106 protein-coding genes and 1 tRNA gene (1 of these 107 running past the window's edge) are annotated in these 115,343 nt (G+C 43.3%); 10 read left to right on the forward strand and 97 right to left on the reverse strand.

Translation table 11 applies throughout. From position 1 onward, the window contains the following. Positions 1-100: 100 nt before the first annotated feature. From rpmB to PGW42_RS06840, 8 genes are all read right to left on the reverse strand, one after another. Complete coding sequence (rpmB, locus tag PGW42_RS06805; RefSeq protein WP_022219990.1) at positions 101-289, reverse strand: 50S ribosomal protein L28; 189 nt, start codon at positions 287-289, stop codon at positions 101-103. A gap of 107 nt (positions 290-396) precedes the next feature. Beyond that, positions 397-1,110: a CpsD/CapB family tyrosine-protein kinase gene (locus PGW42_RS06810; protein ID WP_270203179.1), complete on the reverse strand. Its 714-nt coding sequence runs from the start codon at positions 1,108-1,110 to the stop codon at positions 397-399. 44 nt (positions 1,111-1,154) lie between these two features. Continuing rightward, positions 1,155-1,859 carry a CpsB/CapC family capsule biosynthesis tyrosine phosphatase gene (locus PGW42_RS06815; protein WP_270203178.1) on the reverse strand — a complete coding sequence of 235 codons (705 nt, stop codon included), beginning with the start codon at positions 1,857-1,859 and terminating at the stop codon, positions 1,155-1,157. A gap of 85 nt (positions 1,860-1,944) precedes the next feature. Beyond that, on the reverse strand, positions 1,945-2,547 hold the full coding sequence (locus PGW42_RS06820; protein WP_270203177.1) for a hypothetical protein: 603 nt from the start codon (positions 2,545-2,547) through the stop codon (positions 1,945-1,947). Between the two features lie 63 nt (positions 2,548-2,610). After that, the gene (locus tag PGW42_RS06825; protein ID WP_270203176.1) at positions 2,611-3,594 is read right to left on the reverse strand and encodes an LCP family protein; all 984 of its coding nucleotides are present in this window, start codon (positions 3,592-3,594) and stop codon (positions 2,611-2,613) included. Beyond that, positions 3,584-4,360 (reverse strand): class B sortase, encoded by a 777-nt coding sequence (locus PGW42_RS06830; RefSeq protein ID WP_270203175.1) that lies wholly within the window; start codon positions 4,358-4,360, stop codon positions 3,584-3,586. Before PGW42_RS06830 ends, PGW42_RS06825 begins: the two co-directional genes overlap by 11 nt. Further along, entirely contained in the window at positions 4,357-5,067 is a 711-nt protein-coding gene (locus PGW42_RS06835; RefSeq protein ID WP_117834160.1) for a YveK family protein, read from the reverse strand. The genes PGW42_RS06830 and PGW42_RS06835 overlap by 4 nt, the downstream gene beginning before the upstream one ends. Positions 5,068-5,108: 41 nt before the next feature. Next, positions 5,109-6,023: a nucleotidyltransferase family protein gene (locus PGW42_RS06840; RefSeq protein ID WP_118198327.1), complete on the reverse strand. Its 915-nt coding sequence runs from the start codon at positions 6,021-6,023 to the stop codon at positions 5,109-5,111. A gap of 309 nt (positions 6,024-6,332) precedes the next feature. Here PGW42_RS06840 and PGW42_RS06845 point away from each other — a divergent pair, with 309 nt between their 5' ends. Continuing rightward, the gene (locus PGW42_RS06845; RefSeq protein WP_270203174.1) at positions 6,333-8,708 is read left to right on the forward strand and encodes a phosphoketolase family protein; all 2,376 of its coding nucleotides are present in this window, start codon (positions 6,333-6,335) and stop codon (positions 8,706-8,708) included. A 190-nt stretch (positions 8,709-8,898) separates the two neighbouring features. Here PGW42_RS06845 and PGW42_RS06850 read toward each other — a convergent pair whose 3' ends face one another. The 4 genes from PGW42_RS06850 to PGW42_RS06865 form a co-directional block, all read right to left on the reverse strand. Further along, positions 8,899-9,792, reverse strand: a complete 894-nt coding sequence (locus PGW42_RS06850) for a LysR family transcriptional regulator (RefSeq protein WP_055157867.1) — start codon at positions 9,790-9,792, stop codon at positions 8,899-8,901. A gap of 334 nt (positions 9,793-10,126) precedes the next feature. Then, a complete protein-coding gene (locus PGW42_RS06855; RefSeq protein ID WP_270203173.1) occupies positions 10,127-11,527 on the reverse strand; it encodes a uracil-xanthine permease family protein in 1,401 nt (466 codons plus the stop codon). 25 nt (positions 11,528-11,552) lie between these two features. Continuing rightward, positions 11,553-15,158: an ABC transporter ATP-binding protein/permease gene (locus tag PGW42_RS06860; protein WP_270203172.1), complete on the reverse strand. Its 3,606-nt coding sequence runs from the start codon at positions 15,156-15,158 to the stop codon at positions 11,553-11,555. 97 nt (positions 15,159-15,255) lie between these two features. Next, complete coding sequence (locus tag PGW42_RS06865; protein WP_270203171.1) at positions 15,256-16,692, reverse strand: aspartate ammonia-lyase; 1,437 nt, start codon at positions 16,690-16,692, stop codon at positions 15,256-15,258. Positions 16,693-16,831: 139 nt separating this feature from the next. On the opposite strand from PGW42_RS06865, the gene PGW42_RS06870 reads away from it, so the two are divergent. After that, the gene (locus PGW42_RS06870; RefSeq protein WP_270203170.1) at positions 16,832-17,767 is read left to right on the forward strand and encodes a LysR family transcriptional regulator; all 936 of its coding nucleotides are present in this window, start codon (positions 16,832-16,834) and stop codon (positions 17,765-17,767) included. Positions 17,768-17,849: 82 nt separating this feature from the next. Here PGW42_RS06870 and PGW42_RS06875 read toward each other — a convergent pair whose 3' ends face one another. The 31 genes from PGW42_RS06875 to PGW42_RS07025 form a co-directional block, all read right to left on the reverse strand. Next, complete coding sequence (locus PGW42_RS06875; protein WP_118198332.1) at positions 17,850-19,106, reverse strand: ABC transporter permease; 1,257 nt, start codon at positions 19,104-19,106, stop codon at positions 17,850-17,852. Between the two features lie 15 nt (positions 19,107-19,121). Beyond that, positions 19,122-20,822 carry an efflux RND transporter periplasmic adaptor subunit gene (locus PGW42_RS06880; RefSeq protein ID WP_270203169.1) on the reverse strand — a complete coding sequence of 567 codons (1,701 nt, stop codon included), beginning with the start codon at positions 20,820-20,822 and terminating at the stop codon, positions 19,122-19,124. A 3-nt stretch (positions 20,823-20,825) separates the two neighbouring features. Beyond that, the gene (locus PGW42_RS06885; protein ID WP_270203168.1) at positions 20,826-22,052 is read right to left on the reverse strand and encodes an efflux RND transporter periplasmic adaptor subunit; all 1,227 of its coding nucleotides are present in this window, start codon (positions 22,050-22,052) and stop codon (positions 20,826-20,828) included. An 829-nt stretch (positions 22,053-22,881) separates the two neighbouring features. Then, entirely contained in the window at positions 22,882-23,850 is a 969-nt protein-coding gene (locus tag PGW42_RS06890) for a hypothetical protein (protein WP_118006034.1), read from the reverse strand. Next, positions 23,828-25,606 (reverse strand): AAA family ATPase, encoded by a 1,779-nt coding sequence (locus PGW42_RS06895; RefSeq protein ID WP_270203167.1) that lies wholly within the window; start codon positions 25,604-25,606, stop codon positions 23,828-23,830. The genes PGW42_RS06890 and PGW42_RS06895 overlap by 23 nt, the downstream gene beginning before the upstream one ends. A gap of 43 nt (positions 25,607-25,649) precedes the next feature. Beyond that, on the reverse strand, positions 25,650-26,078 hold the full coding sequence (locus PGW42_RS06900; RefSeq protein WP_118006030.1) for a Panacea domain-containing protein: 429 nt from the start codon (positions 26,076-26,078) through the stop codon (positions 25,650-25,652). A 229-nt stretch (positions 26,079-26,307) separates the two neighbouring features. Next, positions 26,308-27,240 (reverse strand): translation elongation factor Ts, encoded by a 933-nt coding sequence (tsf, locus tag PGW42_RS06905; protein ID WP_044999250.1) that lies wholly within the window; start codon positions 27,238-27,240, stop codon positions 26,308-26,310. A gap of 45 nt (positions 27,241-27,285) precedes the next feature. Next, positions 27,286-28,029, reverse strand: coding sequence for a 30S ribosomal protein S2 (rpsB, locus tag PGW42_RS06910; protein ID WP_044999249.1), 744 nt, complete (start codon positions 28,027-28,029; stop codon positions 27,286-27,288). A gap of 188 nt (positions 28,030-28,217) precedes the next feature. Further along, positions 28,218-28,355: a hypothetical protein gene (locus tag PGW42_RS06915; protein ID WP_008375213.1), complete on the reverse strand. Its 138-nt coding sequence runs from the start codon at positions 28,353-28,355 to the stop codon at positions 28,218-28,220. 53 nt (positions 28,356-28,408) lie between these two features. Then, the gene (locus PGW42_RS06920) at positions 28,409-28,816 is read right to left on the reverse strand and encodes a GerW family sporulation protein (RefSeq protein WP_055155563.1); all 408 of its coding nucleotides are present in this window, start codon (positions 28,814-28,816) and stop codon (positions 28,409-28,411) included. A 36-nt stretch (positions 28,817-28,852) separates the two neighbouring features. Continuing rightward, positions 28,853-29,968: a DUF2953 domain-containing protein gene (locus PGW42_RS06925; RefSeq protein ID WP_270203166.1), complete on the reverse strand. Its 1,116-nt coding sequence runs from the start codon at positions 29,966-29,968 to the stop codon at positions 28,853-28,855. Next, positions 29,965-30,291 carry a hypothetical protein gene (locus PGW42_RS06930; protein ID WP_118198336.1) on the reverse strand — a complete coding sequence of 109 codons (327 nt, stop codon included), beginning with the start codon at positions 30,289-30,291 and terminating at the stop codon, positions 29,965-29,967. The genes PGW42_RS06925 and PGW42_RS06930 overlap by 4 nt, the downstream gene beginning before the upstream one ends. 20 nt (positions 30,292-30,311) lie before the next feature. Further along, the gene (locus tag PGW42_RS06935; RefSeq protein WP_270203182.1) at positions 30,312-31,649 is read right to left on the reverse strand and encodes a peptidoglycan D,D-transpeptidase FtsI family protein; all 1,338 of its coding nucleotides are present in this window, start codon (positions 31,647-31,649) and stop codon (positions 30,312-30,314) included. A 76-nt stretch (positions 31,650-31,725) separates the two neighbouring features. Further along, positions 31,726-33,258: an FtsW/RodA/SpoVE family cell cycle protein gene (locus tag PGW42_RS06940; protein WP_117556003.1), complete on the reverse strand. Its 1,533-nt coding sequence runs from the start codon at positions 33,256-33,258 to the stop codon at positions 31,726-31,728. Between the two features lie 8 nt (positions 33,259-33,266). Further along, entirely contained in the window at positions 33,267-35,681 is a 2,415-nt protein-coding gene (locus PGW42_RS06945; RefSeq protein ID WP_270203165.1) for a U32 family peptidase, read from the reverse strand. Positions 35,682-35,782: 101 nt separating this feature from the next. Continuing rightward, the gene (gene zapA, locus PGW42_RS06950) at positions 35,783-36,196 is read right to left on the reverse strand and encodes a cell division protein ZapA (RefSeq protein WP_008375194.1); all 414 of its coding nucleotides are present in this window, start codon (positions 36,194-36,196) and stop codon (positions 35,783-35,785) included. Between the two features lie 94 nt (positions 36,197-36,290). Further along, entirely contained in the window at positions 36,291-36,965 is a 675-nt protein-coding gene (locus tag PGW42_RS06955; protein ID WP_117556007.1) for a Crp/Fnr family transcriptional regulator, read from the reverse strand. 56 nt (positions 36,966-37,021) lie between these two features. Then, positions 37,022-38,071, reverse strand: a complete 1,050-nt coding sequence (locus PGW42_RS06960) for a sulfate/molybdate ABC transporter ATP-binding protein (protein ID WP_270203164.1) — start codon at positions 38,069-38,071, stop codon at positions 37,022-37,024. After that, positions 38,065-38,769 carry a molybdate ABC transporter permease subunit gene (gene modB / locus PGW42_RS06965; RefSeq protein ID WP_117823241.1) on the reverse strand — a complete coding sequence of 235 codons (705 nt, stop codon included), beginning with the start codon at positions 38,767-38,769 and terminating at the stop codon, positions 38,065-38,067. The genes PGW42_RS06960 and modB overlap by 7 nt, the downstream gene beginning before the upstream one ends. Positions 38,770-38,781: 12 nt before the next feature. After that, positions 38,782-39,678, reverse strand: a complete 897-nt coding sequence (gene modA / locus PGW42_RS06970) for a molybdate ABC transporter substrate-binding protein (protein ID WP_330677007.1) — start codon at positions 39,676-39,678, stop codon at positions 38,782-38,784. A gap of 4 nt (positions 39,679-39,682) precedes the next feature. Next, entirely contained in the window at positions 39,683-40,720 is a 1,038-nt protein-coding gene (locus PGW42_RS06975; protein WP_055260613.1) for a molybdopterin-binding protein, read from the reverse strand. Positions 40,721-40,848: 128 nt separating this feature from the next. Continuing rightward, positions 40,849-41,637: a selenium-dependent molybdenum cofactor biosynthesis protein YqeB gene (yqeB, locus tag PGW42_RS06980; protein ID WP_330677008.1), complete on the reverse strand. Its 789-nt coding sequence runs from the start codon at positions 41,635-41,637 to the stop codon at positions 40,849-40,851. Further along, positions 41,638-42,969 (reverse strand): uracil-xanthine permease family protein, encoded by a 1,332-nt coding sequence (locus PGW42_RS06985; protein WP_270203163.1) that lies wholly within the window; start codon positions 42,967-42,969, stop codon positions 41,638-41,640. Positions 42,970-43,105: 136 nt separating this feature from the next. Then, a complete protein-coding gene (gene yqeC, locus PGW42_RS06990) occupies positions 43,106-44,530 on the reverse strand; it encodes a selenium cofactor biosynthesis protein YqeC (RefSeq protein WP_270203162.1) in 1,425 nt (474 codons plus the stop codon). Beyond that, the gene (locus PGW42_RS06995) at positions 44,520-46,802 is read right to left on the reverse strand and encodes a xanthine dehydrogenase family protein molybdopterin-binding subunit (protein WP_118198342.1); all 2,283 of its coding nucleotides are present in this window, start codon (positions 46,800-46,802) and stop codon (positions 44,520-44,522) included. Before PGW42_RS06995 ends, yqeC begins: the two co-directional genes overlap by 11 nt. Continuing rightward, positions 46,799-47,266 carry a (2Fe-2S)-binding protein gene (locus tag PGW42_RS07000; protein WP_008375171.1) on the reverse strand — a complete coding sequence of 156 codons (468 nt, stop codon included), beginning with the start codon at positions 47,264-47,266 and terminating at the stop codon, positions 46,799-46,801. Before PGW42_RS07000 ends, PGW42_RS06995 begins: the two co-directional genes overlap by 4 nt. Continuing rightward, positions 47,256-48,053: an FAD binding domain-containing protein gene (locus tag PGW42_RS07005; protein WP_270203161.1), complete on the reverse strand. Its 798-nt coding sequence runs from the start codon at positions 48,051-48,053 to the stop codon at positions 47,256-47,258. The genes PGW42_RS07000 and PGW42_RS07005 overlap by 11 nt, the downstream gene beginning before the upstream one ends. Positions 48,054-48,067: 14 nt before the next feature. Next, positions 48,068-49,069 (reverse strand): Holliday junction branch migration DNA helicase RuvB, encoded by a 1,002-nt coding sequence (gene ruvB, locus PGW42_RS07010; RefSeq protein WP_117556028.1) that lies wholly within the window; start codon positions 49,067-49,069, stop codon positions 48,068-48,070. Between the two features lie 10 nt (positions 49,070-49,079). Next, entirely contained in the window at positions 49,080-49,691 is a 612-nt protein-coding gene (gene ruvA, locus PGW42_RS07015; protein WP_055155575.1) for a Holliday junction branch migration protein RuvA, read from the reverse strand. A gap of 14 nt (positions 49,692-49,705) precedes the next feature. Next, complete coding sequence (locus PGW42_RS07020; protein ID WP_055155576.1) at positions 49,706-50,209, reverse strand: Gx transporter family protein; 504 nt, start codon at positions 50,207-50,209, stop codon at positions 49,706-49,708. A 3-nt stretch (positions 50,210-50,212) separates the two neighbouring features. Continuing rightward, complete coding sequence (locus tag PGW42_RS07025; protein ID WP_117823227.1) at positions 50,213-50,617, reverse strand: NusG domain II-containing protein; 405 nt, start codon at positions 50,615-50,617, stop codon at positions 50,213-50,215. Positions 50,618-51,028: 411 nt separating this feature from the next. On the opposite strand from PGW42_RS07025, the gene PGW42_RS07030 reads away from it, so the two are divergent. Further along, on the forward strand, positions 51,029-52,015 hold the full coding sequence (locus PGW42_RS07030) for an FAD:protein FMN transferase (protein WP_270203160.1): 987 nt from the start codon (positions 51,029-51,031) through the stop codon (positions 52,013-52,015). 97 nt (positions 52,016-52,112) lie between these two features. Here PGW42_RS07030 and PGW42_RS07035 read toward each other — a convergent pair whose 3' ends face one another. The 14 genes from PGW42_RS07035 to PGW42_RS07100 all read right to left on the reverse strand — a co-directional run bounded on the left by PGW42_RS07035 (position 52,113) and on the right by PGW42_RS07100 (position 65,870). Then, positions 52,113-54,197: a sensor histidine kinase gene (locus PGW42_RS07035; RefSeq protein ID WP_270203159.1), complete on the reverse strand. Its 2,085-nt coding sequence runs from the start codon at positions 54,195-54,197 to the stop codon at positions 52,113-52,115. After that, entirely contained in the window at positions 54,169-54,876 is a 708-nt protein-coding gene (locus PGW42_RS07040) for a response regulator transcription factor (protein ID WP_117823222.1), read from the reverse strand. Before PGW42_RS07040 ends, PGW42_RS07035 begins: the two co-directional genes overlap by 29 nt. Before the next feature lie 152 nt (positions 54,877-55,028). Then, positions 55,029-55,721, reverse strand: coding sequence for a hypothetical protein (locus PGW42_RS07045; RefSeq protein ID WP_118198349.1), 693 nt, complete (start codon positions 55,719-55,721; stop codon positions 55,029-55,031). Positions 55,722-55,852: 131 nt separating this feature from the next. Continuing rightward, positions 55,853-56,893 carry a GH25 family lysozyme gene (locus PGW42_RS07050; RefSeq protein WP_270203158.1) on the reverse strand — a complete coding sequence of 347 codons (1,041 nt, stop codon included), beginning with the start codon at positions 56,891-56,893 and terminating at the stop codon, positions 55,853-55,855. Between the two features lie 13 nt (positions 56,894-56,906). Further along, positions 56,907-57,200, reverse strand: coding sequence for a phage holin family protein (locus PGW42_RS07055; RefSeq protein ID WP_172676441.1), 294 nt, complete (start codon positions 57,198-57,200; stop codon positions 56,907-56,909). Between the two features lie 207 nt (positions 57,201-57,407). Continuing rightward, positions 57,408-58,418 carry a GGGtGRT protein gene (locus PGW42_RS07060; protein WP_008375150.1) on the reverse strand — a complete coding sequence of 337 codons (1,011 nt, stop codon included), beginning with the start codon at positions 58,416-58,418 and terminating at the stop codon, positions 57,408-57,410. Positions 58,419-58,478: 60 nt separating this feature from the next. Next, positions 58,479-59,171 (reverse strand): iron-sulfur cluster assembly scaffold protein, encoded by a 693-nt coding sequence (locus tag PGW42_RS07065; RefSeq protein ID WP_022220480.1) that lies wholly within the window; start codon positions 59,169-59,171, stop codon positions 58,479-58,481. Between the two features lie 99 nt (positions 59,172-59,270). Next, positions 59,271-60,746, reverse strand: coding sequence for a GNAT family N-acetyltransferase (locus tag PGW42_RS07070; RefSeq protein WP_270203157.1), 1,476 nt, complete (start codon positions 60,744-60,746; stop codon positions 59,271-59,273). 43 nt (positions 60,747-60,789) lie between these two features. Then, on the reverse strand, positions 60,790-62,040 hold the full coding sequence (locus PGW42_RS07075) for a competence/damage-inducible protein A (protein ID WP_270203156.1): 1,251 nt from the start codon (positions 62,038-62,040) through the stop codon (positions 60,790-60,792). A 1-nt stretch (position 62,041) separates the two neighbouring features. After that, positions 62,042-62,584: a CDP-diacylglycerol--glycerol-3-phosphate 3-phosphatidyltransferase gene (pgsA, locus tag PGW42_RS07080; protein ID WP_270203155.1), complete on the reverse strand. Its 543-nt coding sequence runs from the start codon at positions 62,582-62,584 to the stop codon at positions 62,042-62,044. Next, on the reverse strand, positions 62,581-63,921 hold the full coding sequence (gene rimO, locus PGW42_RS07085; protein ID WP_270203154.1) for a 30S ribosomal protein S12 methylthiotransferase RimO: 1,341 nt from the start codon (positions 63,919-63,921) through the stop codon (positions 62,581-62,583). Before rimO ends, pgsA begins: the two co-directional genes overlap by 4 nt. A 118-nt stretch (positions 63,922-64,039) precedes the next feature. Next, entirely contained in the window at positions 64,040-64,282 is a 243-nt protein-coding gene (gene rpoZ, locus PGW42_RS07090) for a DNA-directed RNA polymerase subunit omega (protein ID WP_022220478.1), read from the reverse strand. Between the two features lie 16 nt (positions 64,283-64,298). Further along, a complete protein-coding gene (gene gmk / locus PGW42_RS07095) occupies positions 64,299-64,922 on the reverse strand; it encodes a guanylate kinase (RefSeq protein ID WP_117556048.1) in 624 nt (207 codons plus the stop codon). Positions 64,923-64,991: 69 nt separating this feature from the next. Next, entirely contained in the window at positions 64,992-65,870 is an 879-nt protein-coding gene (locus PGW42_RS07100) for a YicC/YloC family endoribonuclease (RefSeq protein WP_008375132.1), read from the reverse strand. A 197-nt stretch (positions 65,871-66,067) separates the two neighbouring features. Here PGW42_RS07100 and PGW42_RS07105 point away from each other — a divergent pair, with 197 nt between their 5' ends. Beyond that, positions 66,068-67,804 carry an Rqc2 family fibronectin-binding protein gene (locus PGW42_RS07105; protein ID WP_270203153.1) on the forward strand — a complete coding sequence of 579 codons (1,737 nt, stop codon included), beginning with the start codon at positions 66,068-66,070 and terminating at the stop codon, positions 67,802-67,804. A gap of 175 nt (positions 67,805-67,979) precedes the next feature. Here the strand turns inward: PGW42_RS07105 and murI are convergent, their stop codons facing one another. Then, positions 67,980-68,762 carry a glutamate racemase gene (gene murI / locus PGW42_RS07110; protein WP_055155593.1) on the reverse strand — a complete coding sequence of 261 codons (783 nt, stop codon included), beginning with the start codon at positions 68,760-68,762 and terminating at the stop codon, positions 67,980-67,982. A 157-nt stretch (positions 68,763-68,919) separates the two neighbouring features. After that, the gene (locus tag PGW42_RS07115) at positions 68,920-69,450 is read right to left on the reverse strand and encodes a DUF3877 family protein (RefSeq protein ID WP_270203152.1); all 531 of its coding nucleotides are present in this window, start codon (positions 69,448-69,450) and stop codon (positions 68,920-68,922) included. A gap of 223 nt (positions 69,451-69,673) precedes the next feature. On the opposite strand from PGW42_RS07115, the gene PGW42_RS07120 reads away from it, so the two are divergent. Further along, positions 69,674-71,074, forward strand: coding sequence for an aldehyde dehydrogenase (locus PGW42_RS07120; protein ID WP_270203180.1), 1,401 nt, complete (start codon positions 69,674-69,676; stop codon positions 71,072-71,074). 183 nt (positions 71,075-71,257) lie between these two features. On the opposite strand, the gene PGW42_RS07125 is transcribed toward PGW42_RS07120, so the two are convergent. The 15 genes from PGW42_RS07125 to PGW42_RS07195 form a co-directional block, all read right to left on the reverse strand. Next, entirely contained in the window at positions 71,258-71,812 is a 555-nt protein-coding gene (locus tag PGW42_RS07125) for a VanZ family protein (protein ID WP_117556055.1), read from the reverse strand. A 628-nt stretch (positions 71,813-72,440) separates the two neighbouring features. Further along, complete coding sequence (locus tag PGW42_RS07130) at positions 72,441-72,872, reverse strand: DUF2752 domain-containing protein (protein WP_243271925.1); 432 nt, start codon at positions 72,870-72,872, stop codon at positions 72,441-72,443. 49 nt (positions 72,873-72,921) lie between these two features. Next, complete coding sequence (locus PGW42_RS07135; protein WP_173826037.1) at positions 72,922-73,512, reverse strand: hypothetical protein; 591 nt, start codon at positions 73,510-73,512, stop codon at positions 72,922-72,924. Positions 73,513-73,758: 246 nt separating this feature from the next. After that, complete coding sequence (locus PGW42_RS07140; RefSeq protein ID WP_008375116.1) at positions 73,759-74,550, reverse strand: RnfABCDGE type electron transport complex subunit B; 792 nt, start codon at positions 74,548-74,550, stop codon at positions 73,759-73,761. 18 nt (positions 74,551-74,568) lie between these two features. Next, positions 74,569-75,144: an electron transport complex protein RnfA gene (locus tag PGW42_RS07145; RefSeq protein WP_055155598.1), complete on the reverse strand. Its 576-nt coding sequence runs from the start codon at positions 75,142-75,144 to the stop codon at positions 74,569-74,571. 14 nt (positions 75,145-75,158) lie between these two features. After that, positions 75,159-75,860 carry an electron transport complex subunit RsxE gene (gene rsxE / locus PGW42_RS07150; RefSeq protein WP_022220472.1) on the reverse strand — a complete coding sequence of 234 codons (702 nt, stop codon included), beginning with the start codon at positions 75,858-75,860 and terminating at the stop codon, positions 75,159-75,161. Then, entirely contained in the window at positions 75,853-76,455 is a 603-nt protein-coding gene (locus tag PGW42_RS07155) for an RnfABCDGE type electron transport complex subunit G (protein WP_022220471.1), read from the reverse strand. Before PGW42_RS07155 ends, rsxE begins: the two co-directional genes overlap by 8 nt. Further along, positions 76,455-77,426 carry an RnfABCDGE type electron transport complex subunit D gene (locus PGW42_RS07160; protein ID WP_022220470.1) on the reverse strand — a complete coding sequence of 324 codons (972 nt, stop codon included), beginning with the start codon at positions 77,424-77,426 and terminating at the stop codon, positions 76,455-76,457. The genes PGW42_RS07155 and PGW42_RS07160 overlap by 1 nt, the downstream gene beginning before the upstream one ends. Before the next feature lie 25 nt (positions 77,427-77,451). Then, the gene (gene rsxC / locus PGW42_RS07165; protein ID WP_270203151.1) at positions 77,452-78,771 is read right to left on the reverse strand and encodes an electron transport complex subunit RsxC; all 1,320 of its coding nucleotides are present in this window, start codon (positions 78,769-78,771) and stop codon (positions 77,452-77,454) included. 325 nt (positions 78,772-79,096) lie between these two features. Next, positions 79,097-80,176 carry a 30S ribosomal protein S1 gene (rpsA, locus tag PGW42_RS07170; RefSeq protein ID WP_008375104.1) on the reverse strand — a complete coding sequence of 360 codons (1,080 nt, stop codon included), beginning with the start codon at positions 80,174-80,176 and terminating at the stop codon, positions 79,097-79,099. Next, positions 80,157-81,011, reverse strand: a complete 855-nt coding sequence (gene ispH / locus PGW42_RS07175) for a 4-hydroxy-3-methylbut-2-enyl diphosphate reductase (RefSeq protein ID WP_055155600.1) — start codon at positions 81,009-81,011, stop codon at positions 80,157-80,159. Before ispH ends, rpsA begins: the two co-directional genes overlap by 20 nt. Positions 81,012-81,058: 47 nt before the next feature. Beyond that, positions 81,059-81,196, reverse strand: a complete 138-nt coding sequence (locus PGW42_RS07180) for a hypothetical protein (RefSeq protein WP_270203150.1) — start codon at positions 81,194-81,196, stop codon at positions 81,059-81,061. A 41-nt stretch (positions 81,197-81,237) separates the two neighbouring features. Beyond that, a complete protein-coding gene (locus PGW42_RS07185) occupies positions 81,238-81,993 on the reverse strand; it encodes a metallophosphoesterase family protein (protein WP_270203149.1) in 756 nt (251 codons plus the stop codon). A gap of 2 nt (positions 81,994-81,995) precedes the next feature. After that, positions 81,996-82,535: an RNA 2'-phosphotransferase gene (locus tag PGW42_RS07190; RefSeq protein ID WP_270203148.1), complete on the reverse strand. Its 540-nt coding sequence runs from the start codon at positions 82,533-82,535 to the stop codon at positions 81,996-81,998. Between the two features lie 155 nt (positions 82,536-82,690). Continuing rightward, positions 82,691-83,077: a site-specific integrase gene (locus tag PGW42_RS07195; RefSeq protein ID WP_330677010.1), complete on the reverse strand. Its 387-nt coding sequence runs from the start codon at positions 83,075-83,077 to the stop codon at positions 82,691-82,693. 140 nt (positions 83,078-83,217) lie between these two features. Between PGW42_RS07195 and PGW42_RS16260 the strand changes: the two genes are divergently transcribed. Beyond that, a complete protein-coding gene (locus PGW42_RS16260) occupies positions 83,218-83,427 on the forward strand; it encodes a zinc-ribbon domain-containing protein (RefSeq protein WP_442872476.1) in 210 nt (69 codons plus the stop codon). A 164-nt stretch (positions 83,428-83,591) separates the two neighbouring features. Here the strand turns inward: PGW42_RS16260 and PGW42_RS07200 are convergent, their stop codons facing one another. Further along, positions 83,592-84,770, reverse strand: coding sequence for a C40 family peptidase (locus PGW42_RS07200; protein ID WP_270203147.1), 1,179 nt, complete (start codon positions 84,768-84,770; stop codon positions 83,592-83,594). A 242-nt stretch (positions 84,771-85,012) separates the two neighbouring features. Here PGW42_RS07200 and PGW42_RS07205 point away from each other — a divergent pair, with 242 nt between their 5' ends. Next, the gene (locus PGW42_RS07205) at positions 85,013-85,381 is read left to right on the forward strand and encodes a VOC family protein (protein WP_117556070.1); all 369 of its coding nucleotides are present in this window, start codon (positions 85,013-85,015) and stop codon (positions 85,379-85,381) included. 104 nt (positions 85,382-85,485) lie between these two features. On the opposite strand, the gene PGW42_RS07210 is transcribed toward PGW42_RS07205, so the two are convergent. From PGW42_RS07210 to PGW42_RS07235, 6 genes are all read right to left on the reverse strand, one after another. Beyond that, positions 85,486-86,985, reverse strand: coding sequence for a glutamate synthase subunit beta (locus tag PGW42_RS07210; RefSeq protein WP_270203146.1), 1,500 nt, complete (start codon positions 86,983-86,985; stop codon positions 85,486-85,488). 12 nt (positions 86,986-86,997) lie between these two features. Then, positions 86,998-91,533 carry a glutamate synthase large subunit gene (gltB, locus tag PGW42_RS07215; RefSeq protein WP_270203145.1) on the reverse strand — a complete coding sequence of 1,512 codons (4,536 nt, stop codon included), beginning with the start codon at positions 91,531-91,533 and terminating at the stop codon, positions 86,998-87,000. A 147-nt stretch (positions 91,534-91,680) separates the two neighbouring features. Then, entirely contained in the window at positions 91,681-92,460 is a 780-nt protein-coding gene (locus tag PGW42_RS07220; RefSeq protein WP_117556074.1) for a CPBP family intramembrane glutamic endopeptidase, read from the reverse strand. A gap of 19 nt (positions 92,461-92,479) precedes the next feature. Next, on the reverse strand, positions 92,480-93,625 hold the full coding sequence (locus tag PGW42_RS07225) for an alanyl-tRNA editing protein (RefSeq protein ID WP_270203144.1): 1,146 nt from the start codon (positions 93,623-93,625) through the stop codon (positions 92,480-92,482). A gap of 51 nt (positions 93,626-93,676) precedes the next feature. Continuing rightward, positions 93,677-95,443, reverse strand: a complete 1,767-nt coding sequence (gene argS / locus PGW42_RS07230) for an arginine--tRNA ligase (RefSeq protein ID WP_173826472.1) — start codon at positions 95,441-95,443, stop codon at positions 93,677-93,679. Positions 95,444-95,695: 252 nt separating this feature from the next. Continuing rightward, positions 95,696-96,319, reverse strand: a complete 624-nt coding sequence (locus tag PGW42_RS07235; RefSeq protein WP_270203143.1) for a hypothetical protein — start codon at positions 96,317-96,319, stop codon at positions 95,696-95,698. Positions 96,320-96,577: 258 nt separating this feature from the next. Between PGW42_RS07235 and PGW42_RS07240 the strand changes: the two genes are divergently transcribed. Further along, a tRNA-Arg gene (locus tag PGW42_RS07240) sits at positions 96,578-96,649 on the forward strand. Positions 96,650-96,668: 19 nt separating this feature from the next. Here the strand turns inward: PGW42_RS07240 and PGW42_RS07245 are convergent. The 14 genes from PGW42_RS07245 to PGW42_RS07310 all read right to left on the reverse strand — a co-directional run bounded on the left by PGW42_RS07245 (position 96,669) and on the right by PGW42_RS07310 (position 110,289). Continuing rightward, positions 96,669-96,911: a hypothetical protein gene (locus tag PGW42_RS07245; protein ID WP_117823178.1), complete on the reverse strand. Its 243-nt coding sequence runs from the start codon at positions 96,909-96,911 to the stop codon at positions 96,669-96,671. Between the two features lie 13 nt (positions 96,912-96,924). Further along, positions 96,925-99,321: an FtsX-like permease family protein gene (locus PGW42_RS07250; protein ID WP_270203142.1), complete on the reverse strand. Its 2,397-nt coding sequence runs from the start codon at positions 99,319-99,321 to the stop codon at positions 96,925-96,927. After that, on the reverse strand, positions 99,318-99,983 hold the full coding sequence (locus tag PGW42_RS07255; protein WP_117556084.1) for an ABC transporter ATP-binding protein: 666 nt from the start codon (positions 99,981-99,983) through the stop codon (positions 99,318-99,320). Before PGW42_RS07255 ends, PGW42_RS07250 begins: the two co-directional genes overlap by 4 nt. 69 nt (positions 99,984-100,052) lie before the next feature. Then, positions 100,053-101,213: a sensor histidine kinase gene (locus tag PGW42_RS07260; protein WP_270203141.1), complete on the reverse strand. Its 1,161-nt coding sequence runs from the start codon at positions 101,211-101,213 to the stop codon at positions 100,053-100,055. After that, the gene (locus tag PGW42_RS07265; RefSeq protein WP_008375063.1) at positions 101,200-101,913 is read right to left on the reverse strand and encodes a response regulator transcription factor; all 714 of its coding nucleotides are present in this window, start codon (positions 101,911-101,913) and stop codon (positions 101,200-101,202) included. Before PGW42_RS07265 ends, PGW42_RS07260 begins: the two co-directional genes overlap by 14 nt. Positions 101,914-102,260: 347 nt before the next feature. Further along, positions 102,261-102,392: a hypothetical protein gene (locus PGW42_RS07270; protein WP_270203140.1), complete on the reverse strand. Its 132-nt coding sequence runs from the start codon at positions 102,390-102,392 to the stop codon at positions 102,261-102,263. A gap of 72 nt (positions 102,393-102,464) precedes the next feature. Continuing rightward, a complete protein-coding gene (locus PGW42_RS07275) occupies positions 102,465-103,298 on the reverse strand; it encodes a DUF5688 family protein (RefSeq protein ID WP_008375058.1) in 834 nt (277 codons plus the stop codon). 251 nt (positions 103,299-103,549) lie between these two features. Beyond that, complete coding sequence (gene efp / locus PGW42_RS07280; RefSeq protein WP_270203139.1) at positions 103,550-104,107, reverse strand: elongation factor P; 558 nt, start codon at positions 104,105-104,107, stop codon at positions 103,550-103,552. 142 nt (positions 104,108-104,249) lie between these two features. Further along, positions 104,250-105,257, reverse strand: coding sequence for a TRAP transporter substrate-binding protein (locus PGW42_RS07285; RefSeq protein ID WP_195250678.1), 1,008 nt, complete (start codon positions 105,255-105,257; stop codon positions 104,250-104,252). Between the two features lie 11 nt (positions 105,258-105,268). Then, positions 105,269-106,558, reverse strand: coding sequence for a TRAP transporter large permease (locus PGW42_RS07290; RefSeq protein WP_270203138.1), 1,290 nt, complete (start codon positions 106,556-106,558; stop codon positions 105,269-105,271). Beyond that, entirely contained in the window at positions 106,543-107,058 is a 516-nt protein-coding gene (locus PGW42_RS07295; RefSeq protein ID WP_055155619.1) for a TRAP transporter small permease, read from the reverse strand. The genes PGW42_RS07290 and PGW42_RS07295 overlap by 16 nt, the downstream gene beginning before the upstream one ends. 282 nt (positions 107,059-107,340) lie before the next feature. Beyond that, a complete protein-coding gene (aroD, locus tag PGW42_RS07300; RefSeq protein WP_118198373.1) occupies positions 107,341-108,105 on the reverse strand; it encodes a type I 3-dehydroquinate dehydratase in 765 nt (254 codons plus the stop codon). Between the two features lie 18 nt (positions 108,106-108,123). Further along, positions 108,124-109,338, reverse strand: coding sequence for an MFS transporter (locus tag PGW42_RS07305; RefSeq protein WP_008375049.1), 1,215 nt, complete (start codon positions 109,336-109,338; stop codon positions 108,124-108,126). 72 nt (positions 109,339-109,410) lie between these two features. Then, a complete protein-coding gene (locus PGW42_RS07310; protein WP_008375048.1) occupies positions 109,411-110,289 on the reverse strand; it encodes a shikimate dehydrogenase in 879 nt (292 codons plus the stop codon). Positions 110,290-110,512: 223 nt separating this feature from the next. Between PGW42_RS07310 and PGW42_RS07315 the strand changes: the two genes are divergently transcribed. Then, a complete protein-coding gene (locus PGW42_RS07315; protein ID WP_270203137.1) occupies positions 110,513-111,397 on the forward strand; it encodes a LysR family transcriptional regulator in 885 nt (294 codons plus the stop codon). Here the strand turns inward: PGW42_RS07315 and PGW42_RS07320 are convergent. Continuing rightward, on the reverse strand, positions 111,394-112,284 hold the full coding sequence (locus tag PGW42_RS07320; protein WP_117556097.1) for a LysR family transcriptional regulator: 891 nt from the start codon (positions 112,282-112,284) through the stop codon (positions 111,394-111,396). The two genes, PGW42_RS07315 and PGW42_RS07320, sit on opposite strands and share 4 nt — an antisense overlap. Before the next feature lie 396 nt (positions 112,285-112,680). Between PGW42_RS07320 and PGW42_RS07325 the strand changes: the two genes are divergently transcribed. After that, entirely contained in the window at positions 112,681-114,681 is a 2,001-nt protein-coding gene (locus tag PGW42_RS07325; RefSeq protein WP_270203136.1) for an oxidoreductase, read from the forward strand. Positions 114,682-114,905: 224 nt separating this feature from the next. Here PGW42_RS07325 and PGW42_RS07330 read toward each other — a convergent pair whose 3' ends face one another. Continuing rightward, positions 114,906-115,343, reverse strand: partial view of a YqeG family HAD IIIA-type phosphatase gene (locus PGW42_RS07330; RefSeq protein ID WP_055155622.1) — the 3' portion only. The gene runs 78 nt beyond the window's last position; only the last 438 of its 516 coding nucleotides appear in the window; the start codon falls outside the window, past its right edge — the gene reads right to left on this strand; it ends in the stop codon at positions 114,906-114,908.

The following is a 115,343-nucleotide window of genomic DNA, read 5'->3' on the forward strand; positions in this document are numbered from 1 at the left end:
GGGTGGATTCGGGACTTTAACCCGTTAGAAACGTGCGCCGCTAGGCGCACACGCAAAAAACCGAAGCTTAAAAGCTTCGGTTCTTATCATTCCGCTCAGATTAAGCTCTTTCAACGCGTCCGGATTTCAGGCAGCTTGTACATACGTACATTTTCTGTGTTCCGCCGTTTTCCGTTTTAACTCTAACGGATTTTACGTTAGATTTCCACATCTTAGATGATCTTCTATGAGAGTGACTTACGTTATTTCCGAAATGAGCACCCTTTTCACAAATAGCACATTTAGCCATGATTGCACCTCCTAACGATCTGAAATGTCCGCTTACAAATCTTGCAGACTCACAACAATAGTTATTTTAACAGAAACTTTTAACAATTGCAAGTGTTATTTTCACTTTTATGCATTTTTTGTTTCTTCATTGTGTCCATAATAGCCCTCATACTTCTGTGAGCCATAATATTTGTTATAATATCCCTTCTGGTTCTTGCGCTCTACCTTGTTCAGGACAACACCAAGAACGGACACTCCCGAATTCTCCAACTGGTCTTTTACATTCTGCACCAGACGGTATTTGGTCTTACCTGCTTCGACAACAATGATCGCGCCATCACTCTGATGTCCGATGATTGCCGCATCAATAACAAGACCAAGCGGCGGACAGTCAATGATAATATAATCATAGACATTCTTCATGGACTCCAGCATACCGGTAAAACGTTTGGATTCCAGAAGCTCTGTCGGATTCGGAGCCTCCGGTCCGGAAAGAAGAATATGAAATTTCGGAATATTTGTCGCCATAATCACATCTGCAAGCACACACTGTCCGGAGAGGAAGTGTGACAGCCCTTTATCTGCGCCGGTAATCTGAAGTTTCGATGCCATAACAGAATTCCTGATATCCGCATCAACAAGAATAACAGATTTTCCCATGTCTGCAATTGATTCTGCCAGCGCAACAGAAACAGAGCTTTTCCCCTCTCCCGGCACACAGCTTGTTACAAGAATGACTCTTTTATCATCTCCGCAAAACTGCAGATTGGTACGCAATGTCCGGATTGATTCACGCACCCCGTAGCTTTTCTTTTCAATCGATAAATTAACCTTTTTCACCAAAACACCTGCTTTCTTCCCCACGCGGGGCTATCTGAATCTCTTTATCTGCTCTTCCATATCCGTCTTGGATTATCTATAAAAATCTCTTCCGCATAATCCTGTCCCATCTTTTTTCTGACGTAAGCGGCACACTTCCCGAGGTTCATCTTCCGCCCCTCCAGATTGTGTGCATCTGATCCTATAAAATCCACAAGATCATCTTTCATCAGACCGGCACAGAACTTTTTAATCGTATGTCCTTCATATCCCAATACGGAATCTGCATTTATCTGAATCTGTGCTCCAAGTTTTTTCAGTTCCTGGATTCTCTCCGGTTCCTGACAGCAAAAATACCTTTCAACATGTGCAACGATCGGTCGATATCCCTTGGTGATCAGCTCATAAATGTAATTACGGACCGTGACAAAACTGTCATTAGTTGAAAACTCTGTCAAAACATATCTGCTTCCAAGCATCGTCGGCCGAAGCTTCTTATCAAGATGCCGGAGCATCTGCTCATTCCGGTAATACTCACAGCCAAGCCTCAGTCCAATTCCAACTTCTTCAGCATAATCGCGAAGTTCATGGTATACCCGGATCACCTTTTTCATGGAAGGCTCAAACATCTCTGGTCTGTAATGCGGAGTCGCAATGATATAACGTACTCCCTGCTCATAGGCATCCCGTATCATTGCTCTGGAAGTCTCCATATCCGGTGCTCCATCATCCACTCCCGGAAGAATATGACAATGAATATCTACTAACATCAAAACGTATTTCTCCTGTCAAAAAGAAAACGCCCCTCACGGTGACTACCGCCATAAAGAAGCGCTTTCAACATATGTTTTAAAATTATCTAACAGCTTTCTTTTTAAGACCAAATGCTGCTGCTACTGCTGCAAGTCCAAGTACTGCAACTGCAGATACAGTTGTTGCGCTTGTAGCCGGTGAAGTAGCTGTTCCTGTAGCGGATGTAAGAGTTGTCTTGTCAACAACAAATGCAACCGGTGACAGTGAACTAAATGTACCTGTTACTGTTCCATCTGCAACAGTTGTGTCAATCTTCTCCCAAGCTGATCCATTGTAATGCAGGATCTGAACTTTAGAAGAAGCTGTTACGCCTTTCATTGCGAATGTGATCTTAAGTGGGAATTTAGCTCCTTCCGGCGCTGTAACTTCCTTAACATCAGCAACTGTCATATTCGCATTAAAATCGCTCCCAAGTACTTCTTTCAGTTTTGCTTCAGTCTTAATGTCTGCAACTGCCTGTGTATATTCTGCCGAGATTTCAGATGTGATAGAGACATTCACTGCATTACCGTCTGCATCTGTCGCGCTGCTTACAGCTGTAACAACTGTAGAAGCTGCCGGGCTTGGTGCTGCAAATGCTGTCATTCCGATGCAGGATACCATAGCTGCAATAAGACCAACTGTCTTTAAGATTCTTGACTTCATTTTCTTTGACCTCCTCACATAGTTTATTTGATATTCGCTATATCAAGCTATACTATACTACAATTACATTATTTTGTAAAACATTTTTAATATTATTTTTTTTAATTCTTTATTGTCTACCAGATACTGCGCATGTCCGTCTTTCTCAATAATCTCACCCGGAACTTTCACGGTGTCCTCTGCAATCTTATAATCTGCCAGCTCTTCCATCTCATCCGCAGTCATATTTGTTGTCATGTAATCCTCCAATTTCTGGTACAGAGAAAGATACTCTGTTTTGCTTTGAATATTCTGCATCTTCTCGATCAGAGCATCCATAAACTGTGACTGACGTTCCATGCGCTGATTGTTACTGTCAAGGACTTCAATATCTCTTTTACGGACATATTTTTCAGCAAGTTCCCCATTAAGAGTAACTTCTGCACCTTTTTCAAATGCAGGATCAACAGCTGTATAATCTTCTGGCACGGTAAGAGTAATTCCTCCAACCGCATCGGTTGCTGCAACCAGCCCCTCCAGCGTCAGTGAAAAATAAGAATCCACATTCACGCCATACATCAGTTCTGATACCTTCTCGGATGTCAGACGGCAGCTTTCTTCTGCCCCGTCCCCATATGCGTACTGAAGTGCGATCTGCCCATTTTCCGTCATCAGCCTGTTACCTGTCACATCATAAATATCGATTCCCACCATAGAATCTCTGGAAATCTGAATGATCTGTGCCGTCTTCTCTTCTTTATTAAGGACCAGAAGATTCAGGCTGTCGCTCTGTCCGTTTTCTCCCGGGTTATTACCAAGATCTGCTTTTTCTTCCTTGTCAACACCCATGAACAGAACGGTCTTGATATCCGGGTTGAGTTTGTATTTCTTTCCGTCTTCTTCGATGATTCCGGACTGTGATTCCGTTTCGTCTGCACCCGCTTCTGCCGATGCCTCCTGTTTTTTCTGCGTACCGCTTTTCCCTTTTGTAACCGTATAAACGACACCTGCCAACAGCCCTGCGCAGATAACTGCAAGTATCACGATTACCAGATTTCTATTCTTCATTTGTCAGAACCGCCTCCACAAGAAGTCTATGGTTTGATTCTCCCGTCACACAGGTACTGAGCGACAGGATCCGGTCTTCTGTTCCTACGCTTTCGATATCACTGTAACGGCTTCTCAGGTCTCTGGAATCCTGAAGTGAATCCAGGAAAGCCTGTCTCTGGTCATCCATTACATAATTGAAAGAGTTGATCAGATGACGGTCGTCATAAATAACTGCCGCAAAAATCCGGTAAGTCAGAACATGATCTGGTGTATAAATGATCACATTTGGATATTTTTCAATATATCCTTCTTCCAGATAACGATCCAGTGTATGAAACATGGTATCTACACCCTCACCCATCTGATGTCCGTAAATAACCGTATTGAAATCTGTAAAATTCTTACTGTTGCATGCCTGTGTAAAAATAGCACCATCCGCCGCTTCTACCCGTTCCCAGGTATGAGATAGATAATAATTATCATCCTCATTATTCTGGCAAACCGGATAATCAACGGTTGTTCCATCAATCTTAATCCATGCGTAAATGTCCGGATTTTTTTCCTGAAGAACAGTAAAATCAACCGGTATCTCCGGCTTTGTCTGCTCTCCGTCATCACTATCTGTTTTTGACGGTTTCACATTTTCCGTTGCCAGCTTTTTTGCATCATCATACGACTGCTTCGTCTTTGCCGCCGTGGCGTAATACCAAATCAGATAACCTGCACAGCAGACTGCTATCACAAGCAACACCGCAACAATAATCTTTCTTGTCCTGTCTTTCAAATCGATTCCCTCTTTTCTGTCGGAATCGCTGCAAGCATATGAAGTCCAAGATATTTTTTAATATCATCTTCATTTTGGACTGTATCGTTAACCAAATATTTAATCACAATAATTCCTATAGCCAAAAATGCAACCGCCAACGCTCCCATTATTGTATTTTTCATCGTATTCGGTGATGAAGCTTTTTTAGGTACCACCGCTTCCTCCACAATCTTAGGTTTATCACTAGACATAACATACGCTACTCGTTCTGCTGTCACTTCTGCAAGTTCATTTGCAATTGCCTTTGCCTCTTTTGCATTCTCATCAATTACCGTAAAGCGCAAAATTCGTGTATCAGACTGATTATCTGTCTGAATCATTGCCACAAGCTCATCATACGAATATTTCAATTTTAACTTTTCAATCACCTCTTCTATAACTGGGCGGCTCGTCGCAAGAATTTCAAAATCAGCTGTAAGCTGCGATCCCATCTGGATATCTGCAAGAGATGTCACACTGGTTGTCTTCGTTAAAATATAAATCATTGATGAAGCTGAATATTTCGGAGTAAGGAAGAGTTTTGTCCCACTAAACCCAATCACTCCGCCTACGATAAAGCACAGAATAATCACCCATAATTTATTCAACAACAAATGAAAGATCTCGCCAAGATCAATCTCGATCTCATCATCTCTCTGTGCCTCTAACTGTTTTAATTCATTCATATTTTTCTTTCCTCTTCTGTTTTTTTACTTCCGGGATTCATTTAATTCCACAGTTTTTTCGGATAAACGCCATCCTCTGTCATCTTCTTGAATCCGGCCTGTGCAAGTTCTGTATCTTCTTTATAAGTAATACCGATCCATTTATCGTGTGTTTCCAGAACCTTTACATCCACATTTCCTTCTTTTAAAAGATCTCCTACAATATTTGGAAGAAGATATTCTTTTTTCAAAGGATCTCCTGCTTCATCTTTTAAAAATTCTGCAAATCTCTCATCCAGAACCTGAATGAAATCCGGATAACCAGCCCACATATTCATAGATACATTAGAATCTGGTGTGATCCACTTCTGAACCTCTTCGCTGTCGCAGTGAACCCCGTCAGCCTGGATACTGATTCCAGTTGTCTCATGAATCTGTTCAAGCATTCCATTTTCATCTACCACGCATACGCCACGGGTAACTGTTCCATTCTCACTGACCGTATTCTTCAGAATAAATCCAGCCATGCCCATCTGCATCTTATCTGCTGTCTCTGCGTGCGCAATCAAGTAATCATGGAGAAGCTTAAACGCTTCCTTTCCATAATAATCATCTGCATTGATGATCACAAACGGTTCTTTTACTACATCTTTACAACACAGGACTGCCTGACCGGTTCCCCAAGGTTTGGTACGTCCCTCCGGAACTTCAAAACCAGCTGGAATATCTGCAAGATCCTGATATACATATTCCACCTCGATCTGATCTCCGATACGATTTCCGATTACAGAACGGAATTCTTCTTCAATATCTTTTCTGATAATAAATACAACCTTGTCAAAACCAGCTTCTTTTGCATCATAAATAGAGTAATCCATAATGATCTCCCCATTCGGAGACATCTTGGCGAGCTGCTTGATTCCTGTTCCAAATCTTGAACCGATTCCTGCTGCCATAATAATCAGAGTAGTCTTCATAATAAATTCTCCCTCACTAAAAAACTGTCAATCTACATTATATACACTGTTTTTCTCCGTCAAAACATTACATTTTAAACGCTTTATTCAAAAATCTTACATAAAAACAGCTATTCGTAATTATACTTCAATTTTTTCACAATGTCTACCACCTATTACGAAATTAAGGAACTCCCCCTCTTCCTATCCATAACATTTTGATATGAATATAATTCATTATTGCTATTTTACGTTATCTTTTACTCATGATATGATGAACCCAGTTAAAAAAATAACAAAAATGAATTAGAGAAAGAGAGAGGTACTAAAATGGAAGACAATAAATTATGTCTTGAAAAGCAGCCATTATCTGATGAACTGCTCAACAAAATGAATGCCTACTGGCGTGCTGCCAACTACCTGTCAGCCGGTCAGTTATACCTTCTTGATAATCCGCTTCTGAAAAAGCCATTGACCATGGATCAGATCAAGAAAAAAATCGTCGGACACTGGGGAACCGTACCTGGACAAAACTTCATCTATGTACACTGCAACCGTGTCATCAAACGTTATGATCTGGATATGATTCTTCTTTCCGGTCCGGGACATGGCGGAAACTTCCTGATCGCCAACACTTACCTGGAAGGTTCCTATAGTGAAGTTTATCCAAACATCAGCCAGGATGAGGAAGGCATGAAGAAAATGTTCAAGCAGTTCTCATTCCCATGCGGAGTTCCGAGTCACTGTGCTCCTGAAACACCAGGTTCTATCAATGAGGGTGGAGAACTTGGATATTCAATTGCTCACGGCTTTGGTGCTGTTCTGGACAACCCGGATCTTATCGCTACAGTTGTTGTCGGTGACGGTGAAGCTGAAACAGGGCCGCTTGCTACTTCATGGCAGTCCAACAAATTCTTGAACCCGATCACAGACGGTGCTGTTCTTCCAATCCTTCATCTGAACGGATACAAGATCAGTAACCCGACCATTTTCTCACGTATTTCTCATGAGGAAGTGGAAAACTTCTTCAAGGGCTGCGGATGGAAACCTTACTTCGTAGAAGGTGACGATCCGATGACTATGCACAGAAAAATGGCTGAGACTATGGATGCCTGCATCGAAGAAATCAAAGCAATCCAGAAAAATGCCCGTGAAAACAATGATCCTACCCGTCCGTTCTGGCCAATGATCGTTCTTCGTACTCCAAAGGGATGGACAGGACCAAAGGTTGTTGACGGACTTCAGATTGAAGGATCTTTCCGTGCACATCAGGTACCGCTTTCTATGGAATCACCAGAACATCTTGACCTTCTGAAAGAATGGTTGGAAAGCTACCATGCAGAAGAACTCTTCGATGAAAAAGGACATCTGATTCCGGAACTTGCAGAACTTGCTCCAAAGGGAGATGCCCGTCTTGGTGCAAACCCGCATGCAAATGGCGGACTTCTTCTGAAAGACCTTCGTCTTCCGGATTTCCGCTCATACGGAATCGAAGTAGAACCTGGCAAGACAAAAGCTCAGGATATGATCGAACTTGGCGGATACATCCGCGACATCTTCAAATTAAATGAAGACAGTAAGAACTTCCGTATCTTCGGACCAGATGAAAGTATGTCCAACCGTCTGTACAAAGTATTTGAAGAGCAGAAACGTGACTGGCAGGCAGACTTGCTTGACACTGATGACTGCCTTGCAAGAGACGGACGTATCATGGACGGTATGTTAAGTGAACATATGTGTGAAGGATGGCTGGAAGGATATCTTCTGACAGGACGTCATGGATTCTTTGCAAGCTATGAAGCATTCATCCGTATCGTTGACTCTATGGCAGCACAGCATGCAAAATGGCTGAAGGTCTGCAACCAGCTTTCATGGAGACAGCCGATTGCTTCGCTGAACTTTATCCTGACATCTAATGTATGGCAACAGGATCATAACGGATTTACACATCAGGATCCAGGATTTCTGGATCACATTGCCAATAAAAAGGCAGACGTTGTCCGCATGTATTTACCACCGGATACAAACTGCTTACTCTCATGCTTCGACCACTGCATCAAGAGTAAGAACTATGTCAATGCAATCGTAGCGTCTAAACATCCAAGCTGCCAGTGGCTGACTATGGAACAGGCCGTAAAGCATTGTACACAGGGTATCGGTATCTGGGAATGGGCAAGTAATGACTGCGGTGAAGAACCAGATGTTGTTATGGCTTGCTGCGGTGACACTCCTACTCTTGAAATTATGGCTGCTGTTACTATCCTTCGTGATGAAATGCCAGAGCTCAAGATCCGCGTTGTCAATGTAGTTGACCTGTTCAAACTGGAATCAGACCACAAACATCCACACGGATTAAGTGATGCAGAATACGATGCAATCTTCACAAAAGATAAACCGGTTATCTTTGCATTCCACGGATATCCGACACTGATTCATGAGCTGACATACGAACGTCACAACCACAACATTTCTGTTCATGGATATCAGGAAGAAGGTACGATCACTACTCCATTTGATATGCGTGTACAGAACCAGATCGACCGTTTCAACCTTGTAAAAGATGCAATCATGCATCTGCCACAGCTTGGCAATAAGGGATCATTCCTGATTCAGAAGATGAACGACAAACTGGTTGAGCACAAGCAGTACATCGCTGAATATGGACAGGATCTGGAAGAAATCAGAAACTGGGAATGGCATAAATAATATCAATCGTTTTCTAATCCAAAATTCTACTTTATAACTTTATACTTACAAATATAAAAATGCTCCGGAACTTTATGATCCACACATAAAAAATTCCGGGGCATTCTCCTTATATTTTTCTTTGCAGATACACATCCCGGCTACAAAGGATACCGATTTGCACAATCCACTTTGAAAATCTATTTCTTCTTTAGTTCTTCTGACTGCTCAGAAACTTCTGAAACTCCTTCGATGCAATACTCTGAGGATACTCGGTATCATAGATCAGAATAATATTTCTGGTCGGAAGCTTCTCTTCCACTTCGATTTCAAATACATTTTCCGCCTTCTTCTCTTCTTCGGCAAATTCTTCCGGGACAAATCCAATTCCAAGATTGTGACGGACTGCCGGCAAGATCAGGTCTGTCGTCGCAAGCTCCATATCCGGCAAAAACTGCAGACCATGATCTGCAAAATAATTATTCAGGAATTTTCTTGTCAGTGCCTCCGAAGTCAGGCTGATCCAAGGATAAGCCGAAAGCTCCTCCAATGAAATCTTTCTTCCTTTTAATTCTATGTAACGACTGCCGCCGATCAGCACCTCATGGTATTCCCGCAGTTTCTTCATCCTGAGTGGCTTATTTACCTGCAGATCCGTTGACACAAATGCAAGGTCTACCTTTCCTTCTTTTACCGCGTTGACCGAGTCCATGGTACTGTTATTTAAGATTTTGAAATGTACGTTCGGATAAATGCTGTTGAACTCTCCCATTGCCCGGAACAAGAAGCAGTGCAAGGCTGTCTCAGTCGCACTGATATAGATTGTCCCGTTCTCAAGACTGATCAGATTGCTCAGATCATTTTCCCCTTTAAAAAACTGGGCGCACCCTGCCGATACATAGCTGTAAAAGGTTCTTCCCTCCGGTGTCAGCTTCATGCCGGATTTGCTTCTGGTAAATAACCGGCATCCCAGTTCATTTTCCAGGTTGTGTATCGTTCTCGTCACCGCCGGCTGGCTCGTCTTCAGAACGCTGGATGCCTTTGTAAGGTTCTCATACTTCGCCACATAATAAAAAACTTTATAATATTCAAAATTAGAATTCATGTGCCTCTCCTTTGTTGTCTTATCCTGTCAGTTTTTCATCTGCCGTAAGTATAGCATGCTTTTTTAGTTCTTACAATTGGAATCATAGCTTACTGAACATTCCGATGCTCTATGCAGCAAATACTTCCAAGCTGGTCAAATATAATGAACAAGCTTCTGAAACTGGTCACTTCCACACAAAAAAAGAACTGGCGACACTTTTTATCGTGCCGCCAGTTCCTTATTTGCTCAACAATTTTCGATTATAATTGTTCAGACGCCTGCGCTTCGATCTTTCTTTTTGTCCTCATCCTCGTTCATCTCTTCCTTCTGATTGACTTATTTTTATCACATTTTACAAATCTGTTGTTTTTTTATTCGGAAGGCAGATACTTAAGATCAATGACACCACAAACACCCCTGCAACTGCATTTCCATTAAAAATATCTCCTACCTCCTTCGGAAATGCGGAAAAGAAGTTTCCGGAAGTCTGCGTCAGTCCGACACCGATACAGAATGCCAGCGATACGATGATCATAGTTCTGTCATCAAACACACACCCTTTGAGCATCTTAATTCCTTCATACATGATCGATCCGAACATCATAACCGTACATCCTCCAAGTACCGCCTGCGGAAGCGAATTGAAAAAAGCTCCAAGTGGCGGGAACAGAGAAGCAAGGATCAAAATCAAAGCCCCCATCAGAATAGTAAAACGGTTGATAACTCCCGTCATAGTGACGAGCCCGATATTCTGACTGAAAGAAGTAAGCGGCAGACATCCAAAGCATCCTGAAATCGCACTGGAAAATCCATCCACGGCAAGAGACCCCTGCAGTTCCTCCATCTTGATATCCCGTCCAAGTGCACCGGTACACACTGCAGTAGTTGCACCCGTTGTCTCCGCTGCCGATACCAGGAATACAATTGCAATAGTAAAGAATGCTCCCAGATCAAAAACCGGTTTATGGGAAGTAAAAAATACAAGCTTGGGAAGGCTGAATACACCAACCTGCTCGATCGTCTTTGTAATTCCTGAAAAATCAACCATCGGTGCAATCCCTGCCACAGTAAATATAATGGACAGAAGATACCCACAGACCAGACCAACCAATACGTTCAGGTTCTTGTATACACCTTTTAACAGATAACGGGCAGCCAGACACACAACCAGTGTGAAAAATCCGACCAGAAGATGATACCACGCTCCAAAATCTTCTGCTCCGTTTCCACCGCCCCAGGAATCCATTCCTACCGACAAGAGGGAAAGCCCAATCGCAATCACCACACATGCCGATACTACCGGTGTCAGGAACCGTTTCCAGTATTTGGCACTCATTCCTACCAGTCCCTCAAAAATACCTCCGGCGATCACCGCACCAACCATCCCTTCATATCCAAGTTCCGAATTGGTACAGATCATCAGCAGACTACCAAGAAAGGTAAAACTGACTCCCATAACAATCGGAAGCCTGGAGCCAATCTTCCATACCGGGTAAAGCTGCAGACAGGTCCCGATCCCCGCTGCAAACATCGCGCACTGCAGAAGCTGCGTAATTTCCGCAGCACTTAAGTGATTCTCCGATCCTCTCACAAATGCCGCACTGCACACGATCAGCACCGGTGCCAGATTCGACACAAACATTGCCAGAACATGCTGGAGTCCGAACGGAATCGCCTTTTTTACCGGCACTCTTCCATTCAGACAGTAAATATTTTCCTCACTCACTGCTTCTGTATTTTTCTCTTTATCCATTTTCCTTTTCCCTCATTCTCTTTTTTTATTCTGTCCTAAGCGCTGTCACCGGATCGCTCTTTGCTGCTTTCCTTGACGGAATGATTCCACCGAGCAGGGTAAGCCCGATACTCAAAAGAATCAGCACAATTGCCGGAAGCACTGGTAAAAATGCATTGATTTTGTTATTATCTGCCACCGCATGGATGATCATATTTCCAGGGATCAGAAGCAGCAGTGACAGTCCGATTCCGATCAGTCCGGCACACAGACCAATGATAACGGTTTCTGCATTAAATACCTGCGATACATTTCTCTTAGATGCCCCGATCGCGCGCAGGATTCCAATCTCCTTCTTCCGTTCAAGTACACTGATGTAGGTGATAACCCCGATCATAATTGAAGATACTACAAGGGAAATCGCCACAAACGCAATCAGCACATAGCTGATGATATTCACGATATTTGTCACGGAAGACATCAGTGTTCCGACTATATCGGTATAAGTGATGATCTGTTCCTCTTTTCCTTCTTTTTCCATCCGGCTGTTATAAGAATCCAGGATTTTCACCACTTTTTCTTTACTCTCAAAATCCGTCGGATATATGGAAATCTGACTCGGGTTCGCAAAATCCACGTATCCAAGCTTCTGCAGATTATTGTCATAGGAAGCAGTCGCGCTCATTGTCATGGATGTCATCAGCTCTTTCAGATCATCTTCTGTCATATTCATCTGAAATGCCTTTGCAAATGCATCGGTATCAATCTTCATCGAACTTCCAAGCATGTTCTGCAGCTGGGTTCCCACATTTCCCATGGCAGCCTGCATGGCGTTCCCGATTTTTTCTGTGATCTGAGTGACGATCTGATTCATTGCCGAAGTGATCTGTGTCTCAAGCACATCCGCAATTGCTCGGGTATAAGTTCCCATTGCCTTTGCCATGTAACTTCCCATTGTCGCACTTAACTGGCTCTCCAGCTGATCCATATCGATCACCTCGGAAAGCCCGTTCATCAGACGCTGTTTTCCATCTGCTGTGGCAAGGTAGTTCAGAAAATAATCTCCCATTTTGGTCGGATCTGCTTTTCCATTCGCCGCAGCATATGCCGGATAACTACTCGCCAGTTCTTTTGTCAGTTTTTTCAGCTGGTCAGAAGTAATATTTATCACCGTATCTCCAAAAATCTCCTGCTGCCAGGCATTCATAATCTCTTTTGCTTCCTCGGTCTGTAAATACTCCGCCAGGTATTCTCCAAATTTATCCGGATCTGTATATCCTTTTTCCGCAGCATACTTTTGATATCCTTCCATCACACGCTGTACAAGCTCCTGCATCTGATCAATTGTAATCTTAAACCCACCGGTGCTCTCAATGATCTCCTGCAGATTATCTTTCAGGATCTTCTGCGCTTCATCCGTCATCAGGTAATCCATAAAATCTCTCGCCAGATTTGAATAATCTGCTTCCGGATGGAATTTCACATACTCCTGATAACCTTCTATAACACTCTCAGACAACTTCTGCATTCCACCCGGTTTTACGGTAAGATTCAGGCTTCCGATCATATCGCCAAGATTCATCTGTGGCATACCGGACACGTCAAGACTGATCTGATCCAGATTTATCATCCCGGACAGATCCAGAGAATCCCCACCCATCCGGAATGCATTTTCCAGATTCAGGGAATCTGCCGACAACAGATCACCGGAAAATCCACTGTCGTCTAAAACAAATGCTTTCTGAAATGCATCCTCATCTACCGTAAACAGACTGTTCGCATCCAGTCCGTTCTTCTCTTCTGTGGTTCCGAACTGTTCTCCGGTAAATACATTCTTGGATGGATTCTCCAGCTGATCTTTTACAATCTCACTTTTTGCAGCCTCTTTTGCGACATGCTCAGTAAGTCTCTGCGGATAGCCAATCCCCGGTGTCAGAGCGGAAGCATTTGCATCTTCCGATGCCTGTACGATTCCGACGATTTTAAGTTCTTCGCCCTGATCCACGAGTTTCTTCATATATTCCTTATTATCGGATTTATCCTTCCAGATCTCGTACTGGCTGTCATATTCGTAGCAGTCAGACACATTGACCAGTTTAAAAGTTTTTCCAATAATATCCTCATAGGTATATGTTCCGATATTTGCCGGAGTGTTCACATCTTCTTCATTGATAAATTCCTGGATCATTTCGTCCAGTTCCATCTGATCCCGCAGTCCCAAAGTATAAAGGAGAAAATCACTCATGCCTCCGTCCGAAGTCAGCACCAGTACACATTCATTATAATTCTGCGGCCAGCGTCCCGCCTTCACATCATACTGGTTCTCATAAAGCCCCTCCGTCTTAGGCATTTCATAAAAAACATTCGTACTCATCATCGATGACATCAGACTGTTGGTACTTGCGCCAGAGCTGATTCCAAGCGACTCAAAGGATTTGTCCGGATTCACCTGGCGAATGGAACCATCCTTGTTCTGCCGATAGATTCTTGGTGAAATATTATAAGAATATTCAACGGCACTGGTATAGTCCTCAATTCCACTTTTTCCTCCATCCAGATATTCTTTTAAAGACTTCAGATCGTTAGAGTCCATCGTGGAAAACATATTGGTCATCATCTGCATAACCTTGACTTCCCCGTCTTTTTTTGTCTCCTTCTTATCCGAACTGCCCGAACCACTGTCCATATTGCCTACCATCATCGATGTCATATCAAATCCGGTACTCTGGATCTGAAGCGGATACTCGGAAAGAGTCTCTTCTTCAATTGACTTGATGTAGGCATTGACTCCGTTGGAAAGTGCCAGTATCAGTGCAATCCCGATAATTCCAATAGAACCGGCAAAAGATGTCAGAAGAGTCCTTGCTTTCTTCGTCTTTAAGTTATTAAAGCTCAGGGAAAGAGCCGTCAGAAATGACATGGAAGCTTTCCCCATATTCTTATGCTCCGGCTCCTTCATGACCGCTTCATTGACATAAAATTCGTCCGTATCCGAACGGATCTTTCCGTCCTTGAGCGTTACGATACGGGTCGCATATTCTTCAGCAAGCTCTGGGTTATGTGTAACCATTACAACAAGCCGGTCTTTTGCCACTTCTTTTAAAAGTTCCATAACCTGCACACTGGTCGCCGTATCCAGCGCTCCGGTCGGCTCATCAGCAAGCAGGATATCCGGATCGTTGACCAGCGCACGGGCGATTGCCACCCTCTGCATCTGTCCGCCTGACATCTGGCTCGGTTTTTTATGCAACTGCTCCCCAAGACCAACTTTTTTCAGAGCCTCAATCGCTCTCTTTTTCCGTTCTTCCTTCCCGATCCCAGAAATAGTCAGTGCCAGCTCCACATTGGCAAGCACCGTCTGATGTGGAATCAGATTATAACTCTGAAATACAAAACCAATTGTATGATTCCGATAGGAATCCCAGTCTCTGTCTTTATATTTTTTCGTAGAAATCCCGTTGATGATCAGATCACCACTATCGTACCGATCCAGTCCACCGATGATGTTAAGAAACGTCGTCTTTCCCGAACCACTCGGTCCCAGGATCGCAACAAATTCATTGTCCCTGAAATTCAGGCTTACATCATCCAGTGCCTTCTGTACCAGCGTACCTGTACGGTATTCTTTGCAGATATGTTGAATTTGAAGCATAAAAATTCTCCTTTTAAGTTGTAACTCATGAAACGCGTATGTTTCATTGTACACCCTTAAAAGGAGAAAATCATGTCTTTTAGAAAAATTTTATTCTTTATTTTCTGAGAAGTTCTTTTCCCGAAATACCTGGCTCTGTCATATTGACCGGATCCAGAACGGTTTCCATCTCTTTTTCACTTAAAAGACCTTCTCTGAGGATCAGATTACGGATGGATTCCCCGGTCTTCATTGCTTTTTTCGCAATCTCCGCTGCTTTCTCATAGCCTACATGCGGACAGATTGCAGTAATTACGCCAATGCTGTTCTCTACCAGCTGACGGCATCTCTCTTCATTGGCTGTGATTCCTGTCACACAGTTGTCAATAAAAGTCTGCACTGCATATGCAAGTGTATCGATCGACTGGAACAGACAGTAGAATACGATCGGTTCAAACGCATTCAGTTCCAGCTGTCCACCCTCTGCTGCCATCGTGATCGTCACATCATTTCCAATGATGTTAAATGCGACCTGGTTCACTACTTCCGGGATGACCGGATTCACTTTTCCTGGCATGATCGAAGAACCATTCTGCTTTGCCGGAAGGTTGATCTCACCAAATCCGGCTCTTGGTCCGGATGACATCAGACGCAGGTCATTGGCAATCTTGGAAAGTGTGACTGCACACGCTTTCACTGCACCGGATACTGCCACAAACGGATCCAGGTTCTGGGTTGCATCGATCAGATCAAAAGCCTGGACAAACTGAATATCAGATATTTTTGAAAGATTCGGAACAATGCGGCTTACATAGGCTTCATCTGCATTGATTCCGGTTCCGACTGCCGTTCCACCCATGTTGACGGTACGCATCTCGTCCATCGCATTATCCATACGGTGGATATCACGCATGATGGCATCGGAATATGCCTGAAATTCCTGACCCAGACGGATCGGAACTGCATCCTGCATTTGGGTGCGTCCCATTTTGATCACATGGTCAAATTCCTCTGCCTTTTTGCAGAGCGCTCCATGAAGTCTGAGCAGTTCTTTTTTCAGATTCTGAAGAAGTCTGAGTGAAGTCATCTTGCCAGCTGTCGGAATAACATCATTTGTGGACTGTCCGCAGTTTACATCATCATTCGGATTTACTGCTGAATAATCTCCCTTTTTCCCGCCAAGAATCTCAATCGCACGGTTGGCAATGACTTCGTTTGCATTCATGTTCAGAGAAGTACCCGCACCTCCCTGGATCGGATCTACGATAAAGTACTCATGCAATTTTCCTATAAGGATCTCATCACATGCCTGTACGATTGCTTTTGCCTTTTTCTTTTCCAGAATCCCACTCTCGCAGTTGGTGATCGCAGATGCTTTCTTTATGTACGCAAGACTGTTGATGATCTCCGGATGCATATTCAGCCCGGTAATACGGAAATTCTCCGCAGCACGCAGTGACTGTACCCCGTAATATACATCTCCCGGAATATCTTTTGCCCCTATTGAATCCTGTTCTACACGATAACCTGTCTTGTTTTCTTTTCCATTTTCCATCTCAAAAACCCTCAATTTTCCATTTTTCTTTGGCGTATTGCCTTTGTTGTTTTCATTATAGTTCTGTGTTACAATATAATCTAATACATATATTTTTATAGTAACTATAATTTTAAAACTATGCCAAAGGAGAATACCTATGTTTCAGGGAATGGAATATGTTTATGAAGTTTATCTGGAAAAAAGCTTTTCCAAGGCGGCTGAGAAGTTATTTATCTCACAGCCTTCACTCAGTGCCAACGTAAAGCGTGTCGAGTACCACATCGGATATCCGATCTTTGACCGGAGTACCAAACCACTGTCCCTTACCGAATGTGGGGTACAGTATATCAAAGCAGTAGAAAAAATAAAAAGTATCCAGAATGAATTTGAAGGATTTGTAAACGACTGGGGCGATCTGAAAAAAGGAGCACTCACCCTCGGAGGAAGCAATCTGTTTTCCTCCTGGATCCTGCCTCCGCTGATCGCGGATTTTGCCCGCAGATATCCTCTGATCCAGATCAGCCTGATTGAAGAAACCACTGCCAATCTTGCCCGTATGCTGCGACACGGGCAGCTGGATCTGATGCTGGACAGCAGTGTTCTGGATGCCGCCATCTACGGTTGCCGTAAATTTCAGGAAGAGCACCTGATCCTTGCTGTTCCGGGAGCATTCCCGATCAATAATACGCTGCGCTCCTATCAGCTTCCTGTAGAAGATATCCTGAGCAAAAAATTTCTGGAAGAATCCTGTCCTCCCGTTCCTCTGACACGCTTTAAAAGTGAGCCTTTTATTATGCTGAAACCGGAAAACGACACTGGAAAACGTGCCCGTATGATCTGCCAGAACAATCTCTTTGAACCAAATATCATCCTGGAAATGGATCAGCAGATGACTTCTTACAACATCACCTGCTCCGGCATGGGGATCTCTTTTATCGGAGATATCATGCTCTCAAAAGTACCTCTTACCTCTGATGTGGTGTACTATAAGCTTCCTGCAGGCGAAAGCAGCCGTGACATCCGGTTCTACTGGAAAAATGGTCGCTACCAGACAAGGGCAATGGAAGAATTTTTAAAAATGGCGTGCCAGTAAGGCACGCCACTTTCCTGTAGAACAGATACTATCTATTTATCTGCAATCTTGGATCCGACAAATATTTCTTCTCTACATGAACCTACTCACTTCTGAGTGCATCGATCGGATTCATGTTCGCCGCCTTCACCGACGGAAGGAGTCCGAAAATAATTCCGATCAGTGTGGAAAATACTACTCCGACCAGAATAGACACTCCGCTGATTGCCACCGGAACTGCCGAGACTGCGGAAATAATATAGGCAAGCGCAATTCCTCCTGCCACACCGATCAGACCTCCGAGAAGGGTAAGCACTGCCGCTTCCGTCAGAAACTGCGTCAGGATCCTTCTTTTTCTTGCCCCCAGCGCTTTTTTCAGACCGATTTCTCTCGTTCTTTCTGTCACAGACACCAGCATGATATTCATAACACCGATCCCGCCAACCAGAAGTGAAATGCTTGCAATCCAGAGCAGCTGCTGGTTCGTTGAGCTACTGATCTCCTGAATCTGGTTTGCCTGTTCCAGAAGATCTTCCCCTTTATACTTTATCGTCTCATCAGACACAGTCAGATAACTGTTCAGGATATCTGCCGCCTTTTCTCCTGCCACGGTCATCTCATCTGTGCTTGTCGCGCGGACAACCAGATTCTGCGGTTCATCGTACTGATAAATAATCGACCACAGTGTATCCGGAATACAGATCGTTCCGCTTCCATCTGTGGATACATAACGGTAATAGTCTTCCATCGAATTGATCACCGGCTGCGAATTTTCTTTTCTCGCCATCATACCGATCACGGTAAATGGCTCCCCTTTAACCTCAATAATCTTTCCGATCACATCTCCATCCGGGAATAGAGCTGTGGCTGTCGTTTTATCAAGCAGCACAACTTTCCGGTTTGCAGTAAAATCTTTTTCGGAAAAGCCACGCCCTTTTGTGATCTGAAATCCATAGGCATCCAGATAATTGGAATCTATCCCAAGAATATTACAGCTTGCCAGCTTCTGACTGCCTGCATATACAGCATCATATTCATTCCGTCTGTGATAAAGGGATGCACTTTCCACCTCATCCAGTGCCTGGATCTCACCAAGTGCCTGATCTGAAATCTCCGGTATTCCATCCGGAACCTCCTGATAAGACAGATCCAGTGTCCAGTCTCCCTGATAAAGCTGGATATTGACCGCATTATTTCCCGCACCAACCAGATTTTTCTTGATCTGCTCATTGGTTCCTTTGATCGTTGAAACAATTGCAATGATCGATCCGATTCCGATAATAATACCAAGCATCGTCAGCGCAGACCGCAGCTTATGGCTCCAGATTCCCTGAAATGCCAGCCTGATATCTTCAAGCATCTCCTCACCCCCTCGTTAATTATAATCATACAGTGAATCCACTGTCTTTGTCTTCGCACCCTCTTTTACATTTCTTCCATACGGAAATGCAATTTCATCCTCCATGGTAAGTCCGGAAACAATTTCAATGGAACCGTGCATATTTTTCCCAACCTCTACATACTGCTTCTCCAGTCTTCCATGTTTTCCTTTCTTGTATACATAGGAACGGTTTCCGTCTTCTCTTATGAACATCTGTTCCAGGTAAATCGAATCCCCACTGTCACCCGAAAGTCCGTCTACGGAAATACTGACACCCTCACCAGATGAAAGATTTGCATCTTTCTCAACCACTGCAGTAAACGGATAGTAGGACATGTTAGGATTCTCGCTGCTCTTCATATTTTCAACCGGTGAATTACCGATACTGGTGATCGTTGCCTCATAAGAGTTCCCTGTATTCCAGGAAGTCACCATCACATTCATACCCTCTTTTAATTTATCATAGCTGCTTTCGGCAATTCCTCCGATTACATAACAACCGGTTTTTCCGGTCACAGATATAACCGGTTTATTCTCCAGCTTTGCCTCTGCTTCGTCAAGTACAGCTTTTACCGTTCCCTCTACTGTACTCTTTACAATACCATTATTTACTTTTTTATCCAGCTTTTTCAATTCCAGTTGTGCTGTTCGCTTTTCCAGATCCAGATTCTTGATCTTCTGTTCTTTTTCCTGGATCTGCTTTGTCTGCTCTTCCCTGGTCATTCCATCTGCATCTCCCGGATCCGGCTCTTCATATCCACCAGAGTTATCCGGTTTGTCCGGAATTTTCGGCTCTTCCGGTGTCTCCGGCTGATCCGGATTTTCGGGCTTTATCACCTGTCCGGTTTTTCCGTCCAACGTCCAGGAATATAAAAGAAGCGTTGGTTCCTTCTCCTGATCCACTACATCAAAGACGCAGACTGCCCTCTCTTCCAGCATTTTCAGCATGAACTCCGCATTCACCGTTGCCCCCGGCGCACAAAGATAGCGATACGGCTTTTCTTTTGTTCCATTCCCATCTTCATTATAGGGAGCTGCATCCTTTGTAATCTCTTTATAAATGATCTTGTCCTTCAGTTCTTCCGGAAACGGTTTCCCGATTGATGGTTTTTCCGGTTCTTCCGGATTCTCTGGTGTCTCCGGCTGCTTCGGATTTTCGGAAGTATCCGGATTTTCCCCTTCATTTTTCTTTGCATCCGCAGTCCGCATTATTCCAGGTCTGGTTCCTTTTGCAGTCATTTTTCGTAGCTCATCCTGGCTTCTTTCAACAGACGAAACAATCTTTGCATTTTTCAGCTGCTCTAATTCTGCCTTTTGATTCTGAATATTCAGTTCGATCCCCTGAATCTCCATCTGCTTCATTTCCCGCTCAAGTCTTGCAAGTGTGGTATCATAAGCAACCAGACGATCACCCATCTTCACCGTATCTCCTGCTTTGACATAAATCTCCTTGATCGTAAGGGTATCATCATGGTATATGTCCTGGCTCGCACCTGCCTGCACCTTCGCATAATCATAAATATCCGATTCTGAATACCACCCGCCATTACTCATACTGGCTACCGGTGCAACCTTGACCGCTTTTTCACTTTTTTTCATGGCAAATAAAGTACCGCCTCCAATGACACATACACAGACAGCCACAGCAATCCCGATCTGAAGAATTTTTTTCTTATTTCTTTTTTGAAAAGCCATCCTTTATTCCCCCTCTTCCGTGCCTCCTGCCTGTACATTTTCGTTCTTCTGAACAGCTGCTCCTTCTTTACACTCTCCATCCGGCCAGACAATATAATCCGTCTCTTTCAGTCCTTCCGTGATCTCCCATGTATCCTGCTCCTCATCATAGGCACCAAGCTTTACCTTTCTCTTTTCCAGTCTGTCCTTTTCATTTGCTACCCAGACATAAGGTTCTTTCCCGTCTGTATCTACAATATAAGCAGTCATCAGATGTAATCCCTCTGTATTTACTCCGTTTCCGGGCTCGATATATACATGCTGTCCCAGCATCAGACCATCACTGGTTTCAAGCGTTACATAAAATGGATACTTAGTTGCCCGGGCAGAAGAATCCGAGCCGGAATACATCTCGCTTTGTGAACTGCTCTCCGGTTTTTCTGTGTCGATCACATCCACAGATCCCTTCCAGATCTCCTCCTGGTTATTCCTTGCCCGCACTGTCACAGCCATTCCCGGCTGAAGCTCACCGATATTCTGTTCACTGATCTTTCCCTTAATTCGGTATTTTCCAGTAGAAAGAATGCTCATAAATGCCTGCTTTTCTCCACTGTAATTATCATAGCTAGGATCCGGATTGATCTCCTGGATGATTCCTGCAATCGTGGATGTCACCGTGGATGATTCCAGACTCTTCTTCGTCCGGTTCACTTCCAGTTCTTTTACTTTATAATTATATTCTTCCTGTTTTACATTCGTCTGCAGCTCCTGGATCTGCGTTGTATAAGAAAGCCGCTCACCTGCCGGTGCATTCTTTTTCTCTGTCGTTAAGGCCGCAATCTGTGAATTCAGATTGGAAATACTGTTCCCTATCTTCTCCAGCTCCAGATTCCCCTGCTCCAGTGTCATCGCAAGCTCCTCTGTATCATATTCAAAGAGTTTCGTCCCAGGCTCCACTTCCTGCCCTTTTTCTACGAAAATCTCTTTCACTTTCTGTCCTTCTGAAAGTGAGATTTTCAAAGTATCCTGCGCCTCCACAACGCCTGCAAATCGGTTCACGGTTCCGCTTCCGTTTCCGGTGATCACGCTGACCTTGTCTGCATAGAGGGTGTTTTTCGCGGAATCCTTTCCCACTCCCGAAACCATGTGCAGGATTGCGGCAATCAGAGCAACTGCAAAAATAAAGCATACAATAAAAATCACCTTTTTCTTCCCCATCAGATTTTCTTTGAAATTCCTCTTTACATTCATTTTCATTCCCTCCTTGTTCTCCGGATTTAAAGATATAAAAAGTTTGTTCGATAAATGTATGTCCGACAAATTATCTCACCGTACCATCACCCCGTAACTTGAGTTCCGATGTTCAATCATAGTTTCAGTATATCGGAAAACAGTTGGGAATACTATTTAGATTTTCTTAAATTTTCTTTCATTTTTATATCACTTGATTTTTTAACTGAATTTTCATTCTTTTACAAATTCGGTAGATTCACTTTTTGCGCAATGGAATCTACCGAATTATTTTTCTATGATACACCCTCATAACCTCTCCTACCCTTCGTCCCCTTCCACATCCATCAAAAAACACCACAGGATCCCCCTAGAGGGGGTTTATTTTTACTGTGACACAAAAAAAGCAGAAGATATCTAATCCTTTTAGAATAAATATCTTCTGCTTTAAGTTAATGGCATTGTGAAAACACTGGATTTTCAAGGGTTTTAAGACTCTTTTTAAAGTTCTGCAAAAATCAGATTACTGTGCCATCTGTTTTGCGACTTTTGAATTACATTCCAGCCTGATTTGTGAACTTTGAAATTATATTCCTGCCTGTATTGCTACTTATATATAATACAGCTATGTATTTATCAGTATTTTCAAGAAATTGGTCTTTCCGGCTAATTAACGATTTCCTGTGTTCCCCAATTTTTTAAGTTGAGGAATGATTCTGAGCATTTGTTGCTTGATTTCAATTTCATTTTTTCTTATTTGGGGAACCCTTTTTATAAAGTTGGGGAGTATTTCCGTACCCCAACTTCTAGTCTCTCTGTTACTAATTATTATTTTTCAGGATATTACCTTCTATACACATAATTCATCTTTTAATTTTGAAACAGCTTCATATTCTAATTTCCCATCCGTATAATTATATAATGCCTTTCCTATATCTTCTGGAAAATATAAATCTACTGTACTTTTTAATCCTTCTTTAAAATACAATTCTCCATTCATTATATCACTATTTGCACCTGAAACCACCTCTTTAATTACTATTGTTCCCGGTCTTTCTGAGCTATCTCCATGAAAATCCTTCATTATAATTTTATTTAATCCAAAATATCTTAATTTATCCAATACATACCTGCTCTTGCGCTCTATATCTTTATATTTATGTATTGTTTTACTCTGCAGCGGATTATGATGATCCGCGCGTTTCACTTCAGGAGATTCCATATAATTATTATTTTCGTACCACTCTAACACCAGTCTTTGCAATTCATCATATGACTTATCCTTTACACTCTCCAATTCATCAGGTTCACCGATACGATATTTCTTAGAAAAATTGTTTGTTAAACAATTACATTCTAACTCAAACTCATCGCCTTGACATAATCCTTTTTCTATTTCTCCTTTTAAAATAATTGGCTCAAATTCTATTCCTCGATAACAAGAAGTCAGTAAAACATTAAGTAATTCATAATATTCCGAATCTTCGACGATCTTCACATCAGAAATAAATTCTTGTTCACCATTACATGAATCAATTTCTATCACGATAAAATTATCCACCATTAAGTGTAAAAAGCTACTATTCAAACGCAAAATATTTTCCTTTAAGTTTCTGTCTTTTATTTCTAATGTTGAAATTGGAAACGGTTGAAAAGACATTTCTTTAAGTTTTTCATACCAGCGTTGATATATAAATATTGCAACTTTATTTTTTTGATGTAATCTAATTACCTTATTAAAAAAACTGATATTTTTTCTTATTTCCTCTTCAGCTTCAATAAGAAACATATACGGATCAATCAATACATTTCTTATCATCTTTTTTCCCTTTCGTCATTGCTGTTGCAATTAAGCTATTAAGTAACTCTTGAGTTTCATCTTTAAAATCTTCCGGATATTCTAAATTACCATATGAGTTAAGTTTTCCTTTTTTTATTTTTGTTCCATTCTTATTCTGAAAAAAATTTATCGCAATCTGGTCTTCTCGAATATTTCCCACAAGCACATGATATCTCAAACGTAAAATCATATATTCGCTATGAGTCTCTACAAAAATTTTTCTTCCGTTTTTAGACAGCATAACAAAAAAATCCGCTAATCTACTTTGTGAATAAGGATGTAAATGTAATTCTGGTTGTTCAAACATAAGAATTTCATTTTTTTCTGATAATAATCCCGAAATCAAAACAGGTAACACCTGACTAGTTCCAATACCTACATTCATAATATCAGATTTTTTATATTGAATATTTTTCACTGAAACACTAAAACCAAAAGAATTCTTCTGTTCAACACTAATTTCACTAGCTATATTCAAATGATTAGCCCATTCATCTACCGCTTCTTCTAACGTAATCGTATCAATTTCATTATCTGGTAAGATATATTTTTTTACTTTATTTTCCCTCAACAAAACTGATGCAAAATATGCCCCAGTTGTCCCAACATATTTAGGTATTGATTCAAATCCTATATTGTATAATCCTTGTGGTTTTTCTCTAATTGGACCTATATAAAAAATATTTTTTATTATATCTTGTATGAATCTTCTATAAACCATCGAAAAATACATAATATTGGCAATATCCGAATCTCTATTTTCTTTTTCATCTTTTCCAGCTCTAGACAAGTCATTAAATACCCTTGAGTATTTCAAATTTTTAGTTTTTTCATCATTTGGTACAGCTTTATATTCTGCCATTTTTTCTCTATATTTATCAATAATCTGCTTAATTTTTAACATGTCCTCCGGAGAACATTCCGATAAAGCATTTAACAATATCGTTTCTTTCAATATTCTAGGCATGTTATCTGTTCTTTCATATTCTGCAAATTGTAATTTTGAATATTCAATAATCAAATCTATTATTTCTTTTATAATTTTCTGATCTTTGTTTGTTCTATTTTTTATGCGATTCAATCCACCTCTCATTAATAACAAATAGAACTTTTCTGTTCCACTTATGGCAACCATTTCTGATTTATTAATTTGTTCAACTTTCTTAGTTCTTAATACTCCCATTAATAATTCGTTTAAAAATTGTTGAAATATATTATTAAATATTTCATCATATTGCACATACAAACTTCCCAACATTAAATTTTTTAAATCAATTAAAAACTCCGTAGATCTTTCATTAAAGTTAATTGCATACTTTTGATCATCCCTCTTACTTAGGCATATGTTCTCTTCATTAATAACTACCTCTAAATCACTTAAAACAGTAATATTATCTCTTTCTTTAAATGTCCATATAAAACAAGTAGTATCAATCCCATCACCTAATTCACTTTGGTATTCTAACGCTACTCCAATTTTTATATACCCCTTTTGAGAATCGTTAATAACCTCTTGAAAATCTCCCAATGTAACAAACTTTCCAGACAACAACAAATCAATATTAGGACTATTGCATTCTATTGTTTGTTTTATAGTTAATAACGTCTGCAGTGCAGTACTTTTCCCACTACTATTAGCTCCCATAAAAACATTTAACGTAGAAACATCAATCCATTGTGGTTCATTGTAAGATTTAAAATTATCAATGAAAATTTTTTTCAGAAAAACTGCCATTATATATCCCCCTAATTTATTTTATATATAAAATCAGTCAACTTTAATAAGTTGACTGGAAATATTGTTTTATATCTTCATTTGTTATACACGTGTTATTTTCATATGCTTCTTTCCAAGGTGTTTGCTCATGGGTCATCTCAACTAACTCAAAGGCATTATAATCTCCATAATTATTCCAAACAGCCTCCATTGTCTCTTCCGACTCTACATCAGTGACATACAAAATCTCTTCTTTTTTCGGTATTTCATTCCTACCATATTTTTTAAAATAATTATAAATTTTGGGATTAACTGGACCATATTGCCATGCTTCAAAAGTTTCTGCAAAAAGTGGCTTATTATCCCACACAAAACTCCATCCCTGTGCAAAATACAATATCTTTTGTAGTTTTAGAGGCGTTAACGAAGCACGACTTTCCGAATATGATAAATGAACAAAATACTTTGCCGCATCTAATATAGTAATCATACTTTTCTCCTTTCTGCTACGCAACATAAACCTTATATATAATATAACACAGCTACTTTTTTACCGCAACAACCTTCAATGCAGATTTTTATATCTAAATAGAACTTTTCTTACTAATTTTCTATTTACAAATAATATTTTTTCTAATAATCTAAAATACCTCCTATAAATAGTGTTTCCACTATCCATAAGAGGTATTTACATTTTTTAATCTAATGCAAAGTTCGCATTATGCGTTCATCTGAGCTGCAACTTCAGCTGCGAAATCTTCATTTTTCTTTTCAAGACCTTCACCTGTTTCGAAACGAACGAATTTCTTCAGAGTGATAGTTGTTCCGTTAGCTTTTCCAACTTCGTCAAGGTATTTAGCTACAGACTGTTTTCCATCTTCAGCTTTTACATATACCTGATCTAACAGACAGATTTCCTTCATCTCTTTGTTGATACGTCCGGAAATCATTCCCTGGATAACCTTTTCCGGTTTCTGAGATTCTTTCGGGTCGTTCATAATCTGAGCAAGAAGAATTTCTTTCTCATGTGCGATGTAATCAGCATCTACATCTGCCTGGCTTACATACTTAGCATTTAAAGCTGCTACCTGCATAGCTACGTTTTTCAGAGCTTCTTTAACAGCATCGTTAACAACTGCTGTATCAGCTTCTACAAGAACACCGATACGTCCGCCACCGTGAATGTAAGATACTACACAGCCATCTGTAACGATCTTTTCGAATCTTCTGATGCTGAGCTTTTCTCCGATTACAGAAATCTTTTCTGTAAGTGCATCGTTAACTGTCTTAGAAGCATCTTCGTTCCAAGCTTCAGCCATGAATCCTTCCATATCTGTAGCTTTTGTAGTAAGTGCCTGATTAACAACTGCTTTTACAAATGCCTGGAAATCAGCGTTCTTAGCAACGAAGTCTGTCTCAGAGTTAACTTCTACGATAGCTGCTGTCTTATCTTCTTTAACGTCTGCCATAACAATACCTTCAGCTGCGATACGTCCGGCTTTCTTAACAGCCTTAGCTTCGCCATTCTTTCTGAGGTATTCGATTGCTGCATCCATATCTCCGTTAGATTCGTTCAGAGCTTTTTTGCAGTCCATCATACCAGCGCCTGTCATTTCTCTTAATTCTTTTACCATGCTTGCTGTGATTGCCATGATTTTTTCCTCCATCTTTCAATATGATCTTTTGGATTGTTCGAATTATTCTTCTGTTGTTTCTTCAGCTGTTTCTACGTCTTCGCCTTCGTAAACTTCTTCTGCTTCACCCTGGTTTGCTTCGATTACAGCATCAGCCATCTTAGATACGATAAGTTTTACAGCTCTGATAGCATCATCATTTCCTGGAATTACATAATCAAGTTCTTCCGGATCACAGTTTGTATCAGCAATACCGATCAGCGGGATTCCGAGTGTGTGAGCTTCCTGAACACAGATTCTTTCTTTCTTAGGATCTACTACAAAGATAGCATCCGGGATTCTCTTCATTTCTTTGATTCCGCCAAGGTTCTTTTCAAGCTTTTCCCATTCTTTCTTGATTTCGATAACTTCTTTCTTCGGCAGTACATCGAATGTTCCGTCTTCTGACATAGCTTCGATTTCTTTCAGACGAGCGATTCTGCTCTGGATTGTCTTGAAGTTTGTAAGCATTCCTCCAAGCCATCTTTCGTTAACATAGTACATTCCGCAACGTTCTGCTTCTGTCTTGATTGCATCCTGAGCCTGTTTCTTTGTTCCTACGAAAAGGATCTTTCCACCTTCTGCTGCGATGTCAGATACTGCCTGGTAAGCTTCATCTACTTTTCCTACAGATTTCTGAAGGTCGATGATGTAGATACCATTTCTCTCTGTGTAGATGTACTCTGCCATCTTAGGGTTCCATCTTCTTGTCTGATGTCCGAAATGAACACCTGCTTCTAAAAGTTGTTTCATTGAAATAACGCTCATGTTTCTTTCCTCCATTGGTTTTTTACTTCCGTGTGCTTATGTCCGCGAACCATGCTTGTCAGCTTTGGCACCACCGGGATAAACCACACACGTGTTTTTTTTGCAACGTTAGCATTGTATCACAAAAGCCCTGCATACGCAAGGCTTTTTTCAGGGTTTCCCCTACAGGTTCTCATATTTTTTCAAAATCAGCAGCAAAAAAGCTGATATCCGACAAGGAGGCACAGCAGAACGATCAGAATTCCGATAAATATGCTCGGAATAAACATCATGATCACCATACCAAGTGCCACAAAAAACAGTGCAAAACCAAATACCCGTTTCATCTTCGTTCCTGCTTTTTCCTCTTTTACAATAAATATATGCCAGAAACCTACATCTATTCCTGATTTTCCGGAGAATCTGCTTCATTTAACAGATCTGCCACATCCTCTTCGGTCATTTTATCCTCAGATGGGGATTTAAAACGGTCAATCACATCCGGGACCATATCCAGGATCTTGGTCATGGTATCCTGATTCTTGATGTTGACCAGTCTGGTTGTTCCGTTCTGGATCACAAGCACTGCACTTGGAATCATCTTGCCGCCAAGTCCGCCGGCTCCTCTGTCCTTTTTGTCCGCATGAAATGCCCCTGCCCCGATTGCAAAAGATACATCAACAAGCGGAAGAATGATCGTATCTCCGATGTGGATCGCATCTCCTACAACGGTTTTGGATGATACCACGCCGTTCATCCCTTTAAACAATGCATCTACTGTCTCTTTAAACTGATTATCTACTGCCATTTTTTCGATTCCTCCTGTTATTTTCTATCGAATGCTTTACCATTTAAACTCCCTGATATCATGATAAGTGCTGCGAATATTCTTATCCAGCAGCATCTTTGCTGCAAATACTGCCATATGAACTGTTCTTAGTCTTCCTTTTACATAAACGGAACCTTCCAGTACCCGCTTTTCAAAATCCGGTTCCAGATCCATATTTTCTCCGATAAATGCATAAAACATTCCACAAAGTGCCAGTACCTGTCCGGTATGGTAAGGATCTTCAAAACCGAAATGCAGTTTTACGCGAAGCTTTTTCGGCTTCAGAAAATGCTTCACCCAGACCAGTTCCTTTTTGCCACGTGCAAAAGCTGCTTTATGATTTTCCTGTTCCAGGAACTCCAGAATTTTATCTTTTTTATCTGCGATATTTTTTATTTTATCACATAAATTCTTCCATGTACATTTGATCTTTTCCAGGATTTCCCGAAGCTTCTGACTGAGCTTCCGGATCAGTTTTCCAAATGCTTTGACCGGTTTCTTCCGTTTTCGTGGAGTTTTGTGAGCCTTTCCGGATCCTCTCTCGTCATGAACATCCTTTTTTTCTCTGGATTCACTTTCCTTTTCCGGTGTAGCATTCTCTTCTTTTTTTTCTGAAAATGTTTTCACCTTCGTGTCAGGACTTCCCTGTGTTTCTGTTTTGGACTTCTCATCTTTCACGTCCGCATGCTCTGGCTTTGCATACGTTCCGCTTTCGGCTCTCTTTTCCGGCAGCGTCTGCGGCTTCTTTACATCTGCCGCATCATTTCTTTCTGCCGTTCTCTCACTGGCATTCTCCGCACCGGCTTTTTTTCCGCCATCCGGCTTTTTCTCCTTCTTTCTCGCCGGTTTATCTTCCGCTTCCAGAACATCTCCCAACTTCTTCCAGGCAATCCGCCCCTGCCATTTCACATCGCCGTTCCGATACTCCACTCTTCCTGCAATCAGATGAAGCAGCCATGAAATCTTAAGATTCCCCTCTGCATCTTCCAGCTTCCCCGGAAACTCGGCACGCAGTTCATAGCTCAGCGGTACAAAGAGAAGGACACCGATCACAAGTAGCAGGATTCCAAGAATCACCAGAAGAAGAATCCCGATAATCTTCAAAATCAATCCAATGATATGTAGAATCATTCTTCTTCCCTCTCCTGCTTTCTGATGTAGGACCGGATATCCAGATCCCCTGTTTTTTCATAAACTTCCTTTGCGATCTCTTCTACCAGATACAGCGCATCATCATATCCGCTTGCAAGACCAACTGCGAAAATATCATCATCGATCACACTTCCCTGGCGGAACATCAACGTCGAATAAAATTCCAGCTGATTTTCCCCTTCTTCGATCAGTGCGATCACATAAGTTTTCAACGGATATTTTTTTTTATTCAGTTTTGCAATCACTTTTTCTTTCTTTTTTGCCATGCTCTCACTGACATAAAGATTTTTGTAAAACCTCATGTGCGCTGTCTCCCCGACCTTTAATTATTATAGTAAGAATCAAACACCTGCTTTGCGACACTGACACCAGTAATGGTCGCTGTATCTGCATCCTCGACACAAACGCTGATCGCCAGCTCCGGATTATCCACATTGGAAAATCCGACAAACCAGGAATGTACTGTATTTCCATCTTCACTGACCTCGGCAGTTCCGGTTTTCCCTGCCACTGTATAAGACGCACCTGAAAGCGCAGCTCCGGTACCATAATCCACAACCGCCTTCATGTATTCCGTAAGCTGTGCTGCTTCAGATGATGTCATAAGCTCTTTGTAGCTTTCCGGCATATATTTCTTCACCGTTGTGCCTGCATAATTTGTAATCTTGTCCACCAGATACGGCTTCATCAGCTTTCCACCATTTGCGATCGCCGAAACGATCATCGCCATATGGTACGGACTGACCTGTGTCTCTCCCTGACCAATTGCAGTCATCATCGTATCTGCATCTCCTGCATCTGTTTTCAGGCGGAAACTGCTTTCATTATATTTCACATCACCCGGAAGCTTGCTGTTAAACAGCATCTGTTTGGCAGTCTTTCTCCATTCTGCCTTATCCAGCTGCAGCCCGATATTTGAAAACGAAGAATTGCAGGAATTTGCAACCGAATCCGTCAGATTCTCTTCCCCATGGGCAGTGCTGTTATAACAGTGGATCGTCGCCCCATTCTGTGAAAATTCTCCATTACATTCAAACGAATAATTATTATAATCTGGATTCTGCCGCATAAAAGCAAGTGTTGTCACCAGCTTGAATGTCGACCCCGGTGTATACTGTCCAAGTGTAGCCCTGTTAAGAAGCGAACTGTTCTCGTCATTGTTCAGTGCATCCCAGTTTTCCGAAACATTATTCGGATCAAAAGACGGCTTCGATACCATTGCCAGAATCTTCCCTGTACTTGGCTCCATCACGACAACTGCACCTTTGTTATCTCCCAGTGCATTATATGCTGCATTCTGCAGGTTCGCATCCAGGGTTGTGACCACCGTATCTCCCGTATTCTTCTGGTCTTTAAATTCATTCGCCAGCTTTTCCAGGAAAAAGGCATTTGAAGTCAGAAGATTGAAATTCTGTGAGGATTCCAGTCCGGATTTTCCTTTTGCGGCATATCCGACAACATGTGCAAACACTTCTCCTTCCGGATATTCCCGTGTTTCCGATCCATCGTCATTTGTCACAGTCTGTGCAAGCACTTCTCCATTTTTATCTGTAATACTGCCACGCAGCACACGGTCCGCAAGAAGATCCTGACGGATATTGTACGTGCTGTTGACAACCTCTTTACTTTTTACCACATTAAAATAAACCAGATATCCCATCAGTACCAAAAACAGTGTTACAAAAATATAAGTAACTCTCGTCAGTTCTTTATTGGTCATCTGCTTCTCTTTTTTCTTACTGGCTCCGCTTCTTTCTGCCTGTGCTTCTTTCGGACGCCGCTGTCCGTTTTTTAGGCTGCTGCGTTCGGCCTTTTTCTTCGGTTCGCCATCCGTTCGTCTGCTGCGGCTTTTTCCTTCTGCCTTCTTCTTTTGGTCGTGATACCCGCTCTCGTCTGGCAGGCTCTCCAGCTGCTGATCCAGATCTGGAAGTTCGTCTTCTCTGTAATTTTTTTCTTTCAATGTCTTCTTCCTCGTCTTCTCTTAATACATACAGTCCCTGAATGATCGCAAACATAATGATCGTACTGAGAACGGAGGTTCCACCGTAGCTTACCAGCGGAAGTGTCACTCCGGTAGACGGAATGAACTTTGTCACACCTCCGATCGTCAGAAATGTCTGAAAAATATAACAGGTTCCAAGTCCCAGTGCCACCAGTTTATAAAAGCTGTCCCGAAGCTGCATCGCAATATTCAGAAACATCATATAAACACTGACACATACCAGGATCAGACAAAGTGCAAAAATCAGTCCCATTTCCTCCGCAATTGCTGAAAAAATGAAATCTGACTCTGCAACAGGTATCTGATCTGCCGCCCCTTGAAAAAGTCCCATTCCAAACCAGCTTCCTGTACCGATCGCCATCAAGGATTGTGCCACCTGATAACCACCTTCATTGTAAACGGCAAATGGATTCTTCCATACCAGTACACGCACACGGACGTGGTTAAATAACTTATATGCCACAACTGATGCCCCACTTCCTGCAATCAGTCCGGCAAGTACATAAAGTGGTTGTCTGCTTGCCACATAAAGCATCACCAGATATACAGCAAAGATGATCAGCGCCGCACCAAGGTCTTTTGACACAACCAGGATCAGTACATGCATTGCTGCCACTGCCGTTGTGATCACAATATTCTTAAATGAAGTGTCATTCTTCAGACTCGCCGCAACGAAAAATACAAAAATGATTTTCACAAGCTCAGATGGCTGAAGGGTAAAACCTCCGATTGCAACATTCAGCATCGCTCCTCCAGTCACACGTCCTACAATGATAACGACCCCAAGCATTACAACACCTGCAATTGCATAGAATATTTTCCATTCTGACAGAGCTTTTACCTTCCGGATGATGACCGGGATCACAAGACTTATCGCTACGGATGCACTGACAATGATAAACTGCTTTACCGCAAGCGAATACGAAAGTCTGGTGATCATAATAAAACCGATTGCCATCAGCATACACATATTGTTTACAACCAGCCGCGACACCCGCGGGTAAATTTTTGTATACAGCAAAATAACTGCCAGAAACAGTACCACCTGCATCCCGTAAAATCCGATCATTTTTGTTTCATTTTTCTGCAGATACATCACCAGAAATGCAATCATATGAAGCAGAAACATCAGCACATTCTGCTTTCTGAAAATACTTCTCTGTGTATACTCATCTGCGTAATTAAATACTGCAAAACATTCAAATGTATAGACCAGCATCAGGGCTATCATCAGATATTTTGACAGCTCTACAATTATATTGACCAAAATTCCACCTACTTTATTCCTCTTTTCCAGTGTCCCCTGGTGTACGTTCCCTCCGGAAGTTCTTTTCCTTCAAAATACGCACTTAAAATCTGCCTTACCTCCTGCTGCCTTTCAGTAGTAAACATCAGTCGGATCCGCCCAGGACCGATCTGATATACCTCTTCCATCCGGTCTCCCAGATATAATGGTACATAATTGTAAAGGATATTATAACAGTAATCACATTCATTTTTTACCACAAATGAATTACGATATCTGTCAGTTATTGTCATCTGTCCGGATTTTTTCTGACATCCTCTGGTCGTTTTCTGAATACATCCTGCAGATACCATCATCGGAAGATAACCATATACGATCACTTCTCCATCCTTTACCCGGAGATCCTGGAGTTCTCTTTCTGTCAGTTCCACGGGCGCTGTAAATTCAAAAACTCCCTTTTCCTTCCAGAATTTCCTGCTTTCCTGATTAAATTCATACAGATTGTAATCGGTCATAATCCTTCCGGTATAACCATGCTCTTTCAGAAACGCAAAACTTTCATAATTTGCGATCAGAATGCCGTCCCATCCGGCTCCGAATATCCGGTTATATGCAGCTTCATACTGTTTTCGGGTTCTTTCCCGGAAAATATAAGGCATGACCAGATAAATTTCTTTCCCTGCTGCATGTACTTTTGTAATCCACTCCACATAGCTGTCCTTCTCCCAGATGCGAGGGAACATGGTACAATCCACATAGATTCTTCCGATTGCTTCTTCTTCCAAGATCACTTCCAGCTGTTCTGCGGTTCTTACCGATGCCGTCCATCCGGAAAGTACCTCTTCTTCCATTGAAAGCTCTGTCTTATCTTCTTCCGGATCTTTCACTTCACCACTTCTTCTGTATTTCTCACAGATCACTTTTTCCAGTGTCTCCAGTGCTTCCCTTCGAAGTTCGTTCAGGCTCTGCATCGGAAGAAATACTTTTTCTCCGATCTCGACCTTTAAAAAGGAAAATTCAAATTCCGTATTTCCCGTCTTGCGCAGCTGCTTTTCAATCCGCTCTCTGCTCATCGGCTGGCTCAGTGCTTCCTGTGCTTTTTCACCGGCAACCGTAATCTCGGCATCCCGGCACTTCACCGTAAGCGTTGCCGTTTCCTGCGGATACAGCCGGAAAGTTCCGCAGATCCGTTCTTTTATTTTTCCATTTACAAATTCTTCACGCAGCGTGTCAATCAATGTGCTGTTTCTTGTACGCATCCAGATTTCATCCCTCTTGAACGGGGTATCTGCAAATACCGGGATCTGCACATTCATTCCTTTTCTGACTGCATCCTTACAGGTATAATTATCTGCTTTTTCCCTGCCTTTGCGCATCGGGAGTTCAATAATATCCTGCGGATACAGGTCTGTCAGTGCTTTTGCAGTCACATTTCTGCCTTTTTTAGCAAGTACCTTTACTGCCGGCACTCCTGCATGGTTCGGACGGTTTAAGGAAATCATCTCCCGTCCATTCTGTGTATGATAATAACCCGTATGGAAACCGCCACGGTTATAGAGATCCAGCAGCATCTGCCGATCCTCCTCGCGGACATGGTATTTCTTCATCGCATACGCTGCCGGATCCTCTTCTGCCGGACATTCTTCGTAATATTTCAGATAAAGATCGGCATATTTCCGGTACTGGAAAGCGACTGCTGCCGCATACTCCGGCTTCTTCATCCGGCCTTCAATCTTGAAAGAATAAATCCCGCTCTCGATCATCTCCGGGATCAGTTCCAGTGTGCAGATATCCTTGAGACTCAGCAGATACTGTGGTCTCTTTGCTTCCGGTGTCTGGTAAAGCAGTCTGCACGGCTGTGCGCACTGTCCACGGTTGCCACTTCTGCCACCGATAAAGCTGCTGAACAGGCACTGACCGGAATAGCAATAGCAGAGTGCACCATGTACAAAGCTTTCAATCTCAAGTTCTGTCTCATCGGCAATCTTCTTCACCTCTGCCATACTCAGTTCTCTGGATGTAACAATCCGCTGTGCACCTTCCTTTTCCAGAAACTTCGCCCCATCCACTCCCGTAAGCGTCATCTGGGTACTTGCGTGGATCGGAAGATCTGGAAAATGCTTCCGGATAAAACGGAACAGTCCAATATCCTGCACGATCACCGCATCCAGTCCCTGCCGGTAATAAGGGAGCAGATAATCATACATCTGTTTCTCCATCTCACGGTCTTTGATCAGTGTATTCACGGTCAGATACAGTCTTCTTCCATGTAAATGCACATAATCAATTGCCTCTAAAAGTTCTTCCTCCGTCAGGTTATGTGCATAAGCACGTGCCCCAAAAAGGGCTCCCCCTGTATATACCGCATCAGCTCCTGCTGCAATTGCCGCTTTCAGGCACTCCATACTCCCTGCCGGTGCAAGGATTTCAACTCTGTCTTTCATATAACTCCTCTATCTTTAAATAACCTGTATACAAAGCCCCTGTGTTGCAGACATTTCTCTTTGTATACCGGAGTATCAAAAATAGACTGCCTCAGGACAGTCTATTTTGTACGGTGATTTTTCATTTCTGTTTCAAGTTGTACGATCTTCATCTGAAGTTCCTGGTTCTCTGCCTTGAGTTTATCCAGTGCTTTTTCAGCATTCTCATACTTGATCTGTACTGAGATCAGTTCATGCTTTAAATCGTACATCTCTTTGTCTTTTGCCTCGATGTCGCTTTCTAATGCGCCGCCCTGTTTCTTGGCTTTAAAATAATCATCTGCTATATTTAAAGCAAGAAGCACACTTCTGGCTTCCGCACTCTGCTTGCGATATCCATCGCTGCTTGTACATTCCTCGATTTTATGGTTCAGATAAGTGGATACCTTCTGCAGATAATCTTCACTTTCAAATCCGCTCAGGGTGAATACTTTGCCGCCTATCAAAACTTCTGTATAATTTTTTGACGATGCCATAAAGAACCTCCTTGCCGCCTAATCCTTTTTTCATTATAAACTATATTCTGATAAAAACCAACCACTTTTCGATATTTTCAGCAGAAATTCTGTTTTATTCTTTATCAGTCAGCTCAAAATGATTCTTTCTGACCTTCAAAATCCCCTCTTTTTCCATTTTTTTCAACTCATGTGACAGCACACTCCGGTTGATTCCCAGATAATTCGCCATCTGTTCTCTGTTAAATTCAATATCAAATGCACTGCTTTTGTGGCGGCTTTGCTGAACTCTCAGATACCGCTCGATTCTTTCCCGGATTCCTCTGATTGACAGCAGTTCGATTTTCCTGCACTTGCGGATATCTTCATTTGCAAGGAAATGAACCGTCTTCTTGTAAAACTCAATCCTCTCACGTAGATCCAGAACACCCTCTTCTTCCATCGCCCGTACAGGGAACCAGAAAATGTGCGCCTGTTCCGATGCATAAATATCATAAGGACTCGTCTTTTTTTCACTGACCGCAATCTCCACTCCCACAACAAACGAGCTGACCAGCTTCTGGACCAGCTGTTCGGTTCCATCCCGGTAATACTGCACTTTACAGAGCCCGCCGTCAAGCAGGATTCCGATATTGTTCAGTTTTTCTCTTTCTCTTATGATGATTTCGCCCTTGTCATAGGTTACGGTTCTGCCGCCTAACCGGTCAATGATCTCATCCGCCTTCTTCCGATCCATATCACAGAAGAAAATGCTCCGGTAAATCGCTTCCCTGTCTTGTTCTTTCTGCATTTTTGCTGCCACCTTCTGCCCGTTTTCTCTATTTGTCCATTATAGCATCTGCCACGCTATCCTTCAAGGAACAGCACTTTTTCTTCCGGAAATGCGAGTGCATCCGGCATTCCTTTTTCTTCCAGAGTGGCAGAAATCTCTCTTTGGACAAACCAGCAGAAGTCCTCACATCCCGACTCGCATTGGATAAAATATTTTCGTTCAAATGGATAATCCACACTTTTCCATTCTTTAACTTTCAGCATAGCCCCGGATATCGTTCCATACACCGGAATCAGATCATGAGCTCGGATTCCGATTGCCTTCACATTCTCCGGCACACTGCGTCCTTTAAAAATCAGCTGCACATCCCAGTCTTTCACATACACCGTCTGCGCATCCATCCGGTAAACATCTGCAATATTTTTACATCCGGTAAGTCTTGCCGCTGTTTTATAGCGCGGTGCATTAAATACTTCTTTTACCGGACCCAGGCGGATTCCATGTCCATCTTCAATTACCAGAACCTCTTCACTGAAGCTGTAGATTTCATCCCTGCTGTGGGACACCATAATCACCGTACCTTCATAATCACTCAGCATTTCCATCAGCTCGGTCAGCATCCGCTCCCGAAGATACGCATCCAGTGCCGAAAATGGTTCATCCAGAAGAATCACATCCGGTTCATATGCCATAATCCGTGCCAGTGCCGTTCTCTGCTGCTGTCCGCCGGAAAGCTTTGACGGATAAAGCTTTTCCAGTCCGTCCAGCTGGAAATGATGGATCAGCTGTTCTACCATTTTCTGCATATCTTCTTTGTTTCCGGTAAATCCAATCCCGATATTCTGCTCCACGGTCATGTTCGGAAACAACGCATAATTTTGAAAAAGATAACCGACTTTCCTTTTTTGTGGCTTCAGAAAAATCTTTTTTCCGGCATCAAAAAGGGTAACTCCGTCAATCACGATCCGCCCTTTTTCCGGTCTTTCGATCCCGGCAATACTTTTCAAGGTCAGGCTTTTCCCACATCCGGAAGCGCCCAGGATTCCGATCCGCTTTTTTTCACTTTTAAAGGCAACATCCAGCCTGAATTTTTCATACTGTTTTTTTATCTCTAGTTCTACCATTGCTTTGTATGTTTCATTCCCTTTCCAAATGCCAGATTCATAAGTACTACTATTCCAAATGCGATCAGGATTACAATTCCGACCCACACGCCTGCCGTCTGATAATCACCGTCCTGGATGACCATTGCAATCCTCTGGGAAATGGTTGCCGTCTTTCCTGGAATATTGCCCGCAAGCATGGAGGTCGCACCATATTCTCCAAGCGCTCTTGCAAATGCAAGAATTGTACCGGATGCAACTCCAGGACCTGCCGCCGGCATGATCACCCTCCAGAAAATCTTCCACTCCGGCATACCGAGCGTCTGCGCCGCATAGATCAGGTTCACATCCACCTGTTCAAATGCTGCTCTTGCATTCCGGTACATCAGTGGAAATGCAATCACAGTTGCCGCGATCACGCATCCTGCCCAGGACTGTACGATCTTGATATCAAATGTCGTATAAAGACACGATCCAACGGTTCTTCTCGTACTGAAAATGAGCAGCAGGAAAAATCCTGCAACCGTCGGCGGAAGCACCAGCGGCAGTGTCAGAATCCCATCCAGCACAGCCCTGAGACCCGTCTTCGCTTTCAACACCTTTCTTGCTGCCCATATTCCCAGGAAGAATGACACAATCGTTGCTGCGATTCCTGTTTTGATTGAAATGAAAAGCGGACTCCAGTCAAGTCCTGCAAGGATCTGTCTTATTTCTTCCATATTGTTCCTCTTTTACTCTACGTTTGTATCGAAATAGTAGCTGTCAAAGATCTTCTTTGCGTCATCGGATGTTACATATGTAAGGAAATCATCGGATGCTTTTTTCTTTGCATCATCTGCCTCTTTATTTTCCACACGGCAGATCGGATAAATCACATTACCTGTCAGATCATAGTTTACTGTCTGAAGGATCTTGATCTGATCCTCATATCCGTATGTATCAGAATAATAAGTTGTTCCAACTTCGCATGCACCCTCTGTAACGGCGATCAGCACCTTGCTTACATTTGCCTGCTCACTGATTTCTGCTCCACCAAGAGCTTCAGAAACCTGTTCTGTTGTGATGGTAGACGCATCGTCTACTTTGTCCAGAATTCCGAGATTCATCAACGCCTGACGGGTGTATTTTCCAACTGGTACACTTCCGCCTGCAAGTGCAATGCTCTTTGCCTCATTTAAGTTTTCAAGCCCGGTTACTGCTGTATCACTGTCCTTTAATGTGATAACAACTACCTGATTGTTCACTACATTATGGCGGGTTCCTTCTACTACCAGTCCGTCAGCCTCAAGCTGATCCATCTGTTTCTGTGCTGCGGAGAAGAACAGGTCACACTCATATCCTTCTTCGATCTGTGTCAGCAGAGTTCCTGAGCTGTCTGCATTGTAGACGATCTTCACATTCGGATGCTCTTTTTCATAACGCTCTGCAATATCTGTCATTGCCGTATTCAGGCTGGCTGCGATAAATACCTGAAGCTCTACATCCTCTTCTTTGTCAGCCTTTGTTTCTGTCTTTTTGTCTTCTGTTTTTGTGTCGGTCTTTTTACCGTCACATGCAGCAAGTGATGCTGTCATCAGCAGAACCAGACCTGCTGCCACTGTTTTCTTAAATAAGTTATTCTTTCTCATGATTTTAATATCCTCCTTTTCCAAATCCACAGTTTGGAAAAGTACACACCGGACAGGACAGACAAAGTCCCCCCTGTCCAAGAAGCCGGAAATCTTTTTCATGCAGCTTTTCATCACACATAATCCTCGGAAGAACCAGATCAAAAATCGTCCGTTTTGCATACATCACGCATCCCGGAAGACCCATGACCGGAATCTGTCTGCCTTCTTTTTCACAATAAGCAAGCATAAACATGGCTCCCGGAAGAACCGGTGCCCCATAAGTCACCACTTCCGTACAGGCATTTTTGATCGCAAGCGGAGTCCTGTCATCCGGATCTACACTCATTCCACCGGTACAGACGATCAGGTCAGAACCATCCTCGATCAGAGTCTGGATTGCTTCCGTGATCATCTCATGATCATCGTTGCACTGGATCTGCTTCACCTCTGTAACGCCACATTCTTTCAGTTTGTCGATCACAACCGGAGTAAATTTATCCTCAATCCGATGATAATACACTTCACTTCCCGTCGTTACGATTCCCGCTTTTTTCTTCTGGTACGGAAGAATCCGGAAAATCGGTTCTTTTCCTGCCACTTCACAGGCCTTCTGCATCTTTTCTTCTTCGATCACAAGCGGAATGATCCTTGTTCCTGCAATCTTATCTCCGGTTTTCACCGGAAAATTTCCATGTCTGGATGCGATCATCATCTCACCAAGACTGTTCACCGCATTCAGCTTTTCGGTATTGATCTTCAATACCCCTTCACAGTCGGCGATCAGTTCGATCTTTCCTTCCTTCACCCCGGAAGGATGCATATGCTCACCCTGACAGATCTGACGCAAGATCTCAGCCGCCTCATTTTCATGAAGCATACCTTCCTGTTTTTCCCAGATATAAAGATTCTCTTTTCCCACAGATAAAAGTACCGGAATGTCTTCTTCGGTGACAATATGTCCCTTCCGGAAAACAGCATCCTTTACAACTCCCGGAATGATCTGTGTAATGTCATGGCACAGCACCTGCCCCACTGCATCTTCTGTTCTTACCAGTTTCATTTTTTGTTCCTCACTTTATATGGATTATGGCATAAAAATACCTGCCGTCACTGCGGCAGGTATTCTGCCCAAACCTTTTTATATTTTACCATAAAAAGGATGGATAAATAAGTTGTCCAGACAACTTTTTATTTTGTTTTATAGACAAGATCGATTGCTTCCGTAACTCCGTTTCCGATCTTTCGTGCTTTATCCGAAATCGTATAACAAAGTTTTTCCTCTATCCTTGCATCCACATCTCCGATCTTCAATCCTTTTTTGACCGGTACACCTTCCTGGAGCATCCCACGGACAATCCCGTGGAGCCTCGCATAGACAGGTTCATCTCCGCACCTTGCAACAATCTGCCCTTTTTTCACCACATCACCAATTCTCGCGACCGGATGCATGATTCCGTCTGCGGATGCCTTTAAAAGGCGTTCCACCGTATAGCCGCCAATATTTCCCGGAATTCCGGTGTTGGGGATTGCACTTCCCTCGCGGATCACCTCACCCAGATGCTCACCTCTTTGCGTTTCAATCACAAAATGGCAGTCTCCGGCTGCCGTAAAGCCCGGTCCGATACCGATAACAAGAGGAGCGTCACTGATCCGGGTCCCAAGATTCTTTTTTGCCATGATCCCGTCAACCAGTACATCCGGCAGATATTCTTTCCGCACTTCTGCTTTTTCATCCACCATGACAGCAATTTTCCGCGTTGCCATAATTGCTTCTGCTTCTTCAAAACTTTCGGCAAGAACTGCTTCCATTCCTTCTACCACTGCATATTCTTCGTATACCGCTCTTGAAAATGCCACCTCGCGTCTTACGGCAAGTGGGATGGCAACATCCGTCATCAGGATCTGATGTCCTCTTTCCCACAGCTCTGCCGCAATTCCCGTGGCAAGATCCCCGGCTCCTCTTATCAGGATCTTCATTTACTCTTCTTTCTCCTTTGGTAAAACCAGATTCAGGAACACTGCAACCAGAGTAGACAGTGCAACCGGTGATTTACCGAAAATGGTTGTTACCCATGCAGGGAGCTGTGCAAGTGCTGCATTTGCCTGTGTCACACCCATTCCAAGTGCAATAGCAAGTCCTACGATGGATGTATTTCTATAATTCATCTTTGAATTATTGATCAGTTTGATACCCGTCATGGAAATCATTGCAAATACAGAGATTGTTGCGCCTCCAAGCACACATGACGGAATAGTTAGAAGAATGTATGCGATCTTTGGCATGATTCCTGCAACCAGCATGATCATCGCTGCAATTCCAAATACTCTCTTTGCTACTACTTTCGTAGAACTTACGATTCCGACATTCTGACTGTAGGTTGCTGTCGGGAGTCCGCTGAAAAATGCGCAGACAATATTGCTGACTCCATAACCAATGATACCACCGCTTAATTCCTCATCCGTCGGCATACGGTCCATTCCTCCGGTCGTCGTTGCTGAAAAGTCTCCGATTGCCTGAATAGAGCTGATTGCAAACAATACCGCAATCGCAACACATGAGGATGGCTCGAATTTAATTCCGAAATACATCGGCTGTGGGAACTGTACCCATTTTGCCGTTAATACGGAAGAAAAATCCACCATTCCAAAGCCAAGCGCAACTACATATCCAACTATGATTCCGATCAGAACGGAAGAAAGCTTTAAAAAGCCCTTTCCAAAATGATTCAGTCCTGTTACGACTGCCAGTGTGATGATCGCAACAAGCCAGTTCTGCCATGAACCATAATCCGCACTTCCTGCTCCACCTGCCATATAATTGACTGCGGTCGGATACAGCGAAAGTCCGATTGCAAATACAACCGTTCCCGTAACCAGCGGCGGGAAAAGATGACGGATCTGTTTGATAAATATTCCTACAATAATCGCAACAATACCGCCCACGATCTGTGCACCAAGTATTGTTCCAACATCTGCATCCTGTGCAATTGACTGCATGATCGGCACATACGCAAAGCTGATTCCCATAATAACCGGAAGCCCGGCTCCTATCTGATAAGACTTAAATTTGATAAACGGAAAAAGCTGGATGAATGTCGAAATCGCTGACATTGCAAGAGATGCCTGAATCAGGACAACCGTGTCTGATTCTGAAAGTCCGGACACACCGGCAAGAATGATCGCCGGTGCAACACAGCCAATGATCATCGCCACTACATGCTGGAATGCCAGCGGAAGTGCCTGACCAAAGGATGGTTTTCCGTTAAGGTTAAATAGTTCCTGTGAAGTATTACTATTCTTCGTACTCACTTTTTTGCCTCCTTCTCTACCCACTTACAACTTTCGTTGTCAAAGCTATCGTATCTATGATAGCACGAATGGTTTTCAATGACAATTCAGCAATGTTCCATTTTTCAACACATAATTGCTTTATTTTTCCAAAATATTAACGAAACGATGTAATCCGTACTTTTTCACCAGAATCCCGTTCTACTCTTAAGGCGATTCTCTCTGCCATTTTCAGACGTTTTTCATCATCTGCTTTGTTTAGCACAATATAGAAATCCATTTCCGGCAGGACATTCTTTTTCCCGCCTTTTGCCGAAACAGCCAGCCCTGCCAGATCCTCCTCCGTCAGAACCTCTTCCACTGCTTTTCCAAGTACCTGTGCCACAAGCTCAGGTCGGAAACAGCAGTCTTTTATCCTTTGTCCGATGGCATCGAGTCCATATACCGAAAGGACTATCTGGATCTGCTTTGGAATAACCGGTTCTTTCTCCCCCGGCACTTTCGCCGGAAGCATCCGTGCACCATCCGCTTCCACGAGAACCGGCGCAGGAAGCTCCCAGATCTTTTCCATTACCGGTACAGAAAGGCTTTTGATCCTGCCTCCTCCTGCATCCAGACCGGCGATCACCATGCCTTCTCTTTTATGCACTTCCAGAATTTTTCCGATAGAATCCTCCATTACAAAATAAGGGGCAGTCTCTTTTTTCATATGGGTTGTAGTCACCAGAACCGGGAGGGCACCCTTCTCTTGGTATTCAGCAAGCAGCTGTTTCAAAAGAGAAGTCTTACCTCCCGCACCCACGGCAGCAATTCTCGGTACCATCTGCTCCGTAAGTCCAAGTGCCATAAGCAGAGACTCTTTCCTTTGAAGCTTTCCATTTTCGATAACATATACATGGAAAGTTTTCTCTGTACCTCCTTCTGTTATCCGCATTTTTTCTATTTCCGGCATATAATCAATATCTTCCAGCTCTTTTTCCAGGCTCACCTCGTAAAATATTGCTTTTTCCCGGTATCTGCGGAACACCTTTCTTCCTCCGGCATCTCCTTCCAGTTCCAGAAGTTCTTTCCCGTACTTTGCCGGAAACCAGACCGGATTGCCTTCCTGTCCATTCCAGGTCACACATCCCGGTACAACTTTTGCCTCCCGCTCCATCTTTTCCAGGAATCCTTCCACGCTTTCTTCTGTAAAATAAGGCTGATCCGCCACAAAAAATGCATAGGCATCAGCATCTCCTGCCGCACGGATCCCTGCTTTTACCGAATAGGCTGCTCCTTTATAGCTATCTTTTGAAATCACTGTTTTTACCGGGAAACGTTCACCTTGCTGCTCGTTTTCCTGAAGTGCTTTTACCTGATGCTCAATCTCCGGATACTGTGTTACCACAATCATTTCCCATTCCGGATGCCTTTGACAGACTTTTACCAGACGGTCGAATAAATAGCGGAACATCGGCTTTTCATCCAACAGATAAAGCAGTTTGTTCTCTGCTTCTGATTGTGGCGGTTCTGTATTTTGCATCCTTTGGCTGTTAAAACGGCGGCTGTTTCCAGCCGCCAGATAAATCAGTTTAATTTTCATTTTCCATAATTCCCATTGCAATCTGTTCACTTGTAATCGGAAGTTCACGGAACCACAAACCTGTTGCATTTGCGATTGCATGCGTCAATGCCGGAGCCGGTGTATTGATGACGATTTCGCCAATCGATTTTGCGCCAAACGGTCCAGTCGGCTCATAGCTGCTCTCAAATTCCACATGCAGATTTCCCATATCCATTCGGGTCGGAATCTTGTACTGCATAAATGAATTGTTCAGAAGCTGTCCTTTTTCCGTGTACTGAATATTCTCATAAAGAGTCATGCCGATTCCTTGCACGATTCCGCCTTCCGCCTGTACCCTCGCAAGATTCGGGTTAATAACAGTTCCGCAGTCAACCACTGCATAGTAATCCAGAATCTCGACATGTCCTGTCTCCGGATCCAATTCGATTTCAACAGTGCCTGCCATATAAGGCGGCGGAGATACCGGCGAACTGTGGCTTTCTGTTACCTGAAGCGCAATATCACTTCCGCACATTGCCCCTGCTCCGATTTCCGCAAGTGTCACCTCTTCTCCGGTCTTATCGCTTCTTGCAATGTGTCCATCGAAATCAACCTCATCCACTTCGCATTTCAGCATCTTCGCTGCCTGTCTGACGATCCGCTTTTTCAGTTCCTCACCGGCTCTTGTCACCGCCATACCGGTCACATAAGTCGTACTTGATGCATAAGAGCCTGAATCATACGGCGAAGTATCGGTATCTGCTCCGGATACTGCAATATCATCCAGATCACAGTCCAGACATTCTGCTGCCATCTGTGCAAGAATCGTATCACACCCGGTTCCCATGTCTGCTGCCGCGATTGACATATTGTAGACACCATCCTCGCCCAGTTTGATCGTTGCAGATCCGACATCTACATTGGAAATGCAGGATCCCTGCATGGCAAGTGCTACTCCGACGCTGCGGATTTTGCCATCCGGCATAACTTTTCTTGGATACTTTTCATCCCATCCGGACATTTCTTTTACTCTCGCAAGGCATTTATCAAGTGCACAGCTATTCGCTGTCTCCCCATAATATGCCGGCATGAACTGTCCTTCTTTGACCATATTCTTCATACGGATCTCCATCGGATCCATGCCAAGTTTTTCTGCCAGTTCGTTAACAGATGTCTCAACCGCAAAGATTCCCTGCGTCGCTCCATATCCACGATAAGCTCCTGCTGCCATCCGGTTGGTATAGACCACATCGTAACGGAACCGGTATGCATCTAATGAACCATAAAGCGGAATCGCCTTATGTCCGGAAAGTCCGACCGTTGTCGGTCCATGTTCCCCGTATGCTCCTGTGTTAGAAAGTGTATACAGATCAATTGCCCGGATATTTCCCTCTTTATCTGCTCCCATGCGAACCGTCACCGCCATATCATGACGCGGTGAGGATGCAATCTGGGATTCCTCTCTTGTAAATACAATTTTCGATGGCTTTCCGGTTTTCCAGGTTACAAACGCCGGATAAACCTCACTTACCGCCGTCTGTTTTGCCCCAAATCCACCACCGATCCTCGGTTTAAACGCACGGATCTTGGATTTTGGTATGCCAAGTGCATTGGAAACAATACGGCGCACATGGTAAACGATCTGCGTAGAACTCATCACATTCAGTCTTCCATACATATCCATAAAGCAGACCGTCTGAAATGGTTCCATCATTGCCTGCTGTGCCGCTTTAACATGATATGTATGTTCTACAACAACATCGCATTCCGCAAGAACTTTCTCTACATCCCCATGTCCATCTTCTGCCTGTGCACAAAGATTCCGCTTGTTATCTGCTCCTACCGGGCACAATGCCTTCCAGCTGTCCTCCGGATGCACCAGGATTGGACCATCCAGCGCTTCCTCAGGATCTAATACTGCCGGAAGGACCTCGTATTTGACCTTGATCATCTTTATTGCACGTTCTACGCAGGCTTCATTTTCTCCGGCAATGATCGCTACCGGATCTCCTACAAAGCGAACATGCTGGTCCAGGATCAGCCGGTCATACGGACTAGGCTCCGGCCAGGTCTGTCCTGCAATTGTAAAACGCTGCTGCGGTACATCCTTCCAGGTATAGATTGCTTCAATTCCCGGCACACGCATTGCCACATCTGTCTTGATCTCCTGGATCATCGCATTGGCATGCGGACTTCTTAGAAGCTTAACGATCAGACAATCCTTTGGTGCCAGATCATTTGTATATACCGGCTTTCCAGTCACCAGTGCTTTCGCATCTTTTTTTACAAATGGTACTCCTACTGCTTTCATCTGGCTCCTCCTTTTCTTTTGTACTCCAGAAAATCATGGATTCCTCTGAGCTGTCCCTCGTAGCCTGAACAGCGGCAGAGATTCCCCGCAAGGTATTCCCGGATCTCGTCATCACTTGGATCCGGATTCTCGCGGAAAAGTGCGATTGCATTCATGATCATACCCGGATTACAGAATCCGCACTGCTCCGCCCCCTGTCCTGCGATAAAAGAGCCAAATTCTTCTGCTTCCTCCTGCAGTCCTTCCAGCGTATCTACCTTGTGCCCGTCTGCTCTTGCAGCAAGCACGGAACAGGAAAGTACCGGCTTCTCATCTAAAAATACGGTACAAAGTCCACAGTTGGAAGTCTCACAGCCGCGCTTTACGCTGTAACATCCATGATTTCTCACGAAATCGATCAGAAGCAGATCAGCTGCGATCTCTTCTGTAATCTTTTTTCCATTCAGTGTCAGACTAATCTGCATTCTTTTCACCTCCGTTTGTAATTCTCTCTAATGCTCTGCGGATCAGAACCTCTGCAAGATGGGTACGATACGCTGCACTTCCACGCATATTGCTTCCCATCGGCACCTGGGCTACAAGCTCTTTTGCAAATTTTTTCAGATCTGTGCACGCATCCAGCTGTTCTGCCGGAACGTGAATACAGACTGCTTTCATCGGTCTTGCCCCAACTGCCACCTTTAGTTCATCTCCATAACGGTCAGCAGCAACCGCCAGTACCGGAAAATCCGTCTTGGTATTACGGTGTGACTGATAGCTTCCCTTTCCCGGTGTTTTCTTTACGATCACACGAACAAGGATATCATTATCTCTCTCCATCTTTGCAAACTCTTCCAGAGAAATGATCCCACCTTTATAAAGTTCTACTTCTGTATCCAGTGCAAGGAAACAGGTCAGTACATCCGAAAATCCAAACCGTCCGAAAATACTTCCGCCGATCGTCGCAAGATTCCGGAACTGTACACCGACAATACTTCTCACACTTTCTCTGATCATGTTGCAGCTCAATTCATTTAATCCTTCGTGTAACTCCAGATCACGAAGGGATACCATACATCCAATCTTCCATGCATCCTCCGTCTCTTCAATCTGATCCAGTCCGAGTCCGGACAGATCGATCGCAGTCTGGATCTGCGCAGTACTCATTTTCAGCCAGAGCATTCCACCGACAATCCGGTTCGTCTTTTTCTGGTTCAGTTCATACGCCTGCTCCAGACTCTCTGCTTTCACATATTGTTTTATCTTCAGCATCGTCTCTTTCCTTTCTATTCTTCGTTCTTGTCAAATCCAAGATGGGTATACGCAAGATCTGTGACCACCCTTCCTCTTGGTGTTCTCTGTAAAAAGCCATTCTTCAGAAGATATGGCTCATAGACATCTTCTACGGTTCCGGCATCTTCCCCGATCGCTGCCGCAAGGGTATCCAGTCCTACCGGACCTCCTTGAAATTTTTCAATCATGGTCGTCAAAAGATTACGGTCTACATGATCAAGTCCAAGCCGGTCCACATCCAGAAGATCCAGTGCCTGCCTTGCCACCTCTTCGGTGATCACCCCCTCGTATTTGACCTGGGCAAAATCCCGGACTCTTTTCAAAAGCCGGTTGGCAAGCCTTGGCGTTCCTCTGGAACGTCTTGCCATCTCAAGGGCTCCCTTTTCATCGATCTCCACATCCAGCACGCCTGCTGAACGGATGATGATGGTCTGCAGTTCTTTTTCCGTATAAAATTCCAGACGGTTCACAACCCCGAAACGATCCCGGAGCGGAGCTGTCAGCATTCCGGCACGGGTGGTTGCCCCTACCAGTGTAAAATGCGGCAGATCCAGACGGATCGACCTTGCCGAAGCCCCTTTTCCGATCATAATATCGATTGCAAAATCTTCCATCGCCGGATAAAGTACTTCCTCCACCTGCCGGTTCAGTCGGTGGATCTCATCTACAAATAGCACATCTCCTTCCTGGAGATTATTAAGGATTGCCGCCATTTCCCCAGGTTTCTCGATCGCAGGGCCTGACGTGATCTTGATATTTACGCCCATTTCATTCGCAATGATCCCGGCGAGGGTTGTCTTTCCAAGTCCCGGCGGACCGTAAAACAGCACATGATCCAGCGCCTCTCCCCTGCTTTTTGCCGCTTCTATATAAATCTTAAGAGTCTCTTTTGCCTTCGCCTGTCCAATATAATCTTCCAGAAGCTGAGGTCTTAAATGGCTCTCAATTTTTACATCCTCTTCCAGATTCTCTGTGGTAATAATTCTTCTTCCCATCCTAATCCTCTTATATCAAATATTTGAGTGCACCCTTCAGCAGATCTTCCACCGTCGTGCTCTCATCCATTTCCACTTTTCGTACTGCCTGCAGTGCCTCAGTACTTCCATAGCCAAGCGCCGTAAGTGCCTGTACCGCATCTGCCTGAAGTCCTTGTGCATTTACCGTATCTTCAGCGGCTCCATTTGCCGCTTCCACCTGGTGATCCAGTACGTCCTCAATCTTCAGCTTATCCTTCAGTTCCACGATCAGCTTCTCCGCCGTCTTCTTGCCAATTCCCGGTGCTGCTGAAATTGCCTTGATGTCCTTCGACATCACGGCAAATCGAAGTTCGTCTGGTGTAAGCTGCGCCAGAATCCCAAGACCTCCTTTCGGTCCGATCCCACTGACACCGATCAGAAGCTTGAACACAGAAAGCGCATCACGGTTTAAAAATCCATACAGCTGCATAGCATCTTCTTTGACATTCAGATAGGTGTGGATCTTCACTTTACTCCCAACCGGCGGAAGCTGTCCCATCGCCTGTCCGGACATAAAAATCCCGTAGCCCACGCCGCCTACATCTACAATCGCTTTATCTTCTTCGAGAGCTACAAGCTCCCCTCTTATATATGAAATCATCTCTTCCTCCCACGCTATGACAATACGATGCTGCCAAGTCTTTTGAGCATTTCATTTGCCACAACCCCGATAATAAATCCGGTGATCACTCCTGCGATCAGAAGCACCGGCACATAATAGGCGACGCTGAATGTCTCCACGACCAGCATCGCTACGATCAGCTGACCGACATTATGAAAGACACCACCTGCCATGCTGACTCCAAAAACACTGAATGATCCCCGCTTTTTCAAAATCACCATCACTGCAAGGCTTAAAAGTCCACCTGCCAGACTGTATAAAATACTAAACAGACTGGCAAAAATAAATCCGGACAGCACGATACGCGTCACCGAAAGCAACAGGGCATCCTTTCCACCCATCTTGTACAGTGCCACCACAACGATCAGATTCGCCAGTCCAAGCTTAACCCCCGGAATCCCGATCTGAAACGGGATCAGAGTCTCTACATAACTAAATATCAGCGCAAGGGCAGTAAATACACCAAACCACGCTATTCTGACTGTATTTTTCTTCATATCTTAATTCGTCACCGCATCCAGTTCGGCTTCTTCTCCATCGACAATTTTCAGAACGATCTTATTCGGAAGGCAGATAATACTCTCTCCGTTCCTTGAAATTGCTTTCTGGTGTACACAGATCTGATCCGGACAGTTGGCCGCTGCCATTTTCACTTTTCCGTTCTCGATCTGCACGGTGTTCGTTCCTCCGTTGATCTTAAATGCACGCTCTTTCTGCAGATCCAGTGTCTCTACCACTTTCCCGTCAATCTGTATTTCTACAACGCCTGCGCTTTTCTGGCTCGTGAATAGATGTCCTGCAAAAAAAATGCTTGCCGCAGCAAATACAAGGAGGACAAGAATCAGATCATTCTTTTTGAAACCGGATGCTTTCTCCTCATGGCTCTTATTTTCTTTATGGCTCATAGGGTTCTCCTTTTTCTTTGTTTATTCTAACACATCATTTTATCTAATGCAATCAAGTGTTCGATTGATTTTTTTCATAGGGGAACGTATAATGGGGTAATTAGCGGGAAGGACGGTCTGTAGGAAAAGAGAATGGAGACGCCGTGAGGGAAGCGAAAGTCCTGCACGCCTCAAGTTGTGCAAACCATTCCGATGAACCACTTAGGACGAAAATCGTGTTCAGCAATGGCTTCCACGATTTTTGTGTTTCATCTCCATTGCACAAAATAGAGGCGTGCAGGACTTTCGCTTCCCTCACGGCTGTGCATTAGCTGATTGCACAGACCTGAGATTCGTAAATTTTCATTATGTCGTTTTTAGGAAGTTTATGAAAAAAACAATGCTGTAGGTTATGGTTTGAGGAGGTTTGCGATGAAAATAAAAAGTTTGGGAATTGGTATTTGTTTGAGTTTGTTTGGGACTTTTTGTCTGGGGGGATGTTCTGGGAGTTCGCCGCAACCGGTATCGCGGACGGTTACCGTGTTTGATACGGTGGTGACAATTACGGTTTATGATAAGGATTCAGAGGATGTTCTGGATGCTTGTGTAGCGAAATGCGAGGATTATAATGCGCGGTTTAGCCGAACTTCGGAAGGAAGCGAGATTTATGAGCTGAACCATGCAAACGGGGCGCCTGTGACACTTTCGGGTGATACCGTGGATTTGATTCAGAAAGGCGTGGAATACAGCCGTCTGGCAGATGGAAAGTTTGATATTACGATCGCTCCACTTAGTGACTTGTGGGATTTTAAGAATAATACGGGGACCGTTCCTGATGATACGGCGATTCAGGAAGCGAAAAGTCATATCGGATATGAGAATGTGAGGGTTGATGGAAATACGGTTCAGCTTCTGGATCCGGAGGCGGCTATTGATCTTGGCGGAATTGCAAAGGGATATATTGCGGATCAGCTGAAAGCATATCTGAAAGAGCAGAATGTATCCCATGCGCTGATCAATCTGGGCGGAAATGTGCTGGCTCTTGGCGGCAAACCGGATGACTCGGATTATAATATCGGGATTCAAAAGCCGTTTGCACAGAATGGAGAAGCGATCACCAGTGTAAAGATCAAGGATCAATCTGTAGTTTCTTCCGGGATTTATGAGCGGTATTTTAAGGTAGGCGACAAGATTTATCACCATATCTTAGATCCGAAAACTGGGTATCCTTATAAAAATAATCTGCTTGGGGTGAGTATTGTCTGTGACTCTTCTACGGAAGCGGACGCACTTAGTACAACCTGCTTTGCGATGGGGTTAGATGATGGATTGAAATATATCGAAGGAATCAAGGGGGCAGAGGCACTCTTTATCACGGATGATTATGAGATTCATTACTCCAGCGGATTTCCAAAGTAAAAAAGTTGAATGATGTAGGTTGTGAGACAAATCAGAAAAATAAATGGTACCAGATTCAGTTGTAAAAAAAATTTGAATCCGGTACCATTTATTTTTCTTATGCTTCCTGCTTCATTGTCTCTTCTCCCGGCAAAGCCCAGCGGATTTCGGCTTTGAAGAGGTCTGCCTCGGTTTCGATGTGGAAGCTTCCACCCTGGAGACCTACGAAGCTTTTTACGATTGCAAGACCAAGACCGGAGCCTTCGGTATTGCGGGACTCATCTCCGCGGACGAAGCGTTCTGTAATTTCTTCCGGATTGAAGGTGAGCTCGGTTGCGGAAATATTTTTCAGGCGGATAAATACATCTTTCTCCGTCTTTTCGATTTCCACATAAACTCTTGTTCCCGGAAGTGCATATTTTACAATGTTATTCAGAAGATTCTCAAAGATCCGGTAGGTCTTCTGACTGTCCAGTCGAAGAATCACCTTTTCCTCCGGGAAAGTGATCCTGAACTCCAGACCTTTTTCTTCGAACTTATCTTCCAGCTCAAATTTTACCTGTTTAAACAGATTGACGATATCCACGTTCATCAAATTCAGCTTTACATTCTGGCTGCTTGCTTTGCTGATCTCAAAGAGGTCTTCGATCAGGACTTTCAGACGCATAGATTTGCGTTCCAGAATATCAATATAATCCTTTCGCTTTTCCTCATCTTTCTCGTCTTTCAACAGATTCACATAGGTTATGATCGCAGTCAGCGGTGTTTTCAGATCATGTGATACGTTTGTGATCAGTTCTGTTTTCATACGCTGGCTTTTTACTTCTTCCTTTACCGCTTTCTTAAATCCGGTCTGGATCTTCTGGATTTCATTACGGAACGGACTGAACACACCAAGATCACCTTCAATCTCTACATCCAGATTTCCGTCTGCAATTTTATTAGTTGCCTCCAAAAGCAATGCATATTTTTTCCGGAGATCATTAAAATATTTTTGCAGGATCAGGAACAGAATTACAGAATATATGATCAGTCCTGCAATTCCGTAATACCAGAATGAACAGATCACCAGCAGTATTGCGAAATTGAACAGCACGATTTTCAAAATAATCTTATTGTTCTTTTCCTTGAAATTGAACTGATCCAGAGAATGATAAAATGCTTCGATCTTATCCTTGCACCAGTGGATACCGCCTCGGATTCCGTTTCCGAATCTTCTCCAGATCCAGATCAGCAGAACTCTTTTTTTCACATATTCCTTTACTCCAAGAAGCCGGATCTGGCGTACACAGCCGGATACCCAGTACATGACTGCAAAGAAAACAAACCAGACCAGAAAATCGATTGGCCACACATTTCCTTTCGCGTGCGTAATCAGTTCTCCAAGATAGCTGAAAATCAGGCTAATTCCAGTAATACCAGTTGCTATCGCAATTTCAAATGGTACATGGAAAATTTTTTCATCTCCTGTATGCAGATCTTTCTTCATCGGAATCAGCCATGCCAGAAGTGCGACCAACAATATAAGGGGCAAGATTGTATAAACCGCCGCGTTTTCCACCATTGAAGTAATCGGATATACCCGCATAACATAAGCATTCAGCTTTGCTTCCGTCATCATGAAATAATAGGTCCTGTCTTTTGGTGAAATATTTTCAATCTCACTTTCATCTTCATATTCAAATATTTTTTCCGGCAGATTTGAGGTCAGAATCTTCAGAACAGCTTCCTGCTTGGTTACTTCCGTTCCCATCACCTGATCAATCTTGATTTCACCGTTTTTGTCAAACGAGATCTTGATCCCAAGAGCATAATCTGCAAGCTCGGTATCTTTCACTTTTTCCCAGGAATCTCTATTCGACCGGTATCCATCGATTACCTCTCCGTTTGCATCCTGCACCTGGTAATTCATATATGCAATCTGCCGGTTAAATTTCTCATCAAATTCCGGATAATAATCATCCAGAAACTTTACGTTATATTCGTTTCCGGATTCTTTGGAATACAATACATAGCAGTCCCGGATAAATGTCTTCATAAAGGACTCACTCGTCCGGTAGTTCTGTGTCAGACTGTCCTGCTCCTTTTTTGCATTCTTATAAAAAGTATTATAGTTTCCTAACACGATCACCGTCGCAAGTAAGATTACGCCTAAAATCAGGACAATCCCTAGTTTATGCCTGTTTTTCGATTTTGTATCCAACGCCCCACACCACCTTTAAATATTTTGGTTCTTTCGGGCAGCTCTCAATTTTTTCACGGATATTCCGGATATGGACCATGATCGTATCGGTATTGATCGCTTTTTCATTCCATACACGCTCGTAAATTTCCTCTGCCGAAAAAACTCTTCCAGGACTCTTCATAAGGAGAAGCAGGATTTTGTACTCAATCGGTGTCAGGCGCACCGGCTCTCCGTCAACCGATACCTCCACCGTTTCTTCATTCAGCTCCAGACCGCCGATCACATGGATATTCTGATTTTCTTCACGGTCTCTTAGCTTCTCTGCAAACATCCGGTATCTTCTGAGCTGTGAATTCACCCTCGCAAGAAGCTCCATCGGTGTAAATGGCTTCGTCACATAATCATCTGCCCCGATATTCAGCCCCATGATCTTATCCACTTCCTCCGATTTTGCTGACAGCATGATCACCGGAAAATCATATTTTTCCCGAAGCTTCATCGTCATACGAATTCCATCCATCCGCGGCATCATAATATCCACGATTGCAAGATGGATTTCTTCTTTCTCGATCACTTCCAGACCTTCAATTCCATCTGCCGCCTGAAATACTTCGTATCCCTGACTTTTCAGGTAAATTTCCACACCTTCTCTGATTTCCTTGTCGTCTTCAACGACCAGTACATGATTCATTTCCATAACTGCTTTTCTCCTCTTTTTCTCATCCTTGACTATAGTCTATCTCTTAAAGCTAAAGAGAACCGGAATAGATTTCTAAAGAATTTCTAAAAAACGAAAAAGCTTTTCAGCAAAGCACTGCTGCCTTGCCGAAAAGCCCATCAGATACTTATTTAATAACCATAATAGCTAATACCACCAACTACTACAATCAAAACAAAGAAGATCACAAGTACATACGAAATAACCTGAAAAATCAGGGACGCTCTGCAGTAGTTACGCCGGTTCAGATTGCCACTATTACCAAACGCCCAGATAATATACAGAATCAGTCCCGCACATGGAATAATTCCGACAATCAGCGTCAAAAGCCATTCTCCGGTAGAAAGTGGCGATAGATCCATCTGCTTTGGCGGCATCTGATAATTGCTCTGGCTATTGTAATTGTTATTGTAGCCATTGGCATTAAAACCGGTATTATAACCACCATTCTGATACTGGTTGTCAGAGTACCCATTGGTATAAGCTCCGCTCTGATCGGTTCCGTTATAATACGAATTTCCGTTGTAAGTATTATTTTCATAAGTTCCATCCGAAGTTCCGGAATGGCAAGCGCTTCCGCCCGGTGCTGACTGTCCGTAGCCGCTTCCGTTTTCTGACTTTGGCATTTCACCGTAAGTATATGCCGGATGACTTTTTTCTTCCTGCTTTAAATTATCGTCCGCTGCCTCTTTTGGCACGCTATTGTCATTCTTTGCCTGCGGCTCTGCTTCTGTATATCCTGCATTGGGATCGGTGTAAGAAGATGTACTCTTTTCCTCCCCTTCACTATTCTCAGTTGTCTGGTCATTTAAGTTATTATCCATATCCCAAAACCTCCTGTGTATTCATTTTTTTCATCATAGCACACCAAAAAGCTGAAAACAATAGCTCTTTTTGCCAAATTACTGAATTCAAAGACCAGATTCTGAATATCAAATCTATTTCTATTAGCCGGTTATTTGATTCGCAGCCTCTGACCGACATAAATCAGATTCGGATTTTGTAGTTTGTTCAACCTTGCGATTTCCTGATAAGATGTTCCGTATATCGCTGCAATTTTCGAAAGTGTATCCCCGGATTTGACGATATGATACTTGTTTTCTTCGGCATTGACTCTGCTTTGTACTTCTTCATACCGTTTCCCCAGAACCGTTTTCCGCACTTCCCCGTTGCCATATTTCCCGGCACGCACTTCCTTTGCCAGTGTCTCTGTACTGGCACCGGAAATATAGTCGATCATCCCCTGCACTTCTCCATATCTGGTTCCAAGCCGGCTTTTCCGTTCTTCCCCATTTCCAAATTCTCCACGCATCGTCCGAAAAACCAGATCCAGCGTAGTTCCTTCCTGGTTTTCTTCCTCTTCAGAAGGTTTCTCTGGAGTTGTCTGGTTTCCTTTTCCAGCATACCGGCTCCACGCCTGCCGGTCTCCGTAGAATTTATTCAAATCCAGATTGCCATTCCATCCGCTTAATCTTCCCGAAGAACTGTACTGCCGCATCACACAGGCATATGCGCCCTCATTCCATGGATTTTCCTGGTACCCGATTGGCTCCATACTCGCGTACTGCGCTACCCACAGTCCATAGTTTCCGATATTCTGCAACCGGCTCATCATACTTTGCTGCACATAAACCACAGGATTGACGCTGGTCTTTGTTGAAATATAATTACACCAGGCTTTCACCCATTCCCGGTCATTCACACCAAATACCGGATTGGACCGCCCTTCCCAGTCTAGCACAAGCATTGCCTCCCCCACACGGCTCCCTGCATTCTTCAGAAAATATTCTGCCTCCGCCTGTATATTTCCACCAGACGCATAGTGATAAATGCCCAGGCATTTCCCTGCTGTTTTCGCCTGACGGTAGGCTCTTTCGTAATCCGGATTTACATAATCGGTTCCTTCTGTCGCCTTAATTACCACAAAATCACACGGGACAACCGCAAGATTGATCCCACTTTGCCAGTTGCTGATGTCAATTCCATTTAATGCCATACCACTTCTACTCCTACTCTTCTTTTCCTGCCTGCTTGATGATCTGATGGATGTAGGTACTCAGTCCTGCAACAACAATACCCTGCGTTACGGATGCGAAAACTGCGGTCAACACATCCTGTGCTCCTGCGAAATGTGCAGTAGATGTCACCCAGATCCCGCAGATGATAATGCCTGTCGCCCCAAGCGTGATCGGAATATATTTATCTTTGATAAATTCTGCTTGTTTAAGTGCAATTCCGAAAAAGTATAGAACTGCGGTCACAATAAGCAGTTCCGGTTTTACATAATCCATAAGTTGCTCCATTATCTGGATAGCCTGCCTTTCTTTTTTAGAACTTTAAGGAAGATTTTATATATAAACGATTCAATCAGATGTGATATTAGTATATGTAAGAAATAGGATTTGGTGTCAAAAGAAAGATTTGATATAAAATAATCGGACCGGCAGGTTCTTCTTTGATTTGTATATGCAAAGGGAGAGGCGCTACGCCTCTCCCTGTAAATAAATTTCTTAGAATTTACCAGCTTTGTGAGCTTCCTCAATGCTTACAGCAACAGCGACTGTCATTCCGACCATCGGGTTGTTACCAGCACCGATAAGACCCATCATTTCTACGTGAGCCGGTACAGATGAAGATCCTGCGAACTGTGCATCAGAGTGCATACGTCCGAGTGTATCTGTCATACCGTAAGAAGCCGGTCCTGCTGCCATGTTGTCCGGGTGAAGTGTACGTCCTGTACCACCACCTGAAGCAACTGAGAAGTATTTCTTTCCTGCTTCTACGCATTCTTTCTTGTATGTACCTGCAACCGGATGCTGGAAACGTGTCGGGTTTGTAGAGTTACCTGTGATAGAAACGTCAACGCCTTCTTTCCACATGATAGCCACACCTTCACGTACATCATTTGCACCGTAGCAGTTTACTTTAGAACGGAGTCCGTCAGAGTAAGCGATTCTCTGAACTTCTTTCAGTTCTCCTGTATAATAGTCATAGTCTGTCTGAACATATGTGAATCCGTTAATTCTTGAAATGATCTTTGCAGCATCTTTTCCAAGACCGTTCAGGATAACACGAAGAGGTTTCTGACGAACTTTGTTTGCTTTTTCAGCGATACCGATTGCACCTTCAGCAGCTGCGAATGATTCATGTCCTGCAAGGAAGCAGAAACAGTCTGTTGTTTCTTCAAGAAGCATCTTTCCAAGGTTACCATGTCCCAGACCTACTTTTCTCTGATCTGCTACAGATCCCGGAATACAGAAAGCCTGAAGTCCTTCTCCGATTGCTGCTGCAGCGTCTGCTGCTCTTGTACATCCTTTTTTGATTGCGATTGCTGCACCTGTGATGTAAGCCCAGCATGCGTTTTCAAAACAGATTGGCTGAATACCTTTGATCTGGTTGTATACATCCAGTCCGGCATCCTTTGTGATCTTTTCAGCTTCTTCGAGTGAAGCAATGCCATAGCTGTTTAAAACTTCATTGATTTTATCAATTCTTCTCTCATATGATTCAAATAAAGCCATTTAATTGTCCTCCTGAAAATATTGTTGCCTATATAACCCGTTAATTACTTATGTATGTAATTAGTTTTTACGCGGATCAATGATCTTAACGGCATCAGCTACACGTCCGTACTGTCCTTTAGCTTTTTCCCAAGCTTCGTTCGGAGTATCGCCTGCTTTGACAAAGTCTGTGAATTTTCCAAGACTTACGAACTGGTATCCGATGATTTCATCATGGTCATCAAGAGCGATTCCTGTTACATAACCTTCTGCCATTTCCAGGTAACGTGGTCCTTTTGCGAGAGTTCCGTACATTGTACCAACCTGTGAACGAAGTCCTTTACCAAGGTCTTCAAGTCCTGCACCGATCGGAAGTCCTTCTTCTGAGAATGCACTCTGAGTTCTTCCGTATACGATCTGTAAGAAAAGTTCTCTCATTGCTGTATTAATTGCATCACAGACAAGGTCTGTGTTAAGTGCTTCCAAAATAGTCTTTCCTGGAAGAATTTCTGAAGCCATAGCTGCGGAATGAGTCATTCCTGAACATCCGATAGTCTCCACAAGTGCTTCCTGAATAATACCATCTTTAACATTCAAAGTGAGCTTACATGCACCCTGCTGTGGAGCACACCAGCCGACACCATGTGTAAGACCGGAAATATCTTTGATTTCTTTAGCCTTTACCCATTTTGCTTCTTCCGGAATTGGAGCTGGTCCGTGGTTTGCACCCTGAGCTACCGGACACATCATTTCTACTTCATGTGAATAAATCATGTTAAAACTCCTTTCAAATACATCTGTTTTTCTTTTATAAGGCGTTTGTGATTGTTTTAACACCATATGTATTTATTTTCGCACAATTTTCGACATTCGTCAATTGTTACTTTGTACAAGATTCCAGAACTCACTGTCTGTTTTATATTCAATTATTTCTTTCATAGTAAACGGCGCTGTGATCCATCCACTCTCCGCAGAAGATTTTTTTCCATCTCCCGGGTAATGGTAAGTAATTCCGATCTCAATTCCATCCTTATCTACAAAGAATGCATCAAAGTACCGGTTCTCCAGGATTTCCCCATTTAAAATCTGTCGGAAATCATTTAATTTCACACTGCTTAACACCTCTGCCGATGGTGCTTCACCCTTCATCTTTTTCATCCAATCGTGCATAAATGCATCGCTTAGTTCCACAATATCTGCCACTTCAAACTGCTTTGCGTCAGAAATACGGATGTTGCGGGTACGGAGGTCACAATACTGTGCAGAAGTATTTCCTGCATAATAAATATCATTGAATGCTACGCTGATAAAATCTTCTCCTGCATAAGAAACCTTGTACGTTACAAGACTTCCTAAAAACGGGTTCGATTCCTCCAACATTTTCTCTTTCATAGAATCACTCGGAGCCAGATATAAGGTATTGACCGTACTCATCGCACAGTCCTTCAGCATTTCATTGATTTTGTCAATATTTTCACCTTCCACACCTGTGATCTGCGGATATTTGACATCAAACTGCATCGGATATTCGCCTTTATTTCCATTGGAAAAATAAGTGTAATTTTCCTCCGTGATCGTATACGGCAGATTTTCTGCCTCGTAGCCTTCAATTGCCTCGATTCCCTGTGCTTCTTCAGAACTGCTGTCCTTATTATCCTCTTCATTTCCATTACTGCCAAAGATATCGTCAATTTCTCCGTCCTCATCCGGGTTATATTCAAAAATCTGTGACGAATCCTCCTGTTTTCCTTCACCACTCGCAAAATTGCTGATGATTTTTCCGAAAAGCAGTCCCAGGAATATCAGAAAAATAAGTACGGTAACTGCGATCCCGATAAAAAGTCCCGTATGTTTCTTTCCATTATAAGAAGATCTTACATTTGCCGGTGATATCATCAAATCCATCGGAACAAAACGGATCCCGTTCTTTTCCTGAACCGGTGCCAGATCCCGGAATCCCATATGGTGATAAGCTTCCGTACTCACAACCGATGTATTGACCGTCATACGCATCAGAGCAAACTGCATCGTACAGTATCTGCACATTTCACCAACAAGAGCCTTCGCAATCCCTTTTCTCCGCAAATCCGGGCGGACAAACAGAAGGGAAATATGTCCATCCCTCCGCACGGCTCCGACACCGCCAAGATCCTGTCCTTCTACCGCGCCAAAGACGATCATCTCTCCGCTTTCGACAAGAGGCATAAAATTCTCCATCTTGATAAAACGGGCAAATTCCTCGATTCCCTGCTGTGTACAGGAATTGGCGTTTTCTCTGATAAATACATCCCATACCAGATGCAGACCTTCCACAACCTCCTGACTGCTATATAGTCTTTTTATGATCATTTTTCTGTACCTCATCTTTTCCAGAATAAACTGGTTTTCTCTCTTACGCCCTCTTTAAAAGTTCTTCCCGCAAGAGCGTGATCGCACGTGCAACCGCATAGTCCCGGTTCTTCTCACGATTGCCGGTAAAACGGTACTCTCTTACCGTTACCTCTCCATTTACCGCACATCCGATATACACAAGTCCGACCGGTTTTTCCGCTGTACCGCCGCCAGGTCCTGCGATTCCGGTTACACTAAGTGCCGCATCTGCATCTGCCGCCTTTGCTGCCCCAAGCGCCATCTCTGCTGCTGTCTGTTCACTGACTGCCCCGTAGGTTTCCAGTGTCTCATGCTTCACACCAAGAATCTTTTCTTTCGATGCATTCGCATAAGTAATGTATCCTTCATTGTACACGCCGGAAGCTCCCGACACATTCAGAAGTCTGCCAGAAAGCTTTCCGCCTGTACAGGATTCTGCCGTTGTCACAGTCATCTTCTTCTCTTCCAGAAGACGGATCACCGACTCTTCCAGTGTCACATTCTCTTCGGTCGTATAAATAGCATCACCAAAACGCTTCTTCATCTCTTCGATCATCGGCTCCATCAGTTTTTCTGCCGCTTCTTCAGAGCATGCTCTTGCAGTCACACGAAAATGTACCTCTCCTGTCTTTGCATAAGGCGCAAGCGTCGGATTGGTCTGTGCATCCATCAGATCCGCAACCATGGTCTCTGCCCTGCTTTCCCCGATCCCGCACACTTTTACCATCTGGGAATAGATTCCCTCCGGCTGCTTTTTATTGAGGTACGGTGCAATGTCATGTTCAAACATCGGCTTCATCTCATTCGGAGGCCCAGGGATCAGGATCGCTGCTTTGCCGCGCTCTTTATCCTCCAGAATCAGTCCAGGTGCCGTTCCGTTCAGATTGTCGATCACGATCGCGCCTTCCGGAACCAACGCCTGCTTCCAGTTATTCTCTGTCACCTTTTTACTCTTAATCTTCTCAAAATAGTCCCGGATTCGTGCTTTGGAATGTTCATCCATATAAAGTTTTCTGCCAAATACCTTTGCAGTTACTTCTTTTGTCAGATCATCCTTGGTAGGGCCAAGTCCCCCTGTCAGAATTACGATATCAGCGCGCTCAATTGCCTGGCGGATTGCTTCTTCCATACGCTCTTCATTGTCACCGACAACAGTCTGGTGATATAAAGAACAACCTAGCAGAGCACATTTCTCTGCTAGGTATGTTGCGTTTGTATTCACAATGTTGCCAAGTAAAATTTCAGTGCCGACAGAAATCAGCTCTACAACCATTTTACATGCCTCCCTGTGTTAATACCTGTTTGTTCTTTGCAATATAATCGATCAGTGAAACGACGGTCAGGAGCAGTGCTACCCATGTAAGGACTGTTCCTACAACATTCCACACACCGCCCAGATCCATGATCAGCACAATGATCAGTGCCATCTGTGATACGGTTTTGAATTTGCCCCAGTAGCTTGCCGCAATGACGATTCCATTGTCAGAAGCAACCAGACGGAACCCGCTGATGATAAATTCTCTGGCAATGATCACCAGAACAACAATGACATTCAGTCTGTTCATAGATGTCAGACAGATCAGCGCGGTACATACCAGCAGCTTGTCTGCAAGCGGATCCATAAATTTGCCGAAGTTCGTTACCAGGTTGTACTTTCTGGCGATTTTCCCATCCAGCATATCCGTCAGGCTGGCAACACAGAAGACCACAAGTGCGATCCACTTATCTGCTGCTCCGGTAATATCAAATAACATAAACACTACAAAAAACGGAATTAAAATCACTCGTAAAATCGTTAACTTATTTGGTAAATTCATAATAACTCTCCTATCAAATCATAATCTGCCGATCCGGTCACTTTTACCCTTGCAAAATCTCCCGACATCAGTTCTTCCGATGTGTTCACAAAAATAAGTCCGTCTACATTCGGCGCATCCCGGTAGGTTCTTCCCACATAGGCATTCTCATCTGCTACCTTGCCTTCGATCATCACAAGCAGCTCTTCCCCAATCCGGTCTTCTGCCTGGTCAAATACGATATCCTGCTGAAGTTCCATGAGCTCTGCCTGACGTTCCTCTTTGACTTCTTCCGGGATCTGATCCGGCATAGATGCTGCAGGAGTATCCTCTTCCGGTGAGTAGGTAAATACGCCAAGTCTGTCGAATTTCATCTGATCCACAAAATCCATCAGCTCTTCATGCTGTTCCTGTGTCTCTCCCGGGAATCCGGTGATCAAAGTTGTGCGAAGTGCGATATCCGGAATCTCACGTCGAAGCTTCTCAATGGTCTCGATGAGCTGCGCTCTGGAAGTCCGTCTTCCCATTCTCTTCAGGATACCATCGCTTGCATGCTGGATCGGGAGATCCAGATAATGGCAGATCTTTGGTTCCTCCTTGATCACCTGAATCAGCTCATCCGTGATTTCCTCCGGATAACAGTATAAAATACGGATCCAGCGAAGTCCGCTGATCTTGCAGAGCGCTCTCAAAAGTTGTGGAAGCCGCTTCTCCCCGTACAGATCGGTTCCGTACATGGTGGTCTCCTGTGCTACCAGGATCAGCTCCTTCACCCCTCCGTCTACCAGATTCTGCGCTTCCTCCAACAGATGCTCCATCGGCACACTCCGAAAATCTCCTCGTACCTTCGGGATAATACAGTAAGTACAGTGCTTGTCACAGCCTTCTGCAATCTTCAGATAAGCGAAATGTCCGCCGGTCGTCACCATACGGTGCGTGTCTGTCACCGGGAGATAATCCACATCCTTCATGGTCAGGCGCACATCTCCGCGCTCCATCGGACTGTCGCTTAAAACTCCATCGATCACGTGTGCGATCTCTTCATAAGAAGTCGTTCCGAGAACCGCATCAACCTCCGGGATTTCCTGAATGATCTCTTCTTTGTATCTCTGTGCAAGACAGCCTGTTACGATCAGGGCTTTTAATCTGCCGGTCTTCTTCAGTTCTGCCATCTCAAGAATATTCTGGATACTCTCTTCCTTTGCGTCATGGATAAAGCAGCAGGTGTTAATGATAATGACATCTGCCATTGTCTCATCGTCCACCATCTGATGACCGTCCTTTGCAAGAATCCCAAGCATGACCTCCGAATCCACAAGGTTCTTGTCACAGCCTAATGAAATGAATAATATATTCATAAAATAAATTTCTCCTCAAGCATAATTTCTGGGCGGCAGGGGAAATCATCTTCACCGGAAAATAAAATCCCCTATCATAAGAATACCCCGCAGACAGCTGCAGGGTATCGAACTTCTTTTATTTGTCTGCATCTTCTGCAATAATTTTGATCTTTCCACTGTTCAGCTCATCAATTGCAATAGAAAGCGGCTTTTCGCCGTCCTTAACAGGAACAAGCGGCATCTCGCCGTCAATGATCTGTCTCGCTCTCTTTGCTGTTGCAAGAACGATAGAATAACGGCTGTTGACAATCTTAGTTGCGCCTTCTTCCACGTCCTGATTTACTACTTTCATCAAATCGGTATATGATGGATGTAACATAAATTCTGCTCCTTTCCTACAGTTCCTTCAGTTCTTTTCTGATATCATCTATAAAGTCAGCATTCCGGCTTACCCGGTCATGCTCACCCTGAATAATGCTGTGCATCTCTTTTGCGCAGCGCTCCAGGTCATCATTGATCACAAGATAATCGTACTTCTCTACGCCCTGTGATTCTTCTACGGCCCGCTTCATTCTCGAATCGATCACTTCTGCGGTCTCGGTTCCCCGTCCTACCAGTCTGTCTTTCAGTACCTGCGCACTCGGCGGAGTCACGAACATCAGCAGGGTATCCGGATACTTCTCTTTCACTTTCAGCGCACCCTGGATCTCAATCTCAAGGATCACATCCTTGCCTGCCTCTAACTGCTCCATAACATACTGCTTCGGAGTTCCATAGTAGTTTTCTACATATCTAGCATACTCTATAAGCTCATCACGCGCAATCATTTTTTCAAATTCATCTTTGGTTTTGAAAAAATACTCTCTTCCATCTTCTTCCCCGACACGAGGCTGCCGCGTGGTTGCAGAGATCGATAATGCATAATTATCATAGTCCTGCATCAGCTTTTTCATCAGTGTTCCCTTACCGGCTCCGGAAAATCCGGATACTACAATAAGGATTCCTTTTTTTTCTCTCATAATCAGTTCTCCTGCATACTCAGACATTGAAATGTTATTTTAACACATCTTTTTACATTTTTCAAAGCTTTATTCAATATTTTGAATCTGCTCACGGACTTTTTCAATCTCAGTCTTCAGATCGATCGCATAATTGGATACTTCCAGATCATTTGCCTTGGATAAGATCGTGTTCGCCTCACGGTTCATCTCCTGCGCAATGAAATCAAGCTTGCGTCCGATTCCCTCTGTCTGTTCCAGAGTTTCCTTCATATGCTTGATATGGCTTTTCAGCCTTACCACTTCTTCATCTGTACAGATCTTGTCAGAGAAGATCACAACCTCAGCCGCGATCCGTCCTTCGTCAATCTGGGTGTCCCCAAGAAGCTCCTTCACTTTCGTTTCCAGCTTCTCCCGGTATTCAGCAACGATCTGCGGAGATCGCTCTTCAACCCTGGCAACAACTTCCAGCATTCCATCCAGCTTGCCAATGATATCCTTCTTCAGGTTCTCACCTTCTGTAGTCTTGGTCTGTACAAACTGTTCGCATGCGCCTTTCATTGCTTTTTCAAGACCACTCCAAAGTTCTTCCTCATCCACAGACTGTTCTTCCATCGTAAGGACTTCCGGGCAGCGTGCAAGTGTGGATACCCGCACATCATTATCAAGCCCAAACTGTTCTTCCATCTGCTTAAAGCTTGCCATATATTCTTCTGCCAGCTTCTGATTATATTTCAAAGTCATCTGACTTTCTGTCATATCTTCATACCCGATGAAAATATCAATCTTTCCTCTCTGCACATACTGCTTGAGCAGGTTGCGGATCGCGGACTCAAAGAAATTAAGCTTCTTTGGCATACGGATATTCACATCCAGGTAACGGTGATTAACCCCTTTCATCTCTACGGTAAATTTGCGGTCTGCTTCGGCGATCTCACACCGTCCAAAGCCTGTCATACTTTTTATCATTTGATTTTCCCTCTTCTTACTGACCTTTTAAGGGCCGTTTTACTATCGATTATTATAGTTCATTTGCACTTACTCGTCAACCGGGTGACAGGGCATTTTCACTTGTCTATGCATACCTCTCTATGCTATAATGAGCCCATTAAAAAAAAGAATATGCCCTGGCATATTCCCGGATAAATATGAGGTGAATTTTTAAAATGGCTTTTGATGGAATTACAATCGCAAATATCGTAAAAGAATTAAATGATACCATCCTGAACGGACGGATCGCCAAGATCGCACAGCCGGAAAATGATGAACTGCTTCTCACGATCAAACCTGCAAAAGGACAGGTAAGACTGGTCATCTCCGCAAGTGCATCCCTGCCGCTGATCTATCTGTCCAGAGACAACAAACCAAGTCCGATGACTGCACCGAATTTCTGTATGCTTCTGAGAAAACATATTGCAAATGGCCGCATCGTAGGCATTTCTCAGCCTTCCCTGGAACGGATCATCCGCTTCGAGATCGAGCACCTGGATGAACTTGGAGATCTGTGCCGCAAATCCCTGATCGTTGAGATCATGGGCAAGCACAGCAATATTATTTTCTGTAATGAAAAAGGAATGATCATCGACAGTATCAAGCATGTTTCCGCGCAGATGAGTTCTGTGCGTGAGGTTCTTCCGGGAAGAGAATATTTTATCCCGGATACTATGAAAAAAGAGAATCCACTTGGCATACCGGAGGAAAATTTCACACAGGAACTTCTATCCAAACCAATGCCGGTCGGAAAAGCGATCTACAACAGTTTTACCGGAATCAGTCCGGTTGTCGCCGAAGAGATCTGCTATCTGGCAGGAATCGACTCTTCTGTTCCGGCATCGGAGATGTCCGGTGATCTGCTGGCGCATCTGTACCGGCAGTTTACCTATTTTGTGGAGCAGGTGACAGAAAGCAAATTCTCTCCTGCTATTTATTATGATGGAAATGAGCCGAAAGAGTTCTCATCTCTTCTGCTCACCCACTTTTCCAACTATCAGGTAAAATCTTATGATTCGATTTCCGAAGTGATCCGGACTTATTATTCTTCCCGTGATCTGATCACCCGGATCCGCCAGAAATCTTCGGATCTGCGCCGTGTGGTTCAGACAGCGCTGGAACGTAACCGCAAGAAATACGACCTGCAGTTAAAGCAACTTCGCGATACGGAAAGCCGCGATAAATACAAGGTATACGGAGAACTGATCCACACCTACGGTTACAATCTCGAAGAAGGTGCAAAAGAACTGGAAGCACTCAATTATTATACTAACGAAATGATCAAAATTCCGCTGGATCCGCAAAAAACACCGCAGGAAAATGCAAAGAAATATTTTGACCGGTATAATAAACAGAAACGTACTTTCGAGGCTCTTTCAGAACTGATCAAAGAAACGAAAGATGAGATTGATTATCTGGAGTCCGTCAGCAAATCCCTGGATATTGCACGAAGCGAGGATGACCTGATCCAGATCAAGGAAGAACTGATCGAAAGTGGATTTATCCGCAGAAAGCAGTCTGCCAAAAAGGTGAAGATCACAAGCAAACCGTTCCACTATATTTCTTCAGACGGTTTCCATATGTATGTTGGAAAAAATAATCTTCAGAACGAAGAACTCACCTTCCATTTTGCAAATGGCGGGGACTGGTGGTTCCATGCGAAAAAAGCACCAGGTTCCCATGTCATCGTGAAGACGAACGGGGATGAACTTCCGGACCGGACCTTTGAAGAGGCAGCCAGACTTGCTGCGCATTACTCGAAGAATTCCGGGGCTGAAAAGGTGGAGGTTGACTATGTAGAGAAAAAGCAGGTTAAGAAACCAAATGGAAGCAAGCCTGGGTTTGTCGTGTATTATACAAATTACTCAATGATGATAGATAGTGATATTTCCGGGATACAGGAAGTACAATAAGATAGGTTGTGACACCACCAGAGAAGAATAAAATCCACCCCATTCCAAGTTGTGCAAACCATTCCGATGAGCCTCTTAGGGCGAGAATCGTGTTCAGCAAAGGCTTCCACGATTCTTGAGTCTCATCTCCATTGCACAAGATAGGAATGGGGTGGATTTTATTCGATATCAGTATTTACTTGATCTCATATACTTTATCTAACTGCGTCATACATGCCTGGATTTTCTTCATCCCCTCATCATCAGCAGGTTTTCCGGAGAAGTAGTAGGTGACTTTGCTGGGTTCTCCTGGGGTGGTTTGTTCGGGGAGAACTCGTTTTAGCTGGCGAAGGGTGCCTTCGTTGCCGTCTACGAAATGGATTTCTCCCGGGAAGATTTTGCGGAAGGATTGTTTGAAGTAGTTGAAGTGAGTACAGCCAAGTACGACTGCAGCATACTGGTTGAGTGTATAGCTCTGAAGGCTGTTTTTCAGATATTCATCTACTTCCGGGTCCTGGAATCTTCCGGCTTCGGCAAAGCGGACCAGTTTTGGAAGTGGCGCAAGGTCTACTTCGTGTTCGGTATCTACTTTTTCCAGAAGGCTGTGTAATTTTTCTCCGGCTATCGTAACCGGTGTTGCTGTTACCAGAATCCGTTTCTGCATATCCTGATAGAGCTTGAGCGCGCGCTTGACTGCCGGTTCCATACCGACGATCGGTACGGCAAATTCGCCTCTGAATTCTTTCGTTGCCACGCTGGTTGCCGTATTACAGGCGATTACGATTGCATCAACCTCCTTCGCGATCAGGAAATTCAGAACCTCTTCTACATATCCTTTGATCTGTTCCCTCGTCTTTTCTCCGTATGGAACATGCTTTGTATCTGCATAATATATAAATTCTGCTTCCGGCATCTTTTTCAGTGCGCGGTGAAGCACAGAAAGTCCGCCGATCCCTGAATCATATATTCCGATTTTCATTGGTGTTACCTCGATTTCTTATTTTCTTATCTGGTTTAAAGCCAAAATCTGTATCCATTTTTATTCAATTTAATGATGTGAGTGTCAAAAGTAAATTTTGCCACTCACTGATATAACCGGATTGCTCCATCGCTATGCAATTCCCGCAATGTTCGATTTAAAAATCAAAATCTGCATAATCTTCCGGGAGAAAGCGATGATAGATAATATGACAGCCTTCATCTTTAAAACAATAATAATACTTGTCCTCGCCCGCTTCAAAACGGATCATCCGGTCAAATTCTCCATTGTCCATCGGTTCTGTCACGATCTTGTCCGAATGTGAACAGAACAATGCTTCGATATCTTCCATCGTGCAGCCATGCTTTGCGACAAGCTCCACCAGCTCTTTGATAAATTCATTCGGTTTCATATTTTCATGCACATATTCCGATGCTTTTTCCGATAAAGCAAAGCAAAAACGGTCCTTTACATGTGTAATCCCGACTTCCCCGAAAATATCTTCTGCTGCTTTCGGAAAATCTGCAAGGAGCTCCTGCATCTCTTCCGCATCTGCATTCGCCTCCATAAAATGATTCAGTGAACTGAGCGGATAATAAAGCCGGATCATCTCTTTCCGATATCCGAGCTTTGCCTGCTCTTCCTTTACCAGATCGATTAAACTCTTTTCCAAACGCTCGTATCCCATATATATTAAAACTCCTGTCTTGATAAAATTATGCGAGTCTGCTGCTGCAAACAAAAATATTTTATCACATTCTTTCCATTTTCGCCACTCACACCATTGAAGAATTCCCTTATTTTCGTTATCATAAAAGAAACATACGTTATTTTCAGTATAAAAGACTCTTCAAAAATATTCTAACACCAAACACAATTTGGAAAACAGGAATCGAAACTTAAATATCCAGATACCTGGGAGGTTAAAACACATGGATGAACAGACAATCAGACAGCGGATCTCCACGCAGCGTGATTTTTTTGCAACCGGCGCAACACTTCCGCTTTCTTTTCGATTAAAACAATTAGAACAGCTAAAACTTGCACTCAAACGCCATGAACAAGATCTGTACACTGCACTAAAAGCGGATCTTGGAAAAAGCCGGATGGAAAGCTATATGTGTGAAATCGGTCTGACGCTTTCCGAGCTTACCTGGATGCAAAAGCATTTACCAAAGCTGATGCGCTGTAAAACCGTCCCTACTCCGCTGGCACACTTCGCCGCCAAAAGCTTTCAATCGCCATCCCCCTACGGAACCGTACTGATCATGAGTCCCTGGAATTACCCGGTACTCCTCACTTTAGAACCGCTGATCGATGCGCTCGCCGCCGGAAATACCGTCATCCTGAAGCCAAGCGCTTACGCTCCACACACCAGTCAGCTTCTGAGTCAGCTTCTCAAGGAATGCTATCCACCGGAATATGTAACGATGATCACCGGAGGCCGGGAAGAAAATCAGGCGCTCTTAAACCAGCAGTTTGATAAAATCTTCTTCACCGGAGGAAAAACGGTCGGTAAAGAAGTCCTTCGTCACGCTGCCGAATATTTGACTCCTGTCACTTTGGAGCTTGGCGGAAAAAGTCCGTGTATTGTAGATTCCACAGCGAAAATTTCTCTCACCGCAAAACGGATCGTATTCGGAAAATACCTCAACTGCGGACAGACCTGCGTTGCCCCGGATTATATCCTCTGCGCTGCTTCCATTCGCGACCAACTCCTTCAGGCACTGGAAAAAGAAATCCACCGTCAGTTTGGTAAGCAGCCTCTGCAAAATCCGGATTATGGGAAAATCATCAACGAAAAACATTTTCACCGGCTGCAGAACCTGATTGCTGCCGATAAACTGGTCTGTGGAGGTGAGTCCGATCCGTCTGCCCTGCGCATTGCCCCGACCATCCTAAAAGATGTCACCTGGGACGATCCGGTCATGGGCGAAGAAATTTTTGGACCGATTCTTCCGGTACTTACCTATTCTGACCTGAATGATGCAATCCGGCAGGTCGAATCCCATCCCCACCCGCTTGCACTCTATCTTTTCACCGAAGATCCTGCTGCCAAAAAGAAAGTCCTTGCCAGATGCCATTTTGGCGGCGGCTGCATCAACGATACCATCATCCACCTCGCCACCAGCCAGATGCCGTTCGGCGGTGTCGGAGAAAGCGGCATGGGATGCTATCATGGAAAAGAAGGATTTGAATGCTTCACACATCAGAGAAGCATGGTCGATAAGAAAACCTGGATGGATCTGCCGATACGGTATCAGAAGTACCGGTTCTGGAAAGAAAAAATGCTGAGAGGCTTCCTGCGCTAGGATTAGCGCGGGGAGAGCTTCCCAGCAGATATAACATCACGAACTTACCTTCTCAATCAGACACTGATGTTCTATCACATCAAAAGGGCTCCTCATCATAAATATCTGCCGCAATTATCCAGAATGCTCTGTACTCCCCGCAAATCGAATATTGAAATTCCAGGAAATTATTTCTGGATAATATCAGCACTTTTCACTCAGACATGTTCTGAGACACTTGCATACGATCTTCCATATCGCCCATCCGATAAACATCCCAACTGTATTTGTTACCACATCATCCAATTGTAAATATCCTCTCTGCGTAATATGCTGTGTGATCTCTATACCACAGGAACATAAAAAACCAATCAGCACACATTTCCAACCGCTTCTGACTTGTTTAAAAACTATTGGTAACAATACACCAAAAGGAATAAACATAATAATATTCTCAATAAACATAGCATGCATATGGAAAGAATGTCCCCATGTTTCAAATAACACTAAACTAATTTCTTTCCTGCTCCCCGCTTCTCTTGAAAAAAAGACAGTCTGAAAGGTAACAATAATATAGGCAATAAATAATATCCACGCAATTCTATATTTTTTATTAATTCCATTATCCTTTTCCTGCTTTTGAGAACCTTTCTCATACACCCAACTAATAAAAAATACAAGACAAGCACTAAAAATGATTGCCGGAATCAGCCACATTACTGGTTGATTAAAATCTTGAATTATTATTTTTTTGTACAACTTGATTTCTAATCACCTTCCTTTTTAGTATCATATCAAATCAATTATTTTAGATATTTTTATTCTTTCTTCCTTCAACAGGCTCACTTCAATTACAACAATGGTATCGCATACTTTTTCATTTTGTGCCTCCAAACGATTTTACCACTTATCCAAGATTGTTTTCAACATTATCTTTTAGTAATAATTATATCCTAAAATAAATTTCTAAATTCCACCTCTTCGTCTCGGAATGAATGACTCATCCTTGTCCACAGCTTTGTTCTTATATTTTCTGATGCTTCTTCTGTTTTTTATTGCTTCGATCATTTTTCCTCATATTCTCCTTAACCTCGTCCGGTACATCGATCAGACCGAACCGGTAGAACATTCCGTATATGATTAGGGTGTCAAAATAGTAAAAAAAGTTGCGATATTTTGATAAAGTTTTACAGTTAAAGCACCTAAATCCGTTATGCCTAACTTAACGAAATATGTTAAAAATGATAACATTATTTATGTTGTAGAAAAATACTGGGTAAAAAAAGTCGCTTAAGTGGAAGATAAGCGACATTTGTTTTTATGATTAATCCAAAAAGTGCCGCTCCATCATCGTTTTGATGACTTCGCAGCACTTCTATATACTCTACTATAAATAATTTCTTCCACTTCTAATTATCTCCCACCCCCGGTATCCCACGCTTCCATAATAATAACTCATCGGAGCATCTCCCGGAAAATACCTTACCATTCGGTACACATAATATAGAATCAGTCCTACGCACAGAAGAATCACCCATTTCCCAAGACTCTTCGTTTCTTTTCTCTGTATGTATCTCCGCACGCCAAACCATCCCACCAGAATAATCACACCATAAATAAACGGATGCATTTTCCATGCCCCGGCAAAGTCCCCTCGCAGCACCATAAACATCGCTCTTGTAAGCCCGCATCCCGGACAAGGAAATCCCGTCATGATCACCATTGGACACAGACTGTATAAAAACTTTCTTCCTATAACAAAATAAATTGCAAATACAAGAATCGCAATGCGGATATTCCATAAGTCCTGTAAAAGCATCTTTATTCCTGCTATTAATCTATTTTTCACAAAAGTGTTCCCAACTTTCTTACTGAGGTGCATCTTTTTTCAAAATATCCTGCACATAATCAACCGGTCTTTTTACTGCTTCCGAAATCATTTCATCTGTGCATTTCATTTCATGTAAACTCCAGATAAATTTAACCGTTGTCTCCTCCTGTCCTATCTCTCGCCCTTCTATTCTACCTTCTTCTCTTCCCTCTTTTCTTCCTTCTTCTCTTCCTCGTCTAACCAACACATCACTAAATCCCGTCATCGTCATAGCCACATCCTCCTTAAATTCCTCTTCCCATTCAATATGTGAATATGTCTCTATTTCTTCTATATTTCCCACAAATACCTGATTAAGATAATCAAATATCCCTGCATCTTCGCCCCGTATCCGATATTCATCCGTCTCCGAAACCGGTGCGTCACTGACAACCTCATCCGATGTAATCGATGCAAGGTCCAGACAATTCAGGATCTCTTCCTGCGAACACCCTTCAAATTCCGGGATCACCATCTCCATAATCGGCACAATGATCTCTTTGCTCTTAAAGAGTTTCTTCACGCCCTTGTCATACTCTGCGCCAATATTTACAGATGATGCAATGTCGTATTTTGTCTCTATTTTCATTTCTATTTTGGATGATTTTCCATCTAACCGTCAACCAATAAATTTTCTTTTCCTTCTCCATTTTTCCTATTATAACATACCCCACGATATTCTAAAAATTAAATTTTTCTAACTTTCTCTTTCCCTCCTTTCATCCTTCCGCATCTGACTGAACTCAATAAAAAAAATTCGGATGCATTTGCAGAAGCCTAAGAAAAACTTGTTCTTAGCCTCCGAAACAGCATCCGGATTCTTTTCTTTCATTATCTACTTAATGATCTTCTTCGGACATTTCTCCGCACATTTTCCACAGTTTGTACATTTTTCCGGATCAATGTGTGCGATGTTATCTACTACATGTACTGCATCAGATTCACATACTTTTTCACACATCTTACATCCGATACATCCTACGGAACATACGCTCATAACGTCTTTTCCTTTATCTTTTGAGCTGCACTGTACGAGATGTTTCTGTTCATAAGGTACAAGCTCGATCAGATGTTTTGGACAGGTGGCGATACATTTACCACAGGCTTTACATGCTTCTTTGTCAACTACTGCAATTCCGTCTACGATATGGATCGCATCGAACGGACATGCCTTTACGCAGCTTCCGAAACCAAGACATCCGAAAGAACATCCTTTTGGTCCGCCATTCTGCATCATGGCTGCCATCTGGCAATCTGTAATTCCTGTATAATCATATGCCTGTTTTGCTTTTTCGCAGGTTCCTGCACATTTTACAAATGCAACTTCGTGTACGCTTTCACCGGCTTCTTCGCCCATGATCGCTGCGATCTTTGCTGCTACCGGAGCACCGCCGACCGGACACTGTCCGACCGGAGCTTCTCCTTTTGCGATAGCTGCTGCAAGACCGGAACATCCGGCATATCCACATCCACCACAGTTGTTACCCGGAAGTTCTGCGAGAATCGCTTCTTCTTTTTCATCTACTTCAACTGCAAATTTCTTGCCTGCAATTCCAAGGAAGACACCGATGAATACGCCGGTACCGCCTACGATAAGTGCAGCAATCAATACTCCTGTTATACTCATAACACGGTCCTCCTTCTGTTAAATGATTCCTGAGAATCCAAAGAACGCGATGGACATCAGTGCTGCTGTAAGCAGTACGATCGGAGTTCCCTGGAAAGACTCACTGATATCGTTGTATTCGATCTTCTCACGGATACCAGCCATGATCACGATCGCGATCGTGAATCCGACTGCTGTGGAGAATCCGTATACAACACCTTCAAGAATGTTATATCCTTTTGTTACACAGTTCAGTGATACACCAAGTACTGCACAGTTTGTTGTGATCAACGGGAGATATACACCAAGTGCATTATAAAGCGGAGGCATAACCTTCTTGAGGAACATTTCTACAAACTGAACGAGTGCTGCGATAACCAGGATAAATACGATGGTCTGCAGATACTCAAATCCTGCCGGATGTAAGATGAACTGGTAGATCGCACCGGTAATGAAAGATGCGATTGTAATAACGAAAACAACTGCGCCGCCCATGCCGGCTGCTGTCTCAATTTTCTTAGAAACACCAAGGAAAGGACAGATACCGAGGAACTGGCTGAGTACGACGTTGTTAACAAGCGCCGAACCAACTGCTATAATAAGTAATTCTTTCATCTCTTATCTCCCTCCTATTCCTTTTCCTGACCTGTCGGGAACACGTGTCCGTCGCATCCGCCGCATGAAGCGCATCCGCCTTCACAGCATCCCTGCGCTTTGACAACTTTCTTTCCTTTTGCTTCCAGTTTCTTCATGATCTTGTTACGTGCCGCAACAAGGAATGCAAGAACAAGGAATGCACCAGGAGCAAGGATGAAAATAGTAACAGGTTCGTAGATATCAGGCATAACCTGAAATCCGAATAATTTTCCGGAACCAATCAGCTCTCTGACGATACCGATGCAGGTAAGACCAAGTGTGAATCCAAGTCCCATACCAATACCATCAAATACAGATGGAAGGACCGGGTTCTTTGATGCATATGCTTCTGCACGTCCAAGGATGATACAGTTAACTACGATCAGAGGAATATATACACCAAGTGATGCATAAAGACTAGGTACAAAACCTTCCAGAAGGAACTGTACCACGGTAACAAGTGTTGCTACGACTACGATAAATGCCGGCATACGAACAGAATCCGGAATGATCTTACGCAGCATGGAAATCAAAAGGTTTGAGAAAATCAATACCACTGTGGTAGAAAGTCCCATACCAATACCGTTGATTGCGGATGTTGTAACCGCCAGTGTCGGACACATACCAAGCATCATAACAAAGGTCGGGTTTTCTTTTACAAGACCATTATAAAGTCTTTCTGTACATTTATTCATTTCCACTACCTCCTAACGCTGTCTGGTAATATCCAAGTGCTGTGTTGACAGCTCCTGTGACTGCACGGGAAGTGATGGTTGCACCACTCAAAGCATCGATCGGCTGTCCGTCTCCGCCATCTTTGGATACATAGAATTTTTCAGCCTGCTGTCCTGCAAACTGGTTGTAAAAGCTTGGTTCTTTCGCACGCATACCAAGACCTGCTGTCTCGCTGATGGAAAGGAAAGAAATGCCATTTACCGTACCGTCACTCATGATACCGACTGTGATCTGGATATCTCCGCCGTAACCATCTTTGTCGGTTACTGTTATAACATAACCAGCTTCGCTCCCATCCATAACAGCAGAATAGACTTCATCTACTGTTGCATTCGTTCCCATCTTTTTGATTGCTTCTTTGGCAGCTTTCTGATCTACGTCCATTGCCTCAAAGGAATCTGCTTCCGGATAAACGGCCTGACAGGCTTCCTGTTTCTGCTTTGCCTGTGTCTGTGCGATTGGACCTTTTGTCACTTCGTAAGCAGCTCCAAGTACCAGACCGGATACAACGGTGATTGCTGCAAGGATCAGTGTATTTTTGATAATCTTATTCATTATTTTTCTCCTCCTTTACCGAAAGGCTTTGGAAGAGTAACTCTCTCGATCAGCGGTACAAGAAGGTTACTGAAGATGATCGCATAAGATACACCTTCTGCTGAACCACCGAACAAACGGAACAGACCAGTCAGACATCCAAGAAGGATACCATATACGATCTGCCCTTTTTTGGTGATCGGGGAAGTTACATAATCGGTTGCCATAAACCATGCTCCAAGCATCAGACCACCACCGCAGAGTTCTGCTGTCATGTACTGAACGTTGAAGAATCCAATTCCATCTACAAATCCACCGAAGATTCCGATGAAAAGTGCAAATGTCACAATATATGTACCCGGGATACGAAGATCAATGATTCCTTTGAGGATCAGGATGATCGCTCCGATCACGATTGCGATAACGGATGTCTCACCGATGGTTCCGGCAATATTTCCGATCAGCATGTCCATGCTGTTCACACCGTCAAGTGCTGCATTTCCTGCTTCGATATTAGCACGGATCGTTGCCAGTGGTGTTGCACCGGATACGCCGTCATATACGAAGCTTGTCATTCTTCCTGTGAAGGAAATAAGAAGGAAACATCTTGCTCCAAGTGCAGGGTTCATGAAGTTCTGTCCCAATCCGCCAAATAGCTGCTTTACAACCAGGATCGCGAATACACTTCCGATAATTCCCATCCAGATCGGGGCTGTCGGCGGAAGGTTGAGTGCAAGCAGAAGTCCTGTAACTGCGGCACTGAAATCCTTGATCGTAATCTTTTTATGCATCAGTTTTTCGTAAATGTACTCCGTAAGAACTGCTGCTGCTGTTGTCACAATAACAAGCAGCCATGCATGTGTGTCACGGAAGTTGTAAATTCCAAAGAAAGTTGCCGGTAACAGAGCGATGATAACCCACAGCATGATATTGCCGGTTGTCTCTTTAGAACGGATATGTGGTGAAGATGATACTTTTAACTGTTCACTCACTTTTGTTCACCTCTTCCTCTCTATTCTATTTTTTCTTTTTGTTGGCAAGTGCGGTTTTTCTCATCGATCCGATTGCCTGCTTCAGTTGTCTCTTAGCCGGACATACATAACTGCAGGATCCACATTCTACACATTCAAGACCATTGAATTTGAGGAACGCTTCTTCGTCATGGCGTTCTGCAAAATCAGCCAGTCTTGACGGAATAATGCGGCTTGGACAGGCGTCAACGCACCGTCCGCAGTTGATACATGCTGTCGGTTCACAGGCTGATACTTCATCTTTTGACATGCAAAGAATAGATGAAGATGTTTTGGTGATCGGTGTATCTGTCGTATACATCGCAAATCCCATCATCGGTCCACCTGAAATAACTTTTTCACAGCCTTCTTTGAGTCCGCCGGCGGCTTCGATCAGTTCGTTCTGGTTGGTTCCGAAGAGTACTTTGTAGTTACCAGGATTTACAACTCCATCCCCTGTTACAGTAACGACACGTTCCATAGAAGGAATGCCTTTTACTACTGCATTGTAAATGCTGATGATGGTCTCTACGTTGTCTACTACACATCCAGCATCTGCCGGAAGCATGGTAGAATTGATCGCACGTCCTGTATTTGCAAAAATCAGCTGACGTTCTGCGCCCTGTGGGTACTTGGTCATCATCTCTCTGACTTCCATACGAGGCTCGTCCTTGGTCAGCTCTTTTAATTTTGCGATACAGTCCGGTTTGTTATCTTCGATTGCAAATAAACCTTTCGCATTGTCAAAAAGCTTCAGGATCACACGCATACCTTCTACCAGAAGTTCCGGATTCTCCAGCATTCTTCTGTAATCGGCAGTAATATACGGCTCACATTCCGCACAGTTTGCAATGATATAATCAATCTTGTCTGGCTCTTTTGGTGAAAGCTTCACTCTGGTAGGGAAACCTGCTCCACCCATACCTACTACGCCAGCCTCTCCAATGATATTCAGAATCTCTTCTTTTGTCAGTTCAGAAAGAGGTTTTGGCTGTGGATATTCTACTTCTTCGTACTGACCGTCATTTGTAATGATGATACTGTTCACTTTAGAACCTGTCGGATTCACACGTGGTTCAATCGCTTTTACAGTACCTGATACGGATGCATAGATCGGTGCAGACACGAAGCCCCCCGCTTCGGCAATTTTCTGCCCTTTAAGCACATGGTCACCTTTTGCTACTACTGGCTTAGCCGGTGCTCCGATATGCTGGGATAACGGGTATACAAGATCACCCTGTGGCAGAAGTTCTACGATTGCCTTGTCTTTCGCAAGACTTTTTCCGTCGTTCGGATGAACTCCGCCTTTAAATGTCAAAAGTCCCATTTTGATATCCTTCCTTCCTGTTTTCTCTCTTATAAATATACTAAAATAAATCCTACAATTCCAGTAACTTTCGTCATTTTATTGTATATTTTCCAGTACATCTTGTCTTTTTTTTAACACAATAGTCTCCTCGCACAAAAAAGAGAGGCTACTACGACCTCCCTTTGTGAATTTTCTGACTATTCGGTAAAATTTTTCATCTTACTTATCGAGATCACTTATGGATCCGAAAACTTTTTCAGCTGTAGTTAGTTATGTCTACCAGTTTTTTTCAAACAAAAGATAGAGACTTCAATCAGTCTCTATCCTTGTATATCTTATTTAATTATTCTTCAGTTTCTTCCTGAGCTTCTGCATTTTCAAGTGCTTTCATGCTAAGGCTGATCTTCTTGTCAGCTTCGTTAAGATCTACGATCTTAGCTGTAATCTCCTGACCTACAGAAAGTACGTCTGAAGGTTTCTCAACATGTGCTCTTGAGATCTGTGATACATGAAGGAGTGCATCTACTCCAGGAGCAAGTTCTACGAATGCACCAAAGTCTGTCATTCTTGCAACTTTTCCCGTTACAACTGTACCTACAGCGTACTTCTCAGCTGCGTTAGCCCATGGATTTGTCTCCGGGAATTTTAAGCTGAGTGCAACTTTTGTATCATGGATATCTTTAACAAGGACTTTAAGAGTTTCACCAACTGTGAATACTTTCTTCGGATTGTCAACTCTTCCCCATGACATCTCAGAGATATGAAGAAGTCCGTCTACTCCGCCGAGATCGATAAATGCACCGAAATCTGTTACGTTCTTAACTGTTCCTTCGATCACATCACCGACTTTAAGTTTAGCGAAGAGTTCTTTCTGCTTTTCTGCTCTTTCAGCAACAAGAAGCTGTCTTCTGTCACCGATGATACGGTTTCTTCTTGGATTGAATTCGCTGATAACAAATTCGATTTCCTGATCTTTGTACTTAGAAAGGTCTTTTTCGTAAGTATCTGATACAAGACTTGCCGGGATGAATACTCTTGCTTCATCTACAACAACGCTTAATCCACCGCCAAGAATCTGAGTAACCGGTGCTTTCAGGACTTCTTTGTTCTCGAATGCTTCTTTTAATCTTTCGTTACCTTTTTCTGCAACAAGTCTCTTGTATGTAAGAAGAACCTGTCCTTCTCCATCATTGACTTTCAGTACTTTAACAGTCATCGGATCACCAACAGAAACAACAGTTGTAAGATCTACACTGTTATCATTGGTATATTCACTTCTGGTGATGATACCGTCTGCTTTGTATCCTATATTTAAGATGATTTCATCTGGCTTAACATCAATTACAGTACCATCTACGACCTCTCCATTATGAATTGTTTTAAATGACTCGTCTAACATTTGTTCAAAAGTTAATTCTGACATTATTTTGAACCTCCTCAATTATATTGTTGGGCGTGGATGCCCCTGCTGTAATACCTACTGTTTCCACGGACCTTAATTGATTCATATCAAAATCGTCAAGTGTCTGTATATAGTACGTATTGTGACATTCCCTGCTGCATATTTCATACAGTTTCTGGGTATTGGAACTATGTTTGTCTCCGATTACAATCATAGCATCCACCTCTTTTGCAATGCTCCTTGCTTCTGTCTGACGCTCTCTGGTTGCATTACAAATCGTATTTAAAACACTTATATCATAACCCTTTTCTGAAATAATTTCAACTAAATCTTTGAATTTATTGTAATTAAATGTCGTCTGAGACACAATACAAATTCTTTCGGATGTAGTATTTTCAAATTTTTCTGCTTCTTCTGCATTTTTTATAACGGTTACATTTTCTCCTGCCCAGCCCCGGATTCCTTCAACCTCAGGGTGATCCGGATTACCAATGATAATGATCCGGCTGCCTTTTTTACTTTCTTCGGCAACAATCTTATGGATTCTTTTCACAAACGGACAGGTTGCATCTACATATTCGATGCCTTTTTCATCCATTAGATCACAGATTCTCTTTGGAACACCATGAGAGCGGATGATCACCAGTCCTTCTTCCAGACCTTTCAGTTCTTCCTCACCGCGCAGGACTTTTACACCATGTGCTTCCATGTCCTTTACAACCTCTTCATTATGGATGATCGGACCATAAGTATAGATCTGTTTTCCCATCTGTTTTTCAACCTGCTCATATACTGTATCGACAGCGCGTTTTACACCAAAGCAGAATCCGGCACTTTTTGCGCGTATTACTTCCATTTTTAGGTTCCTCCTGTTGTTTTTATTTTTCTGATAAGTGATTCTTTTTACATACTTAGAAATTTGAAACATGCATATCGCAGATTCATCCGCATCTTCAGATTACATTTTTCGCCCGGAACAGTAAGTTTTTTCATGAACCGGTCCAGTGTACGTTTCTCATATTCTTCCATCAATTTACACATATGTCGAAAATCTCCCTTCGTCATACACAAATTATAATTTCTCACAGTATCCGAATAATCTGCTCATATATCAGTATTTCTTTCGGTCCAATATTCTTATTATCATGATAATGACCAAAGAACCACTTCTTAACATTTACCCGCTGCTTCACTAACTCCAGATAATCCGTCATGGAATCTGCTGAAAAAGTCTTATCTACAAATTGTTTCTGGGTACTTGTAGCACAACAATGACTGATAATAAAATCTACCTCATTGCTATTCTGAGATAAATTTCTTAATCCTTCTTCCATTTCCTCATTTGAAGCCATTTCTTCTTTCCACCAGGAAATGTGATTCACACGATACGGCATCCATTCCTTATCCAGTTCTTTCTTTTTCTTCTTGAAATCCGGTGCTTCTGGATCAAGTATTCCACCTTCTATATCATGACTTTTTGCTCCGCCAAATACAAAGAATTTCTTTCCGCAAAGTTGAAAAACCTGTCCTCGCATAAGATGGATCACCGAAGGTCTAATCTTATGTACATTTCCACCATTCCATTTTTCTACAGGATAGCTGTAAAGCCTGTCAAAATTCTCATGGTTCCCCTCACAAAAAAGAGTTGTAAAAGGACGATCTTCCAGCCAGTCCATCCAATGCTTCTCATGTTTATTTTCTTCAAAGCGATTCCATACTCCGCCAAAATCACCGCAGATAATGACATAATCATCTTTTGTCATTTCATATTGTTCCGGGAAAATTTTAGTATTGAACCTGGTAAAATCAGCGTGACAGTCACCGGTTATATAAATCATCCTTACTGCTCCTCTTTGATCAAATATTTTACGGGGACTTCTTCCGTTAACCATACTCCATTTTTTGATAAGAAAAATGAATATCCATCGTCATACATTTCTTTTGTTTTTACGATATAAAGCACTGGTTTTCCGTGACGTGAGCCGACTTTCGTAGCTGTAGTTGCGTCTGATGATAAATGCACATATAACCTACCCTTTGGAATCAATCCTTGTTGATCAATGGATGCAACATATTTTTCTCCAGTTCCATGCCAGAGCGTTTCAGGCGGTATTGCTGCTGGTAATTCTATATCAACAGGAATCGAATGTCCCTGATTTGCCCGAATCTTTGTTTTATCTTCATTAAAGGTAAATCTTTGCTTATTATCTGTCCGAACAATTTCTTCCAGTATTTCTCTGTTAAATTTACGAGTTTTGGAAATTCCGGCAATCAGCCCGTCTACATTTGCCCAGCCATGTTCATCCAACTGGATTCCGATTGTTTCTGGTTTATGGCGCAGGATTAAACTTACAAATTTACTTGTACTTGTTAAATTCATTTTCATTCTCTTTTCTTTTGGAAAATCCATATCTTTATATTACCATAATCAAATATACTGCACAATAAATGACCCAACTTATTTATACCGATTTTTGTATAAATAAATCAGGTCATTTTCTTATCACTCTTAATCAACGCAAGCCGTGTAATTCGTTAACTTAAACTTGATAATGAACGCATAACTAAATCAATATCTTTATTTTCCAATTCCTGAATAATATGTAAATATGTTTTCTGTGTTGTTGTCATACTCGAATGTCCCAATCTTCCTGCTACACTAGCAATAGATACGCCTGTAAACAGCAGCAAAGACGCATGCGTATGCCGCAATCCATGAATTGATATTACTGGTATATTGCATTCTTTACAGTGTCTTGCAAGTATATTGTTTACTGTTGAATTGTATACTGCCCCATCAACAAAAATTGGCTTATCCTCTGGCAATTGCTTAATTAGTTCAGAAAATCTCATTCCTGTTTTTGCAACCAACAAAATAAAATAGTCCCAATTCACCTTATCTTTCAACTCTAGTGATGCCAATAAATTGTTGCCCTACTTGTCACGGTAATTATCCTGCTCGAATCATCGATGTTATAAATGGTGAAGCGGATTGTCCTTATTGTTCCGGTCGTAAAGCACTTCCTGGAAAAATATCCTTCGCCGCGCTTCATTCTGATTTAATGGAAGATTGGGATTTTATTGCAAACTATTACCTTGTAAATCCCGATGAAATATTAGATACATATTCACAAAAGGTTTGGTGGAATTGTAAAAGAAGTTCTGATCATAAATATCCCTTAAGTCCTGCTGATAAAGTCTTCTATCAAAAGAGACATCGGGAATCCTGCCCTTATTGCAAAGGACGTCGCAGAAAAAAGAAATTTTTCTAATGTAAATGAAATAGTTTCAAAAAAAGAGATTTTCAAATGACATATGCCAAATGAAAATCTCTTTTATTTTGTACGTTTTTCAATTTTTCATCAAAAATCAACATTTAACTTCTCATGGAATTATGTACGTTTTCGTCGATTTTTTGAATTTATAGATCTTATTCTTACCAGTATCTTCTATACCAGTGGTATGCATAATTAACACTTGTATAACATACGACCTCACCCGGCTGCGGTGCATGAATCATCTGTCCGCCTCCTGCGTAGATTCCCACATGTCCTCCGTAACATACAACATCACCCGGCTGTGGGTCTGACACTGCCTGTCCGCCACTTCCCTGACTGTATGAGTTACGTGTAATTGGAATACCACATGCCTGATGTGCCAGGTATACAAGACCTGAACAATCAACACCACTTCCCGAAGTACCGCCCCATACATAAGGAACTCCAAGGTATGCTGCTGCTGCACTTAAAATAGCGCTTCCGTTTCCATATGTACTTCCACCGTTATCACTACTGCTGTTATTATTACTTGTATCCGGAGTCACTGTCGGGGTACTTGGTGTACTTGGCGTACTCGGTGCACTCGGTGTAACGGTTGTGTTGTTATTACCATTGTTATTTGTTGTATTACCTACAGTCTGTGAACCACTGTTGCTTGTCGATGCAACGGTCGAATTTGACTTTGTTGACTCAGCTGCTTTTGCTGCCTTTGCAGCTTCTTCTGCCTGCCTCTTTGCTTCAGCTGCCGCTACAGCTGCCTGAAGCTGTTCATCCAGATCTGCGACTTCTTCTTTCTTAGATTCCAGCGTATTACTCAGCGTCGTCTGCTCTGCTTCATAATCAGACTGCATAGACTCCAGATTCGCCTGATCTTCTTCAAGCTGTGCTTTCAGATCTGCAATCTGCTGCTTGGTATCAATATATTCCTGAAGCTGCTTTCTGTCATAACTATGTACGTTCTGAACATACTCTGCTTTGTTAAGCAAGTCTGAGAAATTCTCAGCACTGATCAGAGTCTCAATCGCAGTCGAGTTGCCTTCTTCATACATATACTTGATACGCTTCTTCATATCTTCGTACTGCTGATGTTCTTTTTCTTTAGCAACAGTAAGATCATCCTGTGCCTGTGTGATCTGCTGACCTGTTGACACCAGATCATCTTCCAGCTTACTCATTTTTTCAATTAGTGTCTGCAATTCTGACTGAAGAGAATTCACTTCACTCTGTGCTGCATTTTTACTATTCTGCAGATTGCTGACATCATCTGCAAATACTGGCGTAACTACCATTGAACTTGCAAGAATAGATGCCAAAAATACTTGTTTAAATTTTCTCATAATCACCCATCCTATATTTTTTACTAATTATTTTCCTAACCCTGTGGTCGATTATATACCATTTTTCTATTTTTTGCAATACAATTTAACATTTTTGTAATATTCTACTAGGGTATCATAATATACTGATATTTTCGTTATCACTCCTAATAACCATTCCTTGCGTAATCCTTATTATTTATGCTAAACTGACTTCATAATCAATAAATCTAGAATACTAAATAAGAAAGAAGGATTCCACTATGAATTTCAAATTCAACCATAACAACTTAAATGTACGTGACCTTGAAAAATCAATTCAATTCTACAAAGATGCACTCGGACTCACCGTAGTCCGCGAAAAAGATGCTGCTGACGGAAGTTTTAAGCTCGTCTACCTCGGTGATGGAAGCTCCGTTCATCAGCTCGAGCTCACCTGGCTTCGCGACATGGACCGCCCATACGACCTCGGCGACAACGAAATCCACCTCGCCTTCACCGTAGACGACATGGATGCCGCCCTCGCACACCATAAAGAAATGAACTGCGTCTGTTTCGAAAATGAGTCCATGGGCATCTACTTCATCGAAGACCCAGACGGCTACTGGTTAGAAATCGTACCTGAAAAATAAATCTATTACACATTTTCATTAAAAGCGTAGCCCGCCGCAAGGTGCAGGAACCACTTCCTACACCTTGCGGCGGGCTACGCCTTCATAAAATCAAACGCCACTAATTACTGTACTGACAGATTCGTATACCCCATCAGATCCAGATCTATCTGCTGTGCCGCTTCTCTTCCTTCCCGGATTGCCCACACAACCAGCGACTGTCCTCTGTGCATATCTCCTGCCGTAAATATATTCGGCACATTCGTTTTATACTCACCCGGAGCTGTTTTAACATTCGTGCGCTCATTGACTTCCACACCGAATGCCTTTGTCACATAATCCTCACTTCCGAGGAACCCCGCTGCGATCAGCACCAGTTCTGCATTTACCGTGTACTCACTTCCTGAGACCTCTGCCATCATCATACGTCCGGTCTTTTCATCCTTCTTGCTTTCCAGTTTCACAAGAACCACCTTGCAAAGATTTCCATTCTTATCTTTGACAAATTCCTTTACCGTTGTCTGATAAACCCTCGGATCATGTCCCCAGAGAGCAATTGCTTCCTGCTGACCATAGTCTGTCTTGCAGACTCTCGGCCACTCCGGCCATGGATTCATAGCGCTTCTCTCATCCGGAAGTTTCGGCATCATTTCCAACTGAAGAACGGATTTTGCACCATGACGGATCGACGTTCCAACACAGTCATTTCCCGTATCGCCACCACCGATGACAATTACATTTTTGCCCTTTGCAGAAACATATTCGCCTTCTTTCAGCTGCATCTCATTTTTCCAGAGACATTTCGTAGTTGATTTCAGAAAATCTACTGCAAAGCAGATCCCTTTCGCATCTCTTCCAGGTGCTTTAATATCACGCGGATGGGATGCACCGCAGCAAAGTACCACCCGGTCAAACGCTTTCAGAAGTTCTGCAGATTTCTTATCTTTTCCAATATTGCAGCCAGTTTCAAAACGGATGCCTTCTTCTTCCATTACTGCAAGTTTCCGGTCAATGAACTGTTTTTCCAGCTTCATATTCGGGATTCCATAGCGGAGAAGTCCACCCGGCTTATCTTCCCGCTCAAATACTGTTACCAGATGTCCTCGCTTATTTAACTGATCTGCGACTGCGAGACCGGAAGGTCCGGAACCGATTATCGCTATCTTTTTGCCGGTACGCGCTTTCGGCGGACATGCTTTTGCATATCCCTTTTCGTAAGCATTTTCAATAATCCCATATTCATTTGCTTTAGTCGTCACAGGGCTTCCGTGCAGGTTGCAGGTACATGCCGCCTCACAAAGTCCCGGGCATACCCTGGAAGTAAATTCCGGAAAATTGTTTGTCTTTTTCAGCCGGTAATATGCCTCTTCCCAGTTGCCGTGATAAATCAGGTCATTCCACTCCGGCACCAGATTATGCAGAGGACAGCCGCTTGCCATCCCTGCGATCATCTGTCCCGCCTGGCAGAACGGGACGCCGCATGCCATACATCTGGCGCCCTGTATTTCCTGCTCTTCTTTTGACAGAGGCGTGTGGAATTCCCGGAAATGCTTAATTCTCTCTTTTGGAGATTCGCACTCTGCATCGCGTCTGTCATAATCCATAAATCCTGTTGCTTTTCCCACGTTTTTGGCCTCCTATCTTCCTTCTTTGATCGCATAAAATGCTTCGGTTTTTGCCTGTTCGCTGCTGAGACCTTTTTCTTCCAGCTGAAGGATGCGGGTCAGCATTCTCTCGTAATCACGCGGAATGATCTTCTTAAACTTCGGCAGGTATTCTTTGAAATGATCCAGGATTTCTTTTCCCGTCTCGGAATTGGTTGCTGCTACATGTTCTTCGATCATACCTTTCAATTCAGATACATCGAACTTAGATGTTACTTTTTCGATATTAACCATCTGTTTGTTGACTTTTGTATAAAGATCACTGTCCATATCCAGAACGTAAGCAACACCGCCACTCATACCTGCTGCAAAGTTCTTTCCGGTCTTGCCAAGAATTGCAACCCGTCCACCAGTCATATATTCGCATCCATGATCACCGACCCCTTCTACAACTGCTGTTGCTCCGGAGTTACGGACACAGAAACGTTCGCCTGCCACACCATTGATATAGGCTTTTCCGCTTGTTGCACCATAAAGCGCTACGTTACCAATAATAATATTTTCATCAGCTTTAAATTTCACACCAGTCGGCGGATAAACGATCAGTTTACCACCGGAAAGTCCTTTTCCAAAATAATCATTGCTGTCACCGGTCAGTTCCAGTGTCAGACCTTTTGGTATAAATGCTCCGAATGACTGTCCGCCTGCGCCCTTACATTTCAGCACATAGCTGTCTTCTTCCAGTCCGTCCGGATAACGTCTTGTAATCTCAGAACCGAAGATTGTGCCGAATGTACGGTCTGTATTTTTTACATCCAGCTCCAGGATTCTCTTCTGTTTCTTTTCCATTGACGGAAGAAGTTCCTTTACCAGAACTCTTTCATCCAGTGTTTTATTTAGTTCAAAATCAAAGACTTTCTTCGGATTGAAGATCATGCCTTTCTTCTCTTTTGCATACGGATTATTGAGGATTCTGGAAAGATCCAGTGTTGCGGCACGTTTGGATGTCGGCACATCTCTCACTTTCAGAAGGTCTGTCCTTCCCACCAGTTCATCCACAGTACGAATGCCAAGTTTTGCCATATATTCTCTTAATTCTTCCGCGATAAAACGCATGAAATTGATGACATATTCTGGTTTTCCGGCAAATCTCTTTCTCAGTTCCGGATTCTGGGTTGCAATTCCGACCGGGCAGGTATCCAGGTTACATACACGCATCATTACGCACCCCATGGTTACAAGCGGTGCCGTCGCAAATCCAAATTCCTCTGCTCCGAGAAGTGCTGCGATCGCCACATCACGGCCGCTCATCAGCTTACCGTCTGTCTCGATACGGACTCTCTCTCTCAGCCCGTTCTGGATCAGTGTCTGATGTGTTTCAGAAAGTCCAAGCTCCCACGGAAGTCCGGTATTATGGATAGAACTTCTCGGTGCAGCTCCTGTACCTCCGTCATAACCGGAGATCAGAACCAGTCCGGCTCCTGCTTTTGCAACACCCGCTGCAACCGTTCCGACACCGGCTTCAGATACCAGTTTGACAGAAATTCTTGCATCCTTGTTTGCATTTTTACAGTCATAGATCAGCTGTGCCAGATCTTCGATTGAATAAATATCGTGATGCGGCGGTGGTGAGATCAGTCCCACACCCGGCGTAGAATGTCTGGTTTTTGCTACCCAAGGGTAAACCTTTCCCCCCGGCAGATGTCCACCTTCTCCAGGTTTTGCTCCCTGCGCCATCTTGATCTGGATCTCTTTTGCACTGACAAGATATCTGCTTGTAACACCAAAACGTCCACTGGCAACCTGTTTGATCGCAGAGCCTCTGTCGGTTCCAAGGCGCTCGATATCCTCTCCGCCTTCACCGGAGTTTGACTTACCGTGCAGTGCATTCATTGCAAGGGCAAGGGTTTCGTGTGCTTCCTTTGAAATTGATCCGTAAGACATTGCACCGGTCTTGAATCTGGTCACGATCGAATCCACACTCTCTACTTCTGAAAGCGGAACTCCTTTCTTTGGATAATTGAAGTCCATCTGTCCACGGAGTGTGATTCCTTTGGATTCTTCATCAACCATCTGTGTGTACTGCTTGAACATTTCATAATCCCCGCGCCTTGTAGACTGCTGGAGCATATGGATCGTTCTCGGGTTGTACAGATGCTTTTCACCACCGCTCTTCGACTTGTGCTGTCCCACACTGTTCAACGTCAGATCTACGGAAAGTCCCAGCGGATCAAAGGCCTCGGAATGTCTTGCCATATAATCTTTTGCAATTTCTTCCAGTCCGATACCACCGACACGGCTGACAGTTCCGGTGAAATATTTTTCAATGAATTCCGGTTTTAATCCAATCGCTTCAAAGATCATGGATCCCTGATAAGACTGGATCGTGGAAATTCCCATCTTCGATGCAATTTTGACAATTCCGCTTATAACAGCTTCATTATAGTCATTGACTGCTGCATAATAATCTTTCTGAAGCATATCTGTATCGATCAGCTGTTTGATCGATTCATGTGCAAGATACGGGTTGATCGCAGATGCACCATATCCCAAAAGCGTTGCGAAATGATGTACTTCTCTTGGTTCTCCGGTCTCAAGGATCATGGCAACCTCTGTTCTTCTCTTAGTTCTTACCAGATGCTGATGAACCGCTGAGGTTGCAAGCAGGGACGGGATCGCAATATGATATTCATCCACATCTCTGTCACTTAAGATCAGGATATTCATGCCTTCACGGATTGCACGGTCTACCTGAATAAACAGATAATCGATCGCTTTTTCCAGGCTGGAGTTTTTATAATAAGTAGTAGAAATTTCTGCTACACGGAAACCGTCGACTTTCATGTTACGGATCTTCAGGAGATCGGTATCTGTCAGGATCGGGTCATTGATCTTCAGTACATGACAGTTTTCCTCTTTCTGTTCCAAAAGGTTTCCTTCTTCTCCGACATATACCGTTGTCGAAGTCACGATTTTTTCACGAATCGCGTCGATCGGCGGGTTCGTTACCTGTGCAAATAACTGTTTAAAATATCCAAACAGAGACTGATGTTGCTCAGAAAGAACGGCAAGTGGTGCATCGATACCCATGGCTCCGATTCCTTCGCTTCCATTCATTGCCATATTTAAAATAGAAGTCTTCACTTCTTCGTAAGAATATCCAAATGCTTTCTGCAGTCTCTGGCATTCTTCTCTAGAATACTGCGGTACTTTCTGATTCGGGATCTTTAAATCGCTTAAATTGACCAACTGACTGTTCAACCATTCGCCATAAGGCTGTCTTGCCGCATATTCTTCTTTCAGTTCCTGGTCGTCGATGACACGCCCCTGAACGGTATCAACAAGAAGCATCTTACCTGGATGGATTCTTTCTTTGACTACGATCTTCTCCGGCGGGATATCCAGAACACCAACCTCAGAAGAAAGGATCAGTGTGTCATCATCTGTGATGTAATATCTGGAAGGTCTGAGTCCATTTCGGTCAAGTACGGCTCCTAAAATATCTCCATCTGAGAACAGGATGGATGCCGGTCCGTCCCATGGCTCCATCATTGTTGCGTAATACTGATAGAAATCCTTGATTTTCTGTGACATCGTTGCATTCTGTGCCCATGGCTCCGGAATAGTGATCATAACTGCCAACGGAAGCGGCATACCACTCATCACCATAAATTCCAGCGTGTTATCCAGCATGGCAGAATCGGAACCTGCGGTATTGATTGCCGGAAGGACTTTATAAAGCTCTCCTTCCAGATGCTCGGATTCCATGTTTTCCTCTCTGGCCCGCATCTTATCTGCATTGCCGCGAATGGTATTGATCTCTCCGTTATGTACGATGAAACGGTTCGGATGTGCTCTTTCCCAGCTTGGATTAGTGTTTGTACTGAATCTGGAATGTACAACTGCAATTGCAGATTCATAATCCGGGTTCTGCAGATCTTCAAAGAACATCCGGAGCTGTTTTACAAGGAACATTCCTTTGTACACGATGGTTCTGCTTGACAGGGATGCTACATAGGTATCATCACTGCTCTGTTCAAAGACTCTTCTTACCACATAAAGTCTGCGGTCAAAATCCAGTCCTTGTTTTACTTTTTTCGGTCGTTCGATAAATCCCTGCATAATGCACGGCATGCATTCGAGTGCTTTCTTTCCAAGGATCTCTTTACGGATCGGCACTTCCCTCCATCCAAGGAATTTCAGTCCTTCTTTTTCAACAATGACTTCGAAAATATTTTTTGCCTGATTCCTTTTCAGTTCGTCCTGTGGGAAGAAAAACATTCCCACACCGTAATCTCTCTCAGAACCTAAAAAGATGCCGAGGGGACGACAGACATTTGTAAAGAACTTGTGCGAAATCTGTAACAGTATTCCTACACCGTCTCCTGTCTTCCCTTCGGCATCCTTGCCAGCTCTATGTTCAAGATTTTCTACGATTTTCAGCGCATTTGCGACTGTATCATGACTCTTTTGCCCTTTGATGTTCACAACAGCTCCGATACCGCAGTTGTCATGCTCAAAATCAGGGCTGTATAAGCCTTGTTCTGTATTTTGTTGTATTACGCTCATATAACCTGCCCTTTCTGTAAAACAGTTTTGTTGTTGCTTTTATGATTTAACACTATACAGCATTTGTCTGCAAAAGTAAACCCCTAATTATACAGAAATTGTCAGATATTATTTATTTCGCGAACTTTTCCAGTATTTTTCAGTTAATTATCGTATTTCCTGTCTTATATTTTTTATTTTTACATAAATTATAACAGTAATCAACGTAGCCAGTACAGTAATTCCAACTGCTTTTCCCTCTGTTCCCAGGATCCATTCAAAGCCTCCATACCACGAAAGCAATAATGACGTAATATTCACAACAATATGGAACAGGACTGGAGCTGCAATATTCCGGAATTTCTCATAAATACCGGCAAGCAGAAATCCAAGTACCATCGCGTAAAGTCCCTGTGGCAGATTACCATGCCCCACTCCAAACAGGATTGACACAAACACACCTGCCTGCATGGCTGTGAGGCTCTCTCTCATCCGCCGATAGATCATGCCCCGATAAACAAGTTCTTCCGCAATTGGAGCCAGCATTCCGGCTCCCACCATCTGAAGCCAGCGTGGCGCACTGTAGATGGTCTGCTCCATGCTCTGGTAAACTCTGCTGATCTTCTGCATATTCATCAACATGACAATATCATTCATTGCCACACATGCAGTCACTGCGCCAAGAAGCATGACAAACCACATTCCGTATCCGGAAGCGGCTTTATATTTCCACCAGGATTCCTGCTCTTTTTCGTAACGTCCCTGATCCTTCCTGTAGATCCACCCAATCATCGGAATCGTAATGATCGAAGATATCGCCCCGATTCCCATGTTGCTGTGCAGACCACAGGAAAGGGCAAATGTAGCGACTGCAATCTCAACGCCCCATTTGACCAGAACCGCACTGAACAAATACCAGATAATTCTCCCTGTTTTCCTGTCTCGCATTCTTCATCTCCGCCTTCTCTTACTCAAAAACTTTTCGGATTGCCTCTTCGCTTCCATTTACAGAACCCTGTACCATGACCGGTTTTCCACCGCCTCTTCCGTCAAACTGTTCTTTGAGGATCTTGCTGTACGGGCGCACATCCTCTGTCTCACTGCCGATCACATAACGGTATCCACTCTCTTCGTTTCCTGCAAATACCGCACATACTTCTGTTCCTTTTTTCAGTACAAGGTTCATAAGCTCACGTGGTTCATTCCCACTTAATTTGCTATCAAAAATACAGACCTTTTTCTGTCCATCCGGAATTTTTTCTGCCTGTGCTTCAAGAATCTGATATCTTGACTCTGCAAGTTCACTCTTCAGCTGTGTACATTCCTCTTTTACGCGTTCAACTGCTTCGGCAATCAATTCTTCCTTCGCTGAAAGGCTTCCCATGATCGCCTTCACGCTTTCTTCTTTCTGCTGATAATCCTTCAGTGCCCTTCTTCCGCACAGCATAGTAATCCGGATACCGCCTTTATAATTCTGACTCTGCACCAGTTTGATAAGACCGATCTCTCCGGTAAAATACACATGCGGTGCACAACAGGCACACACGTCATATCCCGGTATCGTCACGATACGCACCTGTCCGTCAATCTCTATCTTACTGCGGTAATCCAACGTCTTCAATTTTTCTTTGGACGGATAACTTATCTGAACCGGTACATTTGCAAATACCGCTTCATTTGCCGCATTTTCCACCTCGCGAAGCTCCTCCTTCGTGAGCGGACCACTTAAGTCCAGAGTGCACAGCTCATCATTCAAATGGAATCCCACATTATCATATCCAAAACGTGCATGAACGATTCCCGATACGATATGTTCTCCGCTGTGCTGCTGCATCCGTGAAAAACGTTTGTCCCAGTCGATCTGACCGGTCACGGTCTTTCCTTCTTCCAGTTCTCCTTCCAGATAGTGAAAGATCTGTTCTCCTTTTTCCTGTACATCATATACTCTGATCCCGTCAATCACTCCGGTATCTGCTGCCTGACCGCCGCCTTCTGGAAAAAAGGCAGTTCTTGAAAGAACTGCCTCATATCCGTTATCACACGGGCGGCAGGACACAACCTCCGCAGTAAATTCCTGCTGGTGACTGTCTGTGTAAAACAATTTCTCTGTCATATGTCCTCGCCTCTTTATCGTATTGTCATTACTTCTGATGCTTCTGCTTTTTTACATTCTCTCCGGTGCTTCAAATCCAAGCAGATCGATGCAGGTTGTCAGAATGTCTCTTGTAAGCGTGAGAAGGGCAATGTAGCTCTTCTGCTTCTGTTCATCCTCTTCTGCCAGGATCTTTGTCTCATGGTAGAAACGGTTAAATGCATTTGCAAGATCATAAATATATGCACAAATCTTGTGTGGTGCAAGTTCTTCGTATACATTCTCCATCACACTGCCAAACTTCGCAGCTTCCAGCATCAGAGCCTTTTCGCTCTCACTTGTAGCCGGAAGGATCTTGATATCGTCCATACTCTTTCCTGATTCTTTGTACTTGTTCAGGATTGATTTGATACGAACGATGGTGTACAGGATGTACGGACCTGTATTTCCTTCAAAAGAAGTGAATCTGTCTACATCGAATACATAGTCTTTTGCTGCCTGGTTGGAGAGGTCTCCGTATTTGATCGCAGCCATTCCGACCATCTTCGCTGTTGCTTTTGCCTCCTCTTCCGATACTGTACGGTTCTCTGTGATCTTTTCATACATCTTTTCTGTAATCTCGCGGATCAGGTTCTCAAGACGCATAACGCCGCCTTCTCTGGTCTTGAACGGTTTTCCGTCTTTTCCGTTCATCGTACCAAATCCAAGGAAAGTAAGTTTTGTATCCTCTTTTACAATGCCGGTCTTCTTTGCGCAGCGGAATACCTGTACAAAATGCAGTTCCTGACGCTTGTCAACTACATAGATGACTTCGTTCGGCTGGAACAGTTCTTCACGCTCTACCAGTGTTGCAAGGTCTGTGGTATCATAAAGTGCTGCACCGTCGGACTTCAGGATCATACACGGTGGGATCTCTTTGGTATCGGTCTCTTCTTTGACATCTACCACGAGTGCTCCGTTATCAATATGCGCATAACCTTCCTTCTTCAGCCTTTCCACCATATCCGGGATGTATTTCTGTGCGTCAGATTCCCCTTTCCAGAGGTCAAATTCGACATTCAGGTTCGCATAGTTTTTCTTTAAGTCAGTCACAGACACATTCATAATGTGATCCCAGATTGCACGGTAGCCGCGCTTTCCGCTCTGCAGCTGGAAGGTCGCATCCAATGCTTCTTCTCTGTAATCATCATGCTCTTTTGCATAAGCGGACGCTGCCGGATAGATTTCCTCCAGGTCACTGATGGTAAATGGTGCTTCTTTTGGATATTCTCCAATGAAGTTATCATCAAAATACGGAAGATCCGGCTGGCGTTTCTTCAGTTCTGTGATGATCAGTCCCATCTGATATCCCCAGTCTCCAAGGTGGATATCACCAATTACTTTATTGCCCATAAAACGGGTGATCCTCTTTACGCTTTCTCCGATGATCGCGGAGCGGAGATGTCCAACGTGAAGCGGTTTTGCCACGTTCGGTCCGCCATAATCAATGACGATTGTCTTTGGATTTTCTACTTCTTCCACGCCAAGCTTTTCGTCTGCTTCCATCTGGTTCAGATAATCTGCGACTGCTGCCGGGTTGGTCTTCAGGTTGATGAAACCTGGCTTAACTGCTTCTGCTCCGCTGATATATCCGTTCTCCGGAATCTTTGCCACAACTTCTTCTGCGATCATGATCGGTGCTTTGTGATATTTCTTTGCACCTGCCATCGCACCGTTGCACTGATATTCACATAAATCCGGGCGGTTAGAAAGTGTAACACGCGCCAGTTCTTTCTCGTATCCGGCATCTGCAAATGCCTGTTCCATTTCTTCTGTAATCAGATCCAGGATCTTCTTCATAGTATCGATCGTTCCTCTCTTTTTCATCATAAACGTTAGCGCAGACTCTTTGCCTGCGCCGCTTTATTTATTATATCTGAATCCTTATGTAAGCGCAATAGAAAATCGTAATCCGGAGACTGGATGTTGCCTGAAATTCTGCATTCTTTATGAATTTTTGGCAAGACAGCATCCACTTCTGCTGACGCACAACATTTTTTCATAGACTTTACCGCTTTTTTCAGACGTTACTGGCTCGCTGTATTTACAGTGTTACTGATCCACTGCATTTTTCAGATCTTCCACCGCCTGTGCGAGCATTGCATCTGAACCAAGTGCCTGTTCATAATCCGCTTCTACCTGTGCAAACAGCTCCTGCACATCTGTCTGTGCGGAAACTTCTTCAATTATCGTCTGAATCTGCTCGTCAGAGATCTCTGCCTGAATATCGAATTTTCCATCTTTGTCCTTGACCGCATATAAGGTTTCAAGTCCCGGTACTTCAGTATAAATTCCACGGATCTTCATATTGTACCGTACATACAGGATCCTGCTGCCTTTTGCTTTGCCGTCTTTCGTGCAAATCGCAATCCCATCGTATGCTTCGGCATAGGCTTCTTTTCCGGAAAGTTCCTGATAGTATGCTTCTACTGCATCCGCAAGCTCTTCGTCCCGGTTCTCCAGAAGTGGATTGGTTTCCATCGCTGCGTATCCGGTATTTACTTTTGGCTCTTCTGTAACAACTGCACTTACTTCTTTTACCTCATCTTTTTTCTCTTTCGTAAGAAAAACGGTAACTCCCGCCGTCATAAAGCAGACCAGCAGATACACAAGACCAGTGTAAAAAATCTGCTTCTTTTTGCCTGTAAGGACGGGCATCCTTTTTTCTTCCGACATGGCATTTCCTCCTTTGCCACCTATCATACGCAATGCCCGCTTTTACGTCAATAGCGAAGGAAGACTTGTTTTGACTGGTTTTGTCGAAGCGATTATTTATTCTTTTTCTGCATTAAAATTGCTTTATGCTGATGCCCACTCTGTGTATCAAATCACTTTCAAATGGTATTTCGGCTGCTATTCTGTTCATCCCGTTTTACTTGTCCTGTTCGAAATTTCTTCTTGATTTTTTTCTGGGCAAGTGCTATATTAGTAAATGTCCTTGTAGCTCAGTGGATAGAGCACCGCCCTCCGGAGGCGGGTGCGTCAGTTCGATTCTGATCAGGGACGTGAAAAGACTGTGAAGCTTTTATGGCTTGACAGTCTTTTTTATTGCCACTAATCCAATTCCCATCTGAATCCGTTCTTTTGCTTCTATACGCTTTGCCTGAATCAGCAGAACACCAATAATGAGCAACTCGATTCCAACCGGATTGGAAATACACTTAAATCCCCATTCCGATAAATCCGTCATATTCTCCGGTGCAAACCATTTGAACGGCATTAGAATAACGCTGATTATGCAGCAATATAGGATATAGGTTTTCTTCATCTTGAAGCCTCCTCTATATCAGTCGGCAAGCACCCCATAACGTAAGAACTCCAATCACTCCTGCGCATCCCGTCATCCAAAGAACTTCTATCCGATGCATTTTCTTCAGGAACTTTTCTTCCATTCCAAGTGACTGTAAGATTTCCCCTTCTCTTTTTTCTTCCTGCTTCTCCGCAAGAAACATCTGATACAAAACTATGGAAATCAGAATCATGTAAAACACTGCAAAAATGCTGTACATTCCTATAAAGGAATATAATTCCTGACGTATTTTCTTATACTCTTCATGGTTATTCTGCACATTTACAGCTGTTCCCTGTTTTAAAATACTTAGAATATGCCCTTCCGTATCATACGCATCCGCATCATCCGATACCAGAATTTTTACGATCTGATCATATTCCATAATTCTGCTTTTCCCAAATTTCTTCCAGAAATTCTTTCCAACAATCATCGATATACCAGATCCACCTATCTGTGGATTCCGCACATCTTCTTCCTTCATGCCACGTAAAATCGCTGTTACTGGAATCGGATTTTCGTTTCTACTTCCATTCTCATTCAATGTATAAACCGGAAGTTCATCACCAACCTGTACCGTATCTTCTGATATTCCTTGTCCGTCCGGGCTGAATGCACTCAGATATTTTCCGTCATATTCCTGCAACTCTGTAAGATCCAGAATGCAAAAATCTCCCTGTTCAAATTCTTCTTTTGTCAGGCTGCCTTCATCCAGATTTCTCAGAAAACGCTGTATATCCTGCCATCTGTCTATTGTAAGCAAAGACAATCTTACTTTCTCAATAGATATCTTTTCCTTTATTGATGTCTCATTCAGATATGCCACCAATGTTTCGACTACTTTCTGAAAATACTCGCTTTCAGCATATTCTGACAGATCAATCCAGAACTCCTCTTTTTCATTGTTATGATATTGTTCTACAGAAGTTACTCCGGCAACCTGTTCCAGTTTATCAACTGTCTGCCTGGAAATTCCCGGAGAATTCGTAATCTCCATTGTACTCAAATAGTATCCATTTCCTGTCAGCCTTTGATATACTTTCAGTTCTTCCTGTCTGGTTGATATTTCCATCTTTCCAAATCCCACGATCAGCAAAGCACTTGCCAGAAGAACAATTTCTACACTCTTACGCACACGATGCATCTGCCATTTATGAAGTAAAACTCTTCCCGGCGTGAACCGGACGATCTTCCTGTACTTTCCCCTTCTTTTCTGAACTTTCTTCTTTTTTTCTTTCAGAAGTATGCGAAGCTGTACTGCACTGAGTCCATAACTTGCAGCAATACATAAGATACTGAAGCCAGTTCCAAAAAGGACTCCTTCCCATGCAATCGCCTGTGGTAATGTCTGCTCGGTTATCTTTTCAAAAGCAGGGATAACCAGCTGGTAAATCCCAATCCCTGCAAGATTTCCAACAATAACAGCTCCTGCACCAAACAGAACTGCTTCCCAGAAAATAATCTGGTACATCTGCCCTCTTCTCATTCCAAGTGCATCCAGGAACCTCCAGAACTGTTCTCTTGAGATAATCGAACGCGATACCGTAAGAAACAGGATACAGATCGACGCACCACCAACCAGCAAACGGATATTTTCCAGAAAATCCATATACGGAAGACTTACATCAGAAAGTTTGTCCTGTTCCACATTGTCATCCATGCCGCAGGTAAATTCTTCGCTGTCTTTCAGATCTTTATAAACACTTTCACTGCCTTCTTTCGCTTTTACAAGCATATGCATATCCTGAACAGAGCCGATCCTGTTCCCGCCTTCCTGTGTCACAATTCCAGTTGGAAACCGATGCCGGTTGCAGATTTCCCAGTTTATCTGATAATCTTTTAGGATCCCGCATAAAGTATACGAATAGCTTTTTGATTCCCCCTGCTCCAGAATGGAAAGCGCCGGTGTAATATCCAGTGTAATCTCTTTTCCAAGCATCTCCTCATATCCAAGTGAGCGAAGTGTACTGTATTCCAGTACGATCTCATGCTCATTTTCCGGCAGGCGTCCTTCTTTCATTTCCAGTCTGCCAAGCTTCCACGCCGTCTCGTCCATTGTCCCGATATTCATCTGACGGTTTTCCAGATAATCTCCGGCGATCGCCCCATAGATACTTATTTTCCCGGTCTGTGCAAGAAATGGATTCTCTTCTGCTACTTTTACCGAGCTTTCATCCATATCCACAAATACCTGTTCCCACTCCCCATATACTGCTTTACGATTCTCGATATATGCGGCTTTCAGTCCTTCCGACATCTGAAAACCAATCTGAATCAGTATGCAGGTAAGAAGCAGGACTGAGACTATCAGGATACTGTATTTCTTCTGGCTGCGGATTCTTTTTATACTGAGTTCCCGTTCAATTCCATGTCTTTTCTCTCTTTTCATCGCAATGCACCATCTTCCATATACACAATCCTGTCCGCATAATTGGCACTGTCCATATCATGTGTCACCATGACAATTGTCTGACGGTAAAGCTCTCTGGATGCGCAGATCAGTTTCATGATCTCCTGTCCGGTCTGATAGTCCAGATTCCCGGTCGGTTCATCCGCAAGGATCACTCCCGGCTTTGCTGCCATTGCACGGGCAATTGCCACTCTCTGCTGCTCTCCACCAGATAACTGATCCGGATAATCTCCGTTCCTGTCCCATAATCCGACCTTTTCAAGAAGCTGTCGGATATAAGCTTTATCCGGTACCGTATGCGCGATATAAAGCGGCATGCACACATTATCCCAGATCGTATACTCCGGCAGTAACTGATACTGTTGGAAAATAAACCCGATTTTCTTCTGCCGGATCTTGCAGATCTTCTTTTGGGAAAGCCCGTTAATCTGTATTCCATTCAGGAAGACTGCTCCGGTATCTGGCTTTTCCAGTGTTCCTGCAATCTTAAGAAAAGTAGATTTCCCGGATCCGCTTCGTCCCATCACTGCCACAAATTCACCGCTTTTCACTTCAAAAGAAAACTCCTTTAATGCTGTGATTTTCTTTTCACCAAGGGTATAGCTTTTGCTTACCTTGTCCAGTCTGATTACGGTTTTCATCTTCTGCCACCTCCTTCATTTGTTAGTCTTACTATATCAGATCAGTCTTTCGATTCACTTACCCCCTTCTTACGAAATCGTAAGATTTATTTCTTCCTGTGCATGATCTTTTGCGATCATCTTCGGCAGTATAAACTGGAAGGTTGTCGCCTCCTCCAAGCCGCTTCGATCCACAACCTTCAGTGTTCCCTGATGGAGCGTGACAATTTCCCTTGCCAAATGCAGACCAATTCCGATTCCACTTCCCTGTTCCATCTGGTAGAAACGGTCAAAAATCAGCTCTCTTTTCTCTTCTTTAATCCGTTTTCCCCGATTGGTGATATACAGCTTATAATAGTCCGTATCTTCTTTCAGCAGAATCTGAATCAGGCTTCCTGTATCTGCATATTCTACGGCATTTTTCAGTACATTTTCCATTGCCTCTTTCAGCCAGAATCCGTCGCAGGAAAGCAGGCATTCTTTTGGAACATCCATTTCAAATCCAACTCCTTTTTCTTCCGCTAAAGGCTGTGTTCTGTCTATACATTCTTCGATCAGTCCGGTCAGATTTTCTTTTTTCCGCTTTATCCAGATTTTCCCGGAATCAATCTGCGCAAGCCTAAGAAGCACGATCGTCATATCGGACATCCATTGCACCTTTTTCACACAGTCTTCCAGCTTCTGATACCGTTTTTCATCCTCTTCTGTCACAAGAAGCACCTCCAGATTCAGAAGTGTTCCCGCGATCGGTGTTTTTAGCTGATGGGAAATATTTTCCATGTAAGTTCCCATTTTCTGCCGGTCACGATGCAGAAATTCTTTTTCTTCCGCCAGCTTTGCTTCCAGTTCCCTGTCTTTTTCTGCCAATTGATTATCCAGTGCTTTTTTCCGTCTTTTCTCCATGTGCAGTTCTGTCAGCAGACCAACAATGCAGATGATGCCGATCGCAGCCACAAACACACCTATTCCGTAACTTCGGATTCTCTTTTCCAGCCAGATTTTTCCTGTCTCTTCATACCCTGCCTCTTTCAATGCCTCGCAGCCCTTCTGATATGCTTCTTCATCCGGTTCTGTAAAGGCAGAAACCGTTCTGTCTTTTTCTGTCTGTCCGATCCAGGAAACAACCTGTCTTTCATAATTTTCTGCAAGAATATTCTGGTATCCATAAAAAGCCAGCAATATCAAAAGAAAAATCAGAGTCCATTTTCCCGGTATTCTCCATTTCTCCGTCTTTCTCTCAGATCTCATCATACACATCCTCAGCTTTCAGCGTCCATGCATAACCAACTCCACGCTTTGTCTCAATCGGATCCTGCTCATTTTCTGCAGTCAGCTTCTTTCTCAGCCTGTTCATATGTACAGACAAGGTATTGTCATCGATATAATTTTCATTGAAATCCCAGATAGTGTCCAACAGGAACTCCCTCGCAACAAGATTCGGTGCGTTTGCAAGAAGGCTGCACAGAATCTGATATTCGGTCCTTGTAAGATCGATTCGGACACCATCCTTCTGCAAAATCTGCTTCTGCAAATCCAGTTCATATTCTCCGCTTTTGATTCCTTTTTTCACTTTCTTGCCGTTTTGCATACCGGTACGTCGCAGCAAAGCCTTGATTCTCGCAATAAATTCAAATGTGCGGAAAGGCTTGATCACATAGTCATTTGCTCCCGCTTCAAATCCTTCTACGATAAATTCTTCACTGTCATAGGCTGATAAGAAAAGAATGGGATTGTCTGTATATCTGCGGATCTCCCTGCAGAGCATGATTCCGTTCCCGTCTGGCAGCTTCATATCCAGTACATACAGCATATATTCTTCTCCTCGAATCCTTACGAGTGCTTCGCTACAAGACTTCGCTGCAACCGCATTCCATCCCTTTAGTTCCAGGATGTCTACGATTCCCTGTCTTACCAGGTCGTCATCTTCAATTACTAAAATTTCTGTGTTCATGCTCGGAATTCCTTTCTTTATTTCTATTGTATGATTACGTAAGCTGACTCCTACTTGATTCGTATGCTTTGTACACCATCTCGCTTAACAGCCAGGTGATGTACATTCGCAAAATACAGATTCTTGTGCAAGCACAAATCTGCACTTGGCTCATCGTATACACAAAAAGGTGCCGCAAACCTGCGACACCTCTTTAAGTCTTCTTCAAATGATTATCCAGCAGGCGTGCGCTTCTCCTGCATCTCTCAGGTTTCCCCTGTCTATACCATCGGCGTGTGGATCGCACGAAATCTTCCACCTTAGATAATCATATGAATGAATTTTTCTCTACATTCAGTATATCAATATTATTCTCTTTTGTAAAGAATTTTCTTGTTGCGCAGCAGCCTGTTCCATTCCTTATCATCTATTTTCATAAATGTGATAATTGAATTTTTGTAGTCCAGATTATCCTTTGATGTAATCAAACGTAAAACCATTTTAAATACTTCTTTAACTTCCTTAATTTCCCTGTCAATTTTCCCTACTCTATACACGTTTATAATCTATCCCTACTTCGCCACGATCCGAATCTCCTCCCCATCAAAGTAATACACGGAATCCGAAAGCACTTCCTCCGGTGCCACTCCGGTCTGATTGATCTCTTTTACCATTTCCTGCATCCGCTCCGGCTCCAGTCCAAAGCTTTCCGGCACCAATATCACTTCATGGATACTGCTTGGCAGGATATAGAAATCCCCTCTGATCATCCCCCTGACCTTTTCCCGGAAATCCGGATACCGCATCACTGCTGCCCCCAGACTGCACTGCTCGTTCGTCGCCACATACATAAAGCGCACAATCTGCCGGATCTGCACCGGATAGATCCGCGGTGTATTCTTCTCGGCAAGACGGCGGATTTCTTCCTTTTCCACACGCCAGTACCGCAGATGCTCGTTGCGGATCTGGATCGCCGCCGAGCCAAAGCGTGTGTTGTCTATCTGGATATAATAGACCACTGCCAGATCCAGGAACGGCTCATAAGGAATCTGCTTTAACAGTTCTTCGTTTGCATCCCGCCGGATCAGCTTGTACACGATATGCTCTTTTACATGATTAAAATCAAACAGATTCTGACAATCACAGGTCTTCTTCACCCGTATCTCCTGATAAATACTGCAAATGGAATCCGCCAGATCCGGTACCTGCTGCCCCTTCAGGTACTTCTGGTAAAATTCCTCCAGATAGATCGTCGGTGCAAGGTTGCTGTCCTCCTGCTTAAAAAGAATCCCTGTTCTTCTGGTTCCATTATTCTTCGTCACGGTGTACAACTCCGTCCTCACCTGCGCATCTACCTGTCCTCTGATCTCGCATAACATAGCATTCATAAATTCTGTATAATTCATCCGTTCTCCTTCCAGAAAGCCATGCGCCGCAAAGAACCTTTTCTGCCATCTTAAGGCAGCTTATGATTTGAATATCACCTGCATTCAAGCAGGTGTGTACTGCCAATTATATCTGCCCTTTTTTCAGATTACAAGAACATTCTTTTCCCCTCCAAAATGGTATTGACATGCAAAAAAGCCGAGAGCATGAGGACTTGCCTCTGCTTTCGGCTTTTATCTCTGTCTTAATTTTGTGAATTATGACGAAAGGATTATGCTCTTGAGCTGTATTCTCCTGTACGGGTATCAATTTTGATTCTGTCACCCTGGTTAACGAAAAGAGGTACGAGAACACTTGCTCCTGTCTCAACAACAGCCGGTTTTGTAGCACCTGTAGCTGTGTCACCTTTTACGCCCGGCTCTGTCTCTGTAACTTCAAGTTCCACACTGATCGGCGGTTCAATAGAAAATACGTTACCTTCATGTGAACATACCTTAACCATCTCGTTCTCTTTTACAAACTTGAGGGAATCTCCTACTGTATCTCCATCAACTGCGATCTGGTCGAATGTTTCAACATCCATGAAGTGATAGAGTTCACCATCAGAATACAGATACTGCATATCTTTTCTGTCGATATGAGCGGTATCGAATTTCTCTGTCGGACGGAAAGTCTTTTCTACTACACCACCACTGATGATGTTTTTAAGTTTTGTTCTAACGAAAGCCGCTCCCTTTCCCGGTTTTACATGCTGGAATTCCAGAATCTGATAAATGTTACCTTCGATCAGTACTGTAAGACCATTTCTAAAATCGCCTGCTGAAATCATTGTAATATCCTCCTTATATATGCCCTGGGGCATTCCTTTTACTTTTTATATACATTACTTATAATTCTATAATAAAAAACTCTATTTTTCAACAAAAAATTTCAATCAATTACAGATTTCCCTGATTTTCCGTATTTTTTTGCTATTTCATATAGGCATTATAGAGTTTTTTATCCACATTTTTCTCGATTTCATCGTAAACCGGCTGCACTGCCTCACGGATTTCTGCTCTCAGTTCATCACTAAGTGTAACAATCTGTGTTCCACTGTCCTCAATTACTTTGATCTTGTCTGCAATCCGGTCATCCGATGCCTGGCGAGCCTCTTCTTTGGCGATCTCAGCAGCTTCTACAAGGATTGCCTGCTTATCTTCCGGCAGATCCTGAAAAAATTCATCACTGACGATCATAGAGATCAGATGCGGCAGGTGATTGGTTTCCACCACATAATCCTGCTGTTCATAAAGCTTGTTGGATACGATAACCTCGTATGGATTCTCCTGGGCATCAATGGTTCCCTGCTGCAGCCCAATATACACCTCACTGAAACTCATCGGTGTCGGAGATGCTTTCAGTTTTTTCCAGAAATCCATATGGTGGGAATTCTCCATGGTACGGATCTTCTGTCCTTTAAAATCAGCCAATGATTCGACCTTTTTGTTCGTTGACATGACACGGAAGCCCTGGTCTGCATAGCCAAGGAGCTTGTACCCGCCATTCTCATAGACATCCTCCAGAAGCCCATAGAACTCCGGATTATCTACCTTTTCACGTACTTCATCAATCGTACTGAATCGGCACGGAATATCAAACACCGCAAGGTCCGGCATGAAGGTTACCTGCGGTGCGGTATTCTGGATCACAAACGGAATGTCCCCATCCTTACAGCTCTCCAGGAGCTCCCTGTCCCCTCCGATCGTACCGTTCGGATAGACCTGGATCTTCATCTTGCCATCACTTAATTCTTCTACTTCTTCCGCAAATTTTTCTGCATAGATCTGTGTTACGGTATCCTCCGGACTCGCCGTTGCAAGTGGCCATGCATATCGCTGTACTTCATCATCCGCAACCGTCTTTTTCTGGCATCCCGCACTGAGTGCAAGTGCCGCACACATTCCTGCCGCTACCGCCATTCTTACTGCTTTCTTCATGCTGCTACCTCCTATATCAGTGCCAGGCTGATCGCCGGGATAAATGTAATTAACAAAAGCGCAACAAGGAAGTAGTCGATCATTGGCATCGCATGTTTGGAAATCCGCATGATCGGGATATCTGTAAGCGAACTTGCCACAAATAAGTTAACCCCGATCGGCGGTGTTACAAATCCGATTGCAAGGTTGACAACCATCATGATTCCAAAGTGGATCGGATTCATGCCGACTGCTGTTACGATTGGCAGAAGGATTGGTGTCAGGATCAGGATTGCCGGTGTGGTATCCATGACCATTCCCACGATCAGAAGGAATACATTGATCACCAGAAGCAGGACGATCTTATTGGTAAAGTGCGTCAGGATCCAGGTGCTTACCATCTGTGGGATCTGCATCAGAGTCAGAACTCTTGAAAATGCAATCGATGCTGCAAGAATAAACATGATCGGTGCATAGGTGCGCACGCCTTCCACCAGTGCCGGCCAGATATCTTTAAACGTCATCGTCTTATAAATAAACAGGCTGACGATCAGTGCATAAAATACCGAAATGACTGCCGCTTCTGTCGGCGATGCGATTCCGGAATAGATGCATCCCAAAATGATAACCGGACTCAAAAGTGCCCAGAAGCTTTCTTTTAAAACCTTCAGAAGTCCTTTCTCATGAAGTTCCCCGACTACTTTCTGGATCTTTTCTTTGTCCTCTCCATTCTTTTTACAGTAATAAACTGCATAAACCATCAGAAGTCCACCGATCAGAAGTCCCGGAATGATCCCTGCGATAAACAGGTCACTTACTGATTCACCGGAAGCACTTCCGAACATGATAAACGGAATACTTGGTGGAATAATAACTCCAAGACCACCTGCCACGGCTACGATCGCCGCGGAAAAATCTTTATCGTATCCAAGCTCGATCAGAATCGGGATCGTCATACTTCCGACTGCTGCAACCGTCGCCGGTCCGGAGCCTGAGATTGCACCATAAAACAGACAGGTTACAATGACCGCACACGGCAGACCCGCTGTCAGATTTCCAAGAAAATAGGAAAATACATCAAATAATTTTTTGGAAATGCCGCCTCTTGCCATGATGATTCCGGAAAGTACGAACATCGGAACCGCAAGGAGCGGAAAGCTGTCAATTCCTCCCAGCATAGAACGGATCACAAACTGTCCGCTGGCTGTGAAGGATGGATCAAAAGCACCCGGAAGAACCGAAGCGATCGTAAGCGCGATCGATACCGGAATGGCAATGATCAGACAGATTACAAATAAGATAAATACTACTGCTGCCGGCATGCTTTTTCTCCTTTCTCATCTTTTTCTCTTACTACTTTTAATTCTGCAAACCACCGCTGGATAATACGGATCGCTACCAGGATAAAACTTACAAGCGGTGCTGCCTGCACATAATACATCGGGATGTGGCACGCCGGACTTACCTGTCCGCTCTCTACTGCTGACATCATATACTTAAACGCAAACGGTATCAGGTAAAGAAATACCATCAGTTCAAAGGTATGGTTGACCAGTTTAAAAAGTGCCTTCCCTCTTCGTGGGAAAATTGACACAAACTGTTCGATCTTAATGGAAATACATTTTTTTGTGCAATAGCTGACGCTCAAAAATCCCGACCATACAAACAGGTAACGGGTAATCTCCTCCGACCAGGACGGCGCTGAGCCGAGTACATATCTGGAAAACACCTGGATCCCCATGATCACTGTCATCAGGATCAGGCTTATCACCATAAAAAATTCTTCCAGATAGTTATCCAGCCAGATTACTGTTTTCTTCATTCTCATTTGCCCTCCATTCATGTAATCATACAAAAATGATATCAATTACCGAAGAATTTGTCTATTTTTTCTATTTGCTTTTATCTCTTTAAATAGCAAAATTTTCTATAATTTTTTCACTTTCAGAAATCGGTTAGTTTTTTAACAAAACCAGAATATGATAAAGGCCCGCAATCCACCGGAATCCCCGGTATGACTGCGGGTCTTTATCCTGCCTTTTTCACTCTTCATTCAGGTTAAACATAACGGATCCGCCACAGGACTTCTCCGGATGTTTCTTCACTAGATGCTCTTATCGATCAGAGTCAGGATTTCTCTTAAATCTGATGCATTCATCTGTCCAGGTGCAGAAGCTTTTCCTACTGCCCCGAAAGTAAGTGCTGAACCGAATACTTCACCGCACAGGCGGCTGATCAGTCCGGTACCTGCCATAGACATTGTAATGATCGGACGGTCTGCATGTTCTTCTGCCATTTCACGTGTTGCTTCAAGAAGTGTAAGTACATCCTTTTTGCACTGTGGCATTACTGCAATTTTCGGGATATCTGCGCCGAGTTCCTGCATTTTCACAAGGCGTCCTACGATATCGTCTTTGTCCGGTGTCTTATCGAAGTCATGGTTGGATGCAACGACTTTTACGCCGTGTGCATGCGCGCCTTCGATGATATCTTTTACAACTTCGTCCCCTGTAAATGCTTCTACATCCACAAGGTCAACCAGTCCTGTTGCTGCTGCTTTCTTGTTCAGCTCTGCATATGCGTCAGCTTCGATTGCTTTTTCGCCGCCTTCTTTGGAAGTACGGAATGTGAAAAGAATCGGAGTTTCGCCAAGTGCCGGACGAAGGTCTTTTAATACATCTTCAACCTGTGCGAAGTCAAATACACCTTCGAACCAGTCTACACGCCATTCTACAACATCAAGCGCAACATTCTCAAAAGATCTTGCTGCTGCAAGAATTTCTTCTTTTGTCTTTCCGACGATCGGTACACAGATTTTCGGTACTCCTTCACCGATCTTAACGCCACGAACTTCTACATATTTACTCATGTCTGTTTTCTCCTTTTTCTAGTTGTCAGCCTGAGCCTGTTCTACCATCTTAGTATAACGTAAGTTTACAAATAATCCAAGAAGGACTCCAACTGCTGTAAGAACAATATTCATAACCATAACCTGTGACGGCTGCATTTTGGATGCTGCTGTAAGGATGGTGTAGTTACACAGGGAAGATGCGATCATAACAAGTGCTGTTACAGTTCCTTTGATCTTCGGGAAAAGCATGTTGCATACAGAAGTTGCGATCTGAAGAAGTCCGCCTGCTCCTGCCCATCCGATCAGGAATGCACCTGCAATCATAAGTGTCTGGCTCTTTCCAACCAGAACAGCGATCATTGTTACAAGACAGATTACCGGGTATCCCAGGATAAATCTTACGTCTTTGATCTTTCTTGTTAAAAGTGCAGTTACAACGAGTGCAAGCATTGTTCCTGCTGAATAGTATGTCTGCATGATGGACGGATCAGCCCAGCCAACATTCTCTTTTGCAAAGTTCTGTGCACAGTTCAGCCATAACTGGAAGGTACCTGTACATGTGAATCCGATCAGGATCATTGCGATGGATTCTACAGAGAAATGGGTATGCTTTAAGCTGTCGATCAGGCCTTCTTTCTTTCCCGCTGCTTTCTGATCTGTATCCGGGAGTGGGAAGATCATAACCAGTACCAGAAGTACAAGATAAGCGATTCCACATGCATAGAACAGTGTGTTGTAAGAGGTTGCTCCTGTTGCTGTTGTAGCGACAGTTACACCAAGTACGAACGGTAAAAGCATCTGCGATACAGAAATAAAGAATTTGATCCCCATAGTTGCAACGCCCGGTGCTTTGTAAATGATTTCTGAAACAGCCGGGTAAATTCCTGTATCCAGGAAAGAGTTTGCGATACCACCAACGATTGCACAGATATATGCGATCTGGTATCCGCCATTTGTTCCTGCATTAAATGCAAGTGCAAGTCCGATCAGGTAGATTGCATAGGATCCACTACCGATCGCTGTTGAAATACGACGTCCGAGTTTGTCAGAAAGCGGTCCGGCGAACGGAAGCGCGATCAGACGTCCAAGTCCGAGTGCTGCTGAAATTGCAGTGATTGCCATAACTTCTACGCCCCAGGAAGCGGCAAGTGCTTCCTTGATGACTGCCTGTCCAAGGATGGAACATCCGACACCATGGATAAAGTAGTTTAAATAAAGGATCAGGGCGCTGGGTATGTATTTCTTATTCATCTCTTTTCCTCACATTCCTGTTTTTCAAATTTTTTCGATTTCTTCTTAAATTCAATACAAGCCTGCCGGGTATTAATCATCGTATCTGATGTTTAATACTTCTTTCATGTGTTCGATCGGCATTTCTTTTCCTGTCCAGAGTTTGAATGCTGCTGCTCCCTGGAATAACATCATTCCAAGACCGTTCATTGTCTTACATCCAACTTCTTTTGCCATAGAACGCATCTTTGTTTCCAGTGGTGAGTAAGGAACATCAATAACAATAAGTTCCGGACGGAAGAATGATTTATCCGGTACAACTGACATTCCTTCCAGTGGTTTCATACCAACACCTGTTCCGTTTACGAAGATGTATGAATCGTTCATTTCTTCTCTTAATTTTTCTTTGTCATCCAGATCGTAAAGAGTAGCTTTGCAATTTGTCTTTTCATTGATCTTTCTTACTGTTTCTTCAGCATTTGCCCAGAATTTATCATGAATATTGAAAATAGAGATTTCTTTTACGCCGTCAAGTGCAGCCTGGATTTCAATTGCTGTAGCAGCTCCGCCTGCGCCTGCGATTGTCATCTTCTTTCCGATCACATCGATATCGTTATCTTTTAATGCCTGCATGAATCCGATGCCGTCTGTGATGTGTCCTGTTAAAACACCATCTTCATTTACGATTGTGTTAACTGCTCCACAAAGCTCTGCTGCCGGAGATAATTTGTCCAGATACTGTCCAACAACTGTTTTATTTGGCATAGACACGTTAGATCCTACCATTTTCAGAGCACGAAGTCCTTTTACTGCATCTTCCAGTGTGCTGTTGTCAACTTCAAATGCAAGGTAAGCATAATCCAGTCCAAGGTAAGCAAATGCTTCATTATGCATTGCCGGTGAGCTTGAATGTCTGATTGGATAAGCCATAAGTCCGATAAGTTCTGTGTGTCCTGTAATTCTCTCTGCCATGATTTGTTCTCCTTTTCTTCTTCCATCGAAATTTATTTCTTTGTTCTTTGAGAATGTTTTTAACGTTTGCCCAATTTTTGTTAATTTTTAAACAACCTCTTGATAGTTAAATTATAGACGATATCATTTGATAGTTCAAATACATCTTATATGCGTTTTTGATAGCTTTTTAGCATCAGTTATGGTATGATTATTTTATATAATATAGAAAGGATTTTTTACCATGACGCTAAATCAGCTTGAATATTTCCAAAAAGTAGCAACCCTGCAGCATTTCCGACAGGCTGCAGAATTACTTAAGATCTCCCAGCCAAGCCTCAGCCGGTCCATGTCGCTTCTGGAAGAAGAACTTGGACTGATGCTTTTTGAACATCATGGACGCAATGTTGTCCTCACCAAATCCGGCCGCGCCTTCCTGGAACATGTCAACCGGATCCTCGAGGAGGTACATATTGCCGAGCATAAGATGAAGCAGCTTGCCGGAAGCGGCGGACATATTGATATCGCCTATGTATTTCCGCTGGCAAACTACTATATTCCGCATACAGTGCGATCCTTCCTGGATATAGACCGTAACAAGCATGTAACCTTCAATTTTAACCAAACGCACACTGCAGATATGATCCAGGAGCTCAAATCCGACCGCCACGATGTGATCTTTGGTTCTTTCGTTGCGGATGAACCGGATATTTCCTTTGTACCCATTCTGAACCAGAATATGGTTGTAATTACTCCAAAAGAACATCCTCTTGTCCAGAAAGAATCCGTCTGTTGCAGTGACCTTACCGACTATCCTCTGATCGGGTATGACCGCTATTCCGGACTCGGTGGCTTCACCCGTAACTTCTATAAAGAAAAGAAGCTGAAGGTAAACATCATCTGTGAGTGTCCGGATGAAAACGCAATTGCTGCCCTGGTTGCCGAAGATTTCGGAATCGCCCTTGTTGCCAGGGTCGATGCGGTTGATCAGGCAAATGTAACCGTACTCCCGCTTGCTGATGCAGACCTTACCCACACCGTTTATATGGGATACATCCGCGACAAATACCAGATTCCCGCTGTCAAACGTTTCATCCAGTTTGTCAAAAGAGATGGGAAGGCCTATTAAAGTGCCTTCCCATTGCTTTCTTTTACATATTCAATAAATTCTTTTACAACCGGCGCCAGATATTTTTCCTTCAGCTTCGCCAGATATATATAACGTTCATATGGTGGATTCTCAATATCCAGTACATCTACATTCAGATTTTTAAGTATAGGAATCTCCGGCATTACCGCAATTCCAAAATTTTCTGCCACAAGACCTGCCATCGATGCATCTTCCAGAATCTCATATGCTATCTTCGGCGTCCCTCCGGTCTGTTCAAACAACTGGTCGATCACCGGTCTGAGCCCGCTGTTCTTGGTGAAATATACCTGGGGATAAGGAAGTGTTTCCTTCAGATCAACAGATCCTCTTCCGGCAAGCTCATGGTCTCTTGGAACAACAACAACCAATTTTTCCTTAGCGATCGGTACAAAATCAATCCCGGATTCTTTTTCTTTTCGCGAGCAGAAAGCGATGTCATACTTCTCCTCTTTCAACCCCTGTATAATCTCTGTCGTATTTCCGACAGAAAAACGGAAATTCACATCCCAGTCTTCGTGTTCCTTCAAAAAACCGCCTACAAGCTGTGGAACAAATACACTTCCAAGCGTAAAAATATATGCGAGATCGATCACCCCGCCGGTGTCACTTGTCAACGCCCTTGTCTTTTTTACACCACTGTCCAGAATCTTTAAAGCTTCTTCTACATATTCCAGAAATACTTTTCCGTACTTTGTCAGTACAACGTTACGCCCTCTTTTTTCAAACAGGTTTGTCTCAAGCTCCTGCTCCAGCATACTGATGGCATGGCTAAGACTTGGCTGCGTAATGGACAGCATTTCCGCCGCTCTGGTATAGTGTTCTATATGTGCTAGTGTCACAAAGTAATGCAACTGATTCAGATTCATAAAACCATCACCCTCTTTCCTGTTCTTATATTAAACATAGCATAAATTATTTAATTATTCTATAGTTTTGTTTAAATTGTCTATCTTTTTCCTTTTCTCGTCTTCCTGGTATAATTTTATTTTTATCTTTTTCACTGTTTCTATAGTTATATTCTATTATTTTTCTATGTATTTTCAATTTGTATTTTTCAGTTTTTTGTAGTTATAATGGATTTAACAAAAACCGGTACGCCCAAGCCAGTATAAGACAACCTCGTGTGACTAAGATTTTTTGAAGATTGCAGGAATTGCATAGCAATGGAGCAATCCGATTACATCAGTGAGTGGCAAAATTTACTTTTAACACTCACATCATTTTATTTTGATTATTAAGTCATTTTTACGGAGGAATTTCTAATGAAAAGCAAATACAAACACATTTTCGAGCCATTTACCATCAAACATATGACGATCAAGAACCGTATCGTCATGACTCCAATGGGAACCAACTACGGTGAACAGAATGGTGAAATGAGTTTTCTTCATATCAATTATTACGAGCAGCGTGCAAAAGGCGGTACAGGACTTCTCATCGTAGAGAACGCCAGCGTTGATTCTCCACAGGGATCTAACGGAACCACACAGCTTCGTATCGATCAGGATAACTACATTCCAAGACTTTTCAAACTTTGCGAAACAGTACACAAACATGGATCCTGCATTGCAATCCAGATCAATCATGCCGGTGCTTCTGCACAGTCAGCACGTATCAATATGCAGCCGGTTTCTGCTTCTGATGTTCCTTCAAAAGCAGGCGGTGAAATCCCGCGTCCACTGGAAAAAGATGAAATCATGCATATTGTAAAAAAATACGGTGAAGCCGCAAAACGTGCTCAGATCGCAGGGTTTGACGCTGTAGAAATCCACGCAGGACATTCTTACCTTATAAGCCAGTTCCTTTCACCTCTTACAAATAAAAGAACAGACGAATTCGGCGGATCTTTGGAAAACCGTGCAAGACTTGCAAAACTTGTTATTGAAGAAGTTAGAAGACAGGTTGGACCATTCTTCCCTATCTTTGTTCGTATCAGTGCGGACGAATTTATGGATGGCGGAAATACTTTGGATGACTGTCTTGATTACCTGCAGTACTTCCAGGAAGAAGTTGACGTATTCGACGTATCTGCCGGTCTGAACGGATCCATCCAGTACCAGATTGATGCCAATTACCTTCCGGATGGATGGCGTTCTTATATGGCAAAAGCTGTAAAAGAACGTTACGGCAAACCATGTATGACAATGGGTAACATCCGTAACCCACAGGTTGCTGAAGATATTCTTGCAAGAGGCGATGCTGACCTGATCGGTATGGGACGTGGACTGATCGCTGATCCGGAATGGGTAAATAAAGTAGAATTCGGTGATGAATGTGATATCCGTAAATGTATTTCTTGTAACATCGGATGTGCAGGACACCGTATCGGAATCAACCGTCCGATCCGTTGTACTGTTAACCCGTCTGTAAATGGCGGCGAAGATTACAAAAAGCAGAAAATCAACAAGCCTTGCAACGTTGTTGTGATCGGTGGTGGTACTGCCGGACTGGAAGCTGCATGTACAGCTGCCGAGGTTGGATGCACTACTTTCCTGATCGAGAAGAAACCGGAACTCGGCGGACTTGCCGCCTTGATCTCCAAAATCCCGGATAAGAAGAGACTTGCTGACTTCCCGAACTATCTGATCCATCGCGCAAGCAAGCTGAAAAACCTGTTCATCTTCAAGAACACGGAAGCTACGATTGAAACGATCAGAAGCATGAACCCGAACATTATTGTAAATGCTACCGGTTCTAATCCACTCCTTCCACCGATCAAGGGTCTTCATGAGAATATTGACAAAGAGGGCGGAAAAGTTTCTTCTATTACAAATATGATCAACCATGTTATGGAATATCCAGAAGATCTGAAAGGTAAAAAAGTCGTTGTTATCGGTGGCGGTGCCGTAGGTCTTGACGTAGTAGAATTCTTTGCTCCACGTGGCGCTGATGTAAGCATTGTGGAAATGATGCCGGTAATCGGTAACGGAATTGATCCGGTATCCAAAGTCGGAACCTTTGCACTGATGGATAAATATGGTGTAAAACAGTGTCCGAATACTGCTCTTCTTGAAGTTAAAGCAGATTCCTTCCTTGTTAAAACGCCAGAAGGAAATGAAGAAGAAATGCTATTTGATTATGGATTTGTATGTCTTGGTATGAGAGCAAACGCTCCGATCCTCGATGCAGTCCGTAAAGAATTCGAAGATGAAGATGTTGAAATCATGAACATCGGTGACAGTGTACGTGCCCGCCGTATCATCGAAGGTACAGAAGAAGGACGTAACATCCTGAATGTTCTTGCCAAACATGACTACTTATAAGATTTTGTAAATATAGTATCTCCCCTGATGTCCCCTGGTTCTCGTTATGAGAACCGGGGGATTTCTATTTACTTTACTAAAAAGAATGTGCCTTGGCACATTTTCGCGCCGAGCGCAGTCGCTTGCGACATTCTTCATCTTCGTGCGAGTGCACATTTTCGGCACGCAGTGCCTTTTATTTGATAGGAAGTTCCTTCGGAATTTCCTATCAAAAAATGCCCTGCCTACTTGCAGGACATTCTCTTTTCGTTCTCTTTTTTATAGAAATGTAATACAATCTTCTCCAGATATCTTTTCAGCACAATCTGAATCTCTTCTTTTGGATAGATTGGCTTCACCAGAATACTCTTCATCCCGGTACGCTTCGCTCCCCACACATCCGTAAAAAGCTGATCTCCGATAAATACAGTGTTTCCTCTGTCCGTTTGCATCAGCTCCATGGCTTTTATATAATTCTTCGTGGAAGGCTTATGCGCATTAAACACATACTTGCTCTGCACCTTTTCGGCAAAAGGCTTTACACGTGGTTCCTGGTTATTGGAAATCAGGCATGTATCAAACCCGATGCTGCGCAGCCTGTCAAAAAGACAGATTGCTCTCTCATCTGCCGGTGCTCCATGCGGAACCAGCGTATTGTCAATGTCAAATACCAGTCCACGACA

The sequence above is a fragment of the Coprococcus sp. TM115-187 genome, assembly GCF_027679115.1.
In the GTDB taxonomy this organism is placed as follows: domain Bacteria; phylum Bacillota; class Clostridia; order Lachnospirales; family Lachnospiraceae; genus Allocoprococcus; species Allocoprococcus comes.

What these genes read in the sequence shown, in the direction of transcription:
- PGW42_RS07290 (WP_270203138.1), bottom strand. Translation starts at nt 106,558, where the DNA reads ATGCCGGCAGCAGTAGTATTTATCTTATTTGTAATCTGTCTGATCATT.
- PGW42_RS06960 (WP_270203164.1), bottom strand. Translation starts at nt 38,071, where the DNA reads ATGGTAGAACTAGAGATAAAAAAACAGTATGAAAAATTCAGGCTGGAT.
- PGW42_RS06855 (WP_270203173.1), bottom strand. Translation starts at nt 11,527, where the DNA reads ATGGATAAAGAGAAAAATACAGAAGCAGTGAGTGAGGAAAATATTTAC.
- PGW42_RS06890 (WP_118006034.1), bottom strand. Translation starts at nt 23,850, where the DNA reads ATGATAAGAAATGTATTGATTGATCCGTATATGTTTCTTATTGAAGCT.
- PGW42_RS07075 (WP_270203156.1), bottom strand. Translation starts at nt 62,040, where the DNA reads ATGGTTGTAGAGCTGATTTCTGTCGGCACTGAAATTTTACTTGGCAAC.
- PGW42_RS07315 (WP_270203137.1), top strand. Translation starts at nt 110,513, where the DNA reads ATGACGCTAAATCAGCTTGAATATTTCCAAAAAGTAGCAACCCTGCAG.
- rpsB (WP_044999249.1), bottom strand. Translation starts at nt 28,029, where the DNA reads ATGAGCGTTATTTCAATGAAACAACTTTTAGAAGCAGGTGTTCATTTC.
- PGW42_RS07040 (WP_117823222.1), bottom strand. Translation starts at nt 54,876, where the DNA reads ATGGAAATGAATCATGTACTGGTCGTTGAAGACGACAAGGAAATCAGA.
- PGW42_RS07180 (WP_270203150.1), bottom strand. Translation starts at nt 81,196, where the DNA reads ATGTGTAAATTGATGGAAGAATATGAGAAACGTACACTGGACCGGTTC.
- PGW42_RS07265 (WP_008375063.1), bottom strand. Translation starts at nt 101,913, where the DNA reads ATGAACACAGAAATTTTAGTAATTGAAGATGACGACCTGGTAAGACAG.
- PGW42_RS07030 (WP_270203160.1), top strand. Translation starts at nt 51,029, where the DNA reads ATGAAAATAAAAAGTTTGGGAATTGGTATTTGTTTGAGTTTGTTTGGG.
- ispH (WP_055155600.1), bottom strand. Translation starts at nt 81,011, where the DNA reads ATGGAAGTAATACGCGCAAAAAGTGCCGGATTCTGCTTTGGTGTAAAA.
- gmk (WP_117556048.1), bottom strand. Translation starts at nt 64,922, where the DNA reads ATGAGAGAAAAAAAAGGAATCCTTATTGTAGTATCCGGATTTTCCGGA.
- efp (WP_270203139.1), bottom strand. Translation starts at nt 104,107, where the DNA reads ATGATTTCAGCAGGCGATTTTAGAAATGGTCTTACAGTACTGATCGAA.
- rsxE (WP_022220472.1), bottom strand. Translation starts at nt 75,860, where the DNA reads ATGAATAAATGTACAGAAAGACTTTATAATGGTCTTGTAAAAGAAAAC.
- PGW42_RS06975 (WP_055260613.1), bottom strand. Translation starts at nt 40,720, where the DNA reads ATGAAACTGGTAAGAACAGAAGATGCAGTGGGGCAGGTGCTGTGCCAT.
- PGW42_RS07100 (WP_008375132.1), bottom strand. Translation starts at nt 65,870, where the DNA reads ATGATAAAAAGTATGACAGGCTTTGGACGGTGTGAGATCGCCGAAGCA.
- PGW42_RS07245 (WP_117823178.1), bottom strand. Translation starts at nt 96,911, where the DNA reads ATGAAGAAAACCTATATCCTATATTGCTGCATAATCAGCGTTATTCTA.
- murI (WP_055155593.1), bottom strand. Translation starts at nt 68,762, where the DNA reads ATGAAAATCGGAATATATGATTCAGGGATCGGCGGACTTTCTGTGCTT.
- PGW42_RS07270 (WP_270203140.1), bottom strand. Translation starts at nt 102,392, where the DNA reads ATGGTTTTACGTTTGATTACATCAAAGGATAATCTGGACTACAAAAAT.
- PGW42_RS07140 (WP_008375116.1), bottom strand. Translation starts at nt 74,550, where the DNA reads ATGAGTATAACAGGAGTATTGATTGCTGCACTTATCGTAGGCGGTACC.
- PGW42_RS06935 (WP_270203182.1), bottom strand. Translation starts at nt 31,649, where the DNA reads ATGGGATATCTGGTTTATTTTAATGTGGTAAAAAGTAAAGAGGTTGTC.
- PGW42_RS07105 (WP_270203153.1), top strand. Translation starts at nt 66,068, where the DNA reads ATGGCTTTTGATGGAATTACAATCGCAAATATCGTAAAAGAATTAAAT.
- PGW42_RS06845 (WP_270203174.1), top strand. Translation starts at nt 6,333, where the DNA reads ATGGAAGACAATAAATTATGTCTTGAAAAGCAGCCATTATCTGATGAA.
- PGW42_RS06945 (WP_270203165.1), bottom strand. Translation starts at nt 35,681, where the DNA reads ATGAAAGACAGAGTTGAAATCCTTGCACCGGCAGGGAGTATGGAGTGC.
- PGW42_RS06930 (WP_118198336.1), bottom strand. Translation starts at nt 30,291, where the DNA reads ATGAGGTTTTACAAAAATCTTTATGTCAGTGAGAGCATGGCAAAAAAG.
- pgsA (WP_270203155.1), bottom strand. Translation starts at nt 62,584, where the DNA reads ATGAATTTACCAAATAAGTTAACGATTTTACGAGTGATTTTAATTCCG.
- PGW42_RS07200 (WP_270203147.1), bottom strand. Translation starts at nt 84,770, where the DNA reads ATGAGAAAATTTAAACAAGTATTTTTGGCATCTATTCTTGCAAGTTCA.
- rimO (WP_270203154.1), bottom strand. Translation starts at nt 63,921, where the DNA reads ATGAATATATTATTCATTTCATTAGGCTGTGACAAGAACCTTGTGGAT.
- PGW42_RS07325 (WP_270203136.1), top strand. Translation starts at nt 112,681, where the DNA reads ATGAAAAGCAAATACAAACACATTTTCGAGCCATTTACCATCAAACAT.
- PGW42_RS16260 (WP_442872476.1), top strand. Translation starts at nt 83,218, where the DNA reads ATGGAAGATTGGGATTTTATTGCAAACTATTACCTTGTAAATCCCGAT.
- PGW42_RS07205 (WP_117556070.1), top strand. Translation starts at nt 85,013, where the DNA reads ATGAATTTCAAATTCAACCATAACAACTTAAATGTACGTGACCTTGAA.
- PGW42_RS06860 (WP_270203172.1), bottom strand. Translation starts at nt 15,158, where the DNA reads ATGCTTCAAATTCAACATATCTGCAAAGAATACCGTACAGGTACGCTG.
- PGW42_RS07235 (WP_270203143.1), bottom strand. Translation starts at nt 96,319, where the DNA reads ATGTCGGAAGAAAAAAGGATGCCCGTCCTTACAGGCAAAAAGAAGCAG.
- PGW42_RS06850 (WP_055157867.1), bottom strand. Translation starts at nt 9,792, where the DNA reads ATGAATTCTAATTTTGAATATTATAAAGTTTTTTATTATGTGGCGAAG.
- PGW42_RS07155 (WP_022220471.1), bottom strand. Translation starts at nt 76,455, where the DNA reads ATGAATAAGATTATCAAAAATACACTGATCCTTGCAGCAATCACCGTT.
- PGW42_RS07000 (WP_008375171.1), bottom strand. Translation starts at nt 47,266, where the DNA reads ATGCAGATTAGTCTGACACTGAATGGAAAAAAGATTACAGAAGAGATC.
- PGW42_RS07285 (WP_195250678.1), bottom strand. Translation starts at nt 105,257, where the DNA reads ATGAAGAAAGCAGTAAGAATGGCGGTAGCGGCAGGAATGTGTGCGGCA.
- PGW42_RS07020 (WP_055155576.1), bottom strand. Translation starts at nt 50,209, where the DNA reads ATGAAGAAAAATACAGTCAGAATAGCGTGGTTTGGTGTATTTACTGCC.
- PGW42_RS07115 (WP_270203152.1), bottom strand. Translation starts at nt 69,450, where the DNA reads ATGGGATACGAGCGTTTGGAAAAGAGTTTAATCGATCTGGTAAAGGAA.
- PGW42_RS07130 (WP_243271925.1), bottom strand. Translation starts at nt 72,872, where the DNA reads ATGCTTTTACAGGACTTATGGAATATCCGCATTGCGATTCTTGTATTT.
- PGW42_RS07310 (WP_008375048.1), bottom strand. Translation starts at nt 110,289, where the DNA reads ATGGCAGAGAGAATTACAGGACACACAGAACTTATCGGACTTATGGCT.
- modB (WP_117823241.1), bottom strand. Translation starts at nt 38,769, where the DNA reads ATGGAAGAAATAAGACAGATCCTTGCAGGACTTGACTGGAGTCCGCTT.
- PGW42_RS07050 (WP_270203158.1), bottom strand. Translation starts at nt 56,893, where the DNA reads ATGGCATTAAATGGAATTGACATCAGCAACTGGCAAAGTGGGATCAAT.
- PGW42_RS06915 (WP_008375213.1), bottom strand. Translation starts at nt 28,355, where the DNA reads ATGAAACGGGTATTTGGTTTTGCACTGTTTTTTGTGGCACTTGGTATG.
- gltB (WP_270203145.1), bottom strand. Translation starts at nt 91,533, where the DNA reads ATGAGCGTAATACAACAAAATACAGAACAAGGCTTATACAGCCCTGAT.
- PGW42_RS07255 (WP_117556084.1), bottom strand. Translation starts at nt 99,983, where the DNA reads ATGAAAACCGTAATCAGACTGGACAAGGTAAGCAAAAGCTATACCCTT.
- PGW42_RS07145 (WP_055155598.1), bottom strand. Translation starts at nt 75,144, where the DNA reads ATGAAAGAATTACTTATTATAGCAGTTGGTTCGGCGCTTGTTAACAAC.
- PGW42_RS07070 (WP_270203157.1), bottom strand. Translation starts at nt 60,746, where the DNA reads ATGATCATAAAAAGACTATATAGCAGTCAGGAGGTTGTGGAAGGTCTG.
- ruvB (WP_117556028.1), bottom strand. Translation starts at nt 49,069, where the DNA reads ATGGGAAGAAGAATTATTACCACAGAGAATCTGGAAGAGGATGTAAAA.
- PGW42_RS07065 (WP_022220480.1), bottom strand. Translation starts at nt 59,171, where the DNA reads ATGATTTATTCACATGAAGTAGAAATGATGTGTCCGGTAGCTCAGGGT.
- PGW42_RS06900 (WP_118006030.1), bottom strand. Translation starts at nt 26,078, where the DNA reads ATGATTACTATATTAGATGCGGCAAAGTATTTTGTTCATTTATCATAT.
- PGW42_RS06815 (WP_270203178.1), bottom strand. Translation starts at nt 1,859, where the DNA reads ATGTTAGTAGATATTCATTGTCATATTCTTCCGGGAGTGGATGATGGA.
- PGW42_RS06920 (WP_055155563.1), bottom strand. Translation starts at nt 28,816, where the DNA reads ATGGCAGTAGATAATCAGTTTAAAGAGACAGTAGATGCATTGTTTAAA.
- PGW42_RS07190 (WP_270203148.1), bottom strand. Translation starts at nt 82,535, where the DNA reads ATGAATTTAACAAGTACAAGTAAATTTGTAAGTTTAATCCTGCGCCAT.
- PGW42_RS07220 (WP_117556074.1), bottom strand. Translation starts at nt 92,460, where the DNA reads ATGCGAGACAGGAAAACAGGGAGAATTATCTGGTATTTGTTCAGTGCG.
- PGW42_RS06885 (WP_270203168.1), bottom strand. Translation starts at nt 22,052, where the DNA reads ATGAATGTAAAGAGGAATTTCAAAGAAAATCTGATGGGGAAGAAAAAG.
- PGW42_RS07135 (WP_173826037.1), bottom strand. Translation starts at nt 73,512, where the DNA reads ATGAAAATAGAGACAAAATACGACATTGCATCATCTGTAAATATTGGC.
- argS (WP_173826472.1), bottom strand. Translation starts at nt 95,443, where the DNA reads ATGAAGAAGATCCTGGATCTGATTACAGAAGAAATGGAACAGGCATTT.
- PGW42_RS06865 (WP_270203171.1), bottom strand. Translation starts at nt 16,692, where the DNA reads ATGGAAAATGGAAAAGAAAACAAGACAGGTTATCGTGTAGAACAGGAT.
- PGW42_RS06835 (WP_117834160.1), bottom strand. Translation starts at nt 5,067, where the DNA reads ATGAATGAATTAAAACAGTTAGAGGCACAGAGAGATGATGAGATCGAG.
- PGW42_RS06825 (WP_270203176.1), bottom strand. Translation starts at nt 3,594, where the DNA reads ATGAAGAATAGAAATCTGGTAATCGTGATACTTGCAGTTATCTGCGCA.
- modA (WP_330677007.1), bottom strand. Translation starts at nt 39,678, where the DNA reads ATGAGAAAGAATAACTTATTTAAGAAAACAGTGGCAGCAGGTCTGGTT.
- PGW42_RS07060 (WP_008375150.1), bottom strand. Translation starts at nt 58,418, where the DNA reads ATGGCTTTATTTGAATCATATGAGAGAAGAATTGATAAAATCAATGAA.
- PGW42_RS07185 (WP_270203149.1), bottom strand. Translation starts at nt 81,993, where the DNA reads ATGATTTATATAACCGGTGACTGTCACGCTGATTTTACCAGGTTCAAT.
- rsxC (WP_270203151.1), bottom strand. Translation starts at nt 78,771, where the DNA reads ATGGGACTTTTGACATTTAAAGGCGGAGTTCATCCGAACGACGGAAAA.
- PGW42_RS06895 (WP_270203167.1), bottom strand. Translation starts at nt 25,606, where the DNA reads ATGGCAGTTTTTCTGAAAAAAATTTTCATTGATAATTTTAAATCTTAC.
- zapA (WP_008375194.1), bottom strand. Translation starts at nt 36,196, where the DNA reads ATGGCATCGTCAAAAAATTATACAGAAGTTTTGATAGGCGGCAAAGTA.
- PGW42_RS06955 (WP_117556007.1), bottom strand. Translation starts at nt 36,965, where the DNA reads ATGCAGAAAGAACAAGACAGGGAAGCGATTTACCGGAGCATTTTCTTC.
- PGW42_RS06995 (WP_118198342.1), bottom strand. Translation starts at nt 46,802, where the DNA reads ATGAAAGCAGTAGGAGTACCATTTGTAAAAAAAGATGCGAAAGCACTG.
- rpsA (WP_008375104.1), bottom strand. Translation starts at nt 80,176, where the DNA reads ATGTCAGAATTAACTTTTGAACAAATGTTAGACGAGTCATTTAAAACA.
- PGW42_RS07250 (WP_270203142.1), bottom strand. Translation starts at nt 99,321, where the DNA reads ATGAAAAGAGAGAAAAGACATGGAATTGAACGGGAACTCAGTATAAAA.
- rpmB (WP_022219990.1), bottom strand. Translation starts at nt 289, where the DNA reads ATGGCTAAATGTGCTATTTGTGAAAAGGGTGCTCATTTCGGAAATAAC.
- PGW42_RS06820 (WP_270203177.1), bottom strand. Translation starts at nt 2,547, where the DNA reads ATGAAGTCAAGAATCTTAAAGACAGTTGGTCTTATTGCAGCTATGGTA.
- PGW42_RS07260 (WP_270203141.1), bottom strand. Translation starts at nt 101,213, where the DNA reads ATGATGAGATCTGAGAGAAAGACGGAGAAATGGAGAATACCGGGAAAA.
- PGW42_RS07225 (WP_270203144.1), bottom strand. Translation starts at nt 93,625, where the DNA reads ATGACAGAGAAATTGTTTTACACAGACAGTCACCAGCAGGAATTTACT.
- PGW42_RS07005 (WP_270203161.1), bottom strand. Translation starts at nt 48,053, where the DNA reads ATGCTGAAGATAAAACAATATGTGAAAGCAGAGAGTCTGGAGCAGGCG.
- rpoZ (WP_022220478.1), bottom strand. Translation starts at nt 64,282, where the DNA reads ATGTTACATCCATCATATACCGATTTGATGAAAGTAGTAAATCAGGAC.
- aroD (WP_118198373.1), bottom strand. Translation starts at nt 108,105, where the DNA reads ATGAGTAAATATGTAGAAGTTCGTGGCGTTAAGATCGGTGAAGGAGTA.
- PGW42_RS07295 (WP_055155619.1), bottom strand. Translation starts at nt 107,058, where the DNA reads ATGAAGAAAACAGTAATCTGGCTGGATAACTATCTGGAAGAATTTTTT.
- PGW42_RS07025 (WP_117823227.1), bottom strand. Translation starts at nt 50,617, where the DNA reads ATGAGCCATAAAGAAAATAAGAGCCATGAGGAGAAAGCATCCGGTTTC.
- PGW42_RS06870 (WP_270203170.1), top strand. Translation starts at nt 16,832, where the DNA reads ATGTTTCAGGGAATGGAATATGTTTATGAAGTTTATCTGGAAAAAAGC.
- ruvA (WP_055155575.1), bottom strand. Translation starts at nt 49,691, where the DNA reads ATGATTTCATATATAAGAGGGGAGCTTGTAGCTCTCGAAGAAGATAAA.
- tsf (WP_044999250.1), bottom strand. Translation starts at nt 27,240, where the DNA reads ATGGCAATCACAGCAAGCATGGTAAAAGAATTAAGAGAAATGACAGGC.
- PGW42_RS07320 (WP_117556097.1), bottom strand. Translation starts at nt 112,284, where the DNA reads ATGAATCTGAATCAGTTGCATTACTTTGTGACACTAGCACATATAGAA.
- PGW42_RS06875 (WP_118198332.1), bottom strand. Translation starts at nt 19,106, where the DNA reads ATGCTTGAAGATATCAGGCTGGCATTTCAGGGAATCTGGAGCCATAAG.
- PGW42_RS07055 (WP_172676441.1), bottom strand. Translation starts at nt 57,200, where the DNA reads ATGGAGCAACTTATGGATTATGTAAAACCGGAACTGCTTATTGTGACC.
- yqeB (WP_330677008.1), bottom strand. Translation starts at nt 41,637, where the DNA reads ATGAAGATCCTGATAAGAGGAGCCGGGGATCTTGCCACGGGAATTGCG.
- PGW42_RS06925 (WP_270203166.1), bottom strand. Translation starts at nt 29,968, where the DNA reads ATGATTCTACATATCATTGGATTGATTTTGAAGATTATCGGGATTCTT.
- yqeC (WP_270203162.1), bottom strand. Translation starts at nt 44,530, where the DNA reads ATGAAAATTAAACTGATTTATCTGGCGGCTGGAAACAGCCGCCGTTTT.
- PGW42_RS07275 (WP_008375058.1), bottom strand. Translation starts at nt 103,298, where the DNA reads ATGAATTATACAGAATTTATGAATGCTATGTTATGCGAGATCAGAGGA.
- PGW42_RS06880 (WP_270203169.1), bottom strand. Translation starts at nt 20,822, where the DNA reads ATGGCTTTTCAAAAAAGAAATAAGAAAAAAATTCTTCAGATCGGGATT.
- PGW42_RS07045 (WP_118198349.1), bottom strand. Translation starts at nt 55,721, where the DNA reads ATGGATAATAACTTAAATGACCAGACAACTGAGAATAGTGAAGGGGAG.
- PGW42_RS07305 (WP_008375049.1), bottom strand. Translation starts at nt 109,338, where the DNA reads ATGAATAAGAAATACATACCCAGCGCCCTGATCCTTTATTTAAACTAC.
- PGW42_RS06840 (WP_118198327.1), bottom strand. Translation starts at nt 6,023, where the DNA reads ATGAAGACTACTCTGATTATTATGGCAGCAGGAATCGGTTCAAGATTT.